Genomic DNA, 115343 nt, shown 5'->3' on the forward strand with positions numbered 1-115343 from the left:
AAGCGCACAATTCCGTGCCGACGATCCCTTCGAGGGAATTGCACCGGGTTCAGCGGTCGCTGAATACGATATCGTCATCGGACCGGTCATCCGCTATCTGCGCGATGTTGTGACTGATCGCTCTGTTCGTCTTCTCGCGAATTTCGTTGGGACGTCCCATCTGGCAGACGAGCGCCAGCCGGACGCCGGCGATCCGGATCATGTGTACGATATTCTTGCAGCGGTCCGGGTGCCGGTGCAGCGGCGGCACGAGCATCATCATGTGAACCAGGCGTTGCATCTACTGCTGCCGCCGCGGGCAGCCGCCCAGACGGCATATCAGCCCACGTCCGAGGCGACATTATTGTCTGCGGCCTGGAATCATCTGCGACGGGCGAGCCCGATCGGTTGCGGTGGCTTGATCGATCTGCGGCAATGTTGCGGTCAACTAAATCTTGGTGCTGACCATCTGATCGGAGTGTCCGAATGACAAGATATGCCATCACGGTGCTCGAATACGCAGCCAGTCCAAAACATCCGACAAGCGGGGTGCTGTACGGCCGTCACAACAGCGGAAGCATGAACCTGCCGTTTGCCTATGTGCTCCTGCGCAGCAGCGACACGGTCGTTTTGGTTGATACGGGCTATGATCAGTCGGATTTCGGAGGTGAGATCGCCAATGCCATCGGCGTCACCGGCTGGACCCCGCCTTCTGAGGTCTTGGGTGCCGTCGGCATTCGCCCCGAGGATGTGCAGCACGTGTTCCTTACACACGCTCATTTCGACCACATGGGCGGGCTGGACTACTTCCCAAACGCCAAATTCTATATCCAGAAGCGCGAGATCGAGAGCTGGATCTGGGCCATGTCCAAGGGGCGTCGTTTTCGATCCCTCCTCGGTGGCATCAATCCTGCCGATATCTTGAAGCTCGTGGATCTCGGGCTGAAGAATCGGCTGGTCGTGCTGGACGGTGCGTCGCACGACGTCCTGCCGAATATCGATCTTCTTCCCGCCTTCGACACGCACACGGCAGGTTCGCAGTACGTGGTGGTTCGCAACGGCGGAAGCATCGAGGACCGATGGGTCCTTACCGGCGACGTCGTCTACACGTATGAAAACTTGCACGGAGGCGATCGGGATGACCCATGCTTCGTGCCACCAGGACTTGCGACGGGAAGTCAGACCAATCTAATTCTCACGGCAGAAGAGATGCTCGCCAGCGTGAGCGGCGACATGCGGAGGCTCGTGCCCGTTCACGAGGAAAAGCTCAAGGATCACTTCCCATCTCGGGTGAGTGATCGGGGACTGAGGATTATTGACATCGCGACACTTTGAAACAGCTTAGGTGCAGGCGAGGCAGCAAGGGTATCGCTCATGGATTACATACGTTTGGGCCGTTCGGGCCTCAAGATTTCGCGGATTGTACTTGGCTGTATGAGTTACGGAGTCGGGGAGCGAGGGAATCATCCTTGGACCCTAGGCGAGGGCGATAGTCGGCCATTCATACGGAAGGCTCTCGATTCCGGGATCAATTGCTTCGATACGGCTAACGTGTACTCGGACGGTACGAGCGAGGAGATCGTCGGCAAGATTCTCAAGGAAATGGTACCGCGAGACGAAATCGTGATCGCTACGAAGGTCTACGGCCGCATGCGCCCGGGACCAAACGGGATCGGCCTTTCGCGAAAGGCAATTCTTGCCGAAGCGGAAGCCAGTCTCCGGAGGCTCGGCACTGACTATATCGATCTGTACCAGATCCATTTCTGGGACAACGACACGCAAATCGATGAGACTCTTGAAGCCTTGAACGACCTCGTACGAAGCGGGAAGGTACGCTACATCGGTGCGAGCAATGTCTATGCGTGGCAATTCGCCAAGGCATTGTACCGATCTGACGCGAATTCGTGGGCGCGTTTTGTCTCCATGCAGTGTCATTTGAATCTTCTTTACAGAGAAGAGGAGCGAGAAATGCTTCCGCTCTGTCGGGACGAAGGCGTCGGTGTGATTGCGTTCAGTCCGCTTGCCCGGGGCCGGCTCACCCGCCCCTGGACTGAGAGAAGCTCTCGCTCCGATACTGATAACGTAACGGCACAGTTCTACGGCCATGCCGAAGCCGCCGACCGCAGCATCGTCGACGCAGTTACGGATATTGCGACGGAACGACGGGTGGCGCCAGCGCACGTGGCGTTGGCATGGGTCGCTGCGAAGGCTGGAGTGACGGCACCAATTGTTGGTGCGACCAAAACGCAGCACCTTGACGATGCAATTGCAGCGCTCGGCCTGAAGCTTACATCCGATGAAATAGGCAGACTGGAAGAACGCTACGTGCCTCATACCGTGGTTGGATTGAAATAGAGTGTAGCTCGATCGGACTTGTTCATTCGGCATTAAGCGAGGGTTGCGCCCGCAAGCTGCACCTGCCGCAAAAAAAAGTGCCGGGATCTATTGAGATCCCGGCACAGTCAGGGAGAACCTCGGAGATGTGCAGAATTCCTGGTATCGTTGGCTGATTTTTACCGAAGGGCGTTATCCGGCGCCGATCGTATCGAGATGCGCCGCATCAGGAGATTTCGAGAATCTCCCGGACGTCATCTGGCGAGGCGATCTCCCGGCCGCATCCTCTCGCGATTATGCAAGTGCGGCGGACGAGTTCCTCGTTAGTCGGACGGCCGAGCTCAATGTACGGGTAGTCTCCAATCCCCGGAGCGATATTGCCGCCACGCCTCGCGACGCCCTCGCACAGATCCAACAAATTTCCGCCGACAATATTGGCAGTCCAGCTGTGCCGGACGCTCTTGGGCAGAAACGGCAAGAACGCGTCCAATCCTTCGAGCGTGCCGGGATGGCCCGTCAGATACGGCCCATCGGTCATGTTGAGCAGGAAGTAGCCGGGCTCGGCCACGAGGCCCATCTCCATGAATGCCAGCGCGCGTCGCACAAAGCCGATCGACCAGCAGGTCATCTTCGGCTTGATGCCGGCATTCTTCAGGGAGCGAAAGTAGTGCTCCACCGCGTTGGTTCGATTCTCGTAAACGCGATCGGAGTGCGAAAAGCCGAGCTTCTCACGGTCGAACACGTCGAGATTGGTGCTGCCGGTGTCAATCGGAACGATGTCCGGTCTGGTCGCCGGGTCCTTGGCAAGTTCGAGAATGCAGTTAATCCGCGCATTCGGCTCGGTATCGTTGGCGAAGAAGCCGAGCGTTGGCAGGATCAGCATGTCGCATTTCTGCCGAACCTTTCGGATGATCTCAGCGTTCCTTTCGGCGGTATGGAGCGGCGCCCCGTCGTCCGCACGAGCGTGGAAGTGAAGAATTGAAGCCCCAGCTTCGCGGCAGCGAGCTGCCGTCTCGGCGATTTCATCTGCCGTCCAGGGAACATGAGGGTTTCCATCCCGCATCGCGTATTCGTTCACGCGGGCCTCGACGATCATCTTGTTGTGCGTCATTTTTGATGCCTCATGCCAACGACCAGGCAGACTTCAAGGCCGTCCGTAGTGGGTTGCGCCAGCCATGATCGAGCGTTGCCCCAGCTTAAGACTCCGGCGCAGAACCCCCAAACGACTTTTAACGCCGCCCTTGTGATAAAAGCTCACAGCCGCTAGAATGTCATTTTGAGGGGACGAATGGCGCGTCCAAAGCCTTCGCTCAACGCGTTACGTGCTTTTGAAGCAACAGCGCGGTTGCGCAGTATGACTGCGGCTTCGCTCGAGTTATCGGTGACTCATGGGGCGATCAGCCGCCATATTCGATCGCTCGAAGAATTGCTTGGCGTTCCGCTCTTGGTGCGAACGTCCTCCTCGACAGACCCGACCCCTGAGGGGAGTCGCCTGGCTGAAGGCCTCACCGCTGCATTCAATCTTATAGATGGTAGTGTCGAGCAGATATTGCCTGGACCGCTGACAGTTTCATGTTCGGCGACCATCATGATGTATTGGCTAATTCCCCGCCTCGCGGCGTTTCACGAAGCGCATAAGAACATCGATCTCCAGTTCAATATGAACTACGATCAGGTGGACTTCATCCGCGACAAGGTGAGTATCGCGATACGTTCCAGCACCATCGCGCCACCCAAGGATGTTGTCATAAAAGAGCTTGCGCGGGAGTGGATTTCCCCCGTTTGTGCGACTTCCTATGCGAAGGCGAACAGGCTCCAAAAGCCGGGCGACATCGCGAACTGCCGTCTGTTGGGTACGCGGACGCGTCCGGAGGCCTGGTCGGATTGGCTCGACGAGTTGGGGCTGCGGCAAGATGTACGCATTCAAGAATCCTACGAACACTTCTATTTGCTAATCCAGGCCGCGCTGTGCGGCCTTGGTTTGGCGCTAGTCCCCACGATGTTTGTCCTCGAGGAAATCAACAGTGGAAGGCTGGTCGCGCCATTCGGCAGCATCCCCGGCAAGCGAAGGTTGATGCTTTGGACCGCTCCTCACGTGGCGACCCGTCCTGAAAGTAGGGCGGTTTCCCACTGGCTCATGCGCGAGATGTCCACCACCGCGAACATGTGTGCAGCCTTGGGCAGCGTGGACGCCTAGTTCAATCCTTCGAAGCCCCGAGCGGTGTTGGATCCGTGGATCGCACGATGTGAGTTTTTCTCACACCTTGCTTCATCAATATCGTTTGCTGCCGCGGTGTACTCAAGGTCAGATGTGCCCGTCCATCATACGAACGGGTTCTGTAGGCCGTCCGGATGAAAGAGACGAACTTTGGGAAGAAACGCAGCAAACCTCGACAGGGCGTACCATGCGCAGCGATAGTCCGCGATCTGAGTTTACCGCCCGATATCTCGTCGAGACCGGCGATAGGGTGGCGAGGGCAGCGGAAGTCATTGCCGGGGAGCAATCGAGCGGGACGTTTCTTGCGTTACCCGGGGAAACCGATGAGCTCAAGAAGCGATCGCGAGCCCGGGTGATTAGCGTAACCGAGCTTCCGCCTGTCGATAACCCGACTCTGCGCAGTTCCTTCTTCGAGAAAAACGATCGTCCAAAAGCGTTTCATCGCGGCGAGATCGAAATCGCATTTCCGATTGACAATGTAGGCTTCAATATCCCGACGCTCTTGGCGACCATTGCGGGAAATCTGTTCGAACTCGGCGAAACGACGGGCCTCCGGCTCCTCGACATCGAGATGCCCGTCAGCTACGCCGCTGGCTTTCCTGGTCCGAAGTTCGGTGTCGACGGGACCCGACGTTTGGCCGGAGTTATTGATCGGCCATTGATCGGTACGATCCTGAAACCCAGTATTGGTATGTCTCCGTCTGAGACCGCCGTGCTCGTCGATAAGATTTGCGAGGCCGGCATAGACTTCCTCAAGGACGACGAACTGATTGCGGATCCGCCGTATGCGCCCTTTGAAGAGCGTTTGAAGGCTGTGTTCCCCGTCATCGAAAAGCATGCCGATCGCTTGGGTCGAAAGCCGATGTACGCAATCAACATCAGTGGCTCGATCGACGACATGCGACGTCGCCACGACCTGGTGCTGGAAGCCGGCGGCACGTGCGTGATGGTGAGTGTCAACTGGTGCGGTTTTTCGGCAATTGAACATCTGCGAACGTACACTGATCTACCGATCCACGGTCACCGCAACGGCTGGGGCCTGTTTACACGTCACCCATGGCTCGGCTTCGACTTTGCCGCGTTTCAAAAGCTATGGCGCCTGACCGGTGTCGATCATCTGCATGTCAACGGCCTGAGGAGCAAATTCTGGGAGCCGGATGATTCGGTCATTGCTTCGGCCAGGTCTTGTCTGGCGGCCTTTTCAGGCGTCAAGCCGATGATGCCAGTCTTCTCGTCGGGGCAATGGGCAGGACAAGCCGGTGACACGTTTGCGCGGCTTGGAAGCATCGATCTGATGCATTTGGCAGGAGGTGGCATCATGGGCCATCCAGGTGGGATTGCTGACGGTGTCATGAGCCTGCGCGAGGCTTGGGAAGCCGCTGTTCAAGGCGTGCCAGTAACAGAATACGCCAAATCCCATCGGCCATTGCAGCTCGCTATCTCCAAGTTCGGAGGCGCGTCGTGACGCAAGGTCGATATCGGCTTGCCTTCTACGGCGACGATTTCACAGGATCGACTGACGCCCTTGAGGCCGTGGCCTTCGCCGGGCTGCGTGCGGCACTGTTTCTACGTCCCCCGACGCCAGACGTCTTGAAGCATTTCGGCGACCTAGAGGTTGTCGGCCTCGCGGGAGTGAGCCGCGGCATGTCTTCCGCCGAGATGACTGAGCACCTGCCGGGAGATTTCCGATACCTTGCATCGCTCGGAGCACCAATTGTGCACTACAAGGTGTGCTCAACTTTCGACAGCTCGCCCGAGATCGGCAGCATCGGCCGGGTGATCGAGATCGCGAAGTCCGTGTTCCGTAACGATCCGATCTCGATCGTCGGCGGAACGCCTTCGCTGCAACGATACTGCCTCTTCGGCAATCTATTTGCCCGATCCGGGACGGATGGGAACATCTACAGGATCGACCGCCACCCGATCATGAGCGTTCATCCCGTGACGCCGATGAACGAAAGCGATCTGGCCGTCCATATCGGGCGGCAGGCAGCACTCAAGATTGAAAAGCTCACGTTGCCCTTCCTTGATCAGGATTATGCGAGGGCCGCCGACCGGTTCGCAGAGCTGACGAAATCTGCGCCTGATGCGATATTGCTGGATTCCGCGAATGCGTCGCAACTTACACAGGTCGGCCGACTGATCGCCGATCGCGCGGCCGGGAATCGAAGCGCATTTGTGGTCGGCCCGTCGGGTGTGGAATATGCTTTGATGCAATGGTGGCGTGAGGCCGGGATCATTCCTCCGCCGTCTGAAAACTATGGTAACCCGTCCCCGGTTGACCAAGTGCTTGCCGTGTCCGGCAGTGCTTCCTCGCTGACGGCCCTGCAGATCGGCGCAGCCGTACGGGCCGGTTTTGCCGAAGTTCCTCTTGATGCAGCCGACTTGCTTGATCCCGACAAGCATGGCGCCATCGCGACCCAAGTCGTCCGAAGCGCCACTTCTCTTCTGAAGGAAGGGCGTAGCGTCATATTGCATACGGCCCGCGGTCCGGATGATCCGCGGATCGGAAAGATGATCGAGAAGCTCGTCGGGGGCGGAATGTCTCGCGAGCTCGCCAAGCATGAAGGCGGCCGTAATCTCGGCCGGAAGCTCGGACAACTCGTCAGTGACATCCTCGATGTGGTACCTTTGAAGAGATTGCTGCTGTCCGGCGGTGACACGTCGAGCCAGGTCGCCCAGCTACTGGACATAGACGCCCTCGAAATTGCGGCCCGCGTAAGTCCAGGCGTTCCGCTCTGCAGAGCCAGAGCGACACGCGGGCAGTTGGACGGACTTCAGATAGCGTTCAAAGGCGGTCAACTCGGCGAAGAAAAGTTCTTCGAACACGGGTGGCTAGGCAAAGTCTAACAAAAGCGAAACAGGGAAGATGCCGTGAGTGTCCCATCGATGCCCTCGGGCGGCGTGGTTACGCACGATGGTGCGAGCGACGCCATGTCGTGCGCGGCTCTGCCGAAAGCCGTGGAGAACTCAAGCAAGAACGTTGCGCTAGCCGCTGCGGACGGCGTCGACCGAGTGATCGGTCGACTGCTCGAGGTGTGCGTCTCCATACTCCTCGCCGCCGAGATCCTGCTGCTGTTTGCCGGAGTTCTGGCGCGCTACGTCTTTCTCAAGCCGATCATTTGGTCGGACGAACTCGCGTCCATGCTGTTTCTCTGGCTCGTGATGCTGGGCTCTGCCATCGCGTTGCGACGCGGCGAGCACATGCGGATGACGGCCCTGTTCGCTTTCGTATCGCCGCGGATGCGAGCGCAACTCGACGCAATCTCATTGGCGGCCTCGCTCGGACTGGTCGTCCTGCTATTCCCAGCCACGCTTGAGTACGCCATCGAGGAAGCGATCGTCAGAACTCCGGCGATGGACCTCTCCAATGCGTGGCGCGCCACCGCTGCACCCGTTGGCTTCGGGTTGATGGGCATATTTGCACTGCTTCGGCTCGTTCGCCTCGCTGATACGAGACTGATCTTTTCTTCGCTCGGCACAGTCGCGCTCATTGTGGGCCTGTTTTGGTTGCTCCAGCCGCTCTTTGGGCCGCTTGGCAACATCAATCTTGTCATCTTTTTCGTCGTGGTGGTGGCGTGCGCCGTATTCACCGGCGTGCCGATCGCCTTTTCGTTCGGCCTGGCGACGTTCGGCTATCTCATGCTCACCACGAGGACGCCGCCGCTCATCATCGTGGGCCGCATTGACGAGGGCGTCAGCCATCTGATCCTACTTTCGGTTCCTCTGTTTGTATTCCTCGGCCAGCTCATCGAAATGACAGGCATGGCACGGGCCATGGTTGCTTTCCTTGCCAGCCTGTTGGGTCATGTGCGTGGCGGACTATTGTACGTCCTCGTCGGAGCGATGTACCTCGTATCCGGCATCTCGGGATCTAAAGCTGCGGACATGGCGGCGGTTGCGCCTGTTCTTTTCCCCGAGATGAAGCGCCGCGGCGCCAAGGAGGGAGACCTTGTCGCGTTGCTCGCGGCAACAGGCGCCCAGACCGAGACAATTCCCCCCAGCATCGTCCTTATCACGATCGGGTCGGTTACGGGTGTCTCGATCGCGGCCTTGTTCACCGGAGGCCTGCTACCTGGCGTCATCCTGGCGATCACGCTCTGTTGCGTCATCGCGTGGAGGTACCGCAACGAGGACCGCAGCCTCGCCCGTCGTGCCTCCGCCAAGGAGATCGGCAAGACATTTTTGGTCGCCGTGCCGGCAATCGCACTGCCGTTCGTCATTCGCTCTGCGGTCATCGAAGGCGTGGCGACCGCGACCGAGGTGTCCACGATCGGCATATTCTATGCGCTCGTCGTCGGAGCTCTGTTCTACAGGCAATTCGACTGGCGGCGTATTAAGCCTATGCTCGTCGAGACCGCCAGCTTGTCCGGCGCAATTCTGTTCATCATCGGCACCGCGACGTCGATGGCATGGAGTTTGACGCAATCGGGATTCTCGCGCTCGCTCGCCGTGGCGATGAAGCAGCTGCCAGGCGGGTCAATGAGTTTCATGGCGGTGTCCATCGTGGCCTTCGTCGTACTGGGCAGTGTGCTCGAGGGCATTCCCGCGATCGTTCTCTTCGGGCCGCTGCTTTTTCCGATCGCTCAAGCGCTCGGAATCGATCTCGTGCACTATTCGATGGTCGTCATATTGGCGATGGGCGTCGGGTTGTTCGCACCGCCATTCGGCGTTGGCTACTACGCAGCTTGCGCGATCAGCAGGGTAAGCCCGGACGCTGGAATGAGACCCATCGTGGGCTACATGGCGGCCCTGTTGATCGGGCTCGCGATCGTGGCGCTCGTCCCGTGGATATCGACGGGATTCCTGTAGGCGCTGATGCCCACACCATAAGAGTACAAACCACGTAGGAGGGAAGCGATGAAACGGACTTTCAATCGCAGAACGTTTCTTCAGGGGACCACGGCAGCAGCTCTGGCCGTTGGGGTTGGATATCCTATTAAAAGCGTTCGGGCGGCCGCGGAGTTCCGCCTTCGCTGGGGTTTCAATCTCGCCGAGTCTCATCCGATTACGGCGCGCGCCAGAGAGGCGGCTGAGCGCGTACTGACGGAAACGAAGGGACGGGTGGAAATCAACGTGTTTCCCAACAACCAGCTCGGCGGCGACACCGACATGCTGTCGCAACTGCGCGCCGGCGGGCTCGATCTGTTCCTCAATTCCGGGATCAATGTTCTCTCGACGATCGTCCCGTCGGCATCGATTTACGGATTGGGGTTTATCTTCCCCGACTATGATGCCGTCTGGAAGGCGATGGACGGAGAGCTCGGTGATGCGTTGCGGCTTGCTATCGGAAAAGCGAACCTCGTACCCGTGGGCAAGATGTGGGATAACGGATTCCGCAACATCACCACAAGCACAAAGCAGATCAACACCCCCGCCGATCTGAAGGGCGTCAAGATCCGCGTGCCGGTCGGCGCGCTCTGGACGTCGATGTTCCAGGCCTTTGGTGCCGCACCGACAACGATCAACTACAGCGAACTGTATTCCGCGCTGCAGACCAAGATCGTCGACGGTCAGGAAAATTCGTTGGCGAATATCTTCACCGCGAATCTGTTCGAAGTGCAGAAATACTGCGCTTTAACCGGCCACATGTGGGACGCCTTCTTCTGCGTCGCAAATAAGCGGAACTGGGACGCTATTCCCGAGGATCTCCGCAAGATCATCGCTACTGCAATCAATGATGCCGCGATGGCTGAGAGAAAGGATATGGCAACGCTCGCGACATCCCTACGTGGAGATCTGTCAAAGAAGGGCCTCATATTCAACGAGCCGGATGTTGCGGCCTTCCGGGATGCGCTTCGCACTGCGGGATTCTACAAGGAATGGCGTGCAAAGTACGGCGAGGAACTGTGGACGACGCTTGAGCGCACCGCCGGAAAGTTAACCTGAGACGACGAAGCTGGAGTTAGATCGATATGAGATTGAACAATAAGGTGGCGCTCGTCACCGGTGGCGCGCGCGGTATCGGCTTCGCGATTTCCAAGGCGTTGGCGCGAGAAGGGGCTCGCATTGTCATCGCGGACCTCAACGTGGATGGCGCGAAGACATCGGCGTTGATGCTCGAGAACGCAAGTCGCGAGCATCTCGGCTTGAGGGTGGATGTAGCGAACCAGGAGTCTGTGACCGAGTTGTTGGATGAAATCGTCCAGCAGTGCGGCGGATTGGACATTCTGATCAACAATGCCGGCATCGGTGGCAATACGCCCTTCCTCGATATCAAGCTCGAGGATTGGCAACGAATGATCTCGATCAATTTGACGGGTGCATTCATCGTAGCGCAGGCGGTTGCGCGCCAGATGGTCAATCAGGGCCGCGGCGGAAAGATCATCAACATTGCTTCGCTTTCGGGACAGCGCGGTGGAAACGGACGAGGCGCATATGGCGCCGCCAAAGCCGGGCTGGAGTTGCTCACGAAGGTTATGGCGGTCGAGCTCGCGCAGCACCGGATCAATGTCAACAACATTGCTCCAGGAGCGATCGAAACCGATATGGCCAAGACGGCACACGACCCGGCGACGCGGAAAGCCTATGAATATCTCATCCCAATGAGCCGCTATGGGCTTCCGGAGGAAATTGCCGATGCCGCGGTTTTCCTGTCGTCGGACGAGAGCCGATACGTTCACGGCCACACATTGAACGTCGACGGAGGATTCCGGGAGGCCGGCTTGATGTTCGGGCCTGACAAGACACCTCCGCGATAGCCGGAGATTGACACACATTGAGGAACCGCTTCGTCCGGGAGCGGTCCTGATTGGCCGATGGAGAGATTACTGACGTGCGCCGAAATCGCCGAGCAAAGATAGTAGCGACCGTTGGACCGGCATGCTGCGAACCAGAGATGCTTCGAAAGTTGTTCGAGGCCGGGGTCGATACGTTTCGTCTCAACTTCAGCCACGGTGCGAAGCAGGACCATGCCAAGGTTCACGCCGCGATCCGAGATCTGGAGATCGAGATGGGCAGGCCGATCGGTATTCTGCTCGACCTCCAGGGACCCAAGATTCGTATCGGTACGTTGCGCGAAGGGAGCCTGACGCTGGTGGCGGGCGAGACCGTCCGGTTCGTTCAGGAAGGCACCGAAGGTGATCGGGATGCGATCCCATTGCCGCATCCGGAGGTGTTTGCGGCGGCAGCGCCGGGGCACGATCTATTGATCGACGATGGACGGCTGCGAGTTCGCGTCAAATCGCTCGACCGCGAGAGCCTTGAAGCCGAGGTGATCATCGGCGGAAAGCTCTCCAACCACAAAGGAGTTAACCTGCCGGGGACGATCCTCGATCTGTCGCCACTTACTCCGAAAGACCGTGGAGACCTCGATTTCGGTCTTCGACTGGGCGTCGATTGGGTGGCGCTATCGTTCGTGCAACGGCCGGGAGATCTCATTGAGGCGAGGGGACTGATCGGGGATCGGGCAGGCCTCGTCGCGAAGATCGAGAAGCCGGCGGCCCTCGATCGAATTGATGACATCATTAGTCTGTCCGACGCGGTCATGGTGGCGCGAGGCGATCTTGGCGTCGAGATTCCTCATCAAGACGTTCCTGGCCGACAAAAGGAATTGGTACGGGCCTGTCGATTGGCAGTAAAGCCGGTAATCGTGGCCACGCAGATGCTCGACTCCATGGTCGCTTCGCCGACGCCGACCCGCGCGGAGGCGTCGGATGTAGCGACGGCCATCTACGATGGAGCCGACGCGGTAATGCTGTCCGCGGAGTCTGCCGTAGGCCGCTACCCGCGTGAAGCAGTGGAGATGATGGACAGCATTATCCGCAGCACAGAACGTCACAAGATGTATCGTTCTATCGTCGATGCTTTGCGCCCGGAGGAGGAGCAGACGGCCCCTCACGCGGTGGCCGCGGCGGCTGCGGGATTAGCATCTGCGATCCATGCCTCTGCGATCGTCGTCTACACATCTGGAGGCACGACCGCAGCTCGCATTGCCCGTCGCCGTCCGGATGTGCCTGTTCTTGCAGTGACTCCAAGTATGGACACTGCGCGCCGGCTTTGCTTGCTCTGGGGTACGCACAGTGTGTCGTCAACCGACGTGAACGACTACGAGGAGATGGTGTCTCGGGCCGTCTCTACCGCGGTCGGCGAAAAGTTCGCTGAAAGCATGGACACGGTAGTGATCGTCGCGGGAATCCCATTCGCGCAGGCCGGTACCACGAACAACATCCGCGTCATGACGGTGCCTTGAGCTTCTGTAAGCTTAACGCACATCGCCGTTACAACTGGTCGTTGGCAATTATCCACTCTCATCGCGCCTAGTGGCGGCTTCTACGCTTCGCAGACTAAGAGGCATGCCAAGGAAAAAGAGTTGGAAGCTGGCGCGCTGCTACGCGTCAATTAGATGCGTGGTCGCTCGCATCTGACCAGCGCATTTACTCGCTCTCATGGCGGGTAGTCGGGGAAACGAGGGATGCTACCTAACCTGAAAACCGCGGATCTGGTCTGGCTGGTGGCACAAGGCCCATTCTGCCGGGCGGAGTGAAGGAAGAGCCATGCCGATTGCATTCCCAATACCTGACGAGGCCGTGCTCGGCCGCCGCGGCGAAATTCTGACCGGCCTTGGCCAAGTCGTTGCCCCGGAGGCGCTCATCGTCTCCGAAGACGAACGCCGCGCCTTCGAGACCGACGCCCTTACTGCCTATCGGCGCATGCCGCTCGCGGTCGTGCTTCCGTCGACCACCTCGGAAGTGTCGGCCGTCCTGAAGTTCTGTGCGCAAAATCAGGTGAAGGTTGTTCCGCGCGGCGCCGGAACGTCGCTCGCGGGCGGTGCGATTCCGCAGGAGGATGCGATCGTTCTCGGCGTATCGAAGATGAACCGGATCTTGGATGTCAATTTCGAGAACCGGACCGCCCGAGTGCAGGCGGGCGTTACCAACCTTGCGGTGAGCCAGGCAGTTGCGCACGAAGGCTTTTTCTATGCGCCCGACCCGTCGAGCCAGCTCGCCTGCACCATCGCCGGCAACATCGGCATGAATTCGGGCGGGGCGCATTGCCTGAAATACGGCGTGACGACGAACAACATCCTTGGCGTGACGCTTGTCTTGCTCGACGGAACGATAGTTGAGATCGGCGGAGAGCACCTCGACAGCCCAGGCTACGATCTCCTCGGTCTTATCGTTGGATCGGAAGGCCAGCTCGGCGTCGTTACCGAAGCGGTCGTGCGGATTCGTCGTGCCGCGGAGGGCGCCAAGCCCGTCCTATTCGGCTTCGATACGAGCGAGGAAGCGGGGGCCTGTGTCGCGGCAATCATGGGTGCGGGCATCATCCCGGTTGCCATTGAGTTCATGGATAAGCAGACGATCGAGATCGTGGAGGGATTTGCCAAGGCAGGTTATCCGCTCGACGTCGGCGCTCTTCTGATTATCGAGGTGGAGGGCTCCGACCGTGAGATGGAAGCCATGCTCGCGCGGATCGTCGAAATCGCGCGGAAGCACAATGTCCGTCACATCAAGGAGAGCCACTCCGCAGCCGAAGCCGCGGCAATTTGGAAAGGACGCAAGTCCGCGTTCGGAGCAACAGGGCGTGTTGCCGACTACATCTGCATGGACGGTACAGTGCCGCTTGGTCAGCTGTCGAACGTCTTGAAACGGACAGGCGAGATTGTCGCATCCTACGGCCTGCGCGTCGCAAATGTTTTTCATGCGGGCGACGGCAACATGCATCCGCTGATTCTTTATGATGTTAACGATCCAGCCGAGCAGGCAAAGGCGGAAGCGGCTGGCGAAGACATCCTGAAATACTGCGTGGAAGTTGGCGGCTGCCTGACCGGCGAACACGGGGTCGGGATCGAGAAACGCGATTTGATGCGCTTCCAGTTCGAGGAACGCGATCTGCGGCAGCAGATGCGCGTGCGAGCTGTCTTCGATCCTGCATGGTTGCTCAATCCCGCAAAAGTGTTCCCGCTCGACAACCGGTTAACGGCGTAGCTACGCCGTGCGACACCGGCATCGGAGGGAGTTGTCCAAATGACCCGCCATAATCCAACGTCTGAGGCTGATGCCTGCGCAATCGTCGCAGAAGCTGCGGCGCAGCGCACTCCACTGGCGATTCAGGGCAGTGGGACGAAGCGCGCGTTCGGCAGGCCGCCGCGATTCGAGGCGACCCTCTCGTCATCGCAAATGACAAAAGTCACGCTCTATGAGCCAGCAGAATTCGTTATTTCCGCCGAGCCTGGCGCCCCTCTCAGTGGGATCGTTCGGCTGCTCGCGGAGCATCGGCAAGAGCTCGCCTTCGAACCTCTCGACTACCGCCCACTGCTGTGCAGCGACGGTGAACCGACGATCGGAGCGGTCGCCGCCATGAACCTTTCAGGACCGCGCCGAATCGCTGGCGGGTCAGCCCGCGATAGTTCTCTCGGGGTGCGGTTCGTCAATGGGCGCGGCGAGGCGATCAAGTCCGGCGGTCGTGTCATGAAGAACGTGACGGGCCTTGACCTCGTCAAGCTCATGGTCGGCGCGCATGGCACCCTCGGCTTCCTCACCGAAGTCACGTTCAAAGTCGTCCCGAGCCCACAGCGTGTAGCAACATTGTGGCTAGTGGGCCTCTCCGACCAGACCGCCATAGCGGCGCTGTCGGCGGCACTCGGCTCGCCGTACGATGTCAGCGGTGCAGCGCACCTGCCCGCGAAAATCGGTGACGGCGCGCGCACCTTGATCCGCGTCGAGGGGTTTCCCGATTCGGTAGAATATCGACTCGGTGAGCTGCGGTCGCTTTTGAAAGCGTTCGGCACGGCCGAGGTACTCGCCGATGACACTGGGAGGGATCTCTGGGGGGCGATCCGCGATGCTACGGTCCTCGCTGAGCCGCGCGATAAGGCGATCTGGCGCATCTCAACGGCACCGACCAAAGGTGCTGATGTCGCGGCGCGGATTGCTCGGACTATCGATGCGCGGTGGTTCTTTGACTGGGGTGGCGGGTTGATCTGGTTGGCATGCTCAACGGCCAGTGCCGCCAGTGCGGCAACGATTCGCGCGGCGACCCGTGAGGCCGGTGGACATGCCACCCTCGTGCGAGCACCCGAAGACGTCCGTGCTGCGGTCGATGTATTTGATCCGCCGATCGAAGCGATTGCGCGGCTTCAGACCGGGCTGAAAGCCTCTCTCGACCCGGCTGGGATATTCAATCCTGGCCGGATGTTCCCCGAGCTGTAACGATGCAGACAACGTTTACCGCTGAACAACTACAGAATCCCGCAACAGAGGCTTCGGAAAAGATCCTTCGAAGCTGCGTTCATTGCGGCTTCTGCACCGCCACCTGTCCGACATATCTGCTGCTTGGAGACGAGCTCGACAGCCCTCGCGGCCGCATCTACCAGATCAAGGACATGCTGGAGGGCAGCAAACCGGCGACCACGCCAGTCGTCAAGCACATCGACCGCTGCCTATCCTGCCTGTCGTGCATGACCACCTGTCCGTCGGGCGTGCACTACATGCACCTAGTGGATCATGCTCGCGCCTATATAGAACAGACGTATCGGCGGCCCTTCCACGACCGGCTCGTCCGGGCCATGCTCGCGATGATTCTTCCCTATCCGAGACGGTTCCGAGCGGCGATCACTGCGGCGCAAATTGGCCGGCCGTTAAAATATGTCTTGGCCGGCTTGCCCCATGTAGGCGATCGGCTTGCGGCAATGCTCGATCTCGCGCCAGCCCATGTGCCGCTTCGATCCGCCACGCAAAAGCCGGGTGTTTTTCCGGCAATGGGAGAGAAGCGCGGCCGCGTCGCAATTCTCAGCGGTTGTGCCCAGCCTGTACTACGCCCCGACTTCAATGAGGCAGCCGTCCGGCTCCTGACCCGCCACGGCGTCGACGTGGTGCAAGCCAGAGGTGAGGGGTGCTGTGGCGCGCTGGTCCATCATCTCGGACACGAACGCGATTCCCACGAATTCGCGAGGAGAAACATCGACGCATGGATCGCAGAGATGGATGGCGAGGGTCTCGACGCGATCATCATTACGGCGTCTGGATGCGGAACGACGATCAAGGATTATGGCTTCATGCTCCGTGAAGATCCCGCCTATGCCGATAAGGCACGGCGGGTTTCGGCAATCGCGCGAGATATCACCGAATTCCTCTGGCCGATGAAACTGGACTTCTCACCGAGAGCGCGCGATCTCGTCGTCGCCTACCATTCGGCCTGTTCGATGCAGCATGGTCAAAAGATCACAGAGGAGCCGAAAGCGTTGCTTAAACAGGCCGGCTTTGCGGTCAAGGATATACCTGAAGGACACATCTGCTGCGGATCGGCGGGGACTTACAACATTCTTCAGCCGGAAATAGCGAAACAACTGCGTGCGCGAAAGGTGGCAAACATCCGACGCGTGAAAGCAGACCTGATCGCGACGGGAAACATAGGCTGCATCACGCAGATCGGCGATGGCGCCGACATACCGATCGTCCATACGATCGAGTTGCTCGATTGGGCGACCGGAGGGCCAGCACCGAAGTCATTGCGGTCGGCTGATCTCAAGGGCGCGCTAGGTAACAACTGCGTGTCTGGTTGCAGCGAGTGCGAGATTGCGCGGTGAGAACTCGAGCATGGACGACGCAAAGCCCACCTTAGTTTTAGATGTCGCTGCCGATCATCCAGCGGCATCTGGCATGGCTCTGATTTGAGCGGCGGTTCCGGATTGGGCGGAGTGGGTCGATAGTGCGAGCGCGCCCACGGCAAACAAAAACGATCTTCTCAGCATGTCACATCTCCAAAGTGTTGTCGGAAGACGCGGCGTTCTTGCAAAGGGTCCTCCAGAGACGGAGGATGATGTCACCCGCTTGACGCATGTTAAGGGGGGCGGATGGCTCGCGCCGATCTTCGTTCGAAACTTGCAACGGCGTCGCCGTCATGCATGAATCAGAATCACCTAAATGCCGATCTAATTCTTTTGCTGTAATCGCCCAGACTTATATTGCTGGTGGCAATCGCGGACCGAAGAGCCGCGCGAATCGGAGAAGCGCCCAGATCGAGTGCGCAACGGAAGATCGCCGTATGCCTCGTCTCGTTCGCTGTTCGACAGGAGCGCGGGTTTCGCGCGTTCCGCAACAACTAGGATCAGGCGACATGACGGTTCAAGGCCACAACGTCTCACTGCACGAACGAGCTCGCCGCATCAGATGCCATGCGCTCCGAATGGGCGAAGTGCAGGGGCAGGGCTACATCGCCCAAGCCCTGGATATCGCTGACGTGTTGGCGGTGGCTTACTTCCATGCCATGCGGTATCGGCCGGAAGATCCAGAGTGGGAAGGGCGCGACCGCTTCCTTCTCTCCAATGGTCACTATGCAATTGCACTGTACGCCGCGTTGATCGAGGCGGGCATCGTTCCGGAGGCAGAGCTGGAGACCTACGGCTTCGATGATAGCCGTCTGCCGATGTCCGGTATGGCAAGCTACACGCCGGGGATGGAAATGTCGGGCGGTTCGCTGGGGCTCGGTCTTACCATCGCGGTCGGTCGATGCCTTGGATTGAAGCGAAAAGGGTACGACAGCTTCGTCTACACCTTGTTCTCTGACGGCGAGCTCGATGAAGGATCGAAGTGGGAGGCGATGATGTCCGCCGCTCACTACAAGTTGGACAATCTCATTGCCGTGGTCGACGTCAATAACCAGCAGGCGGATGGCCCTTCTGGTCAAATGATGGGCTTCGAGCCCCTGGTCGACAAAGTGCGATCATTCGGCTGGTTCGTTCAGCGGGTGGATGGTAACGATCTCAATGCCGTCGTTGCGGCATTCGATGCGGCAAAGACGCATGAGGGAGCCGTGCCGCGAATGATTATCGCCGACACGGTCATGGGAAAAGGCGTGCCGTTTCTTGAGGCGCGTGAGCGGAATCATTTCATGCGCGTCGATGCGAACGAGTGGAAGTTGGCGCTCGCAGCGCTGCAGGATGGGAGTCAGCCATGAAGGTGACGTCAAGCACCACTACGTCGAAGCAGCGCCTGACGACATCGGCGATGATCGCTTCGATTGCCGCAGAGGGACAACCAACAAGGCCCGCGCCGTTCGGCCATGCCTTGATCGAACTCGCGCGACGGTGTCCTGAAGTCGTTGGGATGACGGCTGACCTCGGCAAATACACCGATCTCCACGTGTTTGCGAAGGAGTTTCCGGACCGTTACTATCAGATGGGTATGGCTGAGCAGCTGTTGTTCGGCGGCGCATCCGGTCTTGCCGCAGAGGGCTTTATGCCGTTTGTGACGACTTACGCTGTGTTCGCTTCTCGGCGCGCCTATGATTTCATTCACCAGACGATTGCCGAAGAAGATCGGAACGTGAAGATCGCATGCGCACTGCCAGGGCTCACATCCGGATACGGCCCAAGTCATCAGGCGGCGGAAGACCTGGCACTGTTCCGCGCGATGCCGAACATGACGGTTATCGATCCATGCGATGCTCTGGAAATTGAGCAGGTAGTGCCTGCCATGGCGGCGCACCCTGGCCCTGTCTATATGCGTCTGCTGCGAGGGCAGGTGCCGCTCGTGCTTGACGAATACGGCTACAAGTTCGAACTTGGAAGAGCGAAGCACTTGCGAAGCGGGGATGACGTTCTCATCATCTCTTCCGGCCTACTCACGATGCGGGCGTTAGAAGCAGCAAAAAAACTTGAAGCAGATCGTGTTGGCGCGTCAGTGCTCCACGTGCCGACCATCAAGCCGCTTGATGTCGAGACCATTGTGGCCGCTTGTAGAAAGCCGGGGCGAGTCGTCGTCGTCGCGGAGAACCATACGATCATTGGTGGGCTAGGCGAAGCAGTCGCCGCTGTTCTGATGAGGGAGCGTGTGCATCCTGCATTCCACATGATCGGCCTGCCGGACGAATTCCTAGCGGCTGGCGCCTTGCCTACGCTTCACGATCGATACGGAATTTCGACGGATGCGATCGTTGGCAGCGTCAAGTCCTGGCTGTGACGGTTACGTACCACGACGCGCGGACGCGAGTCTGCTTGTCGACCTTGAACGAGTCGCCCTGGGTCTGCCCATACGGAGCCTCCAAATGAGCAGACGGGCACCCTTGACAGGTTCGCTCGGTACGGGAAGCGTAGGTCAAACCTGCGCGGCAGGTCGCCCCTTCAGTGGACCCTGGTGCTCGCGGCCATAGGCCTAAGCTAGGGAGCTTTAGCGTTCCCCCGACTGAAGACTTTCGTGCTCATAGCGGAGGCGCCTGTCGGCGGCCGCTCAGGCATTTGGCATTCTGCTTGGCGTGGAAACAGACTCCAGGAAGCCGATCAGATATCCTGCGGTTCGCATGTTTCTGTCGAAGCCACCACGAACCTCTCGCAATTTTTCGACAGCCAAGCGTAGCGAGCAAGCGCGGCATTTACCAGGAATCTCGGCACGTCTTATTCGACACTGGCTTTCTTGCAGTTGCCGACGCTATTTGCCGCGACCGTTTAGCACCCGTTTCTCTGATGCTAGCGCCGGTAAAGACGGTGACGGTCGGCGCGTGGGAGATCGTAGAACGTACCTCCCCTCGATCGAAGTTTGTTCGCCGCTCGAAACTGGCATTTGGATGAGGACAATTCACTCAATGAAGCGCGCAATTCGTTTGATCTGCTGATCCTATTTCTTATCGTCGGAAGGATGAGGGCGGCCGCAATGCACGACGGCGCCGGCACTGGGAGGAATTCATGTCTGCGCACCAGACCGCAACAACAACCGTAAACGATCGACGTCCCGACGCTCACTCAGTGGGAGCCGATAAGAGTGGAGTCCTTGCGGACCTCAAACCCGACGTCTTCTTTCGCTACTTCGAAGAGATCAGCCGCATTCCCCGCGGGTCCTATAACGAGAAGCAGGTGAGCGACTACATCGCAAAGTTCGCGCGGGACCGCGGGCTCGAGTGCTACCAAGACGACATCCACAATATCCTCGTCAAGAAGCCGGGAACGAGCGGATACGAGAACGCGTCGCCGCTCATCTTCCACGGTCATACCGACATCGTGTGCGAGAGCGATGAAGGTGTGGAGCACGATTTCGAGAAGCAGGGCATCAAGCTGCGGATCGACGGCGACTTCATCCATGGCACCGGTACGACGCTCGGCGCCGATAACACGGTGGGTGTGGCGTTGGCGCTATCCGTGCTCGACGCCAAGGACATTCCCCATCCGCCACTCGAGGTCGTACTGACAGTCCAGGAAGAGGTCGGAAAGGGAGGCGCTCAACACTTCGATGCGTCCCGTCTGACGGGCCGGCGGTTGATCGATTTCAATTGGCACGATCCCAAGAGTCTCTTCGCCGGCTGCGCGGGCGATATCTCGGCGCGCTTCCGGATCCCGGCCGAATGGCAGAAGGCGCCGGCTGGTTTGACGGCGGTGCGATTGTTCGTGAAGGGACTGAGCAGCGGCCACTCGGAGTTCGACATTCATCTGGAGCGTGCAAACGCGATCGTCCTTCTGGCTCGGGTCGTCGGTGCGCTTCTTGACGACCTGCCGGTCCGCCTCGCATCGGTCAAGGGAGGCGTCAACCGGTACGTCATTCCGGGAGACGCTGAAGCAGTCATGTTGCTTCATCAAGCGGACATGAAACGTGCAAGCGAGATCGTTCGGAATGTCGCCGCAGATATCAAGAAGGAGTTCTCAGTCAGCGACCCGAAGCTGGAGGTCGGTTTGGAGCCGTGCGCCGGCCATGTCGATCGTGTACTTTCGGACGTAACCGCCAATTCGGTCGTCCAGGCGGTCACGCTCACGCCGAACGGGGTCCAGAGCATGAGCCTCACCATCGCCAATCTGGTCGAAAGTTCGAATACCATTGCGTTGTTGTCGACAAGCGACGAGGAAATCGAGATTCTCTCGACTATTCCGAGCGCGATCAGCTCGCGGCGATACGCCATCCTCAAACGAATCGAGCGGCTGGCCGAGCTAATGGGGCGCGGTACAAAGGTTACCACTTTTGCCGATTGCCCAGAGTGGCCCTACAACAAGGACTCGAAGCTTTTGGCGGTCGCCACCCGCGCGTTCGAAGATACGTTCAAGGCCAAACCTCACGTTGAAGTATCTCACTCGAGCCTCGAGTTGGGTCTTTTCAACAAGAAGATCCCGGGAATCGACATGATCTCGATCGGACCGGAAGCGTTCGATGTGCACACGACCCGAGAACGTCTCAATCATACCACCGTCGAGCCTATCTGGCGGCTTCTCAAGGAAATTCTCCGCAATCTCAGAGATTAGCGCGACGTCGCGCGTCTCAGCGGACTGATCGTTGGCAGAGCTCCATAATGACTGGAGCCCTGGACGAGGTTGCTCGCGCACGCGGGCAGCAGATGTTGCACCAAAAACAAGCATTGGAGGGGAAACATGAAGCGTTCTTTCTGTAATTCATTGGCGGCGGGGTTGCTCGTGGCCGTCGTCGTGCCCGGTGTGGCCTTCGCCGCCGACTACGGGGCGGTTTTTCCAGGAATCCTCATGGACAAGGTGATTCCGCCGACCGGCAAAGAGGCGAAACCCCAGGTGAAGACCAACCGTCCCTTGAAGGTCGGTTTCCTGCCGACGGCAATGGATACGTACTATCAGCGTGTGCTGGCTGGAGTTAAGGAGGAGATCGATAGAGCCGGCGGACCTTCCACGATCCAACTGCTCGTGCAAGCGCCGAAGAGCCAATCCGCGACGGACGATCAGGTCCGCACGATGGAGGCCTGGATTAACGAACGCGTCGACGCGATAGCGGTCGCGCTCTACAACGAGGGCGCTTTGGAGCCGTTGATCCGCCGCGCGACGGAAGCGGGAATCCCGGTGTTCCTGTTCAACTCACCCGTCGCCGACGACCCTTATTACGTCAGCGATATCGGATACGACCAGAGCGACGGTGGTCGCGCTCAGGCGCAGTGGATTGTCGATAACTACAAGGACAAGGGGGAGGTCAAGATTGCTGTCCTGGAGGGCTTGCCCGGTCCGCACACTGCGCAGCGCATGAAGGGCTTCAATGAAGTCCTCTCAAAGTACCCGAACCTGAAGATTGTGGCCAAGCAGCCGGCGGGTTGGGTGCGCGCGCAAGGTCTGACCGTGACCGAGAACATGCTCACCGCGCATCCCGATGTGGATATTCTCGTTGCGCTCTACGATGAAATGGCGCTGGGAGGCCTGCAGGCCTTGAAGGCGAGGAAGCTGAACGGAAAGATTGCGATCGTAGGCTACGAGAACATGAAGGAAGCCAACGACGCGATCAAGGTCGGCGATTTTGCGGCCACCGTGGATACCGGGGCCAAGGAGGAAGGCCGCAACATCATCCGCGCGGTCGAGCAATTCGTCATGAAGGGCGAAAGCATTCCGAAGAAGATCTTCGTCGCCCCGAAGACCTACGACGCCAAGAACATCGGCACGTTCGATCCGGCTGACTACATCTACGTCGCAAAGAACACGAAGTAGATGATCGCGAGGGGGCCACGCCGTTGTGGTGTGGCTCCCTCCGTTTGAATGTGGGGGGCGGCATCATGAGCCAGTCGGAACACGCGCTCAAGATCATGGGCGTCGGCAAAAGGTTCGGAGTGACCAACGCGCTGTCGGGCATTTCGATGAATCTGGCCAGGGGTGAGGTGCTGGGACTGGTCGGTGAAAATGGGGCCGGAAAATCGACCCTGATGAAGATCCTGTCCGGAGCCCATGCGCGTGACGAAGGCGACATCGAGATCGATGGAGTTCGGGTGGACATCCGCCAGCCCGCGGACGCGCAGCGGGCGGGTATAGGCATTATCTATCAGGAACTCAGTCTGTTTCCTGACCTGGACGCGGTTGAAAACATTTTCATTGGCCAGGAGATGTCGGTCGGAAAATATCCAAACATGACGGTGCCGCTTCGAAAGAAGGCCATGCGGGATTGCGCCGCTCGAATCCTGAACGATGTGCTTGGCGTCGAGATCGATCTGGATTGTCCGGTTGGTTCACTTGCCCTAGCTCAACGGCAAATCATCGAAATCGCCAGGGCGTTGAACTCGAATGCAAATATCCTGATCATGGACGAGCCGACCGAGGCTCTCGAAAAAGCCGAGCGAGAACAGCTCGTCAGAATCATCAACGATCTCAAGCAAGCGGGGAAGTCCGTCATATATGTGTCCCACAAGCTTGATGAGGTTCTGAAGATCTGCGACCGCGTGGTCGTATTGCGGGATGGGGCATGCGTCGCGGACTTGCCGGCGTCATCGCTCGACGTGAACAAGGTGATCAGCTTGATGATCGGCGGCTCGCTGGCGAAGCAGTTTCCGACCAAGTCAAGCCCAGGCGCTGATCCCGTCCTCAAGGTAGAAGGGATATCCCGACGCGGAGCGTTCGAAAACGTCAGTTTCGAACTGCACGAAGGGGAGATTCTGGGTGTTGCGGGACTCGAAGGATCGGGAAAGAGCCGCCTTCTGAGGGCGCTGTTCGGCGATGGTGCGTCGGAGTCCGGTAGAATCGTGCTGAAGGGTCGTTCGACTTCGATCAGTTCGATATCGGACGGGATGAACAACCGGATTGCGTTTCTTCCCGCCGAGCGCAAGACGGAAGGCATCTTCGCTGAACATAGCGTCGGCTGGAATTTGACCGCCTCTAGCCTGTCCAAGTTTGGCGGCGTTCGCCTGGATCGACGAGCGGAACGAATTCAATGCACGAACTATATCCGGAAGATGGGAATCAAGTCGGAAGGACCTCAGCAGTCGATCGGACGGCTGAGCGGCGGCAACCAGCAGAAAGTGCTGTTAGCGAGATGGCTGCTGACCGAGCCGGACGTATTGCTTCTCGAAGAGCCGACGCGCGGGATCGATATCAGGGCGAAGGCCGATGTCTACCAACTGATCGCCAGCAGCGCGCAAGCGGGCAAAGGGATCATCGTCGTCTCATCGGACAGCACCGAGCTGTTGGGGTTGTGCCATCGGATATTGGTCATGTTTGAAGGCGAGGTGGTCGGAATATTGGACGCGGCTTCCGCGAGCGAAGAAGCCATCGCCTCGCTTTCGATTCAGCGGACCTGAGAAAAAATAATGGAGAATGGAATGTCGACTCAGGCCTTGGATACAAAGACCCCGGTATCGAAGTTCAGGCTGTCGGGGGGCGCGAGCGGAATCGTGATCGCGTTGATCGTGATCATTGTGGCACTTGGAGTCGCATCGCCGCGCTTTCTGAGCGTCGGAAACCTCACAGACATCACGCGCCAGGCTGTCTTCGTCGCCATTATCGCGTTCGGAGCCACCCTCGTTATTGCCATGCGAGGCATTGATCTCTCGGTTGGGTCCACGCTTGCATTCACCGGCCTGATTGCGGCGGACCTGATGAACCGCGGGTTGAATCCATACCTCAGCGTCGGGGCGAGTCTGGCCGTCGGAACTCTGATCGGGATTGTGAACGGCGTACTGGTTGCAAAGGTCAAGATTGCTGACTTCATCGTCACGATGGCGATGATGGTCATCACGCGTGGCCTGATCATGGTCTACACGGAGGGCATTCCGCTCACTGGCTTGTCGAATCCTTCCTTTCAGGTCTTCGGTCAGGGATTTGTTGGGTTTGTGCCGATGCCGGTGTTGGTGACCATACTGACGTTTGCTGCGGTCTACTTCCTGCTTTATCAAACGCGCTTTGGCCGTTACACGCTGTCAATCGGGAGCAATCCGGAAGCGGCGCGGTTGGTCGGAATAAGGATCGACCGCATTAAGATTGCGGTGTACGCGCTGACTGGATATCTGGCTGCGTTGTCCGGCGTTCTCCTAACTTCTCGCCTCGAAGCAGCTATGCCGGAGGCCGGCGAGGGATATGAACTGGATGTCATCGCGGCGGTAGTCATGGGCGGGACAAGTCTCGCCGGAGGTAGGGCGTCCTTGTTGGGAACTGCTGCCGGCGCGGTCCTCATGGCCGTTGTACGCAACGGCCTCAATATTCTCAACGTCAATACGTTTTGGCATCAAGTCGTGATCGGCGCGATCATTCTGTTGGCCGTGTGCGCCGACAAGTTTGGTGGCCGCTCGCGGGATACCTGAGTGCGGGAGGCAGCTGTGGGTTTTGGCCTTGGTCCAATCGAGAACAGCTTGCGATACCCCGTCGTGGGCGTCGAACCGCTCGATCGTCGGTTCACGTATAAGATCGGAAACGCACCTATCGAGCGTCTTGCGACGGGCTTTGGATGGGTCGAGGGGCCCGTCTACTTCGGGGATAACGGCAGTCTTCTTTTCAGCGATATTCCGAACAATCGGATTTATCGCTGGCTTGAGGCGGATGGACATCTTGGAATATTCCGATGTCCCTCGAACTATGCCAATGGCCATACCCGTGACCAAAGCGGACGCCTTGTCAGCTGCGAGCACCTTCGACGCGTGACCCGCACTGAGCTGGACGGTCGTATCACCGTGCTGGCGGATCGCTATGAAGGCAAACGTCTTAGTTCGCCCAACGACGTGATTGTGGCCTCCGACGGTGCCGTGTGGTTTACCGACCCCGGCTACGGCATCGACAGCGACTATGAGGGTATCAAGCAGGAAGCCGAGCTTCCTCGGGCAGTCTACCGACTGGATCCCACCGGATCCCTCCAGGTGGTTGCGGATGATTTCGTGCGGCCTAACGGCCTCGCCCTATCTCCGGACGAATCGCGTCTCTATGTCGTCGATAGCGGAATAACGGATGGCGGCCCGTCCCATATTCGTGTCTTCGACGTGGTTGATGGGCGTCTGCGGAACGGCGCTCTGTTTGCCGATGATTTCGCTCCGGGGTTTACGGACGGCTTGCGTATCGACGTTCATGGAAATGTCTGGTGCAGCATGGGGTGGGCGGACCCCGCTGAAGATGGCGTGCGGTGCTACTCCGCGGAGGGCGCCTTGATCGGAAAGATTCATCTCCCAGAGACCTGTGCGAACGTTTGTTTTGGCGGGCGTCGCAAGAACCGGCTGTTCATGGCGGCGAGCACCTCGATTTACGCCGTGTGTCTCAACACGACGGGGATTTGACGAGCGCCGGAAGCGCGACCGGATGAGACGAGGAGAGTTGAAGTGCTTGCTGGAAAGATTGCTATCGTCACAGGGGCCGGCAAAGGAATGGGCGAGATCCATGCCCGCGAGTTTGCTGCGCAACATGCGGCAGTGGTCCTCACCGATGTCGACGCAGTGAATGGTCGTCGTGTTGCCGATGAAATATCGGCGTCCGGCGGTAAGGCAATATTCGTCGATCACGACGTCGTCGATGAGGGGTCGTGGAGCAACGTCGTTGTTGAGGCGGAGCGCGCCTTCGGGTGTGTCAACGTACTGGTCAATAATGCGGGAATATTCATCCGCGACACGATCGAGAACCTCTCCGTCGTGGACTTTCGAAGGCTGTATGAGGTCAACGTCACTGGTACGTTCCTCGGATGCAAGGTGGTCGCTTCCAGCATGAAGCGGGCCGGCGGAGGCTCGATCGTTAACGTGTCATCAGTGTCTGGAATCGTCGCGAACATGCCGGGCATGACCGGCTACTCTGCGACAAAAGGGGCCATCCGCATGCTCACCAAGGCTGCCGCCGTCGACCTGTGGCAGCATGGGATCAGAGTGAATTCGATACACCCGGGCACGATCAGGACGCCCCTCAATGAGGATTACTTCTCAGACCCGGAGAAGACGCGGCTCATCCTGGGAAGTACGCTTATGGCAAGACCTGGAGAGTGCTCGGAAGTGTCGGCGGCGCTCATATTCTTGGCGTCCGACGGATCGAGCTACATGACGGGCTCCGAATTGGTGGTTGATGGCGGTATGACTGCGGTCTGACTCAGCGTTGAAGGCCTGCCGGACCATCAACCGCAGCCAGAACGCAGGCAAACTCGAGAGAGAAGTAGGTTAAGGCTCAAAATGCCTTTCAATCGCAGGGTTCACCAGGCCTGATCGACAGGAGTGACAATGACCTCGTTGATTGCGACGCTTGGCGGCTGGTTCAGCGCGAAAAACACTGCTTCGGCCACAGCCTCCGGCTTGATTGCCTGCCTGGAGAGATCGATGGCGACGTCCTTCGCCCTGCCATCGCGTAGCTTGTAGGGCCAGCCCGTATCGATCACGCCGGGGCTTACCATTCCAACCTGGATGCCGTGAGAGGCACCGACCTCTTTGCGCAGGCTCTCTGTCATTCCTTGGATGAAGAACTTGGTCGCGGCATAGACTCCGCCTGCTTCACCGGCACGGTGGCCTGCAACGGAATCGATGTTGAGGATGCGACCCGCCTTGCGTTCGAGCATGGAAGGAAGGACGGCGGCGATGCCGTGCAGATACCCGCGCAGGTTGACATCGATCATCTTGTCCCAGTCCGCGATCGCACGCTCCTCCCAGTACGAGAAAAGCATCAGGCCGGCGTTGTTCACCAGAATGTCCACGGGGCCGTAGGTGCTCTCCGCCAGCGCGACGAGCGATTCGAAATCCTCTACATGGGTAACATCAGTCACCTTGTAGACGGCCTTACCGCCCGCGGAGTCGATATCGGCCACCAACTTCTTGAGGCCGCCCTCGTCGATGTCACCGAGCACCATGCGCGCGCCCGCTCCGGCCAGACGCCGGCTGGACGCGGCACCGATTCCGGACGCGGCGCCTGATATGACGGTAACGGCATTCTCCAGATACTTCATGGTCATGTCTCCGTTGTTGACAACTTGCCTGGGCCGCGCCTCAGAGCGGCTCGCGATCAATTCCATTCGGGGCCGAGGTCGGGCGGCGAGATCAGCCGTCCATCTGCGATTGCATGGTCGTCAATGGTGTTCATGGCTTTGGTCCTGGTGATGAGATCCGGACGACTGCGCTCAGGCGCGCAGCGTGCTCGTCTCGATGACACAGCGGTAGCGAACGTGCTTGCTGACAACGCGCTTGCCGTCGTCACTGCGAGCACTGGCGAGCCGACCACCAAATCCAACTGGTGCGGATAAACAACCCGCCCAGTTGCAGAATGAATTGCGCCCGTGCCATACCCTGCGGTGATGGGCCGGGGCGACCCCGCTCGGGGCGCCGCAATGGATGCTGTGTTTACCGGCATCACCGTGCTCAGTCCTTCAGGCCCGAGCCGGGCTCGGCGCCGCCTGCGTGCGCCGCGGCCTTGAACGTATCGGGGAGGATGTTGTTGACGACGTGACCGATGAACTTGCTGCCGGGCTTGCCCGAGACGATGCGGTCTTTGCCCGCTTTCATCGCTTCATAGCCTTCATGCGCTACCTTGGTCGGCGCGGCCTTCACACCGAGGCCTAGCTCGGTCGTGTCCATGCCGGCGCGATGCCAGAAGGGGGTATCGACCTCACCCGGCAGAAGCAGGGTGAAAGTGACGCCGCTGTCCTTGTTCTCCTCCTTCACGGACTCTACGAAGGAGATCAGGAACGCCTTGGTGCCGCCATATACTGCCTCATAAGGCGTCGGCATCGTGCCCGAGATCGAGGCGGTATAGAGCAGCTTGCCCTCTCCGCGCTTCACCATGTCGGGCAGCAGGCGCTTGGTGAGGTGAACTTGCGAAGTCACGTTGAGCTGGATCATCTTGATCTCGGCCGCGAGATCAGTCCGGCCGACGAAATAGCCGCCGACATCGACGCCGGCATTGAGCGCCGCGGCGGCCAAGGGGCGACCGGTCTGCTTCACCGCATCGGCGAGCTTCTCGACTCCAGCGTAGTCGGTGAGGTCGGCTTCGACGATGATTGCCTCAACACCGGTCGCGCGGACAGCATCCGCGGTACGGTTCAGGTCACCGTTGGTGCCGGTCGCAGTGATGATGACGTCGTGGCCGTCGGCTGCGAACAGGCGCGCCAGCTCATAGCCGATGCCGCTGGATGCGCCGGTGACGAGCGCAAGCGGACGAATGTCGGGGTTCGTCATGCGAGTTCTCCTTTGAGGTTCAGTTGCAGCCGAGCGCGTCGGCTGCCTCGGTCAGGCTTTCGGCAATCACGTCCCAACCTTCCTTGGCATCGAGATCGGTGGTCTGATTGGGGCCGTGCTCGTGAGGACGGCGCACGAAGACGGTGCGGAGCCCTGCAGCGCGAGCAGCCTTCAAATCATCATTGTGCGCGGCGACCATTCCGACCTGGTCTGGACGCAGACCAACCGCGTCCGCCGAGCGCAGGTAGGTCTGCGGCATCGGCTTGTAGCTCTTCGTGACCTCGGTGATGACGTCCCATGGGAGGCCACCGAACCGCGCCAGGTTGAGCATCCCCTCGATATGGCCGTTCGACAACGGGCCGAGGGCGAAGTGGCGCTTGAGGCGGGTCAACCCCTCCAACGAGTCGGGCCAGGGATCCAGCCGCTCCCATGCCTTGTTGAGGTCAACGAGCTCCGCATCGGAAATCCGGCCGAAATCCGCATCGTGCCGGCTCAGCACCGTTTCGAGGTTTTCGCGATTGAGAACCTCAAGCTTGACCCAGGGGCGCTCGCCGGCCCGCACCTTCTGCATAGAGGGCTGGTAGAGAGCCCGCCATTCATCAGCGAAGACGAGTGGGTCCACCTCGATGCCGTGCCTGGCAAGGAACGGCTCGGACGCCCGTGCAACGCCCGTACGCCAGTCGACGACGGTGCCGAAGACGTCGAACCCGAGAAAGCCGACAATGGAGAAGTCTATGGGCATCACTGGCTCCTCAGTCGCGGTCGGCACTGCGGCTGGCCGCCTCTCGGGCCGCCACATCCTTGCGGACCATGTCAAACTTCTCGAGCATGCCGTCGTAGCCGAAATTGCCGAGCGGCAGACGCAGTGGCGGATGATCGTCGTGCGCGACATCGACGATGACGCGCGCGGCTTTGGCTGGGTCCCCGAGCTCCTGGCCTACGTTCTCGCGGAAGCTTCGGCGCTGCTTGCCGGCGGTTTGATCATAGTCGGCGATTGCGTGAGGGCCCGACACCTCGGCCGCCGAATTGCCCGCCCAGTCGGTCGCGAATGGACCGGGCTCGACGATCACAACCTTGATGCCGAGCAGTTCGATCTCCTGCGCCAGCGCTTCGGAAAGGCCTTCTACCGCGAATTTCGAGGCGTTGTACCAGCCGACGGCGGGAAAGGAACGGATGCCACCGACCGAGGAGGTGTTGAGGATCAGGCCGGACCGCTGCTTGCGCAGGTGCGGCAGCCACGCCTTTGTCACCGCCGCCAGGCCGAAGACGTTGACCTCCATGAGGCGACGGACGTGTGCGTCGTCACTCTCCTCTACCGCGGCGAAATAGCCGATGCCGGCATTGTTGAAGAGAATGTCGATGTTACCGAAGCGCTCGCGCGCAATCTCGATGCTGCGCGAGATCTCATCCCGCTTGGTGACGTCGAGCTGGGCGACTGCGACGCGTTCGGGGTCGATCGCGACCACATCGTCGAGCGCGTCGAGGGAACGAGCAGTTGCGACGATGCGGTCGCCGCGGCGAAGCGCCTCGAACGCCACTTCGTGACCAAAGCCGCGCGACGCGCCGGTGATGAACCATGTCTTCATGAGATGCTCCTCAAAACGCTGGGGGGAAGCCGGTCTCAGACGTAGGAGACGGAGTAGCGGAGGTGGACGATGCCATTGCGCCGCATTTCGTTCGCGCTGATCGAGAGGCGAACATGGTCGGCAAGCCCTTCGGGACCGGCCTCGAACAAGGTCCGACCCCGACTGCGCCCGCCGATCGCAGGGAAGAGAAGCAGGCTGATCTCGTCGACGAGCCCGGCCTTGAAAAACGTCCCGTTGGTGTGGCTGCCGCCTTCCAGGAGCAAGCGCCTGATCCCGAAGCGATCGGCGAGGATCTCGAGGACCGCGGCAAGGTCGATCGTGTCGTCTTCGGCGACGATGTAGGAGATGCCGTCGGCGGCGAGCTCCGCCAGATGCGCGTCCGGTACATCGCGGCCGAGAACCATGATGATCGGCGCGCCGTAGGTCTCAGGGCCCGTCCAGTGGAGCTTGCCATCCTGATCGATCAGGATGGCGTAATCATCGGCACCGGCACGGCCGACGTGGACCGGCCTTCCGACCTCGCCATGATCGCTCGGTGGATGGGGCTCGCCATCCGCGAACTCTTCACCGACCGCGCGCCCGGCGATCCAGGCATCACATTCGAGCTCGTCGTGCACCCGGTCATATTCGGCAACCAGATCGTCCGACGAGCGGCCCGTCGACGGGCTCCACTGATCGACGACGAGCTGACCGTCGAGCGGGCTCATCATGTGGCAGATGACGTGAGGCTTCATGTTTCGTCTCCTGAGAAGGGGCAGCACCGCGCATCAGCAGCACCGAGATGTCATGATCCCCAACCCGCCCGCCGCCAGGGCGGCACCGACGAGGCCGGTCGACGCCCAGCCAAAGCCGGCTGCGATCGCGAGCCCGCCCGTCCAAGAGCCGATCGCGTTGGACAGGTTGAAAGCCGAATGGTTCATGGCGGCGGCCAAGGACTGCGCGTGGCTTTCAACGTCCATAAGCCGCGCCTGAAGCGCAGGCACGAGCGCGAAGCCGATGCCGATCATGAAGAGCGACGCGCCGGCGAGAATCGGGTTGGGTGCGGCGAGAAAGAACAGCGCGAGGAACACGATGTTCCAGACGATGATGCCGAAAATCGACGGGATCAGCGCCCGGTCCGCGAGCCACCCGCCGGTGATGTTGCCGACGATCATGCCCAGGCCCCACAGCGCGAGAAACAGGGGCACCGTGCCCTCGGCCACGCCGGTTTCCTGAACAAGGGTCGGCGTAATGTAGCTGTAGACAGCGAACATGCCGCCGAAGCCGATCGTCGCAACCGCGAGCGTCAACCAGATCTGCGGAGGGGGAAAGGCGGACAGCTCGCGCCGCGGACTTGCATCCTCGTCCGCTTCGACCACGGGAATAAGAATGCGCAGCATCACCAAAAGCAAGGCACCGCAAACGGCGACTAGTCCGAAAGCCGACCGCCAGCCAAAGCTCTGGCCGAGCCACGTCGTCAGCGGCACGCCGACGAGGTTCGCAGTGGCCAGCCCCAACATGACGCGGCCAATCGCCTGCGCGCGCTGGGAGGGCGGCGCCATGGCTGCGGCGACGATCGAGGCCGTCCCGTAATAGGCGCCATGGGGGAGCCCCGCAACGAAGCGCCCAGCCGCGATGCCGAGATAGTCTTGAGTGACCGCGGAGGCGAGATTGCCCACCAGTACGATCGCGGCGAGCAACAGGAGCAAATTGCGCTTCTCCATGCGCGACGTCGTAATGGCAAGGACCGGCGCGCCGATAACGACGCCGAGCGCATAGGCGCTGATGAAATTGCCTGCCTGTGGGATGGAGACTCCGGCCGACTGCGCCATGCCGGGGCAGAAGTCCCATGGCGGCGAACTCGCCGGTTCCGATAAAGACGCCACCCAGCGCGATCTGCGCGAGCGCGCCACGCCCTGCGGGGCGGCGACAATCTTGTCTTGTATCATGATCCTTGTCTTTCTCGTGCTGCCCGGATCACAGACCAAGCATGTCCCGGGTTTGCGCCACTGAAGCCACCTCGCGTCCCATGGCGCGTGACAGGTTGGCGATGAACTGGATAACGGCGCCATTATCCGGGCAGCCGAGTTCCGGCCAACCATAGTCGCCGAGGCCGGCCGAGACGTGGCCGTCGCGCTCGATTGCGAGCGCGGCCTGACCGGTCACGTTGCCGATCTTGTTCGAGACGGACCATTCGAGCGGTCCGCCGGGAAGGAAGCGTAGATGTGCCTCCAGGCCATCGATCGTGCCCGGGTGGCCGCCCAAAATACCGCCACCCGTCAACTCGAAGACGAACCAGGCAGGGGCGTCGACGAGGCCAGTCTCACGAAGCGCCTCGAACATACGCGTGAAGGGGACAGCCCAACTGACGAACTGCGGTTTGACGCCAAGCGTGCGCAGCCGTTCGGCGAAGAAGCGCAGCGTCCCGGTGCGGTTCACATAGGTCCGCTCGCCGGAGCGAAACCCGCCGTCCTTGAAGCGGTCGATGTTGGTGCTGCCGGTATCGATCGGCGCGATATCGGGACGTGTGGCGGGATCGCCCGCCAGCGCCTCGATATGCCTGATCCGATCCTCATCCTCCCCGCCCGCAGTGACCTGACCGAGCGTTGGATAGACCAGGACATCGCACCGCTCGCGGATGGCGCGGATCGCCGCTGCATAGGTTTCGGCACGGTGGTCGGGTGAGCCATCGCCGTGACGTGCGTGGAAATGGACGATGCTGGCACCTGCCCGGCAAGCACGCGCCGCAGCTTCGCCGATCTCCAATGGCGAGAACGGGATGTGCCTGTTCTCGCTACGCGGCGTGTACTCGTTGATCCGAGCCTCGATGATGAGCGGTTTGCGCGCCATCACTCGGGGCCTACTTCTTGTCGGTCCAGCGATGCTCCGGCTGATAGCCGAGCACTCGCTTGGCCTTCTCGTTTGAGATGACCGCCTCGTTGCCGCTGAACGCCTTGCGGCGCTCGATATTCGGAAAGTGCCTGTCGAGCAGCTCGGTGGTCGAAGTCCGCATCACCGTTTCATCGTTGGTGATGAAAAACTCGTCCTTGCCGCGGACATCATGTTCGATCGCCAGCGCAACCGCCTGAGCTACGTCGCGATTGTCGATGTAGGTCCAGAAGTTCCAGAGACGCTTGGTGGAGTCGTCCTGCCACTTCTCGAACCCCTCATACTCCTCGGGGTTCATGACATTGGAGAGGCGAAGGCAAGTGATGCGCATCTCGGGATCGTTGAGACAAAACTGACGCGCCATCTCCTCGCCGAGCACTTTAGTCAGCGAATAGACGTTGTAGCCTCGCATCGGATAGGCCTCGTCGACGGGGACATAGGGAGCTGCGGTTTTGTCGTAGGGTATGCCGGTGGCGACCTCGCTCGCGCTCCAGATGACGTTCTTGATGCCGAGACGGCGCGCAGACTCGAACACGTTATAGGTCGTCATCATGTTGATGCGCAGCTCTTCGGCATCCGGCTTCATGCGCGGGTGGGGCATGCTGGCCAGATGCACGATCGCGTCGAATGCCTTGGCCTCCGCGCGAGCATAAGTATCGGCGCCGATCGACGACAGAGCGTCGAGCGCTTGGCCGAAGTCGGTGAGGTCGGCGACAATCGCGGCTTCCTTCGGATCGGATGGCGCGATGTCGTCAATTAGGAAAACCTCATAGCCCTTGTCCCGCAGATAGGGGACGAGGACCGTGCCGATTTTGCCGAGTGCGCCGGTGACGGCGACACGCTTGCCGTTAGCCATTGTTTATCTCCGGGTATGCTCGAGGCCGGAATGTCGTTCCGGAGGCCACAACCCGTTAGAACGGCATCCGATGCGAACATTGCGCTCAACACGCTGTGCGATCTGGCTCACACACCGCATGGCCACGTGGCGCTTTGATTCGCGAGAGCAGCCTTTGCGCAACGTGGCGGTCCATCGACCCGAAGAAGGGAATTGAAGTTTAGGGATTGTGCTTTCTCGATCATTGGACTGTTGAGCACCGCTGCACAATGGGGCCGTATCGCCAGGTTTGACCTAGATTCGCGTCGCAAATCGCGAGATTTATCCGCCGCCCCGGAAATCACGCGATGTCCAGCTCCAAGTCGACATGATCTGGCAATCGAGGCTCAGTGAAATTTGCTTCAAGCAAGCTAGTACATGAGCCGCGAGCGATTGACGGTCTCGGGTCGCGCGCATTAATGTATGCATTAAGGGACGCAAAGATCCTGTGACGCATTTGGGCGCAGCCCGTTCTTGGGAGGGATCACATGTCTAGCCTGATTAAAAACCTTAGCGCTGCGATAGTTGCTTCTGTCGCAATCATGGGCTTGGCCATAGGCCCGTCGATGGCGGCGGATGTTGCTGCGGCATTAAAGGATATCGAGGAGCATCCGGCATCCGGTCCGCACGGGGAAAAGCCCGTTCTCGCCAGCGACCTGGAGCTAAGCCCGGAGGAGATCGCAAAGATCAAGTCGATGAACGCGACTGCGGCTATCGTCATGCACTACACCGCCTCCGATTGGGCGAAGGCGCAGATGGCGGGCCAAAAGGCTGCTCTCGATATGCTCGGAATCAAGATCATCGCTGTCACGGACGCGGGGTACAAAGCCGAGCAACAGGTCTCCGACATTGAGACGGTCATGGCCCGCAAACCGAACGTGATGATTAGCGTTCCTGCTGAGCAAAACGGCACGGCCGCCGCGTACAAGCGTGCGGCGGCTTCCGGTATAAAGATCGTGTTTCTCGATCAGACTGGCGCCGGAATGTCGCCCGGGACGGATTATGTGAGCCTCGTGTCTTCCGACAATAGAGGTATGGGCAAGGCTGCGGCGCTACTTATGGCGCAGGCCCTGAACGGAAAAGGCAATATTGGATTGATTCCACACGCTTCCGACCTGTTTGCGACCGTCGAGCGCGTCATGGGATTCAAGGAGGCGATCAAAGCCTACCCTGACATCAAGATCGTGGCCGAACAGGGCGTCGGTGGCCCTGACTTTTCCGGTGAGTCTGAGCGTATCGCCTCTGGGATGCTGACCGCCCATCCTGAACTGAACGGGATTTGGGCTGTCTGGGATGTGCCGACCGAAGGCGTGCTCGCTGCGGCGCGTAGCAGCGGACGCGGGCCGAAGGATCTCGTGATCACGACCTGCGACCTTGGTGTAAACATCGCTATCGATATGGCGAAGAATGGTTACGTGAAGGGGACAGGATCGCAGCGGCCGTACGGCGCTGGCTATGCGGAAGGCATTTTGGCGGGCTATGCCCTGATCGGCAAAGCGGCGCCGCCCTATGTCGTCCTTCCCGCACTGGCGGTGACCAAGCAGAACTTGATTGCCGGCTGGCCAATGTCCAATGGGACGCCGCCGCCTCAAGTGGTGACGGACGCGTTGAAGTAGGACTAGTAGGCCCGGGAGTTTGTCCCCGCACGCGAGCTATGGGTCATGAGCGAATCCAGCAACGCGGTCGAGATGACCGGCATCAAGAAGTCGTTCGGAGGGCTCCAGGTCCTTCGCGGCGTCGACTTCGCGGTCAAGCAAGGAACGGTCCACGCGCTGATGGGTGAGAATGGCGCCGGAAAGTCGACGCTGCTCAAAATACTTCAGGGAATTCTGACGCCGACCGAAGGCTCGATAACCGTCTTCGGTCGGCAGATGAATAGCTTTAGTGCCGCTACATCCCGCGCCTCGGGTATCGGGATGATATTTCAGGAGCTCAGCCTGATCCCAAGTCTGACCGTCGCCCAGAACATCTTTCTTTCTCGAGAGCCGAGAAAATTTGGGCTTCTCGTGGACGATCGTACGGCGCGGGAGCGATCGAGAGTGATCATGTCCGAACTCGGCATGGATGTCGATCCGGCGACACCTGTTCAGAAGCTCAGCACTGGCCAGATGCAAATGGTCGAGATCGCGAAAGCGATCTCGCAAGACGCTCGCATCCTTATTTTGGATGAGCCGACATCCGCGTTGACCGGCGTTGAGGTCGAGCGTCTCTTTTCTCTCCTTAAACGCCTGTCCGCGGACGGGGCCGCGATCGTCTACGTGTCGCATCGGATGGATGAGATATTCGAGATCGCCGAGGAAGTAACCATCCTCAGGGATGGTCGGAACGTCGCGACCGCCCCAGTGCGCCAGTTCGAAATCCAGGACGTCGTCGAGCATATGATCGGCAAGCGGGTTGGAAGTTTCAGCTGGCGGCCGCGTTCGGTTGACCGCACGCGAAGCCCGGCTCTCGAGGTCCGATCGGTATCCGGGCCGAATAAGCCGATAAACGCTTCTTTCGAAGTTTATTCCGGTGAAGTGCTCGGCATTGCAGGGCTGTTGGGTTCCGGCCGCAGCGAACTGGCTCGGGTCATGTTTGGTATTGATGCAATGACCTCGGGCGAAATTCGAGTGAAAGGCCAAGCTGTCAGAATTCGCAGTCCACGTGAAGCGATGGAAGCGGGAATCGCCCTCATACCTGAAAGCAGGGCTCGCGAAGGCCTGATCGCAGCGCACAGCATACGTACAAATCTCAGTCTACCTCGACTAGGCGACCTCGCGCGAGGCCTGTTCCTTGACGGCACCAAGGAGACCGCTTCTGCGACTGGCTTGATTCAACGACTGCGTATTAAAGCAACCTCCAGCTCGGTGCCGGTGCGAACACTCTCAGGCGGCAACCAGCAGAAGGTGGTGCTCGGCAAATGGTTGGCCATGAATCCCGAGATACTCATCCTGGACGAGCCCACGGCGGGCATCGACATCGGGAGCAAAACGGAAATCGTCGATCTCATCCGCGAACTTGCGGATGAGGGACGGGCCATCATCATCATTTCTTCCGAGCTCGCCGAACTTCTGGCGGTTAGCGATCGAGTGCTCATCATGAGCGACGGACGCATTGCCCGCGAGGTGTCCAGGGACGAGATTTCCGTGGCGGCCGGCGAGCCGACCGGAAGTGCAGACGAAGGGGTGCAGATCGCCAAGGCGGAGCACAACCTTCAAGTCCTAATCCAGGAGGTGCGGCTCAATGCTCCGACGTACTGATGGAACTGGAACTGCAGCGACGACGCATCGAGGTCCGTTGGCCATGGTTAGAGGCGCTTCCATTGTCTCGGACTGGCGACAATACGTCGTCTATATTGGGTTCGCGCTGATTTTCGTGATATTCGCGATCACGCTAAGTGATCGCGGCTTCCTGTCAGCCAATAATCTGCTCAACATCGCACGACAAACCGCGATCATCGCCATCATGGCGATGGCCATGACCTTCGTGTTGTGCGCCGGTGAGATCGATTTGTCGGTTGGAGCCATTGCAGGCTTGGCTTCCGTGACCTCAGGCCTCGCTCTCAGCCGTTACGGGCTTGTACCTGCGATTGCGGCCGGACTTTGTACCGGTCTCCTTGTGGGAGCCGTGAATGGAAGCTTGACCGCCTGGATCGGCATTCCCTCCTTTCTGGTCACGTTAGGTATGATGGGCTTTGCCCGTGGGCTTGGCATGTGGATGAGCGGAACCTCTCCCGTGCCGGTGATCGATGACACCTTCATCGCCGTTTTCGGATCGGGAAATATCGGCCCGGTCCCGATCCTTGTATTGTGGGTCGTGATCCTCGGCGCGCTGGCTCATACGGCCCTGCGAAAGACCCCCTTCGGACGAAAGATCTTGGCCACTGGTGGTGGTGAGACAGCAGCGCGCTACAGCGGCATCAAGACAAGAACCGTCAAGTTTCAGGCGCTTCTAATGACCGCCACGGCGGCTTCCGTCGCAGGAATGCTTTACGCGGGACGCCTGCACTCGGGGCGCTTCCAGCTGGGAGAGGGCGATGAACTGTCGGTTATCGCCGCCGTCGTTCTTGGCGGTACCAGCCTGTTCGGCGGAGCCGGAACCGTCATCGGATCAATCGTGGGCGCGCTGCTGATCGGCGTTATCAACAACGGCCTCATTCTGCTTGGGCTCGACTTTAGTCAGCAGCTTATGGCGCGAGGCGTTCTCATAGTTCTGGCGGTGGCCTTGGGCCGCAGCCAGCGCGCCTGACCGAGCAGAACTCAAAAAAGAGGGACTATCGCATGACTTTGGTCATCGTCACTGGTGGAAGCGGCAAGCTCGGCCGAGCTTGCGTCAAGGATCTCTTGGATCACGGCTACAACGTGGTCAACGCGGATGTCACACCTCCTGCGGTGGACCTTTGTCCTTTCGTGCAGGTCAATCTCACGGATCTCGATCGCACCATAGAGCTGCTTTCCGGCATGGAATGGTATCACAAGCGAGGGGTGGACGCAGTTGTTCACCTCGCTGCCGTTCCAATGCCCGGAGTTGTGGCTATCAGCGAGGTATTCGGTATCAATACGGCCAGTACCTATAATGTCTTTGAGGCGGCGCGCCGCCTTGGCATACGCAATGTGGTCTGGGCTTCAAGCGAGACCTTGCTCGGTCTGCCATACAAGGATCCGCCGCCATATCTTCCAGTCGACGAAGATTATCCGGCAAGGCCCGAAACGGCTTATTCGCTGTCCAAAGCGGTCGGCGAAGAAATTGCGCGTCAGTATTGCCGGTGGGATCCCCTGCTGAAGATTGCGTGCCTGCGGTTTTCGAACGTGATGGATCCGGCCGAATACGGTCAATTTCCGTCCTTCGATCCGGAAGATCGAAAGTTCAATCTGTTCGGTTACATCGATGCACGCGATGGGGCTCAGGCGGTTCGGCTATCGCTGGAGACAGATATCAAGGGAGCAGAAGTCTTCGTGATTGCCAATGCCGACACGGTATCGCCGACACCCAGTGTGGAGCTTGCACAAAAATATTTTCCTGGCGTACCATTCAAGAGGAAAATCAGCGGAAATGAGACGCTGCTCTCCATAGACAAGGCTCGTCGCGTGCTCGGTTATTCGCCGAAGCATAGTTGGCGGCCGGCTCAAAAAAATAAAAGTTAGACAAAGAACTTCTCGTTCAAAAAGTCGGGGCGCTGCTTTTGGATGAAGTGGGGTCACCTATCCACCCAACCATTTCGTTTGTAGCCTTGTGCTGGCACGCCGTAGCCTTCCGACGTCCAGCCTAAACTAACAAGCCGCGTTCTGGGAGGAGCAAATGGAGTCAAGAAAGACTCGTTCGCAAATGAGGCGCCGGGATCTCGTCAAGGGAGCTGCCTTGGTGGGCGGTGCGGCGTTGACCGAGGTGGTTGCTACGCGCAGCGAAGCCAAGGAGCCGAAGTCCGATAAGCAGGTTCCGTCGTATTATCGGTTTGCGTTGGGGGAAGCACAGGTCACTGTCGTATCGGACGGACCGCTGCCCCTTGGAGACCCGAGCGAAAGCTTCCTGGGTGTGCCGAAGGAGGAAGTCGTGCGGATGCTCGACAAGAGCTTCCTTCCGACAAAGGAAGTCGTGCTCGAGCAGAATGCACCGGTTGTCAACTTTGGAAACAAGTTGGTGCTGTTTGACACCGGAATGGGATCACTCAAGCAGTTCGGGCCCACCACCGGGCGCCTGAAGAGCAGCCTCGCCGCTGCCGGAATTGCTCTTGAGGAAGTCGACGCGGTCGTCTGTTCGCACGCGCACTGGGATCACATCGGTGGTATCTGGGGGGACGATAACAAGCCGACCTTCCCGAACGCACAGATCTACATCAGCCAGACCGACTACGACTTTTGGACTGACAAGAGCAAGCTCGGCGGTGATCTCGATGGTCTGGTCAAGGCAGCGATCCATAACCTGCCGCCGGTGCGCGATCGCATCGTTTTCTTCAAGGACGGCGAGCAGCTTCTACCGGGTGTTCATGCGATTGCATCGCCCGGTCACACACTCGGTCATCACTGCTTCATGATTGAGTCGGCGGGGAAGTCGTTTTGCTATGTCGGGGATTTGACGCACCATCCCGTGCTTCTTTTCGAAAAACCTCGAATGGAGTTTCTGTTCGACACGGATTCCAAGCTGTCGGTGAAATCACGTGTGAGAGTGCTGGATATGTTGGCCGCGAACAGGACGCCGCTGATGTCATATCACTTCCCTTGGCCCGGCCTTGGCCACGTAGGGAAGGATGGTGACGGCTTCCGCTATTATCCTGAGCCAATGCACATGTCGTTTCTTTAGCTTGCGGGGTAGGTCAAGTCGGGCCCTGCCAGGCATTGACCGGACCTGTCAGCGGAGTTCAGCCGCCGATCTAATGGCGGCCTGACAAGTTGGTCGGCGACACCGACCAAACAAGCGCGCAAGCGCTCCTCCCGAGACTGGCCCGGCCCTAGAGGTCGGGCCCTTTTTTAGAACGAGTATTGAAATGACCGATCGACGCCTTCTCCTTCGCGCCGTTCTAGATGCCGCGATCGCCGCCGCCCATCCCAACGTCATACTGGTGCCTCATCTTCCGGCAGCTCCGAGGGGCCGTTTGATCTGTCTCGCAGCCGGCAAAGGGGCCGCCGCCATGGCCGCAGCGGCCGAGCGGCACTACCTGGATGTGTTCAAGTTTGACCCGGATCGACTGATCGGCATCGCGACAACCCGGCACGGTCATCGCGTGCCGACGAGATGCGTCGAGGTCATTGAGGCCGGTCATCCGGTGCCGGACGAGCCAGGACGGGAGAGTACCGAAAGGACGCTGCGACTCGCCCAGAGTGCCCGAGAGGAAGACTTGGTCTTGGTGTTGCTGTCCGGTGGCGGTTCCGCCAACTGGATCGCACCTGTTGACGGCATTACCTTCGTCCAGAAGCAGCAACTGACGCGTTCGTTATTGCGCTCCGGCGCACGGATCGACGAGATCAACATCGTCCGCAAACACCTGTCGCGTATCAAAGGTGGACGCCTCGCGCGTGCCAGCATGCGGGCTGAGGTCGTGGCGCTTGCAATTTCCGACGTGCCATTCGACGATCCGTCCTCAATTGCGTCCGGACCGACCGTACCGGATCAGACGACGCTCGCGGACGCGCGAGCGGTAATCGAGAAATACGACCTCCTGCCAGATGAGGCGATTCGTCACGCCCTCAGGCATCCGCAAAACGAGAGCTGTAAGCCTAATGATCCGTGTTTTGCCAGGACGCGCCTGGAGCTAATCGCAAGGCCACGCGACGCGCTGGCTGCAGCGATTGCTGCCGCAGGAAAAGCTGGCTACGAGATCATCGATCTCGGAGCTGATCTTGAAGGTGAGGCGCGTGATGTCGCGGCCAACCATGCGCGCCTGGCGCTGCAAGCTCGGTCGGAACGAAAGCGCGTCGCCATAGTGTCGGGTGGGGAGCTAACGGTCACCGTTCGCGGCAATGGGCGTGGCGGACCCAATCAGGAGTATGCACTCGCGTTAGCCCTCGCGCTCAACGGCGAGAGTGGCATCGCAGCTCTTGCTGCAGATACCGATGGTGCAGATGGCGGCAGCGGGGTCGCGTCAGATCCTGCCGGCGCCATTATTGACGAGCGGACCCTTAGTCGGGCCAAATCGCGCGGCCTCGACGCTCGGTCGTATCTCGGCAACAATGACGCAAGCGCCTTCTTCGCAGAGACCGGCGATCTGCTGCAGACGGGTCCAACGTTGACGAATGTCAATGATCTGCGGGTCATCCTGGTTGAGTAGCCGCAGCCGCCGCCTGGCCCATTCGGAGCGGAACGGAATGCGATCGCCCGGGCGTTCGACGTGCCTCTAGGTCTCAGTCTCGCGTAAAGCCTGCGACATCCATTTCCGGAACGTGGCGATCTTCGGTACGTTGGTGCGAGATCGGCGGTATACCAGGCTGTGACACAGCATACGAGCGCCATTCGGTCCGAAAGGCATGACCAGGCGACCGCTTTCGAGCTCGCGTTGGACTAGCAGCCGGCTCTCCAAACAAACACCGAGGCCGTCAACGGCGGTGCTGATGGCCATGAAGGAGCGGTCAAAACGAGGGCCACGCTCTAGATCCAGCTCGAGCTTTGCGTCGTCCGCCCAGTGCTTCCATCGGTAGAGGTTGACCTCGGAGTGGATCAAGACGTGCTTCTTTATGTCAGCCGGCGTCCGAATCCGCGATGCGCCTTTCATGAGCTTGGGTGAGCACAATACGACGATCGTCTCGAGCGGAAACGAGTCAACACCCAAGTAGGCTGCAGGCACGAAGGTGCCGTATCGAATATCGATGTCGACGGCATCGCCTCCGAGATCGGCAGCGTCGCCCGATGCATTCAATCTCAAATCGATTTCCGGATTGAGCGCGCCGAATCTGGAGAGCCGTGGCATCAGCCACTGGCTCGCAAAACTCGGAACCGAATGTATCGTCAGAATGTCGCTTTTGCCTTTTCGCGCGACAGTCTGGCTTGCGGCTTCAATACGCCCGAGCGCCTCGGATACTTCGTCGGCATACTTTCGACCGATGTCGGTCAGCATGACCGCGCGGTTGATCCGATGAAAGAGCTGTACGCCTAAAGTAGTTTCCAGTGACCTGATTTGGTGGCTCACGGCGGAGGGCGTCACCCTTAATTCGTCCGCGGCGCGAAGGAAGGAGCCAAGACGCGCGGCGGCTTCGAAAATCTGGATGGCGCGCAAGTGGAGCAGGTGGGTCATGGTTCACATGAATATAGATCATCTAACTTGGACTTTAATTCCTTTGTTGGTGCCGGGCAAGGTTACTAGGCTCAAGCGATAGAGAATGCGGACAGACAACCGCAAGATCCGGAGGTACGTCCAGTGTGCTCTCATCGCGAGGGCCCTCCGATCCTTCTTGCTTGGTTAGCGCTCCTTCGCGAAGGCGAGGGACGCCGCGTGCTCGAAAGCAATAAGAAGGGACAACATCGCGATATGAGTATGACGCGGGATAGCAAGAGCACGGAACTATCCAAGGCAATCAACATCGGGTTTATCGGACTCGGATCCATGGGCTCAAGGATGGCCGCGCATCTCTGCGCTCGCAGCTATCGAGTGAAGGGATATGACGTCAGAGCTGAAGCTCGCGCCGCGTTCGAAAAGGAGGGAGGTATCTGGGCCGATGCGGCTAAGGATACCGCGCTGGGCGCCGATTTTCTGGTGCTTATGGTGGTGAACGTTGCCCAGGCAGAGCAACTGCTGTTTGAGGCGGGTGTTCTTGACGCTCTGCCAAAGGAAAGCGGCGTTGTGCTCATGGCGACCTGTCCAGCGGCAGACGTTGAAAGAATATCAAAAGCGGTCACCAAAACCGGCCGCAGCTTCGTTGATGCTCCCGTGTCCGGAGGAGTCGCGGGTGCCGCCTCAGCTACGCTCACCATCATGGCGGCTTGCGCGAACGAAACGTTTTCTCGCGTGGAGCCGCTTCTTCAGGCGATGGGAGACAAAGTGCATCATGTCGGGTCGATTCCTGGGCAGGGGGCGCTGGTAAAGACAATCAACCAGCTCCTGTGCGGCGTGCATCTGGCGGCAGCTGCAGAGGCGGTCTCACTCGGTGCGCAGGCGGACATAGATCCCCAGATCCTGATCAACATCTTCTCTGAATCTTCAGCGTCCAGCTGGATGTTGCGCGACAGGGGCTCCCGCATGATTGCGGGCGAACCTCAGGTGACCAGCGCCATCGATATCTTCGTCAAGGACCTCGGAATCGTTTTGGATGCCGGCCAGCGTCTGAAAGCGCCGACCCCGCTCGCGTCAATCGCACAGCAGATGTTTTTGGCGGTTTCGGGCCAAGGCTTTGGTCAGGTCGACGACAGTCAGGTCGTAAGAGCATATCGCGCAATGACCGGTGTGTTGGGAAGGTGAGATGATGCGCCAGGCAAACAGTCATTTCGCTGATCTGAGCGAGGTTTCGCTGCATTACTTGGCGGCCGGCAAAGGCGATCCGGTGGTTCTGCTGCACGGGATCCCTCAATCCTCGTATGAATGGCGGTTCGTGATGCCACGGCTCGCTGAGCGATACTTCGTGATCGCTCCGGACCTTCGTGGACTGGGAGACTCGACCTGTCCGCAATCGGGATACGACAAGAAGACCGTAGCCGAGGACATCTGGCAGCTTGTCAACGGTCACTTGGGAATCGAACGATTTCATCTTGTCGGACACGACTGGGGCGGGCCGGTCGCGTTCTCGCTCGCTGCACATCACGCGGAGGCGGTGTCGAAGCTCGCGATTCTGGACGTGACGATTCCGGGCGATGGCGGAGAAATGTCGCAGGGCGGGCGGCGATGGCATCACCCCTTCTATCGCACTCCGGATCTTCCCGAGGCACTCTGCGCGGGGCGTGAAGAACTAGTGCTGAACTGGTTCTTCGAGAACTACGGCCATCGCGCCAATTGCCTCTCGGAGGACGACAAGCAGGAATATTACCGGACCTACAAGAAGCTCGGGGCGTTCCGAGCAATGTTCGGCTACTACCGGGCCTTTGCGCAGGACGTCGCGGACAATCAGGCGATATTGGCATCGCAAGGCAAGCTCAAGATGCCGGTTTTGGCGCTGGGCGGCGAGAAGGCATTCGGACGCGGGCCCGAAACCATCGAGTCGCTAAAGCGTGTCGCTGAAAATGTGCGGGGCGGCACGATCCCGGACAGCGGACATTGGGTGGCCGAAGAGGCGCCGGAATTCATCTCCGAGGCGTTGTTGGGCTTCTTTGCAGAGAAGGAATAGGCGCAGGCGTTCGCCCGCGCAGAAATCGACCAAAGAAAATACCAGTAACATTGTGGAGGAGGAGACGATGAGAAAGTTGTCGCGACGTAGCATGCTGCACGGGGGAGTTGGTATTGCACTTGGTCTTGCATATCCCTCGATTGTCAGGGCCGAGCCGCAGTTCAAGTTGAAGTTCGCCAATATCATGCCGAAGGATCATCCGCTCAACACGCGGATGACGGAGTCAGCCGAGGCGATCCTGAAGCTGACCGACGGACGTGTGGCAATCGAGATCTTCCCGAACAGTCAGCTTGGCACCGACGCAGATATGCTTAGCCAGCTGCGGTCGGGTGCGATCGAGTTCTTCGCATCGTCGGGCCTGATTGTAGCCACCCTGGTGCCGGTCGCTGCGATCACCGGAATCGGATTTGCCTTCGCGGACTATTCCCAGGTCTGGAACGCCGTCGACGGTCCTCTTGGAAAACACATCATCGCGAGCTTCGCCAAGTCGAACATCGTGGCTTTTGAGAAGATGTGGGACAACGGCTTTCGGCAAACCACCTCGGCCAAGAGCCCGATCAAGACGCCCGATGATCTAAAGGGCTTCAAGATCAGGGTGCCGCCGAGTCCGTTGTGGACGTCGCTTTTCAAATCCCTCGGCGCGTCGCCGACCTCGATTCCGTGGGGCGAGACCTATTCCGCACTCCAGACCAAGGTGGCCGACGGCCTCGAAAATCCGTTGGCGGGAATTTACTTCGCCAAGATGTACGAGGTCCAGAAGTACCTTTCCGAAACGAACCACATGTGGGACGGCTTCTGGTTCCTGGCAAACAAGCGGGCATTTGACGGTATCCCTGCCTCGGACCGCGATGTCATCGTCAAGGCGGTCAACGAGGCTGCAGTCAAGCAGCGCGCCGACGTCGCGGCGCTCAACAACTCGCTCCAGAGCGAATTGAGCACGAAGGGTCTGGAGTTCGTCAAAGTCGATACGGCCGCGTTCCGCTCCAAGCTGCAGCAGTCGGGCTTCTACGGCGAATGGAAGGGCAAGTATGGGGAAGAAGCCTGGTCTCTTCTCGAGGCAGCGAGCGGCAAGCTGAGCTGAGGGCACGATGGCGGTGACTGACGGACCAGTGATGATCGGCATCCGACCGGGTCTTGGCCCAAGGCTGATAGCTTGGCTGATATCTCTCACCGAGCTGTTCGCTGGCGCGGTCGTTGCGGTCGAGATCGGAGTGCTGTCGATCGGCGTGATTGCCAGGTATGTCTTCCAAGCGCCAATCGTCTGGACCGACGAACTCGCTCAGATCTTATTCGTCTGGCTCTCCATGCTCGGCTCCGCCATCGCGCTGCACCGCGGCCAGCACATGCGTATGACAGCCCTTGTCGATCGGTTCGGCCCTTCGGCGCGGGCAAACTGCGAAACGGTGGCGTTGTTGGCTTGCGTCGCCTTCATGGTCCTCATGCTCTGGCCGGCGATCGACTACGCGCATGAGGAGTCGTTTGTGATTACTCCGGCGCTGGAGTTGCCGGGATCGATGCGCGCAGCGGCGCTGCCCGTGGGGCTCGTCCTCATGGTCGTCTTCGCGCTCGCAAAGGTGGGTTCGATCGCGCGCCCGCGGTTGGTGACCGCCTTTTGCCTTGTGGCCGGCATCACTGCGCTCGTGTGGTTGTCTCGCGGCTTCTTCCTTGGCCTCGGAAACCTCAACCTCGTGCTGTTCTTCGTGGGCCTGGTCGGCGTGGCCGTGTTTCTCGGCGTGCCTATCGCATTTGCGTTCGGGATGGCCGCTCTTGGATACATCGGACTTGCAACGAATTCGCCTGTGCTGACGATCGCCGGGCGGATGGATGAGGGCATGTCGCACCTGATCTTGCTCGCTGTTCCGCTCTTCGTATTCCTCGGCTACTTGATGGAACTCACAGGGATGGCGAAGGCGATGGTCGACTTCCTCGCAGCGCTGCTCGGCCATGTCAGGGGCGGGTTGAGCTACGTTCTGATCGGCGCCATGTACCTCGTGTCCGGCATCTCTGGTTCGAAAACCGCAGACATGGCCGCGGTAGCCCCCTCGCTGCTTCCGGAAATGAGGAAGCGTGGACAAAAGAGCGGGGAGCTCGTCGCATTGCTCGCCGCGACCGGCGCCCAGACCGAGACCATCCCACCCAGCCTCGTGTTGATTACGATCGGCTCGGTAACCAGCGTGTCGATCGCGGCGCTCTTTACAGGGGGCTTGGTACCGGCGGTCGTCCTCGGTCTCTTCCTGGCGATGGTCGTTTGGTGGAGGAACAGGCGAGAGGATCTTTCGCACATCTCGAAGCCGCCGCGGCGGGATATTCTCCGCGCATTTCTCTTCGCGCTCCCAGCGCTCGCGCTTCCGTTCATCATCAGAGCGGCGGTCGTCGAGGGCGTGGCCACGGCCACGGAAGTCTCGACAATCGGTATCGCATACTCGGTCCTCGTCGGAATTTTGATCTATCGCCAGTGCGACTGGTCGAAATTTCCAAAGATGCTGATCGACACGGCCGCGCTGTCGGGCGCCATTCTGTTTATCATCGGCGCCGCGACAACCGTCGCCTGGTGTTTGACGCAGTCGGGGTTTTCGCGCGATCTCGCAAAGGTCATGGCGTCGCTTCCCGGCGGCGGCCCAACGTTCATGGCCGTGTCGATCCTGATGTTTATCGTCCTGGGGAGCGTGCTGGAGGGAATACCGGCGCTCGTGCTTTTCGCTCCTCTTATGTTCCCAGTCGCGAAGGCTGTCGGCCTTCACGAGGTGCACTATGCGATGGTGATCATCCTGGCGATGGGAATGGGACTCTTCCTTCCGCCATTCGGCGTCGGATATTACGCAGCTTGCGCGATCGGTCGCGCCGATCCGGCGGAAGGCATTCGTCCCTTGGCGGGATACATGCTGGCGCTGCTTGCCGGCCTCGTCGTGGTCGCGTGCATCCCCTGGCTCTCGATCGGCTTTCTCTAGCGCCTCAGCCTCGAACGATTTGATCGGACGGCGAAGAAACAATCACAGACGTGAACACACAAGGGTTAAACATGACTATCGTGCCGCCAACACCCGTATCTCGAGATCAAGACTTGGATCGGGCGATGGCCAATGCAATCAGGATGCTGTCTCTCGACGCCATCGAGAATGCCCGGGACGGTCATCCTGGTGCACCGCTTGGTTGTTCCGAGATCGCCACCGTCCTGTTCACGCGCCATCTCAAGTTCAACCCCGCCGATCCGACCTGGATCGATCGCGACAGGTTCATCCTGAGCAACGGTCATGGATCGATGTTGCTCTATTCGTTGCTGTACCTGAGCGGATACGAGGCGATCGACATCGAGCAGATCAAGCGCTTCCGTACGCTCGGATCCATCTGTCATGGTCATCCGGAATATGCGGTCGAGCACGGTATCGAAGTTACCACCGGGCCTCTGGGGCAGGGATTCGCCAATGGCGTGGGTATGGCCATCGCCGAAGAATATCTGCGCCAGATGCTCGGCTCCGACCTGCTCGATCACTTCACTTATGTCATCGCGGGTGACGGTTGCCTGATGGAAGGGGTCGCCCAGGAAGCGCTTGCACTGGCTGGCCATCTTCGTCTCGGAAAACTTGTCGTTCTCTGGGACGACAATTCGATGACCGACGACGGCAGCACGGACCTGTCGACCAGCGAAGATATTAGGACGCGCTTCCGGGCGGCGGGTTGGCAGGTCCTGGATGCGAACGGACACGATTTCGAATCGGTCGACGTCGCGATCGCGCACGCGAAATCCGATCCGAGGCCCAGCCTCATTGCATGCGCGACGGTGATCGGCCGCGGGTTCCCGCGGCTCGAGGGAAAGCGGGGCGCGCATGGCGGGCGCGTTTTCAAGGAGGATACGCAAGCCGCTCGCGAACGCCTTGGCTGGACCAGTCCGCCCTTTGTTGTCCCTTCGGAGGTCCTGAACGGCTGGCGGAGCCTGGTCAGCGCGCGTAATACAGAACGGTACGATACCTGGAAATCGCGGGTCTCCGAACTTGCGCCTGAGCGACGCGCGCTTTTGGAACGTCTAGCGCGCCGCAAGATGCCTGCGGACTGGCAGGCTCCCTTGCGGCAATACAAGAAGTCCGCGCTTTCCTTGCCGGCCCAACCATCCATCCTGTCGTCCGGCGAGGCGGTGGCGACATTGTTCGACTTATTTCCGGAATTGCTCAGCGGCGCGCCGGATCTTGAGGGGCCCACGTGCCACAAGCGTGACCTGCAGGCATTCACCGCGATTGAGCGCGGTGGCCGTTTTGTGCACTACGGCGTCCGCGAACACGCGATGGGATCAATCATGAACGGGATGGCCGCTCACGGCGGGATCATGCCGATCGGGGCGACCTATCTCGCCTTCTCCGATTACTTGCGGCCCGCTATCAGGATGGCAGCCCTGATGGGGTTGCCCGTCGTCTTTATCAACAGTCACGATTCCATCGGTATTGGGCAGAACGGCCCGACGCATCAGCCGGTCGAATTCCTAGCCTCACTAAGGGCCATCCCCAATATTCTGGTGCTCCGTCCCGCAGATGCCGTCGAGGTCGCGGAGTGTTGGGAGATGGCACTGTCGCGGCGCGACGGCCCATCGTCCTTCATCCTGTCCCGCCAAGCTCTCCGGCCGGTGAGGACGACGCACTCGAACGAGAATCTGAGCGCGCACGGTGGCTATGTTCTGGCCGAAGCGACAGGCGGGGCACGACGGGTTACGCTGCTGGCGACGGGATCCGAGGTCGCCGTCGCGCTCGACGCAAAGGGACTTCTCGAGAAGCTGAATATTCCGACTGCTGTGGTATCGATGCCGTGCTGGGAGGCATTCGAGCAGCAACAAGAGAGTTATCGACGAAGCGTTCTTGGAGAGGACGTGCTGCGCGTAGGCATTGAGGCCGCCGTCCGGCTCGGGTGGGAGCGCTATATCGGAGACGCTGGTATATTTGTCGGCATGTCCGGCTTTGGAGCGTCGGGACCGGGCGACGAACTGTTCCGCCATTTCGGGATTACGGCGGAGAACATTGTGACGAAGGTCTTGCAACGTCTTGAGTCCGGCAAGCAATCCTGACGGCCGATCCGGCCGTCAGTCGAGCGCCACGCCGACGGCCGGGGAACGAGGCCATCGCACGATCGCGCTCGGCGACGTTTGCCTGGCCGATCCTCCCTTTGTCCCGGGTTTGGTCTCCCTCTGCTGCATGCAGGCTGTCTGTCTATCTACTGACCGGTAGCCCGGAGGTGCCTGTAGGGCGCGTTCGTCCGGCGGGTCAGGATCGGTCATGTCGCGTGGCCGGTTCCAGCGGCGAGGCTTGACAGAAATAATGCATACATTAATAAATGCACAGAGCCGTTTGTTTTGCGGATTTGGGATCCTGGCCGCAGCTGAGGGAGCCGGTGATGAAGAGTTCGATCCAGAGAGTGAAGGCGATCGTGTTCGATACGTTCGGCACGGTGGTGGACTGGCGTGGAAGCATCATTCGCGACCTCTCGGCGTGGGGGGAAAGCGAAGGGATCAAGGCGGATTGGGCCGCCTTGGCCGACAGCTGGCGGGGGCGGTACGAACCCGAGAAGGATCGGGTTAGGATCGGGGAAATCGCCTGGACCAATCTCGACGAGCTGCACGCTCATGCCCTCGATCAGGTGCTGGCTGAACTTGACCTCGAAGCCCTGTCAGTGGATCAGCGCCGGCACATTAACCGCGTATGGCACAGGCTGGAAGGCTGGCCCGATGCGGTCGAGGGGCTAACCCGCATCAAGCGCCGATACGTCATCGGCCCATTGTCGAACGGGAATGTTGCGTTGCTCGTCAATATGGCGAAGCATGCCGGACTACCGTGGGACAACGTCTTCTCTTGCGAGCTGTTTCGGCACTACAAGCCACATCCCGAGACCTATCTCGGCGTGTGCAGGCTCATGTATCTCGATCCAGCGGAGGTCATGATGTGCGCTGCGCATAATGGCGATCTCGCTGCTGCCCGCGCGGCTGGCCTGAAAACGGCCTTCATCCCGCGTCCGAGCGAGCATGGTCCGGGCCAGAAGATCGACCTCGAGCCGACGCAGGATTGGGACGTCGTGGCCAACGACATTATCGAACTTGCCGGGCACGTCGGCGCCTAGATACACGCCAGTCTGCGGGCCCAGTTGAGAACAGGATATAGCGCAATGCAATCCTACAAGATGTTCATCGGCGGTGAATGGGTCGAGGCGGTCGGCGGCGAACGCTTCGAGTCTCTCAATCCTTTCACGGGCAAGGCCTGGGCAACGATCCCGCGGGGAAAGCCTGCGGATGTCGACCGGGCCGTGGCGGCGGCCAAGGCGGCATTCAGAACGGGGCCCTGGCCAAAGCTGACGCCGACCGAGCGCGGACATCTGCTCAGACGCCTCGGCGATCTCATCGCCGAAAACGCCGAGCAACTCGCCCGAACCGAGGTGACGGACAACGGCAAGCTCATCAACGAGATGGCGTTCCAGCTGAAGTACATTCCGCAGTGGTATTACTATTTCGGCGGCCTCGCGGATAAAGTCCAGGGCGCTGTCATCCCGATCGATAAACCGCAGACATTCAATTTCACACGGCAGGAGGCCCTCGGCGTATGCGTCGGCATCACCGCCTGGAATTCGCCGCTTCTGCTTCTCGCCTACAAGCTCGCTCCGGCGCTCGCCGCGGGAAACACCTTCGTCGCAAAGCCGTCTGAGTTCACGTCCGCCTCAACGCTGGAGTTCGCGAAGCTGGTGGACAAGGCCGGCTTTCCGCCGGGCGTTTTCAACGTGGTTACTGGGTTTGGAGGTGAGATCGGCGATGCCCTGATCTCGCATGCCGATGTTGCAAAAATTGCTTTCACCGGAAGCGAAGCCACCGGGCGCCGAATCGGCGAACTGGCGGCACGCAGCTTCAAGAAGGTGACGCTCGAACTCGGCGGCAAATCGCCTCACATCGTCTTCGACGATGCGGAAATCGACAACGCGGTCAAAGGCGTCATCTCGGGGATTTTCGCTGCGACCGGACAGACATGCATCGCCGGTTCACGTCTCCTCGTTCATCGGAGCATCCACGACCAGTTCGTGGAGCGCGTTGTTGCGTTTGCCGGACGGGCCAAGAAGGGCGATCCGCTCCTAGCCAGCACGCAGGTCGGCCCCGTCACGACGCCCCCTCAATATCGGAAGATTCTCGATTACATCGATGTCGCGAAGGGTGAGGGAGCCACCTGCGTGCTGGGTGGTGGGCCCGCGGCCGGGCCCGACGTTGGCGAAGGCGGCTACTTCGTCGAACCGACGATATTCACGGGGGTGCACAACCGGATGCGCATTGCCCAGGAAGAGGTCTTCGGTCCCGTTCTGGCATGCATTCCTTTCGAGGACGACGAGGAAGCCATCGCAATAGCGAACGACACGACGTTTGGCCTGGCGGCAGGGTTCTGGACGCAGGACATTCGAAGGATACTTCGGGTTTCGGAACGACTTCAGGCCGGTACGGTGTGGGTCAACACCTATCGCGTGATCAGCTACCTCTCGCCTCTCGGAGGCTACAAGCATTCGGGCATCGGCCGGGAGAATGGACTGGATGCGATCCAGAACTATCTCCAGACCAAGAGCATCATGATTGGGACCGCAGAAGACGTGGTGGATCCATTCGTGATGCGCTGACAGGCGTTGCGCCTCTCACACGGCTTGATTGTTTGGCAGCTGTCGACCTTGGATCATGTCGGCAGCCTTTTCTGCGATCATAAGCGTCGTGGCGTACGTGTTCGCAGACGGCATCGTCGGCATGATCGAGGCGTCAACGATCCGCAGGCGGTCAAGTCCGTGGACCCGAAGCTCGTTGTCCACGACAGCATCCGGATCGGATGCCGGTCCCATGCGCGCAGTTCCGATGAGATGGTAGCAGGTGGTCCCGTTTCGATAGCTATAGTCGAGCAGCTCGTCGTCGGTGGTCACGTCAGGGCCGGGCAGGGTCTCGTTCTGGAGATACTGCGCGAGTTCGGGCGTCGACAGGAGGCGGCGGATCAGGCGGAGGCCGCCAATCGTGGTACGTCGATCCTGCGGGTCGCTGAGATAGTTCGGCTGAACGACTGGGTCCTCGAAGACGTCCGTGGAGCGGGCGTGCACATATCCCGTGCTTTGCGGGCGATGCGGCCAAGCGCCGGCCGACACGCCGGGATAGTCGTCTAGCACATAGACGGCGCCTTGCTTGTAGGAGCCGGGCGTGAACACGCATTGGAGGTCCGGCGCATCGAGGCCTTCGAATGACTTCCAAAAGACATGGACTTGCGACGGGGACGTTGCCAGGATGTTGGGCAAGCCGACGGCCCAGCGGGCGATCTGTCCTCCAAGACGAAGCCCGCGCGACAGTTCGTTCAATGTGACGACGTCCGGCCTGGCTTTCATCACAATCCGCACCGCATAGTGGTCCCGAAAGTTCGCTCCTACTCCGTTCAGCTCGTGTCTCAAGGGTACACCCAAGGACGCAAGCGCAGGCGCCGGGCCGATGCCGGAAACCTGGAGCAGCCGTGCGGTATTGACGGTACCCGTCGCTAGGATGACTTCGCGTCTCGCGCGAACTTCGTTTGGCGTGGCGCCACGTCGACGCAGATACCGCACCGCGACTGCGCGACGCTGGTCGAGCACAATTTCGCTCGCGCGAACGTTGGTGCGGAGTTCCAGGTTTGAACGCGACAGGGCAGGCTTCAGGAATGCGCGCGCGCTGCTGACTCTCCAGCCCCGGTCGATCGTGCGCTGGAAGTATCCCACTCCCGCCTGATGGCCATTGTTATAGTCCGGGTTTTGCGGAATTCCCGCGTTGATGCAACCGTGAATGAAGGCCTCGGAGACGGGGTGAAGCCAGTCCATTCGACTGACCGGAATTGCTTCGCCTTGCTCGGGCCCCTTCTCGATATCCAACCGCCGCACCGAGCGACGAAAGTAGGGGAGGACGTCGTCCCAAGCCCACCCCCGGTTGCCCCGTTGGGCCCATCCATCGAAATCAGCCGGTTGTCCGCGGTTGTAGACCATTCCGTTGATGGACGAGCCGCCGCCTAACGTGCGGCCCTGCGTCGTTGCGATCGGTCGGCCGCCGGTTCGCTCGGTCGGATCGGTCTTGAATTGCCAGGTGCAGGTCGGATCGAACAGCGTCTTGATGAAACCGGCGGGCAGGTGGATGAAGGGGTTGCGATCGGGCGGTCCCGCCTCGAGCAGGCAAACCGTGGCGACGCCATCGGCCGTAAGCCGGTTCGCGAGGACGCATCCAGCGGCGCCGGCGCCAACGATCACGTAGTCGAATTCCTCGCTCATCGATCCATTCCCCAGGCGTGTTTCGCGTTGTCGACCCATGGTTTCCCGCCCGGGACCAAAGATGATGCGAAAACGCCTTGATTTCCAGCCCTACATTTGTAACGATCGCATTAATGAATGCATTAATGAATGCTGTAAAGCAAGGAGGAGGGGACCATGGGTGAGGAAGCGGGGCGATCGAAAACCGGGAGCGATGATGCTATCTACCGGAAAGTCACGCTCTATCTGATGCCGCTGCTGATCACGTGTTACACGGTGTCGTATCTCGACCGGATCAACATCAGTTTTGCCAAGCCCCATATGATGGGCGATCTCGGATTGAACGAAGCCGTCTACGGGCTCGGCGCGGGACTCTTCTTCCTCGGATATGCGGCATCGGAAGTCCCCAGCAATCTGCTGATGCATCGTTTCGGCCCGCGGCGATGGCTGAGCCGCATCCTGATGACCTGGGGCCTCATCTCGATGGGGATGATGCTGGTTTGGTCCGAATATTCCTTCTATATCTTCCGCATCGCGCTGGGGATCGGAGAAGCCGGGCTATTTCCTGGTGTCATCTTCTACCTGATGCGATGGTATCCGACCGAGCGTCGCGCCACCGTCACGTCACTCTTCTACCTCGCTGCACCTCTTGCCGGCATCTTCGGCGCGCCGATTTCCGGTCTGATCATCGCCCACATGCACGGAACTGCGTCACTCGCCGGCTGGCAGTGGATGTTCTTGCTAGAGGGTCTCCCGGCCGTCCTGCTGGCATTCGTGGTCTGGTTCAAGCTGAGCGACACCATCGAGGGTGCCTCTTGGTTGTCTTCGTCGGAAAAGGTGCGCCTTCGCGCCAACATCGATGCGGAGAACGTCAGGAAGCCCGAGATGGGCATCATTGACGTCTTCAAGAACGTCGACGTGCTTCTTCTTGCTGCTATTCTCTTCGGGATCGTGCTCGCCCAATCGGGAATTTTCTTCTACCTCCCGTCCTTGATTAAGGGGGCAGGGGTTACGGACACCGTCCAGCTCGGCATCTATTCGGCGGTGCCTTACGCCGGAGCGGTGATCGTGATGCTCGCAGTTGGTCGCAACTCCGATCGGAAGCGCGAGCGCTTCCTGCACTTCGTCGGAAGTTGCCTGTTCGGCGTTGCCGGCTTCCTGATCAGCGTCTGGTTCAAGCACAACCTCGTTCTTGTCCTGATCGGGCTGAGCATGGCGCTGGGCGGAGTCATGGCCGTGCTGCCGGTATTCTGGAGCCTGCCGACGGCCGCGCTCAAGGATGTTTCGGCCGCCGCCGGAATCGCCTTCATCAATTCGATCGGATTGACGGCCGGCTTCTTCGCGCCCTTCATCATCGGCTTTCTCACGCAATCGACCAACACGCTGGACCTGGGCATCTACTGTGTGGCCGGAATCTGGACGGCGTGCGTGGCCGTTTCGGTGGTCTACTTCACCCGGCAAAAGTCCCGCAGCGCGCCTGCGACAGTTGGGGCCTCTGCCGGTGCGGCTCGTTGAATCGAGGGCAAACAAACTGCAGCGCTATCCGCGGATAGCGCTGCCAGGCACGAAGTGCGAACTGATCGGCCGCTCAGGGCAGCTTCGAGAGCAGGTCGGTGAGAAGCCTTCCCGCACGTTCGCGGTGCTCTTGGTGCAGGCGCATGGCGGCGTCAGCGTCGCCCTTGGCAATTGCCCGCACCAGAGCGGCGTGCTCCCGGTTCGATTGCGTCGGTTTAGGACGAAGGCGGAGCGTCAGCAGGCGCGCACGATGCGCCTGCGACCAGAACTGATCGACTGTCTGAATGATGCGTCGGTTGCCGCAACTGTTGATCAGTGTCCGATGGAAGGACTCGTCCGCTTGGGCCCACGCCTCCAGGTCATCCCGATCCAATGCGTCGTCCATGTTGGCGACGGCCATATTGAGAGAGACCAAAGCCTCCTTGGCGATTCCACGCCTCGCGACGAGCCCGGCGGCGGTCGCTTCCAGGCTCGTGAGCACCTCGTAGATCTCGCGCATGTCGTCCGCCGACACCGGAAGGACGCGCATTCCGTGGCGCGCGCGGATTTCGACAATGCCTTCGGCGCGCAGCCTCACCATCGCCTCTCGTACAGGGGTTCGGCTCATGCCAAGACGTGCCGCCGCCTCAAGTTCAAGAACGAAGCTGCCGGGGGCGATAGCGCCGCTCAATATCAGCTCGCGCAGCCGGGCATAGGCGATATCAGCTTGATTGGGTTTGCCGCTCGGGGACGCAACGGGGGTGAGGCGCGTCCGCGTCGGCACCTTTCGGGGCACAGGCTTGAGGTCTGGCGACTTTTTTCGAGGCTTGGTTGTCATTGCGGTCAGTTCTTCTCTCCCTGGTCTTACCACTATCGCCGTGAGCAACCAATTCCATCGCGACCATCAGTCGGAAGGTTCGGTTGTGGAAAGATCCCAGCCAAATCCGTCACTTGTCGAAACCTAGCCCTGGCCCGGGTCGAAAGAGAAGGGGAGGCTCATCGCTTGCTCCAAAAACTCGTGGATGAGGGGGCGGTCCGCGCTGATCGCCCCTCGACTAGCCGGGAAAGGATCGTGCTTCAACCTTGCAGCTTTCGTTATATCGGACTAGTGTATAGTAATGCATACGTTATTGAACGCAAAGACGGCGGTCTTTGTGTACAATGGCGATGCGATCCGCAGCCAAAGCAGAACCGACCTGGAGATGCAGCGTGACAGTCTCTTCCAACAAACTTGATATTGCGGTCCTGCCCGGCGACGGCATCGGACGTGAAGTCATGGCGGCCTGCCTCGAACTTCTGGCCGCCGTGGAAGCCAAGACCGCCGGCGCCCCTTTGCGAATGAACACATGGCAGGCTGGAGCGCAATTCTATGCCGAGAGCGGTGAAGCGCTGCCGAACGCCACCCTCGATGCGTGCCGCCGGGCGGACGCTGTTCTGTTCGGCGCTATGGGGTGGCCGGACATTCGGCATACGGACGGAACAGAGATCATTCCCCAGCTCGATCTTCGGATGGCGTTAGATCTTTACGCCGGCGTTCGCCCGATCCGTTGGTTTCCGGGCCTCCCGCGGATCTTGTCGGACGAGCGCGTGGATGACATCGATTTCGTCCTGGTCCGGGAGCAGACAGAAGGGCTCTTCCACGCGCGGGGTAGGGGCAAGGTCGTCGGTGACGATGAGGCGTACGACACGATGTGCATCACCAGGAACGGAACCGCGCGAGTGAGCGATTTTGCCTTCCGGCTGGCCCAACGTCGCCAATCAAGGCGCGGCCAGGCGCGGGTGACCTGTGTCGACAAGGCGAACGTGTTCACGTCCATGGCGTTCTTTCGCAAGATCTTCGATGAGGTCGCGGCGACGCACCCGACCATCGGGGCCGACCATGCGTATGTCGACGCCATGGCGCTTTTGATGGTCAAGAAGCCGTGGACACTCGACGTCATGGTCACCGAGAATATGTTCGGGGATATCCTGTCCGATCTCGCCGCCGGACTCGTTGGTGGAATGGGCATGGCCCCGTCCGCCGACGTCGGCGATAAGCATGCCTTGTTTCAGCCTGCGCATGGTACAGCCCCTGACATTGCCGGACAGGGAAAAGCGAACCCGTGCGCAATGTTCCTCTCAGCCGCGATGATGCTTGATTGGCTCGCGGAGAAGCATAGCGAGCCCCAGCTGGAGGTTCGTGCTCGTCTGATTGAAGCATCAGTACAAATGGCGCTCTCTTCCGGGGCGGTGCCGATCGAGCTGGGTGGCACGGCGGGATGCGCGGCAGTCACGCGTGAAACCATTGCAGCTCTTCCGCAAGCGATGAAGGCGGTGGCGTGATGGGCGAGTTCGTCGTGACCGTGACCTTTTCCATCAAGGCGGGACACACGGTCGAGTTTCGCGAGGCGATGCTGGCGAACGCCGCCGATTCGATCGCACTCGAACCAGGTTGTCGGCTCTTCGATGTCTGTGAAGCAGACGACGGCGCTGAGATATTCCTTTACGAAATATATGACGACAAAGCGGCATTTGACGCCCACTTAGCGACCGAGCACTTCCGCCGTTTCGACCGACTGGTCTCGCCCTGTGTGATCGAAAAGCGGATTGCGACCTACGTCCGTCTCGGGGGCACGACAAGATCGCACAAGTCTGGTCATTAGTGACCTGGGGCCGTCGGGCTGGGGAATATCATGAACTCCGATCAACTGAGAATGTTGTTTCCTAGCGCCGATGATAAAGGTCTGCGCGAGTTTGCGATCCAGCCGATCGAGCAGCGTCGCGTCCTCGTCGGTGGTGAAATCCGCGATTGGGCGGGGCCAACCAAGGATGTGCTCTCGCCGGTGATGGTTCGTGACAACAACGGTCGTCTGACGCAAGCGTGGCTCGGCAGTCATCCGTTCGGAAGTGTCGAGTCGGCCTTGGTCGCTCTCGATGCTGCTGTGACCGCTTACGACAATGGGCGTGGCGTGTGGCCGACGATGCGCGTCTCCGACCGTATCCTCGCGATGCAGAAATTCTTGGCTCGCATGAGTGCCTGCCGAGGAGATATCTCGCGTCTCATCATGTGGGAGATCGGCAAGACGCTGGCCGATTCCGAAAAGGAGTTCGACCGCACGATCGACTATATTAGGGAAACCATCGAGGCCTTACGCAATCTCGACAATGCGAACTCCCACTTCGAAATCGTGGAGGGGACGGTCGGCCTCATCCGCCGCACTCCGCTCGGAGTCGTGTTGTGCATGGGCCCTTACAACTACCCGCTCAACGAAACTTTCGCGACACTCATTCCTGCCCTGATCATGGGCAATTCCGTCGTGTTCAAGCCGCCGCGTAACGGGGTGCTCCTGTTCGAGCCGTTGCTCAATGCCTTTTGCGAAGCGTTTCCCCCGGGGGTGATCAACTTCGCCTACGGGGAAGGCGCTGAGATTGTCCCAGCGCTTCTCAGCACCGGCAAGGTCAACGTCTTGACGCTTATCGGGTCAAGCCGTGTGGCAGACCATCTCAAGAAGGTGCACCCAAAGACCAATCGTCTGCGTGCCGTGTTAGGGCTCGACGCCAAGAACGCGGCCATCATCATGCCTGACGCAGACATAGGGCTTGCGGCGCGCGAATGTCTGGCGGGAGCTCTCTCGTTCAATGGACAACGCTGTACCGCCCTGAAAATGCTGCTCGTCCATCGTGATGTTGAGCAGGCGTTCACGTCAGAATTTCTGCGGCTTCTCGGCGATCTGAAGATCGGAATGCCGTGGGCATCCGGTGTAAGCTTGACCCCCTTGCCTAGTACGGGGAAGGCCAAGCAGATGACCGAACTTCTGGATGACGCCGTCGCAAATGGCGCCGATGTTCTCAACGCCGGTGGCGGTACGGTCGAAGGCACGTTGTTCTATCCGGCGGTGGTATACCCGGTGACGTCAGCGATGCGGCTCTATCGAGAGGAGCAATTTGGTCCGCTCGTCCCGATCATGAGTTTTGACGACCTTGAGGTTGCGCTCGATTACGTCGCCACATCCGAACACGGTCAGCAGGTGAGCCTGTTTGCCAGCGATCCTGACATGATCGGCCGTATGGCGGACTCGCTGGTCAATCAGGTGTGCCGGGTGAATATCAATTGTCAGTGTCAGCGTGGGCCCGATGTCTTTCCGTTCACCGGAAGGAAGGACTCAGCCGAGGGCACGCTGTCGGTCACGGATGCGCTGCGTTCGTTTTCAATTCGCTCGATGGTGGCAACGAAATACACCCAGCCAGCGCGCGAAATCCTCAATGCCATTGTCGATGGTCACCATTCGAACTTCATCCACACGGGCTTTATTCTCTGACCGCAAACGACTCGAGAGCGATCCCGTAGCGACGGTAAGCCGCGATGGATCCTGTTCGGAAAGAGGTCTTTGTTCCAGTCTTCGGTGTGCACGTGAGCGAGACCAAACGTCGAGAAGAGATTTGCCGGTTCGGCCGGTCATTATTCGAACGGGGGCTGACACCAGGCTCGTCGGGTAATATCAGCGTCCGACTCGAGGACGGCGGGTGGTTGGTCACGCCGACCAACGCTTCTCTGGGCTTTCTTGATCCGGCCCGGATATCGAGGATCGACGCGGAGGGGCGCGCTGTTTCCGGTGATCCTCCGACCAAGGAGGTGCCGCTCCATGCTGCGCTCTACGACACCCGCACGAACGCGGGGGCTGTCGTTCACCTTCATTCGACACATTCGGTAGCGCTCTCGATGCTGCCCGAGATCGACGCACGTGCGGCCCTGCCGTCGATGACGCCTTATTATCTGATGAAGTGCGGTCAGACGGCCCTGATCCCGTACTATCGACCAGGAGACCCCGCGGTCGCTTCGGCGATTACGGGGCTCGCGGGGAAATACTCCTCCATCCTGTTGGCCAATCACGGGCCGGTCGTCTCTGCCGAAACGCTCGAGGCAGCCGTGTTTGCGACCGAGGAACTCGAAGAGACCGCCAAACTCTATTTGCTATTGCGTGGCCTCAATCCACGCTTTCTGTCACCAGAGCAGGAGAACGATCTGGTCAAAACATTCGGACTGGCTTTGCCGGGATCGGGGTCCTAGCACGGCAAGCCCGGATGCGGGTCTCACTTAAGGAAGGACAGAGATGAACGCCGACATCATCGCGCGAGGGCGCGTCGCAGTTGTGACTGGTGCGGCGAGCGGAATCGGCGCGGCTGCGGCACGCCGCTTTGCTCGCGAAGGGATGCGCCTCGTGCTGTTCGATAGAGACGAGAAAAGGCTTCGGGTGCTCGCCGGCGCGCTCGATACCGAAGTTGTCGCCATGGCAGGCGACGTATCCCGCGAGGCGGATCTCGAAGCTTTAAGGGAAGCGGCATACGAACAATTCGGTGAAGTTGCCTTGCTGATGAATAATGCCGCAATCATCGAGCGCGCGGGCCCTTACGAGAAAGTCGAAGCATGGCGACATGCGCTCGATGTCAATTTTTTCGGTCCACTCGCGGCCCAGCACCTCTTCGTTCCGCGAATGATGGAAGCAAAAACGCGAAGCGCGATCGTCAATCTCGGGTCCAAGGAAGGTATTACCACCCCTCCTGGAAAAGCGGCGTACTCCGTCTCCAAGGCGGCAGTTAAGGTTCTGACCGAACAACTCAGCCACGAGCTTTTGAAAGCGACTGGGGGACGTGTCACGGCGCATTTGCTGGTGCCTGGGTACACATGGACTCCCATGAACTTTCCGGGCCTGAAGCCGTTGCAGGATGTTAAACCGGAGGAGCCCTGGACGGCCGAACAAGTGATCGACCTGTTTGTCGAAAGGTTTCGGCGAGGCGACTTTTACATCATTTGTACCGACAACTCAGTCACATCCGAAATGGATGCTAGACGAATTCGTTGGGCCGCGGACGATATGGTTCAAAACAGGCCCGCGCTTTCCCGATGGCATCCTGATTGGGGGCCGCGCTTTGCGGCCTGGATGTCAGGACCGCCGGAGGAGGACTGAGATATCGTTGAAATGGCGAAGTTGAGCAATACTCATGTGTTCGACCGTCTTTTTCGTTTTCCCTGCGCGAAGCGTTCTTTCATAACTGCTTGAAGTCGTTTTGCGGAGCGATCTCTCGTCCGTCGTATGCGGGGAGGGAATGTGCGGGTACGACCCGAAGCGAAAGCCACGCTTGGACGGAGTTTCAACATGAGCAAAACCATCACAACCGCAAAGGTCGTGTTTCTCGATAGGAGCACGATGCTGCCTGACGTTGTTTTGCGCCAATTGTCATTTTCACACGAGTGGATTGAGTACGAAGCGACGCGAGCCGAGGAGGTGAGCGATCGGATTGCGGATGCCCATGTTGTGATCACAAACAAGGCGCCGGTAACTGCAAAGGCGATTGCCACAGCACGCAACCTGAAACTGGTGGCAGTCGCTGCGACCGGCACAGATATGGTGGATGTTGCGGCCTGTGCTGCCAGGAATGTGCTCGTGTCAAATATTCGGGACTACGCGCTCGACACAGTCCCCGAACATGCGTTCGCTCTTCTGTTTGCCCTCCGGCGTAGCCTTCTCGCGTATCGGGACTCGGTGCGGGCGGGACGTTGGGTTGAGTCGGGGCAGTTTTGCTATTTCGATTACCCAATCCGAAATATCGCAGGGTCTGTACTCGGGATCATTGGAGACGGTGCGCTGGGACGTGCCGTCGCGGACCTCGCGCGAGCCTTTGGGATGCGCGTCCTGTTTTCATCCTACAAAGGTGTGCAGGGAATGGGGCCGCTCTATACGCCGTTCGAAGACGTGCTGCGTCTCAGCGATGCGATCACCATCCACGCTCCGCTGACGCCGGCGACGCGCAACATGATCGGGGCGCCCGAGTTCGCACTCATGGAACGCAAGCCAATACTCATCAATACGGCGAGAGGTGGTCTGGTTGACGAGATCGCTCTGGGTGAGGCGCTTCGTTGCGGTCGCATATCAGGCGCCGGCTTTGATGTGGCTACCGTCGAGCCTCCCTCAGCCGATCATCCACTCATGCAACTGACAGGGCTGCCCAACTTCATCCTGACGCCTCACGTCGCGTGGGCAAGTCAGGAGGCGGTGCAATCGCTTGCGGACCAGCTCATCGATAATATCGAAGCGTTCTGGAATGGCACGGCGAAGAATGTTGTGAGGGGTGCTCACTAGTAGACGGACCGAGAAGTCTCGCTTGACCATAGATAAGCCCGCTAAGCGATGTAAGCGGACCGCGCGTCGCTCAAGCCCCATCGACGGCTTTTAAATCCATAGCAGCCCTTGAGCTGGTGCCAGTGCTTCGACCGCTTGAACCCGGGTACCCTATTCCACCACTCTGTCGGCTATGGAATTTGGAGAGATGGTAGAGCGGTATCTCTCGAGGGTTTGCGCTGCGCAGAATGACGTCAGCGGCTTCGAGCTGGAAGTGGTGAAGGTGCTGCCGGGCTGTACCATCGAGGCGGTGAAAATCCCGCTGTCGGGATCGGTGACAGGCTTCGCCGGCGACATCGGCGCGGTGCTGACGAGGCAAGATATTTCGACTATTCTTCAATGCGGACCATCAAGGGTGGGGCAGGACAGGGCCCCCGAGGGGAGATCGATGAGCACAGTAAAAAGCGCTCTAGCCCAGAAGAAGGGTGCCCTGATCGATGTTCGTTCCGGCGACACGGTCGTCGAAGCCTTGCGCCAGATGCGCGACAATCGGGTCCGGTCGGTGCTGGTCATCGACGACGACGTGCTGGTCGGTATCGTGACCCAGGGTGACTGCGCTATTAAAGTGCTGCTGCCCGGGCTCGATGCGAAGACGACGCCCGTGAGCCAGGTGATGACGAGCAACCCGGTTACGGTTAAGCCGGACGATCGGCTGGAGGGCTGCATGGCAATGATGGCTGCGCGCGGCTTTCGCCATCTGCCGGTGCTGGACGCGGGCAAGGTCGTAGGCGTGATCTCGATCGGAGACGTCGTCAAGAACATCATCCGGGATTTGGAGCACAACGTGGACGACCTAATGGGCTATATCATGAAGGACGGCCCCGGGGGCTGATCTGCTTGTGGCCCATCTGCGACCTCGGAGAATGTCCTTCGGTCGCTGTTGGGGGGCCACCGGACATCAATGGCTAGCCCCTAGTGAGAACGTGCCTTAGGGAGCGATCAGACGACTTCACTTGCTCGACTAGAGTTGTGGAAGTCCCTTGACGAAATCGCGATGCTTGGGGGACGACTTGTAGCGGGCAGAGCGGGAAAACCACCACTAACCTCGAAGATGGTCCAGGAACGCTCGCAGCGCGGAGGGCACTTGACGGTGGGAAGAGTAGTAGGCGTGGAAGCCCGGTCCGGGCGAAATCCACTCGGGCAGCACCGCAACCAGTGAGCCGCTCGACAATTGTGCTTCAACCCTGGCCTTCAGGCAATAGAACAGGCCAACGCCGGCCTCCGCCATTCGGATCGAGAGCTCGGAGTCATCCAGAATAATCGTTCCGGGAACGTCGATGGTGAGACGTTTCTCTTGATGCTCGAATTCCCATTCGTAGATTCGATCAGTGCCCAGGCGAATGCGGATGCACTTATGGCTCGAAAGATCTTCCGGGTGTTTTGGATACCCATGATCTTTGAGATAACCGGGTGAGCCGACAATGACCCATTCGAGACTGTCGCTCAGTCGCGAGGCAATCATGCCCTCGGGCACGGTCCCGCCATAGCGGATACCCGCGTCAAATCCCTCAGCGACCATGTCGACGAACTTGTCATCGACGGCAATCTCCACCTCGATCTCAGGGAAAGCGGCGAGAAACGCTGGGAGCTTCGGCGCGAGAAGCAGGCGCGCAGCGTCGCGCAATGCAGTGATCCTGACGCGGCCTACAAGGTGGCCCCGGAACTCATTCAGGCCCTCGATAGCTTCCTCAATCCCGCGGAAGCGAGGCTCCAGCTCACGCACGAGCATTTCCCCAGCAGCTGTAAGATGCACGCTCCGGCTGGTGCGATGGAGAAGCCGGACGCCAAGCCGTTGCTCGAGGCTTCTCATGGAATGGCTGAGAGCAGAGGCGGAGACACCCCTGATGGTCGCGGCGCGACGAAAGCCGCCTGCACGTACAATCGCTAGGAAAGCTTCCAGCTCAACAAGGTCGGTTCGGTTACTCATATCGAGATCGATGCATACGGCTCAACGGTTAGTCAATTTGCATTCAACAATCTGACCTTCGGTGACCGGCCAGACCTCGCAGTCCGTCCATCCTCCACCAAAGCACGATCTGAGAAAAGGGTTGGTCTTCAACAGTTTCCGATGGGTTCGCCAAGTCACTTGTGGCTAGGCCGGTCAACGTCCAAGCGTCAATGGTCGACGCTGGCCATTCCTCTGCAGCGACGATGCACCCGTCGTCCGGTAAGACGGATTTACCTGACTTTGACCTCTCTCCACTCATGTTCAAATCTGTCTGGGGAAATCCCCGACCGCTGGGTGGGCCAGTGCTAACATGGGGGCGAATGCGGATGGCTGGGCGTATCAAAGGAAAACCGACGCGCAATCTCATTCCGCGCCTGCGATTTCGTGCGAAGATTGTAGCCGGATTCGGGGCGGTTCTCGTCATCCTGGCCATCAGCATGGCGTTCGCCTATTTCGGGTTCGAGCGTGTCTCCGATCGGGTCGGGTCCTTCCGGGCCAGTGTTTCGGAGGCCGATCTCGCACGCAATATCGATCATGAACTCCTGGCCTACCGCTCGGGTGCTCGATACTTCGTGGTCACTGGCAAGGAAGACGATGCGAAGGCAGCGTTGCATGCCGAGGCCAGCTTGAAGAATGCAATCGATCAATCGGTCAAGAACACCAAGGCGCCGGAGCGCCTGGACCGTCTCAACAAGCTGGCAAAAGAGTTCACCGGCTTTTCGGCGACATTTTCCAAAATCCTCGAACTGAAGCGTAGCAGTGCGCTGATCGTGCATGATCAACTCACGCCCAGCGCGAGCCTGCTGAAATACAAGTTGGACGATATCCGTCTTGGTGCGTCCGACACCGAGACCCAGGCTATTGAGTTCGGTACTAAGCAGGTCAACACGCAGTTTCAGGCCGCGAACGCTGCCGCCAGCAATTTCTATCTCAGTTCGGATCGGTCGGTCGCAGCAAGTGCGCTCGGTGGGCTGAAATTGGCTGAGAATTCGTTCAAGGCGATCTATTCGGCGGACGAGAAGGTCGTAGCCGGCCTCAGGGAAGCCAAGGCGTTCCTGAAAGCCTATCGCGAGGCGCTGGAGAAGCTCATAGCGAATGCCAAGTCCGTCGATGAGCTTGTGGCGGAGATGGGCAACTCGGCTGGGACGATCATGCAAGGTTCGGTCGCGATGAAATCCGATCTCCTTGCCGAGCAGCGGCGACTGGAAGCGGAGTCGGAACAGGCCATCGGTCGGACCGAGCAACTGATCGTGATTCTCGCCGCCGGCGGAATACTTCTTGGCGCTGTCCTTGCTCTCCTGCTCGGCGCGGGCATCTCTCGCCCAATGATCGCGATGTGCAATGCGATGCGGAAGCTGGCGTCGGGAGATTTTGACGTGGTGTTGCCGGGGCTTGGCCGAGAGGATGAGCTCGGTGAAATGGCCGCGGCGGTGGAAGAGTTCAAGCTGCAGGCGATTGCCAAGGCTGAACGGGACGCCGCAACGGCGGAGACGCAGAATCGGGAGCAGGCGGCCTCTCGACGCGCCGAGCTGATTCGATTCGCCGACCAATTCGAGAGCGCGGTCGGCTCCATCGTATCAACCGTCTCGGCCTCCGCAGCGCAGCTCGAGACCGCTGCGACCACGCTGACGCGGACCGCAGAGACCACACAGGGCTTGTCGAGCCAGGTCGCCAACGTTTCCGAGCAGGCTTCCTCCAATATGCAGTCGGTCGCTACGGCGACGGAAGAGCTCTCTGCGTCGGTCGAGGAGATCGGTCGGCAGGTCCAGGGTTCCAACCGTATCACGGAAGCTGCCGTGGTGCAGGCCAAGGAAACCGATGATCGTATAGCCAAGCTGTCTCGCGCGGCGCAACAGATCGGTGATGTCGTGAAGTTGATTACAGCGATCGCCGAACAGACCAATCTCCTGGCCCTCAACGCCACCATCGAGGCGGCGCGCGCGGGTGAGGCAGGGCGGGGCTTCGCCGTTGTCGCGAGCGAGGTCAAGTCGCTCGCGAGCCAGACAGCAAGCGCGACTGACGAAATCTCGGCCCACATTGCCGCGATGCAGGGCGCCACGAGCGAGTCAGTGGGGGCGATCAAGGAGATTGGGACGACGATCGATCAGATATCGGCGATTGCAGCCTCGATCGCGGGCGCGGTCGAACAGCAGGGTGCCGCTACCCAGGAGATCGCGCGTAGCGTCCAAACCGTCGCGCAGGGCACGCAGGCCGTGGCTGTCGATATTGGACAGGTCAATCGCGCTGCGACCGAGACCGGAACTGCTTCGGACGAGGTGCTGAGTTCGGCCAAGATGCTATCGACCGAGAGTGTGCGTCTGCGGACCGAGCTCGATCGCTTCATGGCCAACATACGGGCGGCTTAGCCCGAAAATGTTCAAAGCAATTGGCTCACCGTTAGGCCGCGCCTCATGTGAAAGGTGCTCGGTCGGCGGTTGTAGTGTGGTTGCGCCTCCCCGCAACCAAGTCAGCCAAAAGCCCCAGCAATCTCAAAGGTTTGCTGGGGCTTTGTTTTGCGAGGAAATCGAGCGTAATACTATCAATGAGTTAGGTCGCAGGTTCAAATCACCCGCAACCAAGCGATGACGAACTGCCCCCACAGAGCGGAGCTTCCCACCTCAACAGTTCTTCGCGTCTGGCGCGTCCTCAATCAATCTCGGCTCGCGCCATCGTGTCGATGATGATCGTCGTTACATCAAAGGTGCGATGCGTTTGGCCGACCAGCAATTCTTGTCCAGTCGCACTGCGCAGCCGACATCAGCACGAAGGCGCGCCGGCCATAGCGTTTGCTGTCTAGAGGCCGTTCGAACGTGGCACCGTGCCTCGGAGAGCAAGCGCCTAAAGGCCGCTCAGCTATTCATCGTAGAATAGGTATGCCGGCCAGAATATCGGAGAGCTTACCAACACAGGCCAGTCGGTTCTGCTCGGTCGGCGACGCGACAGCCTTTTCAATTCTGCCCGCCGATGGTCTGAGCAAAGGTTTTTCCATAGGGGTAGAAGGTTTCCTTACGCCCCTGCTGCCACGCGGCTCTAAACTCGGGGGTTGTAATGTCCCAGTCCGGTCGGCATTTTTTGCTCACGGCGCGCAGATCCTGGCGGAGTTCTTCCTCGGTGGGGCGTCCGAAGAACCAGTAGCCGTTGTAGATCTTGTAAATGATGAGGCCCGGCTCCAGCACGATGACATGCGGAATCATCGGATTGTGGGCTGGGTCGGTATATTCCGCGATATCGAGGTCCTTCTGAACGATGCGTCGTGGATCGGAGAGAAAAGGCCAGTGCGCCCCCACACCGCTCCGATATTCATTCGTCTGGCTGATGTTGTCAGTTGTGATCGTGACCAGTCGGCAATAGCCCACCTCCATCTCGCGATGGAGCTGCAGCAACCCCTCGGCCTGACGACGATCCTTTGGACAGTAGCCGCCTCGGCCGAGCACGACCACCATCGGATCCTCTCCCTGCAGCTCGGAGAGTTTGCGATGCTTCCCGGTGTGGTCGCTCAGCTCATAGTCCGGGAACGCGGCTCCTTGCGTCATGTCGGATCGCATTTGAGAGTTCTCCATATTTGATTGCAATCAAGCGGGCCCCGGTTACAAGTCGATCACGACGTCGCCTTCGGGCCGCGAGCAGCAGATCAGCACGTTACCGTCTGCAGGCGCATCGACCGGGTCCGGATGATAGCTGATCTGCCCTGCCACCAGCCCGGTCTCGCAGTTGTGGCACACTCCCGTTCGACACGACCATCGCACCGGGACGTCGCAAGCCTCGGCCAACTCGAGCAAGCTCTGCAAGGACGGGTTCCAGCGGACATTGAGTCCAGAACGCGCGAACGAAATTGTGGGTCCCGAGCCGTGAGGCCCCGCCGGCACGTGCGGCGGCCGGCGTGGCGGAGCGGCAATGCCCGGGGTGCTGGAGGGGCCAGCGCCGAATATCTCGGTGTGGATGCGATCCTTCGCGACGCCGAAGGCCGCAAGGCCTGCCGACAGATCACTCATGAAGCTGGTCGGACCGCAAATATAGAAATCACCATCGCGCGGCAGGTTCAGCTTCTCAATCACGTGCATGTCGAGGCGGCCACGGATGTCGAAATCGACATTGGGCCGATCCGCGGGATCGGGCGAGCTGTAGCAGATCTGGCTATGGCGTTGGGGGAGCGCGGCGAGCAGACCGCGAACCTCGCTGGCAAAGGGATGTTCGCGGCTGCTGCGGGTTCCGTAAAGCCACCAGACCTCTCGCGTCGATGCTTCGGCCGCCAATGCGTGAAGCATCGCAAGCACCGGCGTCACTCCAATGCCGGCACTCAAGAGGACGACGGGGGTGTCGCCTTGCCGCAATGTGAAGGTACCGCGCGCCGCGCTGGCCTCCACGATGACGCCAACCTTCAGCTCATCGTCAATATAGGTGCTGGCCGCGCCATGGGATTCCCGCTTGACGCTCACGCGATAAGAGGCGGCACCAGGCTCGCCGGACAACGAATAGCTGCGCATCAGCCCAGGGGCAGATGTCGGACCCAGCCGCAACACGACGAATTGTCCGGGAAGGGCGGCGGCGAGTGGTTGTCCATCCGTGGGCTCGAGCAGCAGCGAAATCACGTCACGCGTCTCGCGCTCCTTGCGAGACACGCGAAGCGGACGAAAGCCGCGCCACGCTGGTGCCGGGCTGGATGCGGGACCGAGGCCGGCATTTCCCGTCGCCGCACCGTCCTTGCTCTCCTGCTTCAGCAGCGCCTCAAAAGAGCGGTGCCAGCCAGCGCTCAGTGCAGGTATGCGTAGCGCGCGCTCCAGTCGCGCGGCCGGGTGGCCGGGCAGGTAGAGCAGGGCGTCGATCTCGGACACGCTCATCTGTTCCGGCCCGGAAGCGACGAGCGTGATCTCGTCGCCGGCCTTCACTTCGCCTTCCTCCAGCACGCGAAAATAAAAGCCCGGCCTACCGTGCTTGACCAGCAGCGCGGCCATTTCAGGCTCGTTCATGCGGATGCCGAGCCGGTAACAAGTGACGCGCGGCTGCGTCACCTCGAACAAGGCTCCGCCGATGCGGTAGCGGTCTCCGATACAGACCCCTGCGTCCGGCAGGCCGTCGACGGTGAAATTCTCTCCGAACTGCCCGTACACGAAGTCGTTCCTGCCGAGGTGGCGTTCCCAATACCGATAGGAATCGAGCTGATAGACATAGACGGCGCGCCGCTCACCGCCGTGGCCGCCGAGGTCCCCTTGTCCATCGCCGTCAATGTTGAGTCGCCGCGCCATGCGCGGCCCCTCGACCGGCGTTTTCCAGATTCCGGTGTGAACAGTCTTGCCTTGCCAGATCACGTCGCGCGGCAAGCCCACATTAACCGACAACAAGCGTCCCATCGCGTTTCTCCGATCACCGTACTCTCGATCCGGAACAAAAGGCTCGATTGCCCGTCACCGCTACGTGCATGGCGCCGAATAGCAACCCGCCCATCAGCACGTGCCGGTCGGCGAGATTGAAGGCGGTGGGACAGTCGTCGGGGTAGGAGTCAAACATACCAGTCCCTCTTGTCACTAACATTGTGCCGAAGGCTCGTTCGCTCCGATCGCCCGGCGGTGTAACGGGTCGATCCGCTCTGTCATGTGATCCTTCCCGGGCTCGTCGAACTCGCAAGGACTCGTGGCGACTACCCCCGCTTTCAGCCAGCGCACGGGCCAGTTTCAACCCAGAGAATCCGAACGCTCTAGGCGATTTTCCGCGAGGCGGTGCTCGCACGGGCCATACCCATCTCACCCAGCTTCGCCAGCAGAGTGTTCGCGGCTGGGCCCGACGAATGTGGATTTTGTCCTGTAATCAATTGGCCGTCGCTGACAACGTGAGGTGTCCAGTTCGCCTTCTTGGAGAAGATGGCGCCCAGCTTCAGCATTTCGTCCTCGACGAGGAAGGGCACGATCTTGGTCAGCCCGACCTCCTCTTCCTCGCCGTTGGTGAAACCCGTCACTTCCTTGCCGTGGACCAAAAGGCTCCCATCGGGCATCTTGACGTGACGCAGCGCGCCCGTCGAATGGCACACGATGCCGATCGGCTTGCCAGCTGCGAGAAACGACTCGATCAGCTTAATGGAATCCTGGTCTTCGGCGAGATCCCACATCGGGCCGTGCCCGCCGGGATAGAAAACAGTGTCGAAATCTTCCTGCTTGACGCTGTCAAGACGAACGGTGTTGTCGAGCTGCGCTTCTGCATCCTCGTCGTTCTCGAACCGGAGCGTCAGCTCGGTCCGGAATTCAGGCTCGTTGCTCTTGGGGTCGAGCGGCGGACGGCCGCCCTTCGGGGAGGCGAGCGTGACCTCGGCGCCGGAATCCTTGAAGACATAAAAGGGGGCTGCGAGCTCTTCGAGCCAGAAACCCGTTTTGCGCCCGGTGTTGCCCAACTGGTCGTGGGATGTGATGACCATCAAGACCTTCATGTCCGTCTCCTTTGTCGCGCTTCTGTGAATTCCCTCCGAGCACCGCGATGCAGACCGCACGACCTCGCGTGAGCTCGTCACCTTCTTCGTTGCTCGTGGCGGCACTCTGCGCGAAAGGCCGGCTGTTAGCACGTTATGCGTTGTTAGACGTTGCGGGCGGGGATGCGGCCGCCCGATCGCTTAGTCGAAGGCAGCGTCGAAGATCTCGACGTCAATGAGCGCCGGTTTGGCGATAACGGTTCCGTCGGACTGCAGCATCTGTGAGCGCCGGAGTGTCGGAACCATGATGTCGGAAAACGTTTGGTGTGCCCACGAATAATCCGCAACTCTCGTTCCAAGCAGGTCGTGGTCCACGCGCCGTTGCAAGGCGTTTTCGTCGAAGTAGAATATCTGCTCGGAGTTGTGGGTCACGATGTCCGACGGAAATCGCGCGCTGAGGCGATGCCAGATTACTCCGTTCTCATGCCACGGCGGCAGTTCTTCAACCTGGACGTCAGGACGGGCCAGGAGAAAAGGCGTGGTCAGGTAGCTCCAAATCGCAAAGCCGCAGAAGAAAACCAGATGCAATTCATCCGCGAGCGGGTGTATCGCGTCCTCGGGCAATCGTAATTGTGGGTGACGCCAAGTCCGAAGGATTTCGCCGTCGATGCTTTCGATCGTGACGGAATCCGGTTGAAATGAAGCGCACCCCTGACCGCCGGTAATGCCGGTAAATCGAACGGATTGGGTTCGTGTCGATCCTTCCGCAATGACGTCCTTGAAATGACCGGCATGTCCGGCCTCGGTGAACAACATTCCGCCAAAGGAAAGATGAAGCGTAAACCGGCTCAACCTCGTCCAGCGGGCCAAGCCCCCACTGGCATCAATCGCGTCGTCTAGAAGTGCCATGTTTCGCCGGATCCGCCATAAGGTCTCTGCACCATGGCGAGGTATTGGCGGCTTGACGTGTTAGAAGTTGTTAGGACTTGCGAGAGGACAACACTCGCGCTATCCCGCTGTAATTGCTCTCAATTCAGAGCGGCTAGAAAGTCCCTGGCAGAGACGAGATCGCGTGTCGCCAGACCTTCGTGGTAGCGCGCAACGATTGGTTCGATCAGGGCTCGAATCTGGCCGGCGCGGCCGCTGGCGCGCCAGAGCCGGCCAAGGCTGACAGCACCGCGCAGCTCCCAGCCCAGGGCGCACTGCCGGCGTGACAGGTCAAGCGACTTCCGAAGGAAGCGTTCTGCCTCGGCGGGGGACCCGGAACGTGCCAGAATGTCGCCCTTGATCCTGAGCATTTCCGGCACGTCGAAGGAATCGCCATGATCGCCGACCTGGGCGATGGCATCGTCGATTAGGCGCAACGCCTCCTCGAATTGATTTTGCAGCGCCATGCCCTCTGCCTGGGCAGTTGCAAACACGCTCGTCATGATCCGATGCCTAGTCGCATGTAGCGTGGCCTGACTGCGGCGGAGATGTTCCATACCGCCAGCGACGTCGCCGCGGCGCAGCAGCAGCTCTCCTTTTTGCCCGATGCCGACCGCGTGATAGGGGCCGAGAAAGTGCTTCGCCGCATGATCGATGAGCCTCTCGATCATGCTTTCCGCATTGGTCCAATCGCCAACCCAGAGAAAGACATAGATCGTCCAGATCAAGGCAATGCCGAGCGTCAGCGGCTGCTCGAGCTGCTCGGCCTCACGTACCGTAAATCTCGCAACCTCGATCGCCCGCTCCGGCTTGCCCGTGAGCCACAGCCCGCGGGCAAGGGCGACCAATGCGACGATACGGTCGTCATAGCCGAGGTGGCCAATATTCAGCCGCTGCGAGCTCGGATTGTGCACCATCGCGCTTTCGCAGAGCGGCACTGCCTTGTCCTGATGGCCGATCAGGTGATGCGCTACGCCCAGCATCCACTCGACGTTGAGCGTGCTGGTTGGGTCGTTCAGCTTGCGTGCAATCGGTTCACCTTTTTCACCGGTTCCAAGCGCGCCGTGGAAGTCTCCGATGCGGGTCAGGTAGATGTGCAACCCGCGCAGCAGCCACAATTGCCAGTGGAGATCTTCAAGCTCCTCCGCAATGCGCAGACTTCGCGTAAAGGCCGCGCGCACGGCTTCGGTGTTGCCCTGCGTAAACATCACGGAAATGCCGAGGGCGGTCTGCAGCTGCATCTCCTGCCGGCTATCTATCGGCGTATTCTCAAGAGACGCGAGAGCCTGACTTGTCCAACGATAGCATTCCATCAGCAGCGAGAGCTCGAGGAAAAGCTGCCCAGCCGAGGTAGCCAGATCCATGCCGATCGTGCGGTCACCACGATTGGAGAAGCTCCACTCCAATGCTGCCCGCACGTTGGGTAGGTGGTCTGCATAAGGCAGGAAACCGCCGGCGCTCTGCGGGCCTGCGGATTTGAGAGAAATGTCCTGCAGGAAGTCGCGAAAATAGTCGGCGTGGGCGCGCGCGACGTGATCTGCTTCCCCGCTTTCCGCCAGCTTCTCCGCAACGAAGGCCCGGGTCGTGTCGAGCAGACGATATCGCAGCCGGCGCTCTCCCGGCGCGGTCGCGATCAGCGACTTGGAAAGCAGGTTGGAGATCGCCTCGACGGCCTCGGCTTCGCTGACGCCCTGAAAGGATGCGACGGCAAGAGCAGCTTCTAGGGTGAATGGCCCGACGAACACCGACAATCTGCGCAGCGTCGTGCTTTCGGCTGAAGGCAGCAGGTCGTAGCTCCAGCCGAGCGCGGCGCTGAGCGTTTGATGCCGCGGGATCGCGGTACGCCGTCCTCGCCACAACAGGGAGAAGCGGCTGTCGAGGAGCGAAGCGGTCCCGGCGATGCCATAGGCGTTGACTCGGCCCGCGGCAAGTTCGATCGCAAGTGCGATGCCATCAAGACGCCGGCAGATTTCGGCGACCAGAGGGGCCTCTTCCTCGCCAAGCTGGAATTCGCTCAGGCTCTCCGCGATCCGTTCGACAAAAAGCTGGGCCGCCGGGTAGGCGAGAATTTCGGTGGCGCTCAGTCCGTCGCGTTGTGGTGGGCAATCTAGCGGGAACAGACGGAAGACCCGCTCGCCTTCGGTGCGAAAGGACTCGCGGCTGGTTGCAAGGATGTGAAGGTCCGGCGCGTCCCGAACAAAGCGCTCCGCCAGCGGCGCCAGCGCATCGAGCACATGCTCGCAGCTGTCAAAGATCAGAAGCCTTTTGCGGCCCTGCAGGTATTTTAACAGGCCCGGTACGGGGTCATCGGAGCTGACGGGTAGTTCAAGCGCAGAAGCAATGGCGGCAGGGACAAGCTTCTCGTCCCTGAGAGCACCGAAATCGATGAAAGTAACCTGCTCCTCAAAGGCGATCAGTTGATGGTGCGCGACCGCGATGGCGACCGAGGTCTTGCCAATGCCCCCAGGACCGACAATGGTCACGAAGCGGTGCAGAGAGAGCTCGGCGCAGATCTTGTCGATGACTTCACCGCGTCCGATCATCCTCGCGAGCGGGGCGGGAAGAGCCCGAGCGGATACGACCTTGCCGGGAACCTGCGCCGCAGACGCGGCATGCGCGAGAGAGGCAGCGAAGCAATAGCCGCGCCCGGGAACATTGACGATGTAGCGGGCACCCTCGGCACCATCGCCGAGCGCCTTTCTCAAAGCGGTGATGTGAAACCGAAGGCTGCCCTCGTCCACATTAACGTCGGCCCAGACCCGCTTGACCAATTCTCTCTTGTCGACGACTTCCCCGGGGTGCTCGGCGAGGGCTATGAGGATATCGAGCGCGCGGCCGCCGATGTGAAGCGGTGTGCCGTCCTTCTCCAACAAGCGCGAGCTGGGAAGCAGCCGGAACGGTCCAAAGGAAATGGCCGATCCTTGATTGGTCTTGTCTGGCACGCGCCATTGCCCCGCTGAGGGAAGTCCAGAGACTGCACTTGCTTTATCAGAACGAGGCCTTGAGTAAACTGATCCGGCTGATGAATATCTGTGCCACGTCTCGAACCGAGCCGAAAAGCTGGCCTGAGGCGTCAAATTGTGCTTAAAAATTAAGGTCTTAGACGATATTTGGGGCGGTGCGGACGCGATGCGATCCGTTAAGCGGAAGACCGTCAATCGCTTCGCATCATAACAGAATCTTGCAACGTCTAACGAGCCAAATTCGGCCGCCTCGCGCAGGATAACCTCAGCGAAACCGTATCTCAAACGGGGAGGTGACCATGTTCGCCGTCGGCTTTCGGTCAAACGACGATATCGTTCAATCCCACCAAGCCACCGACGTCGACGAACGGCTGGATGATTGGGAGCTTGTGCTTCGCGAAAGCCACCACCGGATGAAGAACACGCTGACGCTGCTTGGTGCGTCAGTGCGGCGCGATTTTCTACGGACGAAACCGACGGATGTTTCGATTGCCGTTGATCGGTTCGAACGGCGTGTCGTGGCCTTTGGCAGGCTCTATCAACTGCTATCCGATGATTGCGATCTCAATGCCGTTGCGCTGGACGGTTTTTTCGAAGGTTTGTGCGGAGCCTTGGCGGAGGCAATCCTGGAGCCTGCGGGCATTCGCTGCGAGGCGGCGATCGAGAGCGGTACACTTGCGACATCGCAGTGTCATCGACTTGCGTTGATAGTCACAGAACTCGTCACAAACGCAGCCAAACATGCTTTTCCGGACGGAAATGGTGGATTGATTCGCATCGAGATCGTCAATCGCGACGGCGCCTTGTGCTGCACGGTCGCCGATAACGGCACAGGCGCGATTGGTCCGCTTCAGGGGACCGGTGGCCGGATCCTGGAGCGCCTTGCCCGAAGCATTCGCGCGCGGGTCCATGGCGAAGCCGGCTGTGGTGGGACAACTGTGACAATTTTGACGTCGGCAGCCGCTGCCGGGTAGGCCGGATAACGAAGTCTTGGGTGATCTGTGGCGAGCTTCGATAAGACCAACCCAGTTGCACGATCGGTTACTCCCCCGGATGCGCTTGTTTTCGGACCATTCCGCATTGTTCCGAATGAACGCCTGCTGGAGCGCGATGGTCAGCCCGTTCCCGTTGGCAGCCGCGCGTTCGATCTTCTCTGTCTGTTGATCGATCGTGCCGGCGAAGTTGTCGGCAAAGCCGACCTTATGGCAAGGGCTTGGCCCGGTCTGACGGTCGACGAGAGCAGCCTGCGCTTCCACGTGGTTCAGCTGCGCCGCGCCTTGGATGACAGCAAGGATGGCCAATCCTACGTAGTCAACGTTCCCGGCCGCGGATATTGCTTTGTCGCTCCGGTTCACGGCGCGACGACGTCGAAGCGATTGGGCGCGCCCGATGCGGCGGCCAATGAGCGCCGGCAACAGCTTCCTCACAGGCCGAGACGAATCGTCGGGCGCGATGCGACGGTCGTCATGCTGGCCGAGCACCTGACTGCGCGACGCTTCGTGACGCTTCGGGGCCCGGGCGGTATCGGCAAGACCACCGTTGCCATCACGCTTGCGCATGAGATCGCCACCAGCTTCAGGGATGGCGTCCAGTTTATCGATCTTGGCAGTCTTAGAGATCCTCACCTGGTCGCAATCGCAGTGGCATCGGCGCTCGGCCTGCTCATTCCGGTTGGGGACCCCACGCTTCGACTGATCGACGCGCTGCGCGACCGGGAGCTTCTGTTGGTCCTCGACAATTGCGAGCACGTCGTTGACGCGGTCGCGCGGCTTACGGAAAGGATCTACCTGCAAACACCGGGCGTTTCCATCCTGGCGACAAGTCGGGAATCGCTCGAGTCCGCAAGCGAGTTTGTGGTTGAACTGCCCCCGCTCGAAATACCACCGCAAGACTTATCCGATGGACTCGACATCAATCGATATTCGTCGACACGGCTCTTCAAGGAATGCGCGGCTGCGACAGGTTGCGGGCTTGCCCTGAGCGAGTGCGAGAACGATGTGGTGGCTCGCATTTGTCGTAAGCTCGATGGGATACCCTTGGCAATCGAACTGGTTGCGAGCCGTCTGTCAGCGCATAGCTTGAGCGAGATCGACGATCTCATCGAAGGACGATTTCGGCTTGCTTGGCCTGGGCGACGCACGGCCCCGCAGCGGCACCAATCGTTGAGCGCGGCACTGGACTGGAGCTATGACCTCATCTCTCCAGCCGAGCGGAGCCTTCTGCAGCATCTCAGCATGTTCCCTGGCGCGTTCACGCTCAACGGCGCGCGCGCGGTTGCCGGTAGCCTGCACGAGCCCGAGGCCGTTCTCGACAATCTGGAGCAGCTGGTTGCAAAATCGCTGGTGACGAGCAGGCCTGACGCAGGTCTGGCGCGCTTCCGCCTGCTCGAGACAACGCGTGCCTATGCGGCGGAGAAGCTTGCCGTTTCCGGCATGGCCCATGCGGCACACCTCAGCCACGCGCGATATGTGCTGGAGGCCCTAGGTCCTCGAACCTACGAGCCCTGCGGACAGCGTCCGGGGGGCTGGAGCCATCGCGTCGAACTTTTGCCGGACGCCCGCGCCGCGCTCGATTGGGCCTATTCCGATGCGCGCGGCGCGCAACTTCGCACTCCGCTTGCAGCTGCCTGCGCGCGGCTGTTTGTAGAGCTCAATCTGCTCGAGGAATGTAGAATTTGGGCCGGTCGTGCAATCGACGCGCTTGACGACGGCCTGAGCTATCATGCCGCCAAAGTGGAATTGCTCTGGGCCTTCGGGCATGCGGCGATGTTCACGGAACGAAACAGTCACCAATGCGAGACCGCGCTCCGCGGCGGGCTCGAGCTGGCGCAGGCTGTGGGTGACTCGCCAAACCAATTTCGACTGCTGAGCCGACTTCACGCATTGTACCGCCGAACGGGCGAGCGCAAGCGTCTATTGGAGGTGGCGCGCCTGGCCGACACGGTCGCCGCCGCGATTGGAGATCCGGCAGCGATTGCTCGTGCGCAAACCTATCTCGGCGTCGCCTATCACCTCAGTGGCGATCAGCGGCTGGCCCGAGAGAAGCTGGAAGCGGGCGAGGCGGGGGATGCCGCGATCCCGGACTTGCCTATCGACCACTTTGCCTACCCCCGTGGCACACAGATCATGTCCTGCACCAATCTCTGGCTGCTCGGTTTCCCGGACCAGGCCGTAGAGGTTGCAAACCGTCTGGCGAAGATTGGCTCAAATCCGGATCTCGCGATGTATTGCGCGGGGCTCTGCTTTGCGGCGCGCGTCTATCGCTGGATTGGCGATCTGAGCGGGTTGGAGGAAGCCGCCGACCGGTTGGCCGCCTATTCGCGCAAGCATGGGCTTGGACCATTCTCCACCGCCGCGACCGCCCTCAAAGGCGAACTGTGCATTGCGCGCGGCGCCGTGGATCAGGGAGTCGAATTGCTGCGGCCTGCATTACCCCGCATGCTCGCCGACCGCTTGGAGCTCTACAGTGGGGCAGCGACCATCGCGCTGGTCGAGGGGATGGCTACGCAGGGACGGCCTGCGGAGGCGCTCTCCACGATCGAGGCGCGCATCGACGCTGTTGCCGCCCAGGGCGACAGCTGGGAGATGCCGGAGCTCTTGCGCGTGCGCAGTGAGCTCCGTGCCGGCTGCGGTGACAGCTTGGGCGCAGAGCAGGATATTGGCGCAGCAATGAAGCTGGCCGAGCGGCAGTCGGCGCTTTCCTGGAGATTGCGCGCGGCCATCAGCTACGTTCGCCTCGCCGACTCTGGCCCTACTTCGACTCAGGCTCTCTTTGAGTTGAGCCATACGTTGGCTCGCTTTACGGAGGGGGCCGACACGGCAGATCTCCGCGCCGCGCGTCAACTTCTCGAGGCCTCTCCTTAGGCCATGCCTCGGCGATCTGAATCGGCGTCAGCACGCAGTAGTCGAATTTCGCACATGTTAAAGCGGTGAGAGGGGGTGCCGCTGATGGGGTCACGCATTGCAGCGTCGACTGTCAGGTTGAAGTTGCTTCCATTTGGATCGGTTGGATCTGAACCCGCGATCCCAAGTTCAGCGCAAGCTTGCCACCAGCCATGTTGGCCGACGACAACACGATCGTCCAACGTATTGTTAAAGCGCGCCTTGGCGCGCATTGCGCCGCTCGAGGTTCTGACCTCGACCCAATCTCCGTCCTGGATCTTCCTGGCAGCTGCCGTCGTCGGGTGCAGTTCGATTTCGGGGTAGGGTAAGCGCTTGCGCAGCAGTGGTAACGCGCGATGCTGGCTTTGGCAGAACAAGCTCGGCTTTGCACATGTCAGAACCAGCGGGAACATGTCTGCAGGTTCTGGCGTTCCAAAGACGGGAGTTTCGATATCAGGCAGCGCCGGATAGCCCTGGTCAGCGAAAATTTCCGACCAGAACTCGACTTTTCGCGTCGGGGTCGGAAAACCGCGCGCGATGCCGCGATCGTCCGGTATCTTGTATTTATAGTGAGTCGTTGACAGCGATTTTCGCTGTCCGGCCGGTTCGGCTCTGAGTTGCTCAAGAGAGATACCACTTAAGGCAAGCTGTTCTCGATAGGCCGCATCGACGTCACCATGCCAGAACTTCATCTCGAGCCCCAGGCGTTTGGCGATGCCGAAGATGATATCGGTGTCGGGCAAGGCCTCTCCGGGCGGAGGCACGATCTTTGACCGGAGTTGAACGTAAGACTGCGCGTCTTCACTGATTTCAAATCCAATCTTGAGAGCTTCGCGTTCGAAGCAAGACGCGACGGGAAGCACGATATCGGCAAGCGCGGCTGTCGGATTCATGAACAGGTCCGCATGTGCATAAAAATCCAGCGACGAAAGTGCCGCGCGGCCGCGGACGGGATCAGCCTGGGCAAGCAATAGATTCGCGCCGAATCCTATGAGCGTGCGTACCGGATAGGGATGACCTTCGAGAACCGCCCGATAGAAGTCATGGGTCGACACGTTGCCCCAACGTGCTGGTCCGAGCGGACGTTCGATGACGCCGATGGCCGGCGCAAGTTGCTGAGCGAGATCCTCTCCGGTGATCGACGCTGTCGGGATCGACGGAAGAAGAACGTTGCCGCCGGGCGCATCGAAACTGCCGGTCAGGGCATAGAGCATGGCAATCGCCCGCGCGGTCTCCGTCGTGTTCGCGTGATGCTCGTGTCCGCTCCAGGCATAATATGAGACAGGCCGGGATTCCCAGATCGTGCGTGCCGCCTCTGTCAATTGCTCCGCAGAAATCCAGCAGGTTCGTGCAACCGTCTCAGGTGAGTATTGCCCGCAAAGACTGGCGTAGTGGTCGAAGATCGGCTGGCAACTGACGGTCCCGTCGATCGTTTCAACGGCGTATTCGCCTCGTAAAGACAGATGTCCGGGCGGCGGATCGTACTGCCCCGTGGCCGGATCGTAGCGGACAATGGATTTCGACCGCATGTCCCAGGCAACCAGCGACCCGCGACCGGCATCGGGAAATACGTCTTCGGCTTTTAGCAGACTGTTGGTGTCGGAGCGCACCAGCAGCGGCCCGTTGGTCCATGTGCGCACGAACTCCTGATCATACCATCCGCGCTCGATCATGATGTTGGCGAGACCCAATGCGAGCGCGCCGTCAGATCCTGGTCGCACCCGCAGCCAGACATCTGCCTTGTTGGCGAGGCCGACATTGCGGGGATCGATCACGACAAGCTTCATGCCCCGCTTGAGACCGTCCACCGCAGCTGTCGCGTGCGTGATACGTGAGAACGAAGGATTGTAACCCCACAGGATCAGACATCCGGTTTTGGCGATCTCCGGCATCGCGCCGCCCGCGCTACCTGTCGCAACGCTGCCGACCCCGAAGACATATCGCGTGGCGAATCCGCGGCCCCAGCCGCACAAGTCGAGTGCCCAGACCAGATTCGGGGTGCCAAAGGCGTTCATCAGCCTGCGAACGAACGGCGCAGAATCCGCGATGGCTGTTGTCGACGGAGACGATAGGCTGAATGCCACTGCTTCGGGACCATATTGTGCAGCAGTGCGCCGCATTGCGGACGCGATCTGATCGATCGCGATGTCCCAGGACGTCTCTTCCCACCCGGGATCAGGATCGCCTTTCGGCCGGGTCCGGCGAAGCGGCCTTGTCAGCCGATCTCTGTGATAGACCAGTTCGGGAGCCGCCCGACCCTTGGCGCAAATGGCCGCACCTGTCGGATGCGAGGGATCGGGATCCAGACGAATGAAGCGGCCGTCGGCCACGGTTGCTATCGTACCGCAACGCGCGATGCACAATCCGCAGTATCCTTTGACATGATCGACCCTTGGCGCGCCGGAAGCCGTCATGACAGTTCTTCCAGCAGTCGTTCAGCGGCTTTAAGGTCGGCCGTGTCAAACCCCTCAGTGAATTGACTATACGTCCGGCCGAGAACGTCCTTCGCAGGTTGGCGAAGGCCCTTTCCAACCAGGAGCGCTGCAAGGTCGATCGCCGTGCGCAGTTCCCAACCGAGCGCGCCTTGACGGCCGCTGAGCTCCAGCGATTGCCTTAGAAAGGCTTCAGCTTCCTCAAGGCGAGAAGGGGCCATCGCGCGGAGCAATCCCCCCTTCATGCGCAGCAGCTCCGGCATGTAACAGGTATCGCCCTTTGTGCTGACGTGCAGGATCGTGTCGCTCAGGAGTGTCATCGCGTCTTCGCGCTGTCCGTTGGCGATCAGGCCTTGCGTGAGGCAGATGTTGAACTCAGTCGTGATCAGCTCGTAGCGGACGGCATGAATCTCTGCCAGGGACGCGCGAAGGTCCGCGATGGCGTTCCGACCCTGGCGAATGGCCAGCTGCGCCTTTCTGGCGCGCCCGACCGCAGTCAGCGGGCCAAGGGAATAGGATTCGGAGATCGCGATCGAGTCGTCGATATACTCTTGGGCACTCGCAAAATCCCCGGTCCAAAGGAAGATCGACGCGGCCCAGGCAAGCAGAACGGTGACCGACGCCGGATGATCCATTCGCTTCGCGCCATCGATGAATTCGCGGGCGCGCTCGACGGCCTGGGTCGGATGTCCCTGCATCCAAAGCGTCCTCGCGAGCGCAATGCCGGCCCGGAAATGGCGATCATGGACCAGATAGATCGTGTCGCTCTGCTGTAACGGCGACCAATCTGCGAACAGCGCCTCGAGCTCGCCGCGCGCGTCGCGGAGGTCTCCCATCATGAGAAGGGAGCGTCCGAGGATGGAATGGGCCAGCGCAAGGGCTGCGGGGTCGCCGACGTTGGCGGCGAGCGCCCGGCAGCGTTTTGCATACGACAACGCGACATTGAAGTCGCCACTGCGGAAGTGGAACATGTGCAGCATGCCGAGCAGGCCAGCTTCGTTGGCCACATCACCCTCCGCTTCAGCCAACGCCAGACTGCAGTCCAATGCCCCTCGCGCCTGTGCGTTTTCTCCGTAAAGCAGCATCGACGAGATCCCAAGGCCGGCCTGCAGGTGCATCTGCTCGGATTTGCTGCAGACTTGATCGTCGAGAACAGCCAGAGCGCGTTGCGACCAATGATGACATTCAGGAAGCAGCGACATCGCCAGGAGCACGGGTGCTGCGGCCGCGGCAAGGCCGATACCGGTCGGCAGATCACCGTTCGCTCCAAAGCACCATTCCAGGGCCGTGCGGACGTTGCTGACGCCGGCGAAATAGGGCGCGCGCTCCGCGCCGGACATCAGGGTCGACCATTCGGAGGCAGCTTGCGCGAGCCATTGCCGGTAGTAACGCGCATGACGGATGGCCAGTGAGGCTGTTTCGATGTCGTCAGCCTCGAGATCAAGTGCGTAGGCCCGCGTTGTATCAAGCAGACGATAACGCATAACGGCATCGAGCGAACGCGTGGCGACCATGGACTTGGCAACCAGGCTGTCGATGGCCTCAAAAACTTCCGCCTGGTCGAGACCGTTGCCGATTGCGACCGCAAGCGCGGCGTCGAGGGTGAAATTTCCGACAAAAATGGCCAGTCTGCGCAGCACGATGCGCTCTGTTTCGCACAGCAGGCTATAGCTCCAGTCGAGCGTCGCCTGGAGGGTCTTTTGCCGGGGCGGAGCGGTGCGTGGACCCGCCCATAATTGGGCGAGCCGTTGGTCGAGCAGGGCGGCTATCTCGCTCAAACCATAGACCTCGACGCGGCGCGCTGCCAATTCGATGGCGAGCGCGACCCCGTCGAGCTTCCGGCAGATGTCAGCTACAATTGCGGCTTCAGCGTCGTTCAGTTTCAAGTTGGCGCCGCTTGCCACGGCACGTTCGACGAACAATTGGGTAGCGGGGAATGTTCGTGCGACCTCGGCGGAAAGTCTGCTGCCCTCGGGGGCGCAGGCGAGCGGTTCCAGCCGATAGACATGTTCTCCGTCCGCCTGCAGCGTTTCTCGACTCGTCGCTAGAATGTGAACTTGAGGGGCGGTCCTGAAGATTGCCACGGCCAGGGTTGCAACGGCGTGGACCAGATGTTCGCATGTATCGAGCACAAGCAGAAGGCGCTTGTCTCTGAGATAGGCGATCAGGCCGGATGTTGCATCTGCGCTCTGGACGGAGAGCCCCAGCATCGATGCGACGCCAGTTGTCACGAAGCGAGGATCGCTCACCATGCTCAGGTCAACGAAAAGAACTGCGCCGTCGAAGGTCGTGCGCAGTTGGTGCGCCATCGCTACGGCAACCGTCGTCTTACCGACCCCGCCTGATCCGACGATCGTGACAAATCGGTAGACATTGAGCCGCAGCGACAGCTTCTCGAGATCTTCCTCGCGGTCGATCATGGCGCCGAGGCGGCTCGGCAGATTGTAGTGATGAAAACCTGGGGAGGGGGCAACGAGAGGCTGGGCTGTAATGCCCGAGCGTGAAGTCGCGGCAACAAAACTATAGCCCCGTCCTGATAATGTGGCGATATACCTGGCGCCATCCCTTCCGTCCCCGAGCGCCTTGCGCAGACCGGCGACGTGGAAGCGCAAGGCGCCTTCTTCGACATTGAGCCCGGGCCACACCTCGGCGATCAGGTCGTTCTTGCTGACCACTTCGTTCGGACGGGACAGCAGCGTCGCAAGAATGTCGTAGGCTCGGGCGCTGAGTTCGACGCGGGCGCCGTCCTTGGTCAGCATTCTCTCGCCGGAAACCAGGAGGAAGGGGCCAAACGAGACCGTTTCGTTGCTTTGCGTAGGCGGCGTTGCCATGGCGTGTTGCTTCTTTAGCCCTTTGAATTAGCTTGATATTTGCGCCGGTGCCGGCACTGGCATCGGAGCAGATCGTAATGACCCAAGTGAGTAATTCGCTGGCTTTTTCCGTTCTGAGGGGGATGGTTGCCGTGCTCGCAATAGCTAACGGGCTCTAACAAGCCATAACAAGCACTTTTCCTTCGCTTGGGCGAAGCTGATCACGCGATTTTGCACGAGATCGCGCGGGATTATTCCTCAAACCAAGGAGCTTGCCATGACCGTCGCAGAGATGCGCAACCAAGCGCCCGACGAGTTGTCGAAGCCCCATGCCAACGACCTCAAGCTTGAGGTCATTGTGATTCCCGTGTCAGACGTCGAGCGCGCAAAGAACTTCTATGCGGGGCTCGGCTGGAGATTGGATGCAGACTATGCCTCCGGTGACGACTACCGCGTCATCCAGTTCACCCCGCCGGGGTCCGCTTGCTCGATCATCTTTGGCAAGAGCGTGACGGCGGCAGCGCCAGGCTCGGCACGGGGATTGTACCTGGTCGTCTCCAATCTCGATGCCGCTCGAACCCAGCTGCTTGGCTGCGGCGCCAAGGTGAGCGAAATATTTCACGATGCGGGCGGCGTCTTCACGGGACCGGACGAGCCCTTCCTCTTCGGCCGGCGTCGTGTGGATGGCCCCGATCCCGAGCATCGCAGCTACCGCTCCTTCGCCTCGTTCCGCGATCCCGACGGCAATGGCTGGCTGCTTCAGGAGGTCACGACGCGATTGCCCGGACGAATCGATACGGCCGGCACGACCTTCGCCTCGTCGGTCGAACTCGCCGCCGCACTTCGCCGGGCCGCGGCTGCACATGGAATCCATGAGCAGCGTAACGGTGCGACTGACGACAATTGGCCGGATTGGTACGCCGATTTCATGGTTCGCGAGCAAGCCGGCGAACCATTGCCGTCCTGATCTGCGAGGCTGCATCGCTCCCTGACATGCTCGCTGATGCGGCGTCGCTTGCGAAGTGACGTCGACACGAAAGCCCCATCTCGCAGATCGTGAGACCGCTCAGGCGGGATGCGTCGTCGCGCATGACACGCATTGCACTTGCGATGCCATCGAGCCTGCACCTTTCGCGATCGTTGCCGAGATGCCGTCGCGACGAATGCTCGCCCGCCTAACGCCGCAACGTCCCACTCGCGACTCGCAACGGCTAACGACGCCTAACAATCCATAACGAGCAAACGCGCGGCGCCTCCGTCACAGTATCCGTACAAACACGGGCCTGTTGAGTCCGAGCGGCCCACCGATCGAACGAAGCAAGGGAGAACGGCAATGAACGCACAATCGAGCGTCGACCTCATCAACCCGGACCGACGTCAACTCCTGAACACGGCCGCGATGGGCGTCGTTGCCGCAGGTATGGCCAGTCTTTTTCCCATTCATCCAGCGGCCGGAAGCCCGAGCAACGCAATTCGGCCGTTCCATGTCAACATTCCCGACGATGACCTTATCGACTTGCGCCAGCGGCTTGCGGGGACCCGTTGGCCAGACAGCGAGATCGTTACCGATCAGTCCCAGGGCGTGAAGCTCGCGACGATGCAGCAGCTCGTACGCTACTGGCAGACTGACTACGACTGGCGAAGGGTGGAGGCGCGGTTGAACGCACTACAGCAGTTCGTCACAGAGATCGACGGTGTCGACATCCATTTCATCCACGCTCCATCCAAACACGATAATGCACTGCCCATGATCGTGACGCACGGCTGGCCCGGCTCGATCATCGAACAGCTCAAGATCATCGATCGCTTGACGAACCCAACAGTCTACGGCGCGAGCGCGTCGGACGCGTTCGATCTCGTCATCCCGTCGATCCCCGGCTATGGCTTCTCGGGCAAGCCGATGACGATTGGCTGGGACCCGGTGCGGATCGCTCGCGCCTGGATCGTGCTGATGAAGCGCCTCGGTTACAGCCGCTTCGTGGCGCAGGGCGGTGACTGGGGCAATGCCATCACAGAGCAGATGGCGCTGCAGGCGCCACCGGAGCTGATCGGCATCCATACCAACATGCCTGCCACCGTACCCGCCGACATTGCCAAGGCATTGCAGCCCGGCGGCACGGCGCCCGTCGGTCTCTCGATCGAGGAGCAGAACGCCTACAACCAGCTCGATGATTTCTACAAGCATGGTCTCGGCTATGCCCTCGAGATGGCGAACCGGCCGCAGACGCTCTATGGCATTGTGGATTCGCCGGCTGGCCTTGCGTCGTGGATCCTCGATCACGATGCGCGCAGCGGCGAACTGATCGCGCGGGTATTCGACGGCAAGAGTGAAGGCCTGACCCGCGACGACATCCTCGACAACATCACGCTTTACTGGCTGACCAATACGGCGATTTCGTCGGCGCGGCTGTACTGGGAAAACAAGCTCGCTTTCTTTGAACCGAAGCACGTTTCTATCCCGGTGGCCGTCAGCGTCTTCCCCGACGAGATCTATGCCGCCCCGCGCAGCTGGACCGAGCGGGCCTATCCCAAGCTGATCCACTACAACCGGCTCAACAAGGGCGGCCATTTTGCGGCCTGGGAACAGCCCGAGCTGTTCTGTGCGGAAATGCGCACCGCGTTCCGTTCTTTGCGCCGGTCGACCTGAGAGATCGCGCGGCCTTCCTCCCCAACGTAACCAAAAAGGAGTGCATATCATGAATCGTCCCGAACGCAGCTTTGCGAGCGATCAGATCCGACTCGAGCGTCGCCTGCCGACCTACTGGCGCGTCACTTTCGACATACCCCCGGTGAACATCTTCGGCCCCAAGCAGCTTCCGTTGCTCAATAACGTGATCACCGCGATCGAGAATGATCCGGAGCTCAAGGTCGTGGTGTTCGACAGTGCCGTCGAGGGTTTTTTCATCACGCACTACGACTTCCTCGCGCCACTCGAAGATTCCCTGAGCATCCCGCCCGGACCGACTGGACTGCAGGCACTTCCCGACATGCTCGTGCGTCTCAGCCGCGCCTCAGCGGTCTCCATTGCTTCGATCCGCGGCCGCGCGACCGGGGTCGGCAGCGAACTGGCCCTCGCGAGCGACATGCGTTTCGCGAGCCGCGAAAAGGCCATCCTGTCGCAATGGGAGGTTGGCGCCGGCCTGGTACCCGGCGGCGGCCCGATGGCGAGATTGCCGCGTCTGATGGGCCGGGGACGCGCGCTCGAAGTGCTGCTCGGCGCCGACGATGTCCGTGGCGATCTGGCCGAGCGCTACGGCTACGTCAATCGGTCGCTGCCAGACGCCGAGCTCGATGGTTTCGTCGAGGCGCTCGCGATGCGCATCGCGTCGTTCGACAAAGAGGCTATTGCGGAGACGAAGCGTCTCGTCGACGTCGCAAGCCTGCCTGCCGACCTGGAGATTCGGCCCGAATGGGACGCGTTTCTGGCTTCGCTCGGCCGTCCCGCCAGTCAGAACAGGATCAAGGCGCTGATGGCGCGGGGTTTCCATCGGGCCGGCGACGTCGAAAACCGGCTCGGCTTCCACGTCGGCCAACTCGGCGACTGAGGAGGATCCGGCAACAAAAGCCACGGCGCGACCGTGAGCCGCGCCGGTTGCGAAAAACCGAGGAGAGGCAGCATGGCCTACAATATCACGATCAACGGAACTCTGCGCAGCGTCGATGTCGATGGCGATACGCCGCTGCTTTGGGTGTTGCGCGACGTGCTCGGCATGACCGGCACCAAGTTCGGCTGCGGCATGGCGCTGTGCGGTGCCTGCACCGTGCATCTCGACGGCTCTGCCGTCCGCTCCTGCATTACTACGATCGATAGCGTTGGTGATTCGAAGATCACTACGATCGAGGCGGTCGGCTCGACGGCCGCGGGCGCCAAGATACAAAAGGCATGGCTGCAACATGAGGTCGCGCAGTGCGGCTACTGCCAGTCCGGGCAAATCATGTCGGCCTCCGCTCTACTCGCCGGTAACGCTCATCCTACAGATGCAGACATCGACGATGCCATGAGCGGCAACATCTGCCGCTGCGGAACTTACGTCCGCATTCGCGAGGCAATCAAGCTTGCCGCGCAATCGCCGGCGAGGGAGGGCTGACCATGATTCACCATCGTATCGCGCCGACCGCATCATATGCCGACCTGTCGCGCCGCAATTTCCTCGTCAACAGCGCCATGGCCGGCGGCGGGCTGATCCTGAGCTTTAGCCTACCGTTCGGCGAAGGTAAGGCTGTTAGTGCCGAGAGCTTCGCGCCGAACGCCTTCATTCGTATCGGCACCGACGGACAGGTCGTGCTGACCATGCCTTATGTCGAGATGGGGCAGGGCACCTACACCTCGATCCCGATGCTGATCGCGGAGGAGTTGGAGGTCGCTCTGAAGCAGGTTCGTCTCGAGCACGCGCCGCCGAACGAAAAGCTCTATGCCAATCCGCTGCTGGGCGTGCAAGCGACCGGCAATTCGAATGCCATCCGTGGTGCCTGGAAGCCGCTTCGCGAAGCCGGCGCGACGGCGCGGATCATGCTGATCTCGGCGGCTGCCAAGCGCTGGGGCGTCGAAATTGCGTCGTGCCGAGCGGACGACGGCGAGGTGATTCACACGCCCAGCGGTCGGCACCTCCGTTATGGCGAGCTTGCCGCCGAGGCCGCGCAGATGCCGGTTCCGAAGGACGTCGTGCTGAAGCGGCCGGAGGAGTTCAAGCTGATCGGGACTCCGGCGAAACGGCTCGATGCTGCCGGGAAGGTGAACGGCACCGCGGTCTATGGCATCGATGTTCGCCCGCCCGGCGTGAAGATCGCAACGCTTGTCCAGTCGCCCGTGTTCGGCGGCCGGCTGAAGAGCGTGGACGACAGCGCAGCCAGGGCAATCAGAGGCGTGCGCCAGATCGTCCGACTCGACGATGCCGTCGCTGTCGTCGCGGATCACATGGGCGCCGCGAAAAAGGGCCTCGAGGCACTCAAGATCGAGTGGGACGAAGGTCTCCACGCCGTTCTGAGCACGCAGGACATCGCGCGCGAGCTGGAGCAGGCAACGCTGAAGGCGGGAGCAGTCGCCCAGAAGATTGGTGACGCCGAGAAGGCGATGGCGGACGCCGCGACGAGGGTCGAAGCGAGCTATCATTTGCCGTTCCTGGCGCACGCCACCATGGAGCCGATGAATTGCACGGTGCATTTCCGCGGCAGCGAATGCGAGATCTGGGTCGGCACCCAGGCGATCGCGCGTGTGCAGGCCATGGCGGCGAAAGCCGCCGGCCTGCCAGTCGAAAAAGTGGTCATTCACAATCACCTCATCGGCGGCGGCTTTGGCCGACGTCTCGAGGCCGATGGCGCGGTGCGGGCCGTCGAGATCGCCAAGCAGGTCGATGGTCCTGTGAAGGTGGTGTGGACGCGTGAGGAGGATATCCAGCACGACATGTATCGTCCGTACTGGGTCGATCACATCGCAGCCGGCCTCGACAAGGACGGCAAGCCGGTGGCGTGGGTCAATCGCTTCGCCGGTTCTTCGGTGATCGCCCGCTGGCTTCCGCCCGCCTTCAAGGACGGCCTCGATCCCGACACGACCGAAGGCGCGATCGACCTGGTCTATGAGCTGCCGAACTTCCACGTCGAGTATGTTCGCGTCGAACCGCCTGGCATCCCGACGGCGTTCTGGCGCAGCGTCGGTCCCTCGCACAACGTCTTCGTTACGGAGAGCTTCATCGATGAACTGGCGGCGGCGGCGAAGCAGGATGCGTTAGCCTATCGCCGTGCGCTGCTCGATCACAATCCGAGGGCGAAGGCCGTGCTCGATCTGGCGGCAGAAAAAGCCGAGTGGGGTGCTCCGCTGCCGAAAGGGCGCGGCCGCGGCATTGCCCTGCAACACGCATTCGGGAGCTATCTCGCCCAGATCGCCGAGGTTGAGGTCGCCAAGGACGGCTCTGTTCGTGTCCACCGTGTGGTCTGCGCGATGGATTGCGGCACTGTGGTCAATCCCGACACGGTGCAGGCGCAGATCCAGAGCGGTGTCATGTTCGGCGTGACCGCCGCGCTTTACGGCGAGATCACGCTCAAGAATGGCCGGGTCGAGCAGACCAATTTCGACACCTACCAGATTCTGCGAATGAACGAGGCGCCTGCCGTCGAGGTGCACGTCGTGAAGAGCGCCGAGCCACCCGGCGGAATGGGGGAGGCCGGCACATCGGGCATCGTCCCCGCGATCGGCAACGCGGTCTTTGCCGCTACCGGAAGACGGCTCCGCAGGATGCCGATCGACACCGGCGCACTCAAGGCGTGAACGGGAACGAACCGCCTAACCGGCAAGGAGAAGTGACATGATCCGCAAGGCTACAGCAGTTTGGCATGGGACCGGCCGCGACGGGAGCGGTCATTTGTCCAGCGAGTCCGGCGTACTCGCCGAGACGCCTTACTCGTTCAGGACACGTTTCGAGAACGAGAAGGGGACCAATCCCGAAGAGCTGATTGCGGCCGCTCATGCCGGTTGCTTTACCATGGCGCTGGCCTTCGGCCTGCAAGTTGCGGGCTTTAAGCCGACGGAGCTCTCGACTCAAGCCGCCGTCACGCTCGAACCTGAAGGCAAGGGGTTCCGCATCGGCAAGTCGGCCCTCACTCTTCGCGGCAGGGTGCCGAATCTCGACGACACCGAGTTTGCCCGCATTGCCAGCGAGGCCGAGAAGAATTGCCCGGTGTCGAAGGTTCTCAACGCAACGATCACGTTGGACGCGAAGCTCGTCTGGTCGACCTCAGAAGGATGATGCCATGACAGCCAAACATCAGCCCGATCAAGCCGACTTCAAGGCGATCCTGCCCGAACAGATCGACTGGGAGGCATTCCCGGCATTTCCACCGGGAGCGCGGCTGGCCGTGATGGTCGGCCATCCTTCCGAACCCGGACCCTATGTAGTCCGGGTGAAGGTGCCTGGCGATACCAAACTGATGCCGCACAAGCATCCGGAGGACCGCATCTACACGGTCATGTCCGGCGTCTTCTACATCGGGCTCGGCGAGTCCTTCGATGCCGACAAGATGAAGGCCTATCCGCCCGGCAGCGTCGTGGTGTTGCCCGGCGATACTTGGCATTTCCATTGGGCGAAGTCCGGCGAATACGTCACGCAGGTCTCAGCCATCGGCCCGCTCGGCCTCGAATATCACGACGCTCACGACGATCCGCGTCACCAGCACGCGTGAGTAGGCGCGCTCCGGCCAGCGCGTCCGGCGCGGAGCATGTGGAAGGACATGGAAGATGATCATCACCTGCGTTGAGTCCATTCCGCTGCGCATCCCGTTCAAGGCGGGATCTGTGTCCGATGCATCGGCATGGGGCGACAGCAACCTACCAGCCGCGGATTCGCTCCTCGTCCGTGTGACGACGGACCAGGGTGTGGTCGGCTGGGGGGAAGCCTTCGGCTTTCGCGCGGTCGCTTCCGCAAAGATCGCGATTGACCAACTGGTCGCGCCGCTTTGCGTCGGCCAGGACGCCACGCGGATCGCGCCGCTGATGCTGGACGTGCAGAAGAAGCTGCATGTCTTCGGACGCGGCGGTGCGCTGGCTTTCGCCATCTCAGCCCTCGATATCGCCCTTTGGGATATCGCGGGCAAGGCCGCCAATATGCCGCTGTGCCAGCTTCTGGGCGGCGGCGCGGCCGACCTGCCCTGCTATGCGAGTCTGGTCCGCTATTCCGATCCTCCTCTTGTCCGGACCAGCGTGCGGCAGGCGATCGAGGCCGGATTCGGCATGCTCAAGCTGCACGAGATCGAGCTCCCTGCGATCCGGGCGGCACGTGACGAATCCGGCCCCGGCGTCGAGCTGATGCTTGACGTCAACTGTCCCTGGACGCTGACGCAAGCGCGCGCCATCGCCGATGATCTCAAGACGATCAGTCCGAAGTGGCTCGAGGAGCCACTGTGGCCTCCGGAAAATGTTGCTGGCCTCGCCGAGTTGCGGAGCGCGACAGGAATCCCGATCGCGGCCGGCGAGAACGTCTACACGTTGATGGATTTCGAACGCCTGCTGGCGGCGGGCGCTGTGGATTTCGTTCAGCCGAGTCCGGCCAAGATGGGGGGCATCAGCGAGCTACGCAAAATCTTCCCGCTCGCGGCTGTCCACAACGCCGAGGTGATGCCGCACTCGTTCTACGACGGTCCCGGTCTGCTGGCCGCAATCCACGCGACCGCGGCGCTGGGGACCGCCGATTCGATGATCGAGTGGCGCCGGTTCGATCTCGAAGCCGCCATCTACGGCCGTGCGTTCAGCCCGAAGCACGGCAGGATCTCCGTGCCTCGGGGCGCAGGTCTTGGAATTGATCCTGATCCCGACGTCATCGGCAGATTTCGGTTGTCACTATGAGAGGGCGCTCTCGACGCAGTAGCGCTCGGAAATCACGAGCAACTGCCGGAATCGAGCCGGAGAATGCCGGGTCCGCGTCTGCGTTGTTCAGCATGATGTGCCAGCTCGGCGGCGCCATCGGGATTGCCGTACTGCAGACGTTGCTGACCAAGCGCGAGCAATATCACTCCAATGTGCTCTCGCCGTCGGTGTCGGTGATGGAGCAGGCGACCCGCACCCGGCTGGATCAGCTCACGGAATATTTCATCAGCCATGGCGCGATCGACCGCATCGACGCCGCGCACCGCGCCTACGTCGCGATCGGAAAGGTCATCCAGAAGCAGGCCTTCATCCTGGCCTTTAGCGACACCTTTTACGCGCTGGGCGTGGCACTGATCGTCGCGCTGGCGGCTGGCCTGATGCTCAAGAGGCCCGATCACCTCGATGCAGACGGGGCGCACTATTGGTTTGCAAAGAACTAAGGGAGAATGAGCATGAAGCCCTACATGAATCTCCACGGGTCTGCACCCGAGACTATCAAAGCGCTGCGCGTGCCCGCAAAGCCGACCGCGACGACTGATTCAATCGCCATCTCGATGCGGTCGATGGGAATAGGTGGCTGGTTCGTCGTCGCCGTGCTCCTCACACTATTCGTCGGTACTGTCTTCGTTTGCTATCTGGGTTGGACGAGCGCAGCCGGAGCTGATGTTCCTGCGTCGGGATATATTGCACTGGTAATCGGCGTGACTTGTTCTCTTGCTGTCGGCTTCGGCCTGATGGCGCTGGTCTTTTACAGCAGTCGCGCCGGGTACGACGAGCCCGCACGGCTCGTGCAGAAGGACGACGCTCCCTCGGACAGGAGTATGCCGCGATGATGTCAGCTCAACCGAAGGAGCGTGCGGCGAAATCAAGGGCGATGGCTTCGACATTCACCTCCTTCGCATTCGTTCGACGCCTGACAATGCGTTGCGGCTCAGTCGGCTTCGACTGGACATCCGCAGATTACACTCGTCGCTTTCCGCGCGATCTCCCTCAGCTCGGGCAGGCGAGCGCCAGCACGGGCGCGGATGGCGATGGTATGCATCGTGGCGGACGCGAGAACCGCAAGCGCCGCTGGATCGGCATCCTGCTTCAGTTCGCCCCTCTCGCGTGCTGTCCGGAGGCGGGCTTCAAAGTCGGCATCGAGCATGCGGAGCCCGCCGGCAACACTCTTCCGAATCTCTGCATCTTCGACCGCCTCGGCTACCGCTGTCCCGATCACAAAGCAGCCGCGCGCGGAGCCTTTGCGCGAAAAATAGAAGGACATCGCCGCCTCATAAGCAAGCATCAGCGCTTCGGCCAACGGACGGTCCCCCGCGAGGGCCTCGCGCGTCGCAGCCTGGGTCATCTCCCAATAGCGTGCGAGAGCCTCGAGATAGAGCGCGTGCTTGTTGCCGAATGCCGCGTAGAGGCTCGGCGGGCTCATTCCTGTTGCGGCCGCGATCTTGTCCAGCGGGGTGCCGGAATAGCCGGTCCTCCAGAAGGTCTCCGTCGCCTGCTTGAGGGCTGCCTCTGCATCATAGGCGCGCGGCCGCCCGCGAGCGGCCGCTGCTGTTTCGCTCTTTCGTCGGGGCATGTCAAAATCTCGGTCGTTGCGTGCTGACGTTATATTTATAGCAATCGTTATAAAAAACAACCCGGAGCCCCTTGATTACCGCGCCGGGGTGCAATAATTATAACGACCGTTATGAAATATGATTGAGGTGAGGGCTTTCCATGCGGTTAGATCTTTTGCCAGTCGCCGGCTCGAAGGGCGACCGCAAAGAGTTTCACGAGGCCGCGGCCGAGGCGAGATTCGATCGAACCGTTGACGATCCGCCGCCCGAGCGCGCTGTCGCGCTACCCCGAAGGAGCCTGTTGGAGCGGATGCGCCGACCCCTGATGCTCGTGCTGCCTGTCGTGGTGGCCTTGCTCGGAGCTGCCGTGTATCTCGTGCAAGAACCTTACGTCTCGACCGACAACGCGTTCGTTCGGGCCGCGAAAGTGACCGTCAACGCCCGAGTTTCCGGCCAAGCGGTTGAGATCGCCGTGCACGATAACGAGGGTGTCCGGCAGGGCCAGGTCCTGTTCCGGATCGACCCGGAGCCCTACCAGATCGCAGTCGACCAGGCGGAGGCGCGGCTCGGAAGCGCGCGCCTCCAGATTGAGGGGCTCAAGGCGACCTACCGCCAGCAACAGGCCGAGCTGCAGTCGGCGAGGGATTCAGCCGACTTCGACGAGCGCGAGTACGACCGCAAGAAGATGCTGGTCGCCTCCGATTTTACCCCGCGTGCGGTCTTCGAGCGAGCCGAGACGAATCTCAAAGTCTCGCGCCAGCGTATTTCGTCGATTGAGCAGCAGATCGCCAGCACGGTCGTGGCGCTGGACGGCGATCCGGACATCGACGTCAATCGCCATCCGACGGTTCGTGCGGCCAAGGCACAGCTCGACCGTGCCCGGCTCGATCTTTCCTATGCGACGGTGACGGCGCCCGACGACGGTGTCGTCACCAGGGTCGACGATTTGCAGATCGGCGGTTTCGTCAATGCGGGAACGCCCGTGTTTTCACTGCTGTCGAGCCGTCACGTTTGGATCGAAGCGAATTTTCGCGAGACAGGGCTGACCCATATGCGTCCGGGTCAGGAGGCGACGATCGATGTCGACGCGTATCCCGATCGCAAATTCAGGGCGCACATCGTCAGCATGAGTCCCGGCACCGGATCAGATTTCTCGGTGCTGCCGCCCGAGAACGCGACCGGAAATTGGGTCAAGGTCGTCCAGCGTTTGCCGGTGCGTCTCGAGCTCGATGACGTTGATGCGAGCAGGCCATTGTTTTCGGGCATCAGTGTCACCGCGCGGGTCGATACCGGCTATCGCGGCAGCTTGCGCCATCTACTGCAGCCGACCTACGCAGCGGGGCTAAGATGAGTGCCGTCGTCCCATCGACGGCTGCTGCGGCTGGCGATCGCGCCATCACGCTCGCGGCTCTCATGGCGACCTACATGCAGGCCGTCAACATCTCGCTGCCCAATGCGGCGCTACCGCATATCCAGGGAACGCTCTCGATGGCCAATGACGAGGTCGGGTGGGCGTTTTCCTCCTATATCGCGGCAAGCGCCGTAGCCATGTCGGTCACGAGCTGGCTTGCGGGACGCTATGGACGGAAATCGGTTTACCAATTCTCCCTCGTCATCTTCGCGCTAGGTCTTGTGCTGGATACGCTGGCGACGACGTCCGTGCAGTTCGTGCTCGCCCGGATCGTCCAGGGAGTTGCAAGCGGCCCGCTTGCGCCGCTTTCGCTGGCGATCCTGCTCGAGGTGCAGCCACCCACGCGGCATGCCCGCCTGAGCCTGGCGTGGACGGTGTGCTCCCTGCTCGGCATCAGCAGCGGAGCGAGTATCGGCGGCTGGTTCAGTGAATATCTTGGCTGGCGTTCGATCTTCTATCTCAGCCTGCCGATGACGGCATTCATATTTCTCGCGATGGCGTTCTGGCTTAGCGAGAAGAGGGCGGAGCGTAGGCAACCCTTCGACTTTTTCGGGCTGGCGACCTTTTCGCTCGGCATGATCGGCCTGCAAGTGCTGCTCGACCGCGGCGAGCGCCTGGAATGGTTCGACTCCATGGAAATCTGGATCGAGGCGGTCGTCTCCGTTCTTGGATTCTATCTGTTCGTCGTGCACGTCATGACGACTAAGGAGCATTTTCTCCGCACGGCGCTGTTCAGGGACCGCAATCTCGTCCTCTCAACGATGATCTCCTTTGCCGTGGGCCTAGTCCTGCTGCCGACCCTGGCGTTGACCTCGCCGATGCTGGAGGAGTTGCTCAATTACCCTGTCGACACCACGGGCTACATGACGATCCCGCGGGGTGTTGCGCTCGTGGGAGGGGTGCTGTTGACGAGCCTAGTTCCGGCGCATGTCGACTACCGCCCGTTCCTGGTTGGCGGAATGGCACTGGTGGTCTACGCCAATTGGCTGATGCTCGGATATTCACCAGCGATGGATTGGCGCGCGGTGGCCGAGGCCGGCTTCCTCCAAGGTGTGGGGCTCGGCATGGTGATTCCGGCGCTCGCCAAAGCCGCGTTCAGTACGCTCGATCCGAAGCTCCGTCCAGAAGGCAGTGCGCTCATCAACCTGTCGCGGCTCTATGGCAGCACGATTGGCATCGCCGTGGTGCAGATCTTCTTCTACGGCAACACCCAGGCCATGCATGTCGCGCTCGCTAAGAACCTCATGCCTTACCGGACCGCCGCGCATGTCGCCGGATCGATCGCCAAGCCCGGCCTTGCAGCGCTCAACGGCATGGTTACCCACCAGGCGGCTGTCGTCGCGGTCATCGGTCAGTTCAAGATTCTAATGTTCGCCATGCTCGTCGTGAGCCCGCTCGTGCTTTTTCTGCGGAAACCGCGCCCGGCAGGTTGAGGGCCGTGGAATGGTGAGATGACACCGCATCGAACAGCCTCAGTCTGTCGCACTCGGCGGACGCCGCATCTGCGGCGGCCGAGCCTAAACAAGGAAGCAGGAACATGACGACATCCAATGCGCTCCGCTACACGAGGATTTCCACCCACGAATCCGGGACAATTCCCGCTGCGGGATTTGGCACACTCATTCCGGATCAGAACGCAACGAAACAGGCCACCAGGGCAGCACTGGAAGCGGGATTTCGACATCTGGATTGCGCGGAACGCTACCGCAATGAGGCAGCGGTAGGCGAAGCCATCCAGGACGCCTTCGAGGCGGGAACGCTTCGGCGAGAGGATCTGTTCGTGACCACGAAGCTCTGGAACACAAATCACCGTCCCGAGCGCGTCAAGCCGGCCTTCGACGCGAGCCGCCGCCGGCTGCAACTTGATACGATCGATTGCTACATCGTCCATACACCGTTTGCCTTTCAACCCGGCGACGAACAGGATCCAAGGGACGATCGCGGCCGGGTAATCTATGACAGAGGCGTGACGTTGCTGGAGACATGGCGTGCACTGGAGCGCCTCGTCGACGATGGTCTCTGCAAGTCGATCGGTCTATCGGACATCACACTGGAGAAGCTGCGCGAGATCGTTGCGGTCGCACGGATCAGGCCTGCCATGGTGCAGGTCGAATCGCATCCATATCTCCCCGAATGGGACCTGCTCGAGTTCTGCCGCGAGCATGGGATCGTGCTGCAAGCGTTCGCGGCGCTTGGACACGCCATGGAGCCAAGCGTGCTGGCCGACCCGGTGATTACAGCCATCGCGCAGCGTGTGCACAAGACACCGGCTCAAGTGGCCCTGGCCTGGGCCGTCCAGCGCGGCACCGCTTTCCTGACCACATCGACCAAACCTCAGCGTATCCAGGAGAGCTTTGACATTTCGGCCCTTCCTGAAGACGCCATGGAGGAGATTCGGAACCGCATCACCACAAGCGTCCGGTTCAATGCCGTGGTCGAGACCGGTGTGCCGGGGTTCATTCCCAGGGCACGATGAGCTGGATGAACTGTAGCATTCAGAGACGAAGGCGTTCCGGACAGGCCTGATGTTATCCGTAGTCACCGCGCAAACCGTAGCTTCGGAACAGGGAGACGGAGGCACGTACTGGAGAACTTAACCCGCAAAGCGCAAGTGGCTCGACGTCGGGTGCTAAAAATGACGAAAAAACAATCGGTTAGATCTCAACCTGAACCGAATGTCGGTATCGGTGGTTGCGCCTCCCGGATTTGAACTTACCCGGCGTCATCGCCTATCGCTGAGGGGTTGCTAGAGAACGGGTGCCGTGGCTGCTAAATCTGCGCCCGTCTCCGAGCCCACTTCATTTGGAAACAACCGCCAACCTATTGATGTTGCTGAGGCACAATTCTGTGCTTTTTTCCAAACGCGCGTTGAAATCGTTGAATAATCAAGCAGGTTTTGATTCCGCCATTCGGAGGTTCGATCCCTCCCGCCCCAGCCAGGCAGCCTCTAACCCCTTGAAATAATGCAATTCGCCGGATTTGGCTGGGGAATTGTCTCGCGACTGTATCACGCGCCTGTACCACAGGAGTATCTACGTGCGCGTGGTCCAACATGTCTTCAGGCGTGGCGCGGTTTACTGATGGCGTCGGCGGCTTCTCAAGAAAACCGGGGAGAGAACTTGCGCTGATTGCGATTAGCCTAAGAACGCGGGACCTTTCCGAGGCGCGCAGCATCGCAGCTCATTTGGCCGTAGCGAGTGATGGCATCTTGTGCCGGCAGGAGGGTGATCCTTTGTCGGATGTCCGACAATGTCGTCGGCAAGCCGACACCAATGAAGGGAAGCACAGGCGCGCGGTCCGGCCGCCGGCCTGTTGCGGAGCTGGAAGGTGGCGCAGACCTTGGTCGAGATCTGGTCGAGCGTGGCCAGCGAGACCCGCGCCACCGTCGATGCGGCGCGGGCAATTGTTCCTGAGATCGCGGTTGCCTGTTATGGCGCAAAATGGACCACTCTTCATTGGCTTCGCCCGGTGCTAGTTAGCTCAAGCTTGCCCATGATGGATTGGAACGAAAATTCAAGTGTTTCAATTGTTGCTGGGCTGCGTGTGCACGACGTGTGCACCGGGAGATCAAGAAAAATCCCATTGGTGCCAATGTGAGCGGGTCTTGTGAGGGGCGTGCCCGGTGTTGGCTTAGCGCACCAAAAGAAGCAGATGCGAACTCGGTAAGGTGCTCGCGGTAGCAAACAGCCGTCGGACCTCAATGCGAATAATGAGTCCACGTTGAGCGCTGGCGAGCACGCTCGCCGACTGTCAATTCGACGATCTATACGGCGTCGGCTGGCACAAAACAGCTGATGATGATCATGCCGCGGTGATGTACGTACCACACCACGGCCTGACCGACCGGATTGCCGCGATTGCGGATGACGGCTCGCTCGGGCACAACCATCCACTGTCCTTCAATTGGAACCCAGTAGGCGCCCTCGCGATAATCATAGTCAGTGCGATGACCGTCCGACATGTCGCAGCACGGCACGCCGTTCGGCGCCGTGACCGCCTTGAACCACGAGCGGATGTCAGGCGAGACGTTGTCGTATTGTCCGCTATCGAAAGCGAGCGCCGAGCTAGTCAGCGTAGCGACGAACGCCAGCAGAGTGAGCTGCGCGAGCCATCGCATCCGATCCTCCGCCACATGCTGGTGTTCTTGCCCACTATCGGCGAACACGATTCGACGTTGTCGCGATTAAGCCTGAGCTCCGCCGTGGTTGCACGCTCAAAAATTGAGCGTTCGTGGCACTGGTAATGATGCAGCGCAAAATCGGCGTTTGGTTCGGCTTTGCAAATGGCAACGTCTCCACGACAGCAATCCTTCCGATTGGGAGCGTTGCTTCATTAAAAGATGCACTCTTATGAATTGCGCCGGCTTGCGTTCGTCGCAATCGCCGCCGCTGCGGTCCGGTTCTCCACGCCGAGCTTGGCGTAGATCTGCTCCAGATGCTTGTCGACGGTGCGCGGGCTCAACCCCAGGATCTGCGCGATGTCGCGGTTGGTCTTGCCCTTGCTAAGCCAGGCCAGCACCTCGCCCTCGCGCGTGGTGAGGCCGAGTTCGCTGGTAAATTCCGGCGGCAGCGCCGTGCCGGCTTCCTTGGACAGCCGAAGCAGAAACTCGTTCGGCGCGGTTTCGCCCATGTAGTAGATGCGGAGCTGCGGATTGTCGGGTAGGGACGCTGCCTGCGACTTCGCGCTGCCTCTGCCCTTCGCCTGCTCCAGCCATTGCAGCAGCGATGGCGGCAGCACGAAGTCATCGGCCTGCGCGCCGTGATGATCGGCCAGCAGCTTCTGTGCCTGCGGTGTTGCCCAAAGGATGTGGCCCTGGCGGTTGACCGCGAACAGGAAGCGGCCGGAGACGTCCAGCGCGGCCCGGGCGCTCTGGGTCAGCCGCGCATTGCCGAGATGGACGCGGATGCGCGCCAGCATCTCCTCGATCACGATCGGCTTGGTCACGTAATCGACGCCGCCGGCCTCCAGCCCGCGCACGATGTGCTCGGTTTCGGCCAGGCCCGTCATGAAGATGACAGGGACATTGGCAAGTTCCGCGTCGCGCTTGAGCCGCCGGCAGGTCTCGAAACCGTCGAGACCAGGCATCACGGCGTCGAGCAGCACGATGTCGGGCGTGATCTGGTCGACGATGCGCATCGCGCTGGCGCCGTCGAGCGCCACCATCACAGTCATTCCGGCGCCGTCGAGCGCGTCGGTCAGCAGCCTCAAGGTCTCCGGCGAGTCGTCGACAACGAGCGCGACGTCGCGCTTTTTCGGCTCAATGCTCATAAGCATGCAGTGTTTTCAATGTTGTCATGTACTGATCAAGGTCGAAGCGATCGACCAGCGATCGAATTTCGGCGACGAAATCTGCATGTTCAGGATGCTCGCTGCCGATCTCGTCGAGCTTGAGCTGGATGGCTTTGACGTAGCCGATCTGGCCGAGCCCGATCAGCGCCTCGATGTGCCTGACCGGCGGCCGCGAGCCGCTCTCCGGCCGCCACAGCGGCACGACCGTCTCCTCCGAGCCGTACTGCCATTCGACCTTGAGCAATTGTCTGATGGTCTCCAGCAATCGCGGAATGTCGATCGGCTTCATGAGATAGCCGTCATGGAATGGCTGTGCGAGCGGTGCGCCATGCGCCTCCAGCGCGCTTGCCGACACCATCAGGATGCGAGCCTGGTGGTGGCCTGTTGCGCGCAGCTGTTCCGCCACCGTCCAGCCGTCCATGCCAGGCATGGAGATGTCGAGCAGGAATAGATCGGGCCGGCAATGCTGCGCCAATGCAAGACAGCCGGGGCCGTCGGCGGCGCTCAGCAGGATGAAACCGAGCGGCGTCAGCACCTCGCGCAGGAGATCGCGATGAACAGGGTCGTCGTCGGTGATGAGGATGGTCTTGCGTGCGCCATGATAGCCCGAGACCGGCGCCTCCACCGGCGCGGTGCGCCGGGGATTGGTGACCTCCGACAGCAGCAGCTTCACCTTGAATGTGCTGCCGCGGCCGACGGTGCTGGTGACCTTGATGTCGCCGCCCATCACGCCGGCGAGCAACCGGCTGATGGTGAGGCCCAGCCCTGTGCCCGTCTGCGGCTGCGAGACCCCGAGCGCGCCGCGCTCGAACGGCGCAAAGATGCGTTCGAGATCGTCGCTCTGGATACCGGGTCCGGTGTCGATCACCTCGAACTCGGCGACCGGGCTGCGGTAATGCACGACGAACTGGACGCTGCCGGTCTGGGTGAATTTGATGGCGTTGGAGAGCAGGTTGATCAGCACCTGACGCAGCCGCTTCTCGTCGGCATAGACGACGCTCGGTAATGTTGCCGGCCGCCTGAAGACAAAATCGATGCCCTTGGCGCCGGCCTGGAGGCGGAACATGCCGACCAGCTGATCGAGGAATTCGCTCAGGCGGACTTCGTCGCGGGAGAGATAGAGCCTGCCCGCCTCGATCTTGGAAATGTCCAGAATGCCGTCGATCAGGCCGGAGAGATGGTCGGCGCTGCGGCGGACGACACGAACCTGGTCGCGCGGCTTGGTGTTCAGCGTCGCATCCTGCTCCAGAAGTTGCGCATAACCGCTGATCGCGTTCAGCGGCGAGCGCAGCTCGTGGCTCAGTCCCACCACATAGCGGCTCTTGGCGAGGTTGGCGGATTCGGCGACCTCCTTGGCGCGCTGCAGCTCGGCGTCGGTTCGCTTGTGCGCGTCGATTTCCTGGATAAGGAGCGCAGTCTGCCGCCGCGTCTCGGCCTCCGCTGCTCGGCGGCTCTGCTGTGCCAGCACGAACAGCCAGGCGACCACGCCGATGATGATGCTGAGCGAAAAGAACACCTTCCACAGCACGTTGGAGACCAGCGCGTTCTCGCCGTGCACGCTTGCTGATGTTTGCAGGTAGATTAGCCCAAGCACCAGCGCCACGAGGCCTGCGGAAACCACGAACACGCCGATGTAGTGGCCGAACTGCGAGTTGATGCGCTGATAGATCGGCTGCGGCAGGATCTTTCCGAGTGCCTCGGAGAACTGCACCTGCGCCCGTCCATGGGGCTTGCATAGATCGTGGCAGCGGGCGTCGAGCGAGCAGCACAGCGAGCAGATCGGGCCGGCATAGGCCGGGCAGGAGGTGGTGTCCTCGGGCTCAAAGCTGTGCTCGCAGATACAGCACTGGATTGCCTCGATATTGGCCCAGCTCCGCTTCGGCTTGCGGGCAATGTAGAATTTTCCGTCCGTGAGCCAGGCGATCATGGGCGCGGTGACGAAGGCCACGGTCAGCGCGACGAAGGCGGCGAGCGCCTTCATGGTCGGGCCGAACAGGCCGTAGAATGCCGCGATCGAGACGATGATCGCGAGCGTCATCGCGCCGACGCCGACCGGATTGATGTCGTAGAGATGCGCCCGCTTGAACTCCATCTGCGGCGGACGCAGGCCCAGCGGCTTGTTGATCACGAGGTCGGAGACCAGCGCGCCGACCCAGGCGATGGCGACGTTGGAGTAGAGCGCGAGCGTCTGCTCCAGGGCCTTGTAGACGCCGATCTCCATCAGCAGCAGCGCCACCATCACGTTGAACACCAGCCAGACCACGCGTCCGGGATGGCTGTGGGTCAGGCGCGAGAAGAAATTCGACCAGGCGATTGAGCCGGCATAGGCATTGGTGACGTTGATCTTGATCTGCGACAGCACCACGAAGAAGCCGGTCAGTGCCAGTGCAAGATCCGGATCCGACAGCACGTAGCGAAACGCCACGAGATACATATGCGCAGGCTCGGCGGCTTCCTCGGGCGGCACGCCGTGGCTCAGCGCAAAGAAGGCGAGAAACGAACCCGCCAGAAGCTTCACCGCACCGAGCACGATCCAGCCTGGTCCTGCGGACATCAGCGCGATCCACCACGAGGCCTTGGAGGTGCGGCGGTCGCGCGGCAGAAATCGCAGGAAGTCGACCTGCTCGCCGATCTGCGCGACCAGCGAGAATACGACGGAGGATGCGACGCCGAACAGCAACAGATCGAAATGGCCGCCGGAATCGCCGTGCTCGCCGGCGAATTTGTGCCATTCCGTGAAAGAGTGCGGGCTCGCCCATGCGATCGCGGCAAAGGGCAGGATGTGCAGGATGATCCAGAGCGGCTGGGTCCAGAGCTGGAAGCGGCTGATCAGCGTGATGCCGTAGGTCACCAGCGGGATGATCGCGATCGCGCTGATGAGATAGCCGATCGGGCGAGGGATACCGAGACACATCTCCAGCGCGGTCGCCAGGATCACGGCCTCGATGGCAAAGAAGATGAAGGTGAAGGAGGCGTAGATCAGCGAGGTGACGGTCGAGCCGATATAGCCGAAGCCGGCTCCGCGCGTGAGCAGGTCAATGTCGATGCCGCATTTGGCTGCGTAGTAGGCAATCGGAACGCCGCAGCAGAAGATGATGGCGGAGACGACGAGAATTGCAGATGCCGCGTTGGTCACGCCGTAGTTGAGGGTGATGGTGCCGCCGATCGCCTCCAGCACCAGGAAGGAGATTGCGCCGATGGCGGTGTTGGCGACGCGCGCGGCGGACCAGCGTCGCGCGCTCTTGGCGGTGAAGCGCAGCGCGTAGTCTTCCAGCGTCTGGTTGGCGACCCATTGATTGTACTGGCGCCTGACGCGGTCTATTCGCTGCCGCCCTGCCACGCTTTACCCCACTCCCGATACGGACCCGGAGCCCTCGCAAATCCCGTACCAAAAGCCTACGTCGGTATTTTGCGGTGCAGTATACGCGATCTTGCGTATGCTTGCGGTGCACAAATTCGAGCCATCCTCACGACACCAATCGCGTGTCCTCGAACAAACAGTGGGGTGCTCATGTCAGACGAAACCAACAAGGGCTTGTTGTCGCCGCTCCGGCGCAAACTATTGGTGGGAATGGCGGCCGTCCCGGCCATCACGATGCTGCCGCGGGCGTCGTTTGCGCAGGCCCCGGCGACTTCGGCGGTCAACACCACCGGCCTTGCCGTCACCGACACAGAGGTGACGGTCGGCATCCTGCATTCTGCGACCGGTACCATGGCCATCTCCGAAACCGGCTCGATCGAGGCCGAAAAGCTCGCCATCGAGCAGATCAACGCCGCCGGCGGCGTGCTCGGTCGCAAGATCAAGTTCATCCAGGAAGATGGCGCCAGCGACTGGCCCACCTTCGCGGAGAAGGCGAAGAAGCTGCTCGTGAACGACAAGGTTGCGGCGATCATGGGGTGCTGGACCTCGGCCTCGCGCAAGGCGGTGCTGCCTGTGGTCGAGCAGTACAACGGCATGCTCTACTACCCGACCTTCTACGAAGGTCTCGAGCAGTCCAAGAACGTGATCTACACCGGCCAGGAAGCTACCCAGCAGATCCTCGCCGGCCTGAACTGGATCGCCAAGGAGAAGGGCGCCAAAACCTTCTTCTTCATCGGGTCCGACTACATCTGGCCGCGCACCTCGAACAAGATTGCGCGCAAGCATGTCGAGAACGTGCTGAAGGGCAAGGTGGTCGGCGAGGAGTATTATCCGCTCGGCAACACCCAGTTCAACTCGGTCATCAACAAGATCAAGCTGACCAAGCCCGACGTGATCTTCACCGACGTCGTCGGCGGCTCCAACGTCGCCTTCTACAAGCAGCTCAAGGCCGCCGGTATCGACCTCGCCAAGCAGCCGCTGCTGACCATCTCGGTGACCGAGGACGAAATCGACGGCATCGGCGGCGAGAACATCGCGGGCGCCTATGCCTGCATGAAGTACTTCCAGTCGCTCGACAACCCGAACAACAAGGCCTTCGTGCCCGCGTTCAAGAAGATGTGGGGCGAAAAGACCGTGATCGGAGACGTCACCCAGGCTGCTTATCTCGGTCCGTGGCTGTGGAAGTTGACGGTCGAGAAGGCCGGCTCCTTCGACGTCGATAAAATCGCGGCGGCTTCCCCCGGCGTCGAGTTCAAGGGCGCGCCGGAAGGCTATGTGCGCATCCACGAGAACCATCACCTCTGGTCGAAGACCCGCGTCGGCCGCGCCAAGCTCGATGGCCAGTTCGAGCTGATCTACGAGACCGCCGATCTCGTCGAGCCGGATCCGTTCCCGAAGGGCTACCAGTAAGTCGCGGCATTCGTCGCAGCCTCCCTCGAGCTCAAGCTGCTCCCTGGCGTGGATTGCAAGTCCATGCCCACGACCCCCGCGTCGCGCACTCGCGCGCGACGCGGGGCCCTATTCCCTGACGGAGGACATCGATGTTCGGCGACTACTCGCTTGGTGATCTTGGCTCCATCTTCGTCATGCAGGGTTTTGCAGGACTGATCCTGTTCTCTGTCTACGTGCTGATGGCGCTCGGTCTCGCGATCATCTTCGGCCAGATGGGCGTCATCAATATGGCCCACGGCGAGTTCATGATCCTTGGGGCCTACGTCACCTGGATGACCTCCAATCTGTTCCAGACCTATATGCCTGGTCTGTTCGGCGGCTACTTCTTCCTGGCCATGATCCTCGCCTTCCTCGCCTCGGGTGCGCTGGGGATGCTGGTGGAATGGGTGCTGATACGACATCTCTACAAGCGTCCGCTCGACACGCTGCTCGCAACCTGGGGTCTCAGCCTGATGTTGCAGCAGGCCTATCGCTCCGTGTTCGGCGCGCGCGAGGTCGGCGTCGAGCTGCCGCAATGGATGCTCGGCTCGCTGCAGGTGACCAGCAGCATCGAAGTGCCGATCAACGGCGTCTTCGTGATGTGCCTGACGGTGCTGATCACCATCGGCGTTGCCTATGTGATGTTCAAATCGCGCTGGGGCCGCCAGGTGCGCGCCGTGGTGCAGAACCGCATCATGGCCGGCGCAGTCGGCATCAACACCGAAAAGGTCGATCGCTACACGTTCGGTCTCGGCTGCGGCATCGCCGGCGTCGCGGGCAGCGCCTTCACCATGATCGGTTCGACCGGACCGACCTCGGGCCAGCTCTACATCGTCGACACGTTCCTGGTGGTCGTGTTCGGCGGCGCTGCAAGCCTGCTCGGCACCATCGCCTCGGCCTTCTCGATCTCGCAGACGCAATCCACCCTCGAGTTCTTCATGTCGGGCTCGATGGCCAAGGTGCTGACGCTGCTCGCCGTTGTCGGAATCCTGATGCTGCGGCCGCAGGGGCTGTTCGCCCTCAAGGTCCGCAAGTGAGAATGTGAGGCTGATGCAATGACCGACAACAGGTTCTTCAATCGATCGGAGCTCATCGGGATCCTGGTGCTCGCGGTATTCCTGGTGGTGGTGCTGCCGCTCACGCTCGATGTCTTCAGGCTCAACCTGGTCGCAAAATATTTGACCTATGCCTTCGTCGCGTTGGGGCTGGTGATCTGCTGGGGTTATGGCGGCATTCTCAGCCTTGGTCAGGGCGTATTCTTCGGCCTCGGCGGCTATTGCATGGCGATGTTTCTCAAGCTCGAAGCATCGAGCGTGGAGAACACCAAGATCCAGTCGACGCCCGGCATCCCCGACTTCATGGACTGGAATCAGCTCACCGCGCTGCCGTTCTTCTGGAAGCCGTTTCACAGCCTCACTTTCACTATTGCCGCCATCGTTTTGGTCCCGGGCATCTTTGCGCTGATCATCGGCACCGCAATGTTCAAGCGCCGCGTCGGCGGCACCTACTTCGCCATCATTACCCAGGCGGTTGCGGCGATCCTCACCATCCTGATCGTGGGCCAACAGGGCTACACCGGCGGCATCAACGGCATGACAGATTTGCGCACGCTGAAGGGGTGGGACATCAGGCCCGATCACGCCAAGATCATGCTGTATTTCTTCGAGGTCGGTTGCCTGTTCGTCTGCATCATGATCGCGCAATTCGTCCGGCACGCCAAGCTCGGACGCATCCTGGTGGCGATGCGCGAGAAGGAGGACCGGGTCCGCTTCTCCGGATACAGTGTCGCGAACTTCAAGATCTTCGCCTTCTCCATCGCCGCAATGTTCGCCGCGATCGGCGGCGCCATGTTCGCCCTCAACGTCGGCTTCATGTCGCCGTCCTTTGTGGGCATCGTGCCGTCGATCGAAATGGTGATCTACACCGCGGTTGGCGGTAGGCTGTCGATCCTTGGTGCGATCTACGGCACGCTGCTGGTCAATTTCGCCAAGACCAGTCTTTCAGAGACGTTTCCCGAATTGTGGCTGTTCGGTCTCGGCGGCCTGTTCATCGCCGTGGTGCTCGCCTTCCCGAACGGCCTTGCCGGGATCTGGAGCGACTATGTGCAGCCGCGCATCGATCGCCTGATCGCCTCGCGTAAACGCAAACCAGACGGCTGGACCGACAGCTCGGTCGCCGACGGCGCTCCGGCGGAGTGAGGAGACATCATGCTCATAGGACACCAGCCCAAGGAATTCCTGCTCGCGGTCGAGGCTCTCACCGTGTCGTTCGACGGCTTCAAGGCGGTCAATGATCTCTCCTTCTATGTCGACGAGAACGAGATTCGCGTCATCATCGGTCCCAATGGGGCCGGCAAGACCACAGTGCTCGACCTGATCTGCGGCAAGACCAAAGCGACGTCGGGGTCCATCCAGTTCCGCGGGAAGGAGCTGACGCGGATGAAGGAGAACGAGATCGTCAAGGCCGGCGTCGGTCGCAAGTTCCAGAACCCCTCGATCTACGACGATCTCACCGTGTTCGAGAATCTGGAGATCTCCTATCCCCGTGGACGCTCGGTGTTCGGCGCGTTGACCTTCACCCGCGATGCCGCCGTGCGGGATCGGGTGCATGAGGTGGCGGAGATGATCTTTCTGAAGGACAAGCTGAACATGAGCGCCGATCTGCTCAGCCACGGCCAGAAGCAATGGCTCGAGATCGGCATGCTGCTGATCCAGGATCCGGACCTGCTGATGCTGGACGAGCCGGTCGCCGGCATGAGCGTCTCCGAGCGCGCCAAGACGGCCGAGTTGCTCAATCGCATCATCAAGAACCGATCGGTGCTGGTGATCGAGCACGACATGAAATTCGTCGAGGACATCGCGCACAAGGTCACCGTGCTGCATCAGGGGCAGATCCTCTCGGAGGGGACCATGGAGAAGGTGCAGAACGATCCCAAGGTTATTGAAGTTTATCTGGGGCACTGACTATGGCGCGTGAGGATCAGGCAAGCGCGGCGCAGTCGGTTCACCTCTCCCAAGGGGAGAGGTCGAATGGCGCAGCCATTCGGGTGAGGGGTTTCGCTCCCTCGATGGACCTGCGCCCCCTCACCCCGCGCTACGCGCCGACCTCTCCCCGGTGGGGCGAAGTGAAGCAATACCGAGCTTAGGAGGCAACGATGCTGGCAATTTCCGATCTCCACGTCGCCTACGGCCAGAGCGAGGTGCTGCACGGCCTTAACGTCAAGGTCGCACCGAACGAGATAGTTGCGATCATGGGCCGCAACGGCATGGGCAAGACCACGCTGATGAAATCGCTGATGGGCATCCTGCCAGCGAAAAGCGGCTCGGTGACCATGGACGGCGCGGAGCTCGGCGGCCTGCCGAGCTACGAGCGCGTCGCCAAGGGCCTCGCTTATGTCCCGCAGGGCCGCATGATCTTCTCCACCATGACGGTGAAGGAGAACATCGAGACCGGCCTCGTCGTCTCCGGCGGCTCCGAGGTGCCCAGCGACATCTATGAGCTGTTTCCGGTGCTGCTGGAGATGAAGGGCCGCCGCGGCGGCAATCTCTCCGGTGGGCAACAACAGCAATTGGCGATCGCCCGCGCCCTCGCCACCAAGCCGAAGGTGCTGCTGCTGGACGAGCCGACCGAAGGCATCCAGCCCTCGATCATCAAGGACATGGCGCGGACCCTGAAGCGCATCCGCGACGAGAAGGGCCTCTCGATCGTCGTGTCCGAGCAGGTCCTGAGCTTCGCGCTCGACATCGCCGACCGCGTGCTGGTGATCGAGAACGGCGCGATCGTCCGTGACGATCCGCGCGATGCCGTGGATGCCGCGCAAGTCTCGAAGTATCTGTCCGTCTAACCATCAGTAGTAAAAGGGGAGCATCTCGATGCCAGAGACACTGATCAAGGTCGATCTCACCAAGTCGGCTTACGATAATGACATGGTGCACAATCGCTGGCACCCCGACATCCCGATCGTGGCCTGGGTCAACCCCGGCGACGATTTCATCATCGAGACCTATGACTGGACTGGCGGCTTCATCAAGAACAACGATTCCGCCGACGACGTGCGCGACATCGATCTGTCGATCGTGCACTTCCTGTCCGGTCCGATCGGCGTCAAGGGTGCCGAGCCCGGCGATCTCCTCGTCGTCGATCTGCTCGACGTCGGCCCGCTCAAGGAGAGCCTGTGGGGCTTCAACGGCTTCTTCTCCAAGCAGAATGGCGGCGGCTTCCTGACCGACCATTTCCCGCTGGCGCAGAAGTCGATCTGGGACATCAAGGGCCTGTACACCTCGTCGCGCCATGTGCCCGGCGTCAATTTTGCAGGCCTGATTCATCCCGGCCTGATCGGCTGTCTGCCCGATCCGAAGATGCTGGAGACCTGGAATAAGCGCGAGGCCGAGCTGATCTCCACCAACCCGACCCGTGTGCCTGGTTTGGCCAACCCGCCGTTCGCCGCGACGGCGCATGGCGGCCGCGCCAAGGGCGACGTGAAGGCCAAGATCGGTGCGGAAGGCGCACGCACCGTGCCGCCGCGCGAGCATGGCGGCAATTGCGACATCAAGGATTTGTCGCGCGGCTCAAAGATCTACTTCCCGGTCTATGTGCCGGGTGCAGGTCTGTCGATGGGCGATCTGCACTTCAGCCAGGGCGATGGCGAGATCACCTTTTGCGGCGCGATCGAGATGGCCGGCTGGCTGCATCTGAAGGTCGAGGTGATCAAGGACGGCATGTCGAAATACGGCATCAAGAACCCGATCTTTAAGCCGTCGCCGATCACGCCGAACTACAAGGACTATCTGATCTTCGAAGGCATCTCGGTCGACGAGGCCGGCAAGCAGCATTATCTCGACGTCCACATCGCCTATCGCCAGGCGTGCTTGAACGCGATCGAGTATCTCAAGAAGTTCGGCTACTCCGGCGCCCAGGCCTATTCGATCCTCGGCACCGCGCCGTGTCAGGGCCACATCTCCGGCGTGGTTGACGTGCCCAATGCCTGCGCCACGCTGTGGCTGCCGACCGAAATCTTCGATTTCGACGTGATGCCGTCGGCGGCCGGGCCCATCAAGCACATCACCGGCGATATCCAGATGCCGATCTCGCCCGACAAATGATCGGTGCGCTCCCTCTCCCCGTTTTGCGGGGAGAGGGTTGGAGTGAGGCGCTGTCTCCGCACGAGCGGTGGCGGCGAGCCGTGTTGAACAGGCAAGAGCGTAGGGATGATGCGATGCCGGTCTATGAATATCTCTGTGACGAATGCGGACCTTTCAAGGATCTGCGTCCGATGGCGGAATGCGACAATCCGCAGGATTGCCCGCATTGCGAGGCATCCGCTCCGCGCGTAATCCTGACCGCGCCGAATTTCTTCTGCATGCCCGCCGACAAGCGGAAGGCGCACGCCGTCAACGAGCGCAGCACTCACGCGCCGCAGACGCTTGCGCAATACAAGGCCTCGCACGGGCCGGGCTGTGGCTGCTGTTCGTCGGGCAAGACAGCGAAGGACAAGAACGCGGCCGACAAGAGGAAGCCCGCACGGCTGATGACCAAGACCAAGAGCGGCGCCAAGGGCTTTCCCACGGCGCGTCCCTGGATGATCAGCCATTAGCTCTCGCGGCAAACCTCAAACGAACAAGAGACAGGAGCGTCCAATATGCTTCACGGCGATATCTCCAGCAGCAATGACACCGTCGGCGTCGCAGTGGTCAATTACAAGATGCCCCGCCTGCACACCAAGGCCGAGGTGCTCGACAATGCCCGCAATATTGCTGACATGATCGTCGGCATGAAGGTCGGTCTGCCCGGCATGGATCTCGTGATCTTTCCGGAATATTCGACCCAAGGCATCATGTACGACTCCAAGGAGATGTACGAGACGGCGTCCGTGGTGCCGGGCGAAGAGACCGCTATCTTCGCGGAAGCCTGCCGCAAGGCGAAGGTTTGGGGCGTGTTCTCGCTGACCGGCGAGCGCCACGAAGAGCATCCGCACAAGGCACCCTACAATACGCTGATCCTGATGAGCGACAAGGGCGAGATCGTTCAGAAATATCGCAAGATCATGCCCTGGGTGCCGATCGAGGGCTGGTATCCCGGCAATTGCACCTATGTCTCCGAAGGTCCGAAAGGCCTCAAGGTCAGCCTGATCATTTGCGACGACGGCAATTATCCGGAGATCTGGCGCGACTGCGCCATGAAGGGCGCCGAGCTGATCGTACGATGTCAAGGCTACATGTATCCCGCCAAGGAGCAGCAGGTCATGATCTCAAAGGCGATGGCCTGGGCCAACAACGTCTATGTCGCGGTTGCCAACGCCGCCGGCTTCGACGGCGTCTACTCTTACTTCGGCCACTCCGCGATCATCGGCTTCGACGGACGTACGCTCGGCGAGTGCGGTGAAGAGGACTACGGCATCCAGTACGCCCAGCTCTCGAAGAATCTGATCCGCGATGCGCGGCGCAACGGCCAGTCGCAGAACCACCTGTTCAAGCTCTTGCACCGCGGCTATACCGGCATGATCAATTCCGGCGAGGCTGCGAAGGGTCTCGCCGCCTGTCCCTACGATTTTTACTCAAAGTGGATCGCCGACCCCGAAGGTACGCGCGACATGGTGGAGGCGATGACCCGCCCGACTGTTGGCACCGAAGAATGCCCAATTGACGGCATTCCGAACGAGAAGTCCGGCACGAATTACTAGACCATCCGGTGGGGTTAACAGATTTACCGGAGGGCGTAGCGTTGATTGCAGCGGCCGCAGGGTAGAATCCGGCCAACTGCGCAGGACAAAACGGCGTCGAGCATGACATGGCTTGGCTGCATCGTTTGCACCCGACATATACCGCGGAGGCTACTCCGGCACGTCTCTTCTGCCGTCATCGCAGAATATGGCATTGCAGCGAACGAATTGGACAGGGTCGTCTAAAGGACGCTCCGCGAGCCGCTTCGTAGCCTCAGCTCAACGCGTGACCGGCGAGCCCGTACACCCACGGCTCGTTTTCCTTCCGGTTCAGGAATCGCTTTCCCTTTGACATGGTCGTAACTGTGTCATTCATCCCGAGGCGGCTCTGTTGAAGGAAGTCGGCAAACAGACCCGTCTGCTCCCGCGTATCGACGCGGACGAATTGTCCCGCGAGATCCCTAAGATGCACAGCGGTGAGATGGATCGCGTCACAATCATCGCTGGCAACGATCGGGCCGATCACGTGACCGCGGCCGAATTCGCGCTTCATCGAAAAACCGACGGCCGCTCCGCCCCGGCGCAGGACGGAGATTGACGCACCTTCAGAAAGCAATGCGAGCAGCTTCTGCCGGTTAGTTCCGAACGCGCGTTCATCCAGTGCCGCGATCTCTCCGATGTTCGCCGTGGACAGCGAGCTCAATTCGCCGGCCAGAGCCGGCACCGGCGGAGGTGGTGCGACGAGTTCTCCTTGCCACAGATACACGGTGGCTTCCTTCGTGAACCCCAGCGACAGATACAGGTGGTAGGCGGCATGGGTCGAGTTGAGGGCCAGATTTCGGTCGCCACACCGCTCGAAGACCTGCTCCATCAGCCAGCGGCCAGTACCTTGTGCCTGGGTTCGGGGCGATGTGATCACCAGGCCAATCGTTGCGAATTCCTGGCTATAAGGGAACCACATCGCGCTGCCGAAAACGCGGTCGATGCCATCAACGGCGACGATGCCGTGGCCGGCGCGGCGCAGGAAATCCCAGTCCTTGGGGCGATGCGGCCAGCCGACACCGATCGAAAGCGCGTGGAGCAGCTTCACATCAACGTCGTTGATGTCCTTGGCCACCAGTTCAAAGGACTTCACGCGTACCGTTCGTCCCATTCAGCTCATCCATTCCTTCGCGGGACTCAACGCCTGCAACCTATCCCCCCGGCCTTCTGCTGCGTGCCGCACAAGCCCTCTTTTGCAGCAGCATAGCGCGGAAGGCCAGCAGGTTTCGCCTGTTTGGTGGCCGCTATTCGGAATGTTTCGCCGCTAGTGCAACTCGATTCAGCAGGGAAAGCTACCGGTTGCGGCCTATCGAATTTTCGGCAACAGCAGGCAGGGTGACCCCAGTGAACGTTGAAGGCTTCGCTGGAGGGCTCGCCTTGCCAGCCCTCGCTGGCCGGCCATACCGGTCTCAACGCGCCGCATCCCGGGCGAGGACCTGAGAGGACCATGTCGATGGCGTTCCTTTTCAATTCCGATGCTGCTCGGGCGGCTATATTCCGGCAGGCCTTTGCGCGCGAGCTCCCTGATCTCGAATTCTATCATTCCAGCGAATGCTTCGAGCCGGAAAAGGTACGGTACCTGATAACCTGGAACGCGCCCGACGATCTCTCGCGCTTTCGAAATCTGGAAATGCTCTTTTCCACCGGTGCGGGGGTCGATCAATTCAAGCCGGAGACCCTACCTGGCCACGTCAAGCTCGTTCGCATGATCGAGGGTGGCATCATACGCATGATGCAGGAGTACGTCGCGCTTGGGGTGCTGACACTTCATCGCGAGATGCTTGCTTATCGGGAGCAGCAGGGAAGAGGCTTATGGCAGGCTCTTGCAACCCCCCAGGCTGCCGATCGGCGCGTCGGCTTTCTGGGCCTCGGCATGTTGGCGCAAGCTGCGATTGATCGCCTCAAGCCGTTTGGATTTCCGCTTGCCGCGTGGAGCCGCAGCCACAAGACGATCGAAAGTGTCACCTGCTTCCACGGCGATGGTCAGCTTGGCGACTTCCTGCGAACAACCGATATCCTCGTCTGTCTTCTGCCCCTGACGGAGCAAACAAGCGGCATCCTGAACGCACAGCTGTTCTCCCGCCTGCCGGCGGGTGCAAGGCTGCTGCATGTCGGCCGCGGTCCGCAGCTTGACCAGGGCGCACTCATCGAAGCGCTCGACAGCGGTCACCTTGCCGCAGCGATGCTCGACGTGACCGATCCCGAGCCGCTGCCGGGAGCCCATGCGCTCTGGTCGCATCCAAAGGTGATCATCACGCCGCATATCGCGTCCGTGACGCAACCGCATACGGCCGCGCAATCCGTCATAGAGAACATCCGGCGCCACCGCGCCGGACGAAATCCGATCGGCCTCGTCGATCGAACGCTGGGCTACTAACAGGAAAGATGCCATGTCACTTCTGATTGCCATCGACACCAATCCGGATTTTGTACCGAAGACGGCCGTGCCGGCTCCGGAACGGCTCATTTCGGGCAATCCGTCCTTCAAGACCTGGGCGCAGGACGCCTCGAAAGGCGAGAAGGTGCTGACTGGCGTCTGGGAGGCAACCCCCGGCGAGACCCATTCCATCAAGGGCACCACCTTCGAGTTCTGCCACATCCTCTCGGGCCTCATCGAGATCGAGGAAAAGGGCGGCGAGACCAGGAGGTTTCGCGCCGGCGAC

At 60.5% G+C, this 115343-nt stretch carries 92 protein-coding genes and 2 pseudogenes (2 of these 94 running past the window's edge); 69 read left to right on the top strand and 25 right to left on the bottom strand.

Annotated elements, in window-relative coordinates; genetic code table 11:
• The 3 genes in view from BM374_RS37960 to BM374_RS19715 are tightly spaced (at most 39 nt apart) and all read left to right on the top strand, a layout consistent with a single transcriptional unit that may run on beyond the window.
• On the top strand, window positions 1-469 hold the 3' portion of the coding sequence (locus tag BM374_RS37960; RefSeq protein WP_143270222.1) for a hypothetical protein. It extends 14 nt beyond the left edge of the window; only the last 469 of its 483 coding nucleotides appear in the window; the start codon falls outside the window, past its left edge; its stop codon occupies window positions 467-469.
• On the top strand, window positions 466-1314 hold the full coding sequence (locus BM374_RS19710) for an N-acyl homoserine lactonase family protein (protein WP_092295154.1): 849 nt from the start codon (window positions 466-468) through the stop codon (window positions 1312-1314). The genes BM374_RS37960 and BM374_RS19710 overlap by 4 nt, the downstream gene beginning before the upstream one ends.
• A 39-nt stretch (window positions 1315-1353) precedes the next feature.
• Complete coding sequence (locus BM374_RS19715; protein ID WP_092295156.1) at window positions 1354-2334, top strand: aldo/keto reductase; 981 nt, start codon at window positions 1354-1356, stop codon at window positions 2332-2334.
• 205 nt (window positions 2335-2539) lie between these two features.
• Here BM374_RS19715 and BM374_RS19720 read toward each other — a convergent pair whose 3' ends face one another.
• Window positions 2540-3424, bottom strand: a complete 885-nt coding sequence (locus BM374_RS19720; protein WP_092295158.1) for a beta-keto acid cleavage family enzyme — start codon at window positions 3422-3424, stop codon at window positions 2540-2542.
• A 177-nt stretch (window positions 3425-3601) separates the two neighbouring features.
• Between BM374_RS19720 and BM374_RS19725 the strand changes: the two genes are divergently transcribed.
• The 18 genes from BM374_RS19725 (at window position 3602) to BM374_RS19810 (ending at window position 27214) form a co-directional block, all read left to right on the top strand.
• Complete coding sequence (locus BM374_RS19725) at window positions 3602-4510, top strand: LysR substrate-binding domain-containing protein (RefSeq protein WP_092295160.1); 909 nt, start codon at window positions 3602-3604, stop codon at window positions 4508-4510.
• Between the two features lie 49 nt (window positions 4511-4559).
• A complete protein-coding gene (locus BM374_RS19730) occupies window positions 4560-5996 on the top strand; it encodes a ribulose-bisphosphate carboxylase large subunit family protein (RefSeq protein WP_244552641.1) in 1437 nt (478 codons plus the stop codon).
• A complete protein-coding gene (locus BM374_RS19735; protein ID WP_092295164.1) occupies window positions 5993-7381 on the top strand; it encodes a four-carbon acid sugar kinase family protein in 1389 nt (462 codons plus the stop codon). The genes BM374_RS19730 and BM374_RS19735 overlap by 4 nt, the downstream gene beginning before the upstream one ends.
• A gap of 84 nt (window positions 7382-7465) precedes the next feature.
• Window positions 7466-9343 (top strand): TRAP transporter large permease, encoded by a 1878-nt coding sequence (locus BM374_RS19740; protein WP_092296866.1) that lies wholly within the window; start codon window positions 7466-7468, stop codon window positions 9341-9343.
• A gap of 48 nt (window positions 9344-9391) precedes the next feature.
• Window positions 9392-10420, top strand: a complete 1029-nt coding sequence (locus BM374_RS19745) for a TRAP transporter substrate-binding protein (RefSeq protein ID WP_092295166.1) — start codon at window positions 9392-9394, stop codon at window positions 10418-10420.
• 26 nt (window positions 10421-10446) lie between these two features.
• A complete protein-coding gene (locus BM374_RS19750) occupies window positions 10447-11232 on the top strand; it encodes an SDR family NAD(P)-dependent oxidoreductase (protein WP_177248419.1) in 786 nt (261 codons plus the stop codon).
• Between the two features lie 74 nt (window positions 11233-11306).
• The gene (pyk, locus tag BM374_RS19755) at window positions 11307-12722 is read left to right on the top strand and encodes a pyruvate kinase (RefSeq protein ID WP_092296869.1); all 1416 of its coding nucleotides are present in this window, start codon (window positions 11307-11309) and stop codon (window positions 12720-12722) included.
• Window positions 12723-13026: 304 nt separating this feature from the next.
• Window positions 13027-14460 carry an FAD-binding oxidoreductase gene (locus BM374_RS19760; protein ID WP_092295172.1) on the top strand — a complete coding sequence of 478 codons (1434 nt, stop codon included), beginning with the start codon at window positions 13027-13029 and terminating at the stop codon, window positions 14458-14460.
• Window positions 14461-14499: 39 nt separating this feature from the next.
• Window positions 14500-15684 carry an FAD-binding protein gene (locus BM374_RS19765; protein WP_092295175.1) on the top strand — a complete coding sequence of 395 codons (1185 nt, stop codon included), beginning with the start codon at window positions 14500-14502 and terminating at the stop codon, window positions 15682-15684.
• A gap of 2 nt (window positions 15685-15686) precedes the next feature.
• Window positions 15687-17060, top strand: coding sequence for a glycolate oxidase subunit GlcF (gene glcF / locus BM374_RS19770; RefSeq protein ID WP_092295179.1), 1374 nt, complete (start codon window positions 15687-15689; stop codon window positions 17058-17060).
• A gap of 530 nt (window positions 17061-17590) precedes the next feature.
• Entirely contained in the window at window positions 17591-18430 is an 840-nt protein-coding gene (locus tag BM374_RS19775; protein WP_092295181.1) for a transketolase, read from the top strand.
• On the top strand, window positions 18427-19434 hold the full coding sequence (locus BM374_RS19780) for a transketolase family protein (protein WP_092295185.1): 1008 nt from the start codon (window positions 18427-18429) through the stop codon (window positions 19432-19434). The genes BM374_RS19775 and BM374_RS19780 overlap by 4 nt, the downstream gene beginning before the upstream one ends.
• A 719-nt stretch (window positions 19435-20153) precedes the next feature.
• Window positions 20154-21692, top strand: a complete 1539-nt coding sequence (locus BM374_RS19785) for an aminoacyl-histidine dipeptidase (RefSeq protein ID WP_092295188.1) — start codon at window positions 20154-20156, stop codon at window positions 21690-21692.
• Window positions 21693-21761: 69 nt separating this feature from the next.
• On the top strand, window positions 21762-22886 hold the full coding sequence (locus BM374_RS19790) for a sugar ABC transporter substrate-binding protein (protein ID WP_244552643.1): 1125 nt from the start codon (window positions 21762-21764) through the stop codon (window positions 22884-22886).
• Between the two features lie 65 nt (window positions 22887-22951).
• Window positions 22952-24463, top strand: coding sequence for a sugar ABC transporter ATP-binding protein (locus BM374_RS19795; RefSeq protein WP_092295194.1), 1512 nt, complete (start codon window positions 22952-22954; stop codon window positions 24461-24463).
• A gap of 21 nt (window positions 24464-24484) precedes the next feature.
• Window positions 24485-25462, top strand: coding sequence for an ABC transporter permease (locus BM374_RS19800; protein WP_092296872.1), 978 nt, complete (start codon window positions 24485-24487; stop codon window positions 25460-25462).
• A 63-nt stretch (window positions 25463-25525) separates the two neighbouring features.
• The gene (locus BM374_RS19805; protein ID WP_233442954.1) at window positions 25526-26422 is read left to right on the top strand and encodes an SMP-30/gluconolactonase/LRE family protein; all 897 of its coding nucleotides are present in this window, start codon (window positions 25526-25528) and stop codon (window positions 26420-26422) included.
• Between the two features lie 42 nt (window positions 26423-26464).
• Entirely contained in the window at window positions 26465-27214 is a 750-nt protein-coding gene (locus BM374_RS19810) for an SDR family NAD(P)-dependent oxidoreductase (RefSeq protein ID WP_210188585.1), read from the top strand.
• Between the two features lie 101 nt (window positions 27215-27315).
• On the opposite strand, the gene BM374_RS19815 is transcribed toward BM374_RS19810, so the two are convergent.
• From BM374_RS19815 to BM374_RS19850, 8 genes are all read right to left on the bottom strand, one after another.
• A complete protein-coding gene (locus BM374_RS19815; protein WP_092296876.1) occupies window positions 27316-28059 on the bottom strand; it encodes an SDR family oxidoreductase in 744 nt (247 codons plus the stop codon).
• 409 nt (window positions 28060-28468) lie between these two features.
• Window positions 28469-29284: an SDR family NAD(P)-dependent oxidoreductase gene (locus BM374_RS19820; protein ID WP_092083520.1), complete on the bottom strand. Its 816-nt coding sequence runs from the start codon at window positions 29282-29284 to the stop codon at window positions 28469-28471.
• Window positions 29285-29303: 19 nt separating this feature from the next.
• Window positions 29304-30053, bottom strand: coding sequence for a haloacid dehalogenase type II (locus BM374_RS19825; RefSeq protein ID WP_244552644.1), 750 nt, complete (start codon window positions 30051-30053; stop codon window positions 29304-29306).
• Window positions 30037-30870: an oxidoreductase gene (locus tag BM374_RS19830; protein ID WP_092295201.1), complete on the bottom strand. Its 834-nt coding sequence runs from the start codon at window positions 30868-30870 to the stop codon at window positions 30037-30039. Before BM374_RS19830 ends, BM374_RS19825 begins: the two co-directional genes overlap by 17 nt.
• 35 nt (window positions 30871-30905) lie before the next feature.
• Window positions 30906-31604, bottom strand: a complete 699-nt coding sequence (locus tag BM374_RS19835; protein ID WP_092295203.1) for a dihydrofolate reductase family protein — start codon at window positions 31602-31604, stop codon at window positions 30906-30908.
• A 33-nt stretch (window positions 31605-31637) separates the two neighbouring features.
• A complete protein-coding gene (locus BM374_RS19840; protein ID WP_210188586.1) occupies window positions 31638-32798 on the bottom strand; it encodes an MFS transporter in 1161 nt (386 codons plus the stop codon).
• Window positions 32799-32826: 28 nt separating this feature from the next.
• The gene (locus BM374_RS19845) at window positions 32827-33699 is read right to left on the bottom strand and encodes a beta-keto acid cleavage family enzyme (protein WP_244552645.1); all 873 of its coding nucleotides are present in this window, start codon (window positions 33697-33699) and stop codon (window positions 32827-32829) included.
• Between the two features lie 10 nt (window positions 33700-33709).
• Window positions 33710-34594: an NAD-dependent epimerase/dehydratase family protein gene (locus BM374_RS19850; protein WP_092295213.1), complete on the bottom strand. Its 885-nt coding sequence runs from the start codon at window positions 34592-34594 to the stop codon at window positions 33710-33712.
• Window positions 34595-35100: 506 nt separating this feature from the next.
• Between BM374_RS19850 and BM374_RS19855 the strand changes: the two genes are divergently transcribed.
• The 6 genes from BM374_RS19855 to BM374_RS19880 all read left to right on the top strand — a co-directional run bounded on the left by BM374_RS19855 (window position 35101) and on the right by BM374_RS19880 (window position 42353).
• Window positions 35101-36228 (top strand): substrate-binding domain-containing protein, encoded by a 1128-nt coding sequence (locus tag BM374_RS19855; protein WP_091880892.1) that lies wholly within the window; start codon window positions 35101-35103, stop codon window positions 36226-36228.
• Window positions 36229-36273: 45 nt separating this feature from the next.
• Window positions 36274-37851, top strand: a complete 1578-nt coding sequence (locus BM374_RS19860; RefSeq protein ID WP_092295216.1) for a sugar ABC transporter ATP-binding protein — start codon at window positions 36274-36276, stop codon at window positions 37849-37851.
• 43 nt (window positions 37852-37894) lie between these two features.
• A complete protein-coding gene (locus BM374_RS19865; RefSeq protein WP_092083528.1) occupies window positions 37895-38839 on the top strand; it encodes an ABC transporter permease in 945 nt (314 codons plus the stop codon).
• A 32-nt stretch (window positions 38840-38871) separates the two neighbouring features.
• On the top strand, window positions 38872-39735 hold the full coding sequence (locus BM374_RS19870) for an NAD-dependent epimerase/dehydratase family protein (RefSeq protein WP_092295219.1): 864 nt from the start codon (window positions 38872-38874) through the stop codon (window positions 39733-39735).
• A 154-nt stretch (window positions 39736-39889) separates the two neighbouring features.
• On the top strand, window positions 39890-40888 hold the full coding sequence (locus BM374_RS19875; protein WP_092295222.1) for an MBL fold metallo-hydrolase: 999 nt from the start codon (window positions 39890-39892) through the stop codon (window positions 40886-40888).
• Between the two features lie 184 nt (window positions 40889-41072).
• Window positions 41073-42353: a glycerate kinase type-2 family protein gene (locus tag BM374_RS19880; protein ID WP_092295225.1), complete on the top strand. Its 1281-nt coding sequence runs from the start codon at window positions 41073-41075 to the stop codon at window positions 42351-42353.
• Between the two features lie 66 nt (window positions 42354-42419).
• Here BM374_RS19880 and gcvA read toward each other — a convergent pair whose 3' ends face one another.
• The gene (gene gcvA / locus BM374_RS19885) at window positions 42420-43313 is read right to left on the bottom strand and encodes a transcriptional regulator GcvA (RefSeq protein WP_092295228.1); all 894 of its coding nucleotides are present in this window, start codon (window positions 43311-43313) and stop codon (window positions 42420-42422) included.
• Between the two features lie 198 nt (window positions 43314-43511).
• On the opposite strand from gcvA, the gene BM374_RS19890 reads away from it, so the two are divergent.
• From BM374_RS19890 to BM374_RS19920, 7 genes are all read left to right on the top strand, one after another.
• On the top strand, window positions 43512-44474 hold the full coding sequence (locus BM374_RS19890; protein WP_283807086.1) for an NAD(P)-dependent oxidoreductase: 963 nt from the start codon (window positions 43512-43514) through the stop codon (window positions 44472-44474).
• Between the two features lies 1 nt (window position 44475).
• A complete protein-coding gene (locus BM374_RS19895; RefSeq protein WP_092295231.1) occupies window positions 44476-45333 on the top strand; it encodes an alpha/beta fold hydrolase in 858 nt (285 codons plus the stop codon).
• 67 nt (window positions 45334-45400) lie between these two features.
• Window positions 45401-46414, top strand: a complete 1014-nt coding sequence (locus tag BM374_RS19900) for a TRAP transporter substrate-binding protein (protein ID WP_092295235.1) — start codon at window positions 45401-45403, stop codon at window positions 46412-46414.
• A 7-nt stretch (window positions 46415-46421) separates the two neighbouring features.
• Window positions 46422-48281, top strand: a complete 1860-nt coding sequence (locus BM374_RS19905) for a TRAP transporter large permease (protein WP_092295238.1) — start codon at window positions 46422-46424, stop codon at window positions 48279-48281.
• 125 nt (window positions 48282-48406) lie between these two features.
• Complete coding sequence (gene tkt, locus BM374_RS19910) at window positions 48407-50380, top strand: transketolase (RefSeq protein ID WP_349509993.1); 1974 nt, start codon at window positions 48407-48409, stop codon at window positions 50378-50380.
• 326 nt (window positions 50381-50706) lie between these two features.
• Window positions 50707-51426, top strand: a complete 720-nt coding sequence (locus tag BM374_RS19915; RefSeq protein ID WP_092295244.1) for a haloacid dehalogenase type II — start codon at window positions 50707-50709, stop codon at window positions 51424-51426.
• A gap of 45 nt (window positions 51427-51471) precedes the next feature.
• Complete coding sequence (locus tag BM374_RS19920) at window positions 51472-52953, top strand: aldehyde dehydrogenase (RefSeq protein WP_092295247.1); 1482 nt, start codon at window positions 51472-51474, stop codon at window positions 52951-52953.
• A 15-nt stretch (window positions 52954-52968) separates the two neighbouring features.
• On the opposite strand, the gene BM374_RS19925 is transcribed toward BM374_RS19920, so the two are convergent.
• Window positions 52969-54597, bottom strand: a complete 1629-nt coding sequence (locus BM374_RS19925; RefSeq protein WP_092295249.1) for a GMC family oxidoreductase — start codon at window positions 54595-54597, stop codon at window positions 52969-52971.
• 156 nt (window positions 54598-54753) lie between these two features.
• Here BM374_RS19925 and BM374_RS19930 point away from each other — a divergent pair, with 156 nt between their 5' ends.
• Window positions 54754-56091 (top strand): MFS transporter, encoded by a 1338-nt coding sequence (locus tag BM374_RS19930; protein WP_092295252.1) that lies wholly within the window; start codon window positions 54754-54756, stop codon window positions 56089-56091.
• 73 nt (window positions 56092-56164) lie between these two features.
• Here the strand turns inward: BM374_RS19930 and BM374_RS19935 are convergent, their stop codons facing one another.
• Complete coding sequence (locus BM374_RS19935) at window positions 56165-56908, bottom strand: GntR family transcriptional regulator (protein ID WP_092295255.1); 744 nt, start codon at window positions 56906-56908, stop codon at window positions 56165-56167.
• Between the two features lie 329 nt (window positions 56909-57237).
• Between BM374_RS19935 and BM374_RS19940 the strand changes: the two genes are divergently transcribed.
• From BM374_RS19940 to BM374_RS39450, 7 genes are all read left to right on the top strand, one after another.
• Window positions 57238-58392: an isocitrate/isopropylmalate dehydrogenase family protein gene (locus BM374_RS19940; protein WP_092296883.1), complete on the top strand. Its 1155-nt coding sequence runs from the start codon at window positions 57238-57240 to the stop codon at window positions 58390-58392.
• The gene (locus BM374_RS19945) at window positions 58392-58712 is read left to right on the top strand and encodes a putative quinol monooxygenase (RefSeq protein ID WP_092295258.1); all 321 of its coding nucleotides are present in this window, start codon (window positions 58392-58394) and stop codon (window positions 58710-58712) included. The genes BM374_RS19940 and BM374_RS19945 overlap by 1 nt, the downstream gene beginning before the upstream one ends.
• A 30-nt stretch (window positions 58713-58742) precedes the next feature.
• The gene (locus BM374_RS19950; protein ID WP_092295261.1) at window positions 58743-60368 is read left to right on the top strand and encodes an NADP-dependent glyceraldehyde-3-phosphate dehydrogenase; all 1626 of its coding nucleotides are present in this window, start codon (window positions 58743-58745) and stop codon (window positions 60366-60368) included.
• 92 nt (window positions 60369-60460) lie between these two features.
• A complete protein-coding gene (gene otnC, locus BM374_RS19955; RefSeq protein ID WP_177248421.1) occupies window positions 60461-61117 on the top strand; it encodes a 3-oxo-tetronate 4-phosphate decarboxylase in 657 nt (218 codons plus the stop codon).
• A gap of 43 nt (window positions 61118-61160) precedes the next feature.
• Window positions 61161-62015, top strand: a complete 855-nt coding sequence (locus tag BM374_RS19960; RefSeq protein WP_092295267.1) for an SDR family oxidoreductase — start codon at window positions 61161-61163, stop codon at window positions 62013-62015.
• 189 nt (window positions 62016-62204) lie between these two features.
• Window positions 62205-63188 (top strand): D-2-hydroxyacid dehydrogenase, encoded by a 984-nt coding sequence (locus BM374_RS19965; RefSeq protein WP_092295270.1) that lies wholly within the window; start codon window positions 62205-62207, stop codon window positions 63186-63188.
• A 187-nt stretch (window positions 63189-63375) separates the two neighbouring features.
• Window positions 63376-64059 carry a CBS domain-containing protein gene (locus BM374_RS39450; protein ID WP_244552647.1) on the top strand — a complete coding sequence of 228 codons (684 nt, stop codon included), beginning with the start codon at window positions 63376-63378 and terminating at the stop codon, window positions 64057-64059.
• 207 nt (window positions 64060-64266) lie between these two features.
• Here the strand turns inward: BM374_RS39450 and BM374_RS19975 are convergent, their stop codons facing one another.
• Window positions 64267-65154 carry a LysR family transcriptional regulator gene (locus BM374_RS19975; protein WP_092295273.1) on the bottom strand — a complete coding sequence of 296 codons (888 nt, stop codon included), beginning with the start codon at window positions 65152-65154 and terminating at the stop codon, window positions 64267-64269.
• 347 nt (window positions 65155-65501) lie between these two features.
• Here BM374_RS19975 and BM374_RS19980 point away from each other — a divergent pair, with 347 nt between their 5' ends.
• Complete coding sequence (locus BM374_RS19980; protein ID WP_177248422.1) at window positions 65502-67541, top strand: methyl-accepting chemotaxis protein; 2040 nt, start codon at window positions 65502-65504, stop codon at window positions 67539-67541.
• Between the two features lie 582 nt (window positions 67542-68123).
• On the opposite strand, the gene BM374_RS19985 is transcribed toward BM374_RS19980, so the two are convergent.
• The 5 genes from BM374_RS19985 to BM374_RS20005 form a co-directional block, all read right to left on the bottom strand.
• Window positions 68124-68720: a redoxin domain-containing protein gene (locus tag BM374_RS19985; RefSeq protein WP_177248423.1), complete on the bottom strand. Its 597-nt coding sequence runs from the start codon at window positions 68718-68720 to the stop codon at window positions 68124-68126.
• 42 nt (window positions 68721-68762) lie between these two features.
• Entirely contained in the window at window positions 68763-70523 is a 1761-nt protein-coding gene (locus tag BM374_RS19990) for an MOSC and FAD-binding oxidoreductase domain-containing protein (RefSeq protein WP_092295280.1), read from the bottom strand.
• A gap of 344 nt (window positions 70524-70867) precedes the next feature.
• The gene (locus BM374_RS19995) at window positions 70868-71590 is read right to left on the bottom strand and encodes a type 1 glutamine amidotransferase domain-containing protein (protein ID WP_092295283.1); all 723 of its coding nucleotides are present in this window, start codon (window positions 71588-71590) and stop codon (window positions 70868-70870) included.
• A 180-nt stretch (window positions 71591-71770) separates the two neighbouring features.
• The gene (locus tag BM374_RS20000) at window positions 71771-72478 is read right to left on the bottom strand and encodes a hypothetical protein (RefSeq protein WP_092295286.1); all 708 of its coding nucleotides are present in this window, start codon (window positions 72476-72478) and stop codon (window positions 71771-71773) included.
• 119 nt (window positions 72479-72597) lie between these two features.
• Window positions 72598-75438 carry an ATP-binding protein gene (locus BM374_RS20005; RefSeq protein WP_092295290.1) on the bottom strand — a complete coding sequence of 947 codons (2841 nt, stop codon included), beginning with the start codon at window positions 75436-75438 and terminating at the stop codon, window positions 72598-72600.
• A gap of 320 nt (window positions 75439-75758) precedes the next feature.
• Between BM374_RS20005 and BM374_RS20010 the strand changes: the two genes are divergently transcribed.
• Window positions 75759-76433, top strand: coding sequence for a sensor histidine kinase (locus BM374_RS20010; RefSeq protein ID WP_092295294.1), 675 nt, complete (start codon window positions 75759-75761; stop codon window positions 76431-76433).
• Window positions 76434-76460: 27 nt separating this feature from the next.
• Window positions 76461-79322: an ATP-binding protein gene (locus BM374_RS20015; protein ID WP_092295297.1), complete on the top strand. Its 2862-nt coding sequence runs from the start codon at window positions 76461-76463 to the stop codon at window positions 79320-79322.
• Here the strand turns inward: BM374_RS20015 and BM374_RS20020 are convergent.
• Window positions 79319-81754, bottom strand: a complete 2436-nt coding sequence (locus tag BM374_RS20020) for a molybdopterin-containing oxidoreductase family protein (RefSeq protein WP_092295300.1) — start codon at window positions 81752-81754, stop codon at window positions 79319-79321. The two genes, BM374_RS20015 and BM374_RS20020, sit on opposite strands and share 4 nt — an antisense overlap.
• Window positions 81751-84603, bottom strand: a complete 2853-nt coding sequence (locus BM374_RS20025; protein WP_092295304.1) for an ATP-binding protein — start codon at window positions 84601-84603, stop codon at window positions 81751-81753. The genes BM374_RS20020 and BM374_RS20025 overlap by 4 nt, the downstream gene beginning before the upstream one ends.
• A gap of 256 nt (window positions 84604-84859) precedes the next feature.
• Between BM374_RS20025 and BM374_RS20030 the strand changes: the two genes are divergently transcribed.
• The 10 genes and pseudogenes from BM374_RS20030 (at window position 84860) to BM374_RS20075 (ending at window position 93768) form a co-directional block, all read left to right on the top strand.
• Entirely contained in the window at window positions 84860-85549 is a 690-nt protein-coding gene (locus tag BM374_RS20030) for a VOC family protein (protein WP_092295307.1), read from the top strand.
• 366 nt (window positions 85550-85915) lie between these two features.
• The gene (locus BM374_RS20035; RefSeq protein WP_092295310.1) at window positions 85916-87229 is read left to right on the top strand and encodes an epoxide hydrolase family protein; all 1314 of its coding nucleotides are present in this window, start codon (window positions 85916-85918) and stop codon (window positions 87227-87229) included.
• A 49-nt stretch (window positions 87230-87278) separates the two neighbouring features.
• Window positions 87279-88127: an enoyl-CoA hydratase/isomerase family protein gene (locus tag BM374_RS20040; RefSeq protein ID WP_092296889.1), complete on the top strand. Its 849-nt coding sequence runs from the start codon at window positions 87279-87281 to the stop codon at window positions 88125-88127.
• Window positions 88128-88199: 72 nt separating this feature from the next.
• A complete protein-coding gene (locus BM374_RS20045; protein ID WP_092295314.1) occupies window positions 88200-88670 on the top strand; it encodes a (2Fe-2S)-binding protein in 471 nt (156 codons plus the stop codon).
• Window positions 88671-88672: 2 nt separating this feature from the next.
• Complete coding sequence (locus BM374_RS20050) at window positions 88673-90844, top strand: xanthine dehydrogenase family protein molybdopterin-binding subunit (protein WP_092295317.1); 2172 nt, start codon at window positions 88673-88675, stop codon at window positions 90842-90844.
• A gap of 37 nt (window positions 90845-90881) precedes the next feature.
• Window positions 90882-91322 carry an OsmC family protein gene (locus tag BM374_RS20055; RefSeq protein ID WP_092295321.1) on the top strand — a complete coding sequence of 147 codons (441 nt, stop codon included), beginning with the start codon at window positions 90882-90884 and terminating at the stop codon, window positions 91320-91322.
• A 4-nt stretch (window positions 91323-91326) separates the two neighbouring features.
• A complete protein-coding gene (locus BM374_RS20060; RefSeq protein ID WP_092295324.1) occupies window positions 91327-91755 on the top strand; it encodes a cupin domain-containing protein in 429 nt (142 codons plus the stop codon).
• 55 nt (window positions 91756-91810) lie between these two features.
• Entirely contained in the window at window positions 91811-92914 is a 1104-nt protein-coding gene (locus BM374_RS20065) for a mandelate racemase/muconate lactonizing enzyme family protein (protein ID WP_092295327.1), read from the top strand.
• Window positions 92915-92952: 38 nt separating this feature from the next.
• Window positions 92953-93375: pseudogene (locus tag BM374_RS20070) on the top strand (EmrB/QacA family drug resistance transporter); the annotation flags it as partial.
• Window positions 93376-93387: 12 nt separating this feature from the next.
• On the top strand, window positions 93388-93768 hold the full coding sequence (locus BM374_RS20075; protein WP_244552648.1) for a hypothetical protein: 381 nt from the start codon (window positions 93388-93390) through the stop codon (window positions 93766-93768).
• Window positions 93769-93866: 98 nt separating this feature from the next.
• Here BM374_RS20075 and BM374_RS20080 read toward each other — a convergent pair whose 3' ends face one another.
• Window positions 93867-94508, bottom strand: a complete 642-nt coding sequence (locus BM374_RS20080) for a TetR/AcrR family transcriptional regulator (protein WP_092295330.1) — start codon at window positions 94506-94508, stop codon at window positions 93867-93869.
• Window positions 94509-94648: 140 nt separating this feature from the next.
• Here BM374_RS20080 and BM374_RS20085 point away from each other — a divergent pair, with 140 nt between their 5' ends.
• The 4 genes and pseudogenes from BM374_RS20085 to BM374_RS37965 form a co-directional block, all read left to right on the top strand.
• The gene (locus BM374_RS20085; protein ID WP_092295333.1) at window positions 94649-95839 is read left to right on the top strand and encodes an HlyD family secretion protein; all 1191 of its coding nucleotides are present in this window, start codon (window positions 94649-94651) and stop codon (window positions 95837-95839) included.
• Entirely contained in the window at window positions 95836-97332 is a 1497-nt protein-coding gene (locus BM374_RS20090; RefSeq protein WP_092295336.1) for an MFS transporter, read from the top strand. The genes BM374_RS20085 and BM374_RS20090 overlap by 4 nt, the downstream gene beginning before the upstream one ends.
• Window positions 97333-97436: 104 nt before the next feature.
• Entirely contained in the window at window positions 97437-98375 is a 939-nt protein-coding gene (locus BM374_RS20095; protein ID WP_092295339.1) for an aldo/keto reductase, read from the top strand.
• Window positions 98376-99184: 809 nt separating this feature from the next.
• A pseudogene (locus tag BM374_RS37965) lies at window positions 99185-99328 on the top strand (ModD protein); the annotation flags it as partial.
• 334 nt (window positions 99329-99662) lie between these two features.
• Here the strand turns inward: BM374_RS37965 and BM374_RS20105 are convergent.
• From BM374_RS20105 to BM374_RS20115, 3 genes are all read right to left on the bottom strand, one after another.
• Window positions 99663-100016, bottom strand: coding sequence for a hypothetical protein (locus BM374_RS20105; RefSeq protein WP_092296895.1), 354 nt, complete (start codon window positions 100014-100016; stop codon window positions 99663-99665).
• Window positions 100017-100246: 230 nt separating this feature from the next.
• Window positions 100247-101173, bottom strand: coding sequence for a response regulator (locus BM374_RS20110; RefSeq protein WP_244552649.1), 927 nt, complete (start codon window positions 101171-101173; stop codon window positions 100247-100249).
• A complete protein-coding gene (locus BM374_RS20115) occupies window positions 101157-104528 on the bottom strand; it encodes a hybrid sensor histidine kinase/response regulator (RefSeq protein WP_092295348.1) in 3372 nt (1123 codons plus the stop codon). Before BM374_RS20115 ends, BM374_RS20110 begins: the two co-directional genes overlap by 17 nt.
• A gap of 171 nt (window positions 104529-104699) precedes the next feature.
• On the opposite strand from BM374_RS20115, the gene urtA reads away from it, so the two are divergent.
• The 8 genes from urtA (at window position 104700) to BM374_RS20155 (ending at window position 112659) form a co-directional block, all read left to right on the top strand.
• Window positions 104700-105959: an urea ABC transporter substrate-binding protein gene (urtA, locus tag BM374_RS20120; protein WP_092295351.1), complete on the top strand. Its 1260-nt coding sequence runs from the start codon at window positions 104700-104702 to the stop codon at window positions 105957-105959.
• Between the two features lie 131 nt (window positions 105960-106090).
• On the top strand, window positions 106091-107017 hold the full coding sequence (gene urtB / locus BM374_RS20125; RefSeq protein ID WP_092295354.1) for an urea ABC transporter permease subunit UrtB: 927 nt from the start codon (window positions 106091-106093) through the stop codon (window positions 107015-107017).
• A gap of 18 nt (window positions 107018-107035) precedes the next feature.
• Window positions 107036-108178 carry an urea ABC transporter permease subunit UrtC gene (urtC, locus tag BM374_RS20130; RefSeq protein ID WP_092295357.1) on the top strand — a complete coding sequence of 381 codons (1143 nt, stop codon included), beginning with the start codon at window positions 107036-107038 and terminating at the stop codon, window positions 108176-108178.
• Window positions 108179-108187: 9 nt separating this feature from the next.
• Window positions 108188-108943, top strand: coding sequence for an urea ABC transporter ATP-binding protein UrtD (urtD, locus tag BM374_RS20135; RefSeq protein ID WP_057749908.1), 756 nt, complete (start codon window positions 108188-108190; stop codon window positions 108941-108943).
• 191 nt (window positions 108944-109134) lie between these two features.
• Window positions 109135-109824 (top strand): urea ABC transporter ATP-binding subunit UrtE, encoded by a 690-nt coding sequence (urtE, locus tag BM374_RS20140; RefSeq protein WP_092295360.1) that lies wholly within the window; start codon window positions 109135-109137, stop codon window positions 109822-109824.
• Between the two features lie 28 nt (window positions 109825-109852).
• Window positions 109853-111082, top strand: a complete 1230-nt coding sequence (fmdA, locus tag BM374_RS20145) for a formamidase (protein WP_092295363.1) — start codon at window positions 109853-109855, stop codon at window positions 111080-111082.
• Window positions 111083-111195: 113 nt separating this feature from the next.
• On the top strand, window positions 111196-111573 hold the full coding sequence (locus BM374_RS20150) for an FmdB family zinc ribbon protein (protein WP_092295366.1): 378 nt from the start codon (window positions 111196-111198) through the stop codon (window positions 111571-111573).
• A gap of 45 nt (window positions 111574-111618) precedes the next feature.
• Window positions 111619-112659 carry an aliphatic amidase gene (locus tag BM374_RS20155; RefSeq protein ID WP_092295369.1) on the top strand — a complete coding sequence of 347 codons (1041 nt, stop codon included), beginning with the start codon at window positions 111619-111621 and terminating at the stop codon, window positions 112657-112659.
• A 253-nt stretch (window positions 112660-112912) separates the two neighbouring features.
• Here the strand turns inward: BM374_RS20155 and BM374_RS20160 are convergent, their stop codons facing one another.
• Window positions 112913-113791: a GNAT family N-acetyltransferase gene (locus BM374_RS20160; RefSeq protein ID WP_092295372.1), complete on the bottom strand. Its 879-nt coding sequence runs from the start codon at window positions 113789-113791 to the stop codon at window positions 112913-112915.
• Between the two features lie 342 nt (window positions 113792-114133).
• On the opposite strand from BM374_RS20160, the gene BM374_RS20165 reads away from it, so the two are divergent.
• Window positions 114134-115057, top strand: a complete 924-nt coding sequence (locus BM374_RS20165) for a 2-hydroxyacid dehydrogenase (protein ID WP_092296898.1) — start codon at window positions 114134-114136, stop codon at window positions 115055-115057.
• A 13-nt stretch (window positions 115058-115070) separates the two neighbouring features.
• On the top strand, window positions 115071-115343 hold the 5' portion of the coding sequence (locus tag BM374_RS20170; RefSeq protein ID WP_092295375.1) for a cupin domain-containing protein. 84 nt of this gene lie beyond the right edge of the window; the window shows 273 of its 357 coding nt (coding positions 1-273); the start codon lies at window positions 115071-115073; the stop codon falls past the right edge of the window.

The sequence above is a fragment of the Bradyrhizobium sp. Ghvi genome (genome assembly GCF_900115265.1).
GTDB lineage: Bacteria > Pseudomonadota > Alphaproteobacteria > Rhizobiales > Xanthobacteraceae > Bradyrhizobium.

Excerpts from the sequence above, each read along its gene's own strand:
- BM374_RS20060 (WP_092295324.1), top strand. The coding sequence starts at position 91,327 with ATGACAGCCAAACATCAGCCCGATCAAGCCGACTTCAAGGCGATCCTG.
- BM374_RS19945 (WP_092295258.1), top strand. The coding sequence starts at position 58,392 with ATGGGCGAGTTCGTCGTGACCGTGACCTTTTCCATCAAGGCGGGACAC.
- BM374_RS19820 (WP_092083520.1), bottom strand. The coding sequence starts at position 29,284 with ATGACGAACCCCGACATTCGTCCGCTTGCGCTCGTCACCGGCGCATCC.
- BM374_RS20085 (WP_092295333.1), top strand. The coding sequence starts at position 94,649 with ATGCGGTTAGATCTTTTGCCAGTCGCCGGCTCGAAGGGCGACCGCAAA.
- gcvA (WP_092295228.1), bottom strand. The coding sequence starts at position 43,313 with ATGACCCACCTGCTCCACTTGCGCGCCATCCAGATTTTCGAAGCCGCC.
- BM374_RS19785 (WP_092295188.1), top strand. The coding sequence starts at position 20,154 with ATGTCTGCGCACCAGACCGCAACAACAACCGTAAACGATCGACGTCCC.
- BM374_RS20165 (WP_092296898.1), top strand. The coding sequence starts at position 114,134 with ATGGCGTTCCTTTTCAATTCCGATGCTGCTCGGGCGGCTATATTCCGG.
- fmdA (WP_092295363.1), top strand. The coding sequence starts at position 109,853 with ATGCCAGAGACACTGATCAAGGTCGATCTCACCAAGTCGGCTTACGAT.
- BM374_RS19780 (WP_092295185.1), top strand. The coding sequence starts at position 18,427 with ATGAAGGTGACGTCAAGCACCACTACGTCGAAGCAGCGCCTGACGACA.
- BM374_RS19860 (WP_092295216.1), top strand. The coding sequence starts at position 36,274 with ATGAGCGAATCCAGCAACGCGGTCGAGATGACCGGCATCAAGAAGTCG.
- BM374_RS19775 (WP_092295181.1), top strand. The coding sequence starts at position 17,591 with ATGACGGTTCAAGGCCACAACGTCTCACTGCACGAACGAGCTCGCCGC.
- glcF (WP_092295179.1), top strand. The coding sequence starts at position 15,687 with ATGCAGACAACGTTTACCGCTGAACAACTACAGAATCCCGCAACAGAG.
- BM374_RS20025 (WP_092295304.1), bottom strand. The coding sequence starts at position 84,603 with ATGGCAACGCCGCCTACGCAAAGCAACGAAACGGTCTCGTTTGGCCCC.
- BM374_RS20075 (WP_244552648.1), top strand. The coding sequence starts at position 93,388 with ATGAAGCCCTACATGAATCTCCACGGGTCTGCACCCGAGACTATCAAA.
- BM374_RS20045 (WP_092295314.1), top strand. The coding sequence starts at position 88,200 with ATGGCCTACAATATCACGATCAACGGAACTCTGCGCAGCGTCGATGTC.
- BM374_RS19975 (WP_092295273.1), bottom strand. The coding sequence starts at position 65,154 with ATGAGTAACCGAACCGACCTTGTTGAGCTGGAAGCTTTCCTAGCGATT.
- BM374_RS20040 (WP_092296889.1), top strand. The coding sequence starts at position 87,279 with ATGAATCGTCCCGAACGCAGCTTTGCGAGCGATCAGATCCGACTCGAG.
- BM374_RS19870 (WP_092295219.1), top strand. The coding sequence starts at position 38,872 with ATGACTTTGGTCATCGTCACTGGTGGAAGCGGCAAGCTCGGCCGAGCT.
- BM374_RS19980 (WP_177248422.1), top strand. The coding sequence starts at position 65,502 with ATGGCTGGGCGTATCAAAGGAAAACCGACGCGCAATCTCATTCCGCGC.
- BM374_RS20050 (WP_092295317.1), top strand. The coding sequence starts at position 88,673 with ATGATTCACCATCGTATCGCGCCGACCGCATCATATGCCGACCTGTCG.
- BM374_RS19895 (WP_092295231.1), top strand. The coding sequence starts at position 44,476 with ATGATGCGCCAGGCAAACAGTCATTTCGCTGATCTGAGCGAGGTTTCG.
- BM374_RS20090 (WP_092295336.1), top strand. The coding sequence starts at position 95,836 with ATGAGTGCCGTCGTCCCATCGACGGCTGCTGCGGCTGGCGATCGCGCC.
- BM374_RS20110 (WP_244552649.1), bottom strand. The coding sequence starts at position 101,173 with ATGCTTATGAGCATTGAGCCGAAAAAGCGCGACGTCGCGCTCGTTGTC.
- BM374_RS19905 (WP_092295238.1), top strand. The coding sequence starts at position 46,422 with ATGGCGGTGACTGACGGACCAGTGATGATCGGCATCCGACCGGGTCTT.
- BM374_RS19800 (WP_092296872.1), top strand. The coding sequence starts at position 24,485 with ATGTCGACTCAGGCCTTGGATACAAAGACCCCGGTATCGAAGTTCAGG.
- tkt (WP_349509993.1), top strand. The coding sequence starts at position 48,407 with ATGGCCAATGCAATCAGGATGCTGTCTCTCGACGCCATCGAGAATGCC.
- BM374_RS20160 (WP_092295372.1), bottom strand. The coding sequence starts at position 113,791 with ATGGGACGAACGGTACGCGTGAAGTCCTTTGAACTGGTGGCCAAGGAC.
- BM374_RS20105 (WP_092296895.1), bottom strand. The coding sequence starts at position 100,016 with ATGCGATGGCTCGCGCAGCTCACTCTGCTGGCGTTCGTCGCTACGCTG.
- BM374_RS19850 (WP_092295213.1), bottom strand. The coding sequence starts at position 34,594 with ATGGCTAACGGCAAGCGTGTCGCCGTCACCGGCGCACTCGGCAAAATC.
- BM374_RS19745 (WP_092295166.1), top strand. The coding sequence starts at position 9,392 with ATGAAACGGACTTTCAATCGCAGAACGTTTCTTCAGGGGACCACGGCA.
- BM374_RS20065 (WP_092295327.1), top strand. The coding sequence starts at position 91,811 with ATGATCATCACCTGCGTTGAGTCCATTCCGCTGCGCATCCCGTTCAAG.
- BM374_RS20030 (WP_092295307.1), top strand. The coding sequence starts at position 84,860 with ATGACCGTCGCAGAGATGCGCAACCAAGCGCCCGACGAGTTGTCGAAG.
- urtD (WP_057749908.1), top strand. The coding sequence starts at position 108,188 with ATGCTCATAGGACACCAGCCCAAGGAATTCCTGCTCGCGGTCGAGGCT.
- BM374_RS19815 (WP_092296876.1), bottom strand. The coding sequence starts at position 28,059 with ATGAAGTATCTGGAGAATGCCGTTACCGTCATATCAGGCGCCGCGTCC.
- urtC (WP_092295357.1), top strand. The coding sequence starts at position 107,036 with ATGACCGACAACAGGTTCTTCAATCGATCGGAGCTCATCGGGATCCTG.
- BM374_RS19950 (WP_092295261.1), top strand. The coding sequence starts at position 58,743 with ATGAACTCCGATCAACTGAGAATGTTGTTTCCTAGCGCCGATGATAAA.
- BM374_RS19985 (WP_177248423.1), bottom strand. The coding sequence starts at position 68,720 with ATGCGATCCGACATGACGCAAGGAGCCGCGTTCCCGGACTATGAGCTG.
- BM374_RS19795 (WP_092295194.1), top strand. The coding sequence starts at position 22,952 with ATGAGCCAGTCGGAACACGCGCTCAAGATCATGGGCGTCGGCAAAAGG.
- BM374_RS20055 (WP_092295321.1), top strand. The coding sequence starts at position 90,882 with ATGATCCGCAAGGCTACAGCAGTTTGGCATGGGACCGGCCGCGACGGG.
- BM374_RS19925 (WP_092295249.1), bottom strand. The coding sequence starts at position 54,597 with ATGAGCGAGGAATTCGACTACGTGATCGTTGGCGCCGGCGCCGCTGGA.
- BM374_RS19760 (WP_092295172.1), top strand. The coding sequence starts at position 13,027 with ATGCCGATTGCATTCCCAATACCTGACGAGGCCGTGCTCGGCCGCCGC.
- BM374_RS19740 (WP_092296866.1), top strand. The coding sequence starts at position 7,466 with ATGTCGTGCGCGGCTCTGCCGAAAGCCGTGGAGAACTCAAGCAAGAAC.
- BM374_RS19830 (WP_092295201.1), bottom strand. The coding sequence starts at position 30,870 with ATGAAGACATGGTTCATCACCGGCGCGTCGCGCGGCTTTGGTCACGAA.
- BM374_RS19940 (WP_092296883.1), top strand. The coding sequence starts at position 57,238 with ATGCGATCCGCAGCCAAAGCAGAACCGACCTGGAGATGCAGCGTGACA.
- BM374_RS19845 (WP_244552645.1), bottom strand. The coding sequence starts at position 33,699 with ATGGCGCGCAAACCGCTCATCATCGAGGCTCGGATCAACGAGTACACG.
- BM374_RS19725 (WP_092295160.1), top strand. The coding sequence starts at position 3,602 with ATGGCGCGTCCAAAGCCTTCGCTCAACGCGTTACGTGCTTTTGAAGCA.
- BM374_RS19865 (WP_092083528.1), top strand. The coding sequence starts at position 37,895 with ATGGTTAGAGGCGCTTCCATTGTCTCGGACTGGCGACAATACGTCGTC.
- BM374_RS39450 (WP_244552647.1), top strand. The coding sequence starts at position 63,376 with ATGGTAGAGCGGTATCTCTCGAGGGTTTGCGCTGCGCAGAATGACGTC.
- BM374_RS19930 (WP_092295252.1), top strand. The coding sequence starts at position 54,754 with ATGGGTGAGGAAGCGGGGCGATCGAAAACCGGGAGCGATGATGCTATC.
- BM374_RS19915 (WP_092295244.1), top strand. The coding sequence starts at position 50,707 with ATGAAGAGTTCGATCCAGAGAGTGAAGGCGATCGTGTTCGATACGTTC.
- BM374_RS19990 (WP_092295280.1), bottom strand. The coding sequence starts at position 70,523 with ATGGGACGCTTGTTGTCGGTTAATGTGGGCTTGCCGCGCGACGTGATC.
- BM374_RS20010 (WP_092295294.1), top strand. The coding sequence starts at position 75,759 with ATGTTCGCCGTCGGCTTTCGGTCAAACGACGATATCGTTCAATCCCAC.
- BM374_RS19715 (WP_092295156.1), top strand. The coding sequence starts at position 1,354 with ATGGATTACATACGTTTGGGCCGTTCGGGCCTCAAGATTTCGCGGATT.
- BM374_RS19960 (WP_092295267.1), top strand. The coding sequence starts at position 61,161 with ATGAACGCCGACATCATCGCGCGAGGGCGCGTCGCAGTTGTGACTGGT.
- BM374_RS20020 (WP_092295300.1), bottom strand. The coding sequence starts at position 81,754 with ATGACGGCTTCCGGCGCGCCAAGGGTCGATCATGTCAAAGGATACTGC.
- BM374_RS19765 (WP_092295175.1), top strand. The coding sequence starts at position 14,500 with ATGACCCGCCATAATCCAACGTCTGAGGCTGATGCCTGCGCAATCGTC.
- BM374_RS19875 (WP_092295222.1), top strand. The coding sequence starts at position 39,890 with ATGGAGTCAAGAAAGACTCGTTCGCAAATGAGGCGCCGGGATCTCGTC.
- urtE (WP_092295360.1), top strand. The coding sequence starts at position 109,135 with ATGCTGGCAATTTCCGATCTCCACGTCGCCTACGGCCAGAGCGAGGTG.
- BM374_RS19750 (WP_177248419.1), top strand. The coding sequence starts at position 10,447 with ATGAGATTGAACAATAAGGTGGCGCTCGTCACCGGTGGCGCGCGCGGT.
- BM374_RS19995 (WP_092295283.1), bottom strand. The coding sequence starts at position 71,590 with ATGAAGGTCTTGATGGTCATCACATCCCACGACCAGTTGGGCAACACC.
- BM374_RS19840 (WP_210188586.1), bottom strand. The coding sequence starts at position 32,798 with ATGATACAAGACAAGATTGTCGCCGCCCCGCAGGGCGTGGCGCGCTCG.
- BM374_RS19900 (WP_092295235.1), top strand. The coding sequence starts at position 45,401 with ATGAGAAAGTTGTCGCGACGTAGCATGCTGCACGGGGGAGTTGGTATT.
- BM374_RS19855 (WP_091880892.1), top strand. The coding sequence starts at position 35,101 with ATGTCTAGCCTGATTAAAAACCTTAGCGCTGCGATAGTTGCTTCTGTC.
- urtA (WP_092295351.1), top strand. The coding sequence starts at position 104,700 with ATGTCAGACGAAACCAACAAGGGCTTGTTGTCGCCGCTCCGGCGCAAA.
- BM374_RS20035 (WP_092295310.1), top strand. The coding sequence starts at position 85,916 with ATGAACGCACAATCGAGCGTCGACCTCATCAACCCGGACCGACGTCAA.
- BM374_RS19835 (WP_092295203.1), bottom strand. The coding sequence starts at position 31,604 with ATGAAGCCTCACGTCATCTGCCACATGATGAGCCCGCTCGACGGTCAG.
- BM374_RS20000 (WP_092295286.1), bottom strand. The coding sequence starts at position 72,478 with ATGGCACTTCTAGACGACGCGATTGATGCCAGTGGGGGCTTGGCCCGC.
- BM374_RS20080 (WP_092295330.1), bottom strand. The coding sequence starts at position 94,508 with ATGCCCCGACGAAAGAGCGAAACAGCAGCGGCCGCTCGCGGGCGGCCG.
- BM374_RS19920 (WP_092295247.1), top strand. The coding sequence starts at position 51,472 with ATGCAATCCTACAAGATGTTCATCGGCGGTGAATGGGTCGAGGCGGTC.
- BM374_RS20150 (WP_092295366.1), top strand. The coding sequence starts at position 111,196 with ATGCCGGTCTATGAATATCTCTGTGACGAATGCGGACCTTTCAAGGAT.
- BM374_RS20095 (WP_092295339.1), top strand. The coding sequence starts at position 97,437 with ATGACGACATCCAATGCGCTCCGCTACACGAGGATTTCCACCCACGAA.
- BM374_RS19935 (WP_092295255.1), bottom strand. The coding sequence starts at position 56,908 with ATGACAACCAAGCCTCGAAAAAAGTCGCCAGACCTCAAGCCTGTGCCC.
- BM374_RS19965 (WP_092295270.1), top strand. The coding sequence starts at position 62,205 with ATGAGCAAAACCATCACAACCGCAAAGGTCGTGTTTCTCGATAGGAGC.
- BM374_RS19710 (WP_092295154.1), top strand. The coding sequence starts at position 466 with ATGACAAGATATGCCATCACGGTGCTCGAATACGCAGCCAGTCCAAAA.
- urtB (WP_092295354.1), top strand. The coding sequence starts at position 106,091 with ATGTTCGGCGACTACTCGCTTGGTGATCTTGGCTCCATCTTCGTCATG.
- BM374_RS19880 (WP_092295225.1), top strand. The coding sequence starts at position 41,073 with ATGACCGATCGACGCCTTCTCCTTCGCGCCGTTCTAGATGCCGCGATC.
- BM374_RS19720 (WP_092295158.1), bottom strand. The coding sequence starts at position 3,424 with ATGACGCACAACAAGATGATCGTCGAGGCCCGCGTGAACGAATACGCG.
- BM374_RS20155 (WP_092295369.1), top strand. The coding sequence starts at position 111,619 with ATGCTTCACGGCGATATCTCCAGCAGCAATGACACCGTCGGCGTCGCA.